The following is a 114,271-nucleotide window of genomic DNA, read 5'->3' on the forward strand; positions in this document are numbered from 1 at the left end:
CGTATGGCGGTCTTTATTCCCGCTACGCGGAGCGTCAGCTGCTGCCGATTACCGGCGTAAGCCCTCTCGCTCGCTTGCCGTACCGTCATTGTAAGCGCTTGAGCTGTCGAAAAGTAGGCCCCGCATTCTAGATAGGGTTACTATTTTTCAGGTGGGTCGACGTTCCCTGCTGGGCCGCTCCTGTTCCCTTCCCCTGTTCCCCGTTCCCCGTGCTCCGTTCCCCGTGCTCCGTTCCCGGTTCCCTGTTCCCGTGCTCCGTTCCCCTATTCCCCTGTTCCCCGTTCCCCGTTCCAGCTCTAACGAAACTCAGCGACGCTATTAGGCCCTATTTCGTCGATTTTCCAAGCTAACGAACCTGAGGCGTCTTATTCGCCTCATTCGTGTGGTAAATGCGCCGTTTGAGGGGGAATAGCGCTTGTGAGTTTCGTTAGCTGCTGCAAACCGGCTATTTCGATGGAATAGCGTCTCTGAGTTTCGTTGGAGCTCGCCGGCCGGCGGTTTGGTTCGCAACCTGGAACGCGGCATAAGGCCCAGCGAGAAAGAAAAAGCCGCCGGAAATTGTCGGCGGCTGGTGCGAGCGGCGCTCAATAATGGCCGCTGCTCAGGTATTTCTCGGTGAGCGAGGCGAGGACGCCGATGCCCACTTCGTTGTGGCCGCCCTCGGGAATGATGAGGTCGGCGTATTTTTTGGACGGCTCGATGAACGCCTCATGCATCGGCTTGACCGTCTGCATGTACTGGTCGTGGATGGAGTGGATCGAGCGGCCGCGCTCCTCGATGTCGCGCAGCACGCGGCGCAGGATGCGCACGTCCGGGTCGGTGTCGACGAACACCTTGATGTCGAGCAGCTCGCGCAGTCCTTCGTCCGAAAGGACATGCAGCCCCTCGATCATGACGATGCTGCTCGGCAGCAGCGTCACCGTCTCGTCCGTTTTGCGCGCGTGCATCGTGAAGTCGTAGACCGGCGCCTCGGCCGGCTCTCCCCGCTTCAGCTGCTGGAGATGCTCGACGAGCAGCTCGTTCTCGAACGCGAAGGGATGATCGTAGTTGATCTTTTCCTTTTCGGCGAACGACAGCTCCGGCCTGTCCCGATAGTAGTTGTCCTGCGAGATGAACGTCACATTGCCGGTCCCCATCCGCTCGATGACCGACCGGGCCACGGTCGTCTTGCCCGACCCCGTGCCGCCTGCGATACCTATGATAAGCATGTAGCTGCGCTACCTCCCCGAATTTGGTGCAATTCCCGTAGTGTAGCACATCGGGGACGGATTTTCATCTGTCGGAGACGGTGTTGGCGGCGGATTAGAATGGGAATTCGAAGGTTTGTCACGGGTAGCGGAGCGGTCAAAAACGATTGTAGCCGAATTGAACCCAGGAGTTCCGACGAAAGCAGAGAATTCCATCCAGATCATTCCACGAATATGTCGACCGATCTGGGGGTTGGAACGTTGAAATCGAGCTATTACGGAGAGTTGTGCACCAAGATGTACGAGAGCGACAAGTCCATGGCGGAAGGCGCAGAGCTGGACTTCTTCCTGGCGTTCGCAGGCAAGGAAGGACTGCGCGTGCTGGAGCCGATGTGCGGCAATGGCCGGATGCTGCTGCCCCTGCTGCAGCGGGGCATCGATATCGAGGGCTTCGATTTGTCCGAGGACATGCTTGCGGCTTGCCGGGAGAAGGCGCTGCGGATGGGCTTGCGGCCGAAGCTTAGCCGGCAGAGCTTGGAGGAATTTCGGAGCGGGAGCAAGTACGGCCTGATCCTCATTCCGTTCGGATCGTTCTCGCTGCTGCCGGAGGACCTCGTCGATGCCAGTCTGAGGCGGCTGAACGACGTGCTGGAAGTCGACGGGAAGCTGCTGCTCACCATTGTGCTCAAGCAAGGGGAACCGGAGGCCAGCTCGGATGAGTCCATCCTGAAGAACGAGTTCGAGGATGAGACGATCATGCAGCGCAAGCGGACCGAGTACGATCCCGAGCGGAGCGTATTGCACACCCGGCTTCTTTACGAGCTTCGCCGGGATGGAATTACCCTGCAGCGGGAGCAAATGGACTACTCTCTTCGTTTGTATGCCAAGGACGAGTTTCAGCAGCGGCTTTATGCCAACGGCTTCGGCCAGGTGACCGTCCACGAGGTGAAGGACGGGTATGGTCCGGGAGCGGATTGTCATGTGTTCGAGTGCCTCAAGAGCGGATAGCTGCAAGCTGGCTGGCGATGCAGCTGAAGCTTGCGCTATCGATTCTCTTCCTGGATGGGGAGCCACCAAAAAATAGCCGACGCCTACGGGCCTGCGGCTATTTGCTGTTTCCGTCCACGCTCTCCATACATAAAGGGATTCATTATGGACTTGTTTCAATTTACGCTCCCCGGACGGGGAGCGACTTGATCGTACATATTAACATTCATGTAGTATGAGCTGTTTCTCCATGCTCCCACAGGGGAGCGATGGTCAGCACCTTGAACCGCTTGGCATGATGGTTTTTGTTTCAATCCACGCCCCTACAGGGGGAGCGACAATCGTCGATGATCTGCCGGAGCGTCGCATTGATGTTTCAATCCACGCCCCTACAGGGGGAGCGACGGAGGCTAGCATCGCGCTCGACCTGGAGGCCGTGGTTTCAATCCACGCCCCCACAGGGGGAGCGACGTCATAGAGATGCTTGATCGGTGCGTGAAATGGCATGTTTCAATCCACGCCCCCACAGGGGGAGCGACTTCATGATGTTATCTTAGGCCAGATCAGTCCAGAGTTTCAATCCACGCCCCCACAGGGGGAGCGACCAACAGGAAAAATTAATCTGTTTCCCGCGAAATTGTTTCAATCCACGCCCCCACAGGGGGAGCGACAATGAGTTCCAGCAGCATCCCCCAAATGGACAACCGTTTCAATCCACGCCCCCACAGGGGGAGCGACCACTGACGGCGCCAAAATCGAGGTCCTGTTCGTTGTTTCAATCCACGCCCCCACAGGGGGAGCGACGCGAGCGATCATGCACCATGCGCGCGAGTACATCAAGTTTCAATCCACGCCCCCACAGGGGGAGCGACCACATTGTACTTGCATCTCATATGGCAGAGCAAAGTTTCAATCCACGCCCTCAGGGGGAGCGACGGATGTCTTTTTGGTAGAGCTGCGCAAACATGGCGGTTTCAATCCACGCCCCCACAGGGGGAGCGACACGACGCGTAAGACGCTTTCAGATGGCGGCGTGAGTTTCAATCCACGCTCCCACAGGGGGAGCGACGTCATGCTGGTGCTGTGGAAGATGCGACCCTCGGTGTTTCAATCCACGCCCCCACAGGGGGAGCGACCCGAGCGCGGCCATCATCAACCGTCTCAATCTGGTTTCAATCCACGCCCCCACAGGGGGAGCGACGTCCGAGGCCGTTCACTACCTAACGGACTTTCAGTTTCAATCCACGCCCCCACAGGGGGAGCGACAGGGGCGACGCTGGACAACTTCCAACCACGCCCCGGTTTCAATCCACGCCCCCACAGGGGGAGCGACATTTACGAAAAGCTGATGACCAACATCCCGCCAAGTTTCAATCCACGCCCCCACAGGGGGAGCGACGAATCGCTCAGTGCGATGGTCAAGGGGTACGAGGAGTTTCAATCCACGCCCCCACAGGGGGAGCGACGCAGGTCGCAGCCAGTTTTTCGGAGCTTTGGTTGGCGTTTCAATCCACGCCCCCACAGGGGGAGCGACATGTCATCGATGATGATTGCCTCCATGTCCTGGAGGTTTCAATCCACGCCCCCACAGGCGGAGCGACTGCAGCAGGCGTTACAACAGGCGATGGCGCAGCAGTTTCAATCCACGCCCCCACAGGGGGAGCGACATCAGGGGCCGCTCCGACACAAGCTTCACCAGGGCGTTTCAATCCACGCCCCCACAGGGGGAGCGACTCGCCAGTGATCGCCCGCGCGGGTCGAGATCACGCCGTTTCAATCCACGCCCCCACAGGGGGAGCGACCACAAAAAATAGCGTTTTCATACCTATTTTAATATAAACGCTTCTTTTAATCATACCTATGAAGCATAGAAAAACAATTGACACTCATTAATTCATAGATTTTTCGTCATCTTTCAACAAATTCTGAGGTGCGGATCCCCCGGGGATTTCATGGGAGCTTCCCATTCGCACCACCTTTCAACCCTATAAAATCAGCGGTCCATCCATGTTATACGAGGCTTTCGCACCGACATGCTCCACCTTGCTCTTATACTTGTCACCCAAGTTATAAAACCGCAAGCTGTCCGTCGCCGGATCAATCAGCTCCTCCAAGGCAAACCTCAGACGGCGGAACTGCGCGGCATCTACGATGCACTCAAACACGGAGTTCTGGACCCGCTGTCCGTAATCCTGGCACGTCTTTGCCACCTTGGACAGCCTCCTTCGTCCCTCTCCTGTCGTCGTACTCACGTCATACGTAATCAGAACAAGCAGCCGTCGCCCTCCTTCCTACTTCCAAAACAAAGGCGGATATTGCTCCAGATCGCCGCGAATAGTCCGTGCCAGCAGCATCGCTTGAGCGTGCGGCACCAGTCCCCACGAGATCGACTCATTCAAGTAGGGATGGATGATCTTCTCCTGCTTCCGCTCTTGCCAATGCTTGATTACAGTCCGGCGGGTGTCGTCATCCATGAGGACGGCTCCATTTTCTTTTCGGGTAAACCCAGCTGCGGTGACCATTTTTTTGTTGATGAGAGTCAAGACGAACCGATCGGCATAGACCGACCGCAGCTCCTCCATCAGATCAAGCGCCAGAGAAGCCCTTCCAGACCGATCTCGATGCATGAAGCCCGCATACGGATCAAGACCCGCCGCCTCTAGTGCCGCCCTCATCTCACTGGCAAGCAAGGAATAGGCAAAAGACAGCAGCGCGTTGACATTGTCGAGGGGCGGACGCTTGCTGCGACCTTGGAAGAAAAACGCCTCTTTTTGTTGCAGGATCAGTTCATTGAAAACGCCGCTATACTGAGCAGCACCCGAGCCTTCCAGCCCGCGCAGCACATCAAGATCCTCGACTTGACGCACAAGACGGATCAACTCTGTCATAGAAGCGCTCACCCGCTTCAGCGCCGCTCCGTCCACGCGCAGCGAATGTTCGCGAACCGCCCTTTCCAGCACCCACTTCGAGTTGTACAGCTTGCCGACAATCATGTTTCTCGCCATAAGCGCGCTTCGCTGCTCCTCATCCGAAATGCGATATTGCTCTTTACGGAGCACGACATTGCCTCTCGCTTCCCCCACGGGCTAGAAAACGTCCGTAAACACTCTCCTGCACGAGGAGCGGCCCAGAACCACCAATTGATTCAACGAGATGCAGACTTAAACTTCTTACTAGATTGTAAAGAGGGGCAGTGAGAACCGCTAAGTCACCTTCGTTAAACGCGTCCAGCATCTGATAAGCGACTTTACATAAGAAGACGGGCGGGTGAGCTGTTTTCTGACATTAGTCAAAGTTCTCACCCACCTTCGCTATTCTGAAAGTCACAACCTGAATGACTCTCTATAGTGATTCCTATCTATGGTCCCGAAGAATTCGATAAATATAAGTTTAGGATATTAAACATTTTTTTACATGCTCTTTCTGAACGGTTACGCCATCGCGAACTACAACTTTTCCAAAATACGTACGCCCGCCGGAGCCGGCAAAATAGTCAGTTCATAATGGTCAAATGCTCGCGCAAGACTCACATCTGGCTTTCTCTCCACTGAAACTAGCTGGAACAGTTTTTGCGCCGGTGCGTTTCCAAGACGACTTTCGTGCTCGAATACGATCAGCTTTTGAGCTGCCATTTTGCCTCTGGAAGCAGAACGGTCGTGGTCAAACATATTAACCAGCGCCGTCCATAACAACTCCAGGTCTTCCTCGCCGAAGTTCGTTTGATTGGCCAGCGGCGCAGATATAAATCCATCCATGCGGTACAGGCCGTACGGCACGATGCTTTTTCGGCCCATCGTCCGCTCCTTCTCGGCATCTTTTTCATTGGTGACAGCCATGCGGGTAATCGTCACATCCATCGGAGCAATCGGATCAATGCTTTTGGCAAAGCTGAACTGCACCGGTCCGCGCACTTGACCGCAGTTGATTCCCGTCGTCATTACCGCGCCAAACGTCCGAATATCGTAATATTTATCACACATCCAACGAGCGAGCGTTTGCTGATCCTCCCGTTTTTTTGCCGCCATCTTTTCAGGCTTGCTTTCTTTTAGCTCCATCTCCGGATGATGGAGAAACGCTTCTTTGTTTAAATTGTTCAGAACTACGGCTTCTTTGACATAGATTGCATAGGAGTCGGCATCCTCCTGCGCCAGCTCCACATAGTTGCGCACCTTCCGTTTAAGCGCAACATCAGTCACGAGCCCGCAGCCGGTTTCCGGATCAATGCGCGGGAGGTTGCCGGCATCCGGATCGCCGTTCGGATTTCCATTTTCCACATCAAACAACAGCACAAATTCATAACGTTTAGTAAGTGGTGTTTTTTTCATCTGTATCATATCCTTTCAAGCTTTTATTTTGTTTGTTACAGAGGTCCAACTCATGCCAGCATAAAAACTACTCCGCCGTCTCGAGGGCTTCATCCCCAGGCGCTCCGCCGTTTTCACCAAGTTTATCGGTGCCTTTTGCGATGCTATAGAGGCTCGTCTGTTTATGATAGTAACCAATTGCGAACATGCCTTGCTCCTCTAGCGTCAAGCGGGATGGAAAACGTTCCGGCAACAAATCCACTACTTCACGAATTTTTTTGTTGTTGCTAATCCCCCGCTGTTCGTCCTTGGAAATATGGTGCTGAGCCAAATTCATTAACCTTGGGAATACGGTGGCTGGGGAAGCAGAAGCAGCTCCCCAGAAACGATCGCGAATGGTTGAATTTATCCCCTTACCTAGTGCATCCGTCTGCGTTTTTTCCAGACAAGCAAAAAGTCTGCCCAAATTGTAAGCTATGTTGGTCGAGTGTACATTTTCCGCCACGGTCAAATCCTCCTCCTTCGTATTCAAGCCGTTGTTTCGATACGCGCGAAGCAAATAGGCTTTAATCATTGCCGCCCTGATGGTGCCGATTTTATATAATCCTTTTCGCGGCTCGTCCACATCCGCCCGGACCCGGTTCATTAATTGAGCAAAAATTGCTTTTGAATATGGCAGCCCTTGCATAATCGTACGGAATAGCTGACCCTCCATATTGGGCGGAATGTTTTTAAAGTCGTGACCTACTGCCAGCTCACGCAGCAGTCTCCTCATCGTCGGCGTTCGCTCCAATCCGACAATGGACAAATCCTTGTAATGTTGCCACACTTTCTCTCCGATCTCGCCAAGCGTCCCCCGATAAAAAAAGCGAACGGACAAACGGGCTGCATTGGGAGACACGCCCAATACGTAGTAGGTCGTCTCCGGATCTAAATCGGAGAATGTGTCGTGAAACTCCTGTCCGGAACGTACTCTGGAGACCGCGCTATCCACCCTTTTGCGGATGCTTTCGGGATCGGGCGGATGTCCGTCGCTGTCTTCTTCGTTATTGGCTTCCTCCTGAAACATCCGAGCTAAAAGCATCTGTGCGTGATCAAGTTTGGAATCGGCCCAAAACACAACCGTCATGTCGTTCATACGCACGTGATGTTTTGGATCAGAAAGCAACTTGTTTAGTACATAGCCATAGGCGTCCGCCGCTTTTTTTGAAGTAGGAGCATTATACGACTGCTCTTTTCCATATGAAAGAAACGATTCTTTATTAAACGATACGATGGCCGCGCCAGACGATTGAGCGCCGATTACATTTTTAATATTTGGATGCAGCCGGGCAAGTTCATTTACTGAAACCTGTTTTCCTGACACCAGACAAATTTGCAGCAGGCTATCATCTCCCGCATCGCTCTTATTTCGGCGCGAATACCGCTCCCAAGCGGCTTGTACTGTCGGGTCATCATGCAGGAAACGGCCGGTGGGCGCATACTTTAACACGCTTAGGCCGCCGCCGGTCAGCTCGGCGCGCGTTTCTTCAGGTATTCGCGCATGGATCTGCGCGGAAAGCTCCTCTTCCGTCCACTCGACAAACCGTAACAAAGCCGCAAGCTCCGGCGACCGCTCCGCATTGCCGGCGTCCGCATAGCTTAGTACCTCTCGCCACAGCGTCTGCATTGCTTCCCGGCAACCAGGCCTCATTTTTAGTGCAGCGCCGAACAAATACTCTCCTTTGTCGCACAGAAAATAGGGATGAATATTTACAGTTCGTTTGCCCTGCTCCGGCACATTGTAGCTGTGCTTGAGTGTTTTGCCCTTTGTGTTCGTATCGGAGGTAATATCTAAGACCTGCCCATCCGCATCCAGATGAATTTCAAACGATACCGCCGCTGCTGAATATCCGTCCTTCGGCAAGTCTTCCCCGTCCTGCTCCAGCAACTTGAAGTAATAAGCATACAGCGCCTGCAAAATCATCGGAACACCTCCTGCCGGCTTGGTACCTGGATAACGCCATCCACCATTTGCGCCCGGAAGAAATAAGGGGTGACAGTCTTTACCTCTCCTTTGTCGTTAAGCTGAAAGTCCTGGTCGTAAAGCATGTAGCCTAGATCGATCGTGCCCGGATGCGGACAGACCGCATCCGCCAACTCCTCCTCCAAAAGTTCAAAGCTCACTGGAAACTCCCGCGTGCCAAAATAAGGGCGATGGAAGCATTGTCCCTGCCGCGCCCGACGTAAAAAAATGTTGTAGTGCTTCTCCGGGCTGTCTTCAATTCCCTGGCGATCCGTCATCTCAAAATGGGCTTCAATGATATAAGCCACATTTTTGAGCACCATTGAAGCTCGCTGTTGCCGTTCCTCTGATGCATAAATCGCCGTTTTTTTAGCCGATGCTTTTGATTCCACCTCATTGCGCCGAATATTCTCGAACCGAATCGGCTCCAGCACATGAATCCGATCTACCACCCACCGAATGGCAGGTTTCCAATGGACTGCTTCCAAAATGCCTCTGGCCGCTGATGGGGTCATTACATCATAGCTGACCCTCTCTACTTTCATTTCAGGCCTTGTAAAGCAAGCGTAATCGCCCCAAACTTTGAGGTTAATTCCATAACCCATTCGAGCAGCTCCTTCTAAAAGATTGGTATGCCATTCTCAATGTAATTACCCGGCTGCACAAGACCCATTTTCGAATCATAACAGGATGAATCTATCAAGTAGTACACGCCTCCTTGGAACTTCAGCAAATCGGCATGTAGCATCGCCTGCAACTCATGTCGATACACCTGCACGGAATACGCTTGCAATTTACGTAAGACACTTGCCGGATTTTGGCTATGTTGAAGTTCCTCAAGCATTCTCTTTGCTCTCGTTGATTTTTTTTTGTTAAATTCAAAGGGGATAATTATACTTTCCATTTGACCGTCAATAAACTCGAATCGATTTGCAATTTCTTTATAAGGAATCTCAAAGTTTGTATTTTTTAATTTTAATAACTCCATAATTCCGCGATCATCTGTTTTTTTTCGCATCGTATGGTCACAGAGACCGTGGATGCGATTAAAATAGTTTTTAATGGCCGATAGCGACAGCCCATTGTTCTCATAGCGAAGCACATGCTGCGCTTCCACCGCCGTTTCTTTCATCCATCCTTTTGACGGCATGCCATGTCGTTCGGGATAAAAAACACGCAAATCACCCAACTCAGACTTACCCTCCCGATTACAGCGACCAGCCGCCTGCGCAATCGAGTCCAAGCCAGCCATAGCTCGCAGCACGAGCGGGAAATCAATGTCTACCCCTGCTTCAATTAATTGCGTTGAAACGACACGACAAGGCAGACCGCGGGAATCAGCGAGCCGCTCACGGATTTTTTTTATGACGGCTTGGCGATGGGCCGGATGCATACGTCCGCTCAGATGGTATAGACCGTCTACTTCGGACGCATGCATCTTGAATCGCTCAAACAGCAACTTGGCATGTTTTCGAGTGTTTACAATACATAATACTTGCTGCGCTCCCAGCATCCATTCGACCACCGTCTCATCCGATACCGCTTCATCGACCGAGCCGTAAGGAGTCATCTTGACTCGTTCAAAGGAAACCATCAAATCTTGCGGGGATGGCTCGTCCATAATTTCCAACGCCGGGAAGCCCAACTTGTCCCATGAAGGCTGTGTGGCCGTGCAAAGCACAACCGAGCAATTATAATGATCGACCAGCTCTTGCAGAGCATGCAGACAAGGCATCATATAACCCCTTGGCAAGCTTTGCGCCTCATCAATAACAATGACCGATCCGGCAATCTGGTGAAGCTTGCGGCATTGGCTGCGTTTATTTGAAAACAACGATTCAAAAAATTGAACTGACGTCGTTACAACAACCGGCGCGTCCCAGTTTTCCGCACTGAGCTTAAGCAACCTTGCCTTTTGGGGATCGGTATTCTCCTCGTATTCCTCCAAATTAAAGTTGCTATGATGCTCCAATATCGCGTCGTCTCCAATTGCTTTGCGGAACACATCGGCGCTTTGCTCGATAATGCTCGTAAATGGGATGACATAAATAATGCGCCGTAGTTGGTGCTCCACCGCATGTTCCAGAGCAAAAGCCATGGAGGAAAGCGTTTTGCCCCCACCTGTCGGAACCGACAAGGCAAACAATTGTCGATTCTCCTGTCTGGCTCGACGTCTACATGCTTGCTGAATTAGCCTCCGCTGAATATTAATGCCGGTAGGCTCCTTCTTCTCAAAAGGGAGCAGGTGCTGGTTTAAACGCTGCAACAATTCCACCATCGACGGCTGCTTTTGTTGTTCCACTAGAAGGCGATCCGCTTCGCTTGTAAAATTGCGCGTATCAACTGAATCCGCATCGACCAGACAGGAGTAGAGCATGCGGCCCAAAAAGCTATATTTCCAGGCAAGCAGCGCTTTCTTCTCAGTTAGCAGCTCCTTGTATAGCGAAGGGGGAAATGGAATTTTAGCCGCCGGAATGGTCATTTCTTCCCATGCCGACAGCCAAGGCGGAACCTCGTCGCTTCTCTTGGACATTCGCTTTTTGAACGAGCTTTCCTCATCCTGCGTGCCGAAATTTTGAAGCCCCCCATGATGACCAGCCACCGCCATGGCGACCAACTGCGCCATATACTTGGCAGCTCCGATTTTACCGATATGCTGGTGATAAGAAGGCTTGTCCATAATCCACTGCGCTCCGGCGGTGGAATGATCTACACGCACATTACGCCCTCGCACCCGTTGCTGAAATTGCTCCGAGAATTTCCCTATATCGTGAAGCAGTCCGGCCAGATAAGCCAATTCCCCAGCGCCAAAGGCATCCGCATTTTTTTTGCACAGCTGGCCAACCGCCTCAAGATGATCCTTTAATAATTGAAAACATCCGTCATCTCTGCTGTGCGCATAAAATATCACCTTGCACCCTCCCGTGTAGAAGATCACTTTTTAAGTGTCAAGGCCATTAAGCTTCTTATTCTAACGAGGCTAAAACTCCTCGACGGCGCGATCGTACTCCGGCAATTTTTTCTACTGGGGTCGACACCCGCTCCAGAAAAGGGCAGTATCCATCGGGACTCAAATAACCCTTCCGTCCACCATGATGCGAAACAATGCAATGGGCATTCCACTCCGCCACGTTTTGGGACAACGGATCCGAAGATAGGTTTGAATTTAACGGTATACCTTGCCCATGTCATGCAGCAATCTGGATAAGCCAGCAAGGTGCTTCATACCGGTTTTTCCGCCGTACTATTCAGCGTGTCGCATGACATTCATCAGATGCTCATGCACGCTCTCCCGACACCCGACTGACTTTCGGATATGCGCGATGTACTTCGATGAATCGACACTGATGAGAGCCTTCATTTCCCGCCCCTCCAACAAGGACTTTATGCCCGGTGCTTAAAGCCTAATTCTCATTGAATTTGATTCGCCAAATTCATACATAATCCTCCTTCTTTTTTATTTTTTTACCAATTCCAATTGTTTTCTACACTCAGTGTGAGTGTCTAAGAATTGGCTGGAGTACCTCTTAAAATTTGCTTATCATAGATAGATCAAGAGCAAGTGCGAATGCCAAGAATCGCTCGAAATCTGTCGATTCTAGTCAAAATTAAGATGTTTTTTTGTCAAAGGAACATTCATGCCTGTGATGATAGAGTTGTTGTTCTAAATCACATGGATATGAAAACGTTATTTTTTCGGTCGCTCCCCGCACGGGGGAGCGTGGATTGAAACGTGCAAGAAATGAACGGAAGCATTGAACAAGGAAAGTCGCTCCCCGCATGGGGAGCTGGATTGAAACTGCTCGCCGCGTCTCGGTGCATTGGCTGTGGCCAGATTGAAACGCAGCATCAGGGCTTTCTGCCCTTCTTCCTCCCCTACGAAAAGGGCTCTCTCCCCAACTCGCTGAATAACATTTTTTTTCATTAAAAAAAGCCAACCCCGCTCACCGGGGCTGGCTTCACTGAACCATTCAATCAAACAAGCTATCTGGCACGTAATAAACCTTTTGCGTGTCCTTTTTGTTCACCGGATCAGTAACGATGACGAAGTAGACGTTGCCGTTTTTCGTCTGCACGCCCTCGATCTCGTGGGTGCCGACGTTGGTGATCTTGGCCAGCGTCCGGTACGAGCCGGAGCTGGTCATGTACGCGATCTGCGGCGTCTCGCCCTCGGCTCCGCCGGACGTGTACAGCTGCGTGCTGCCGAGCATGTCCGCGCCCTGGAACGACCCGTTCGGGCGGACGATGCCGTCGCCTGTCTGTGTGAAGCTGCTCACGCAAGCGCTGACCGCCGCCGAGCTGTCGAGCTGCACCTGCTCGCTCGCGTCGAGCAGCTGGTTGAGCTTGACCGTGTCGTAGATCGCCCATGTGACGCCGCCCTCGGCCGTCTGCACGCGGAAGAACGTGTGCGTGCTGTTGCCGCCCCCGTCGACACGGTACGTGTCGCCGAGACGGGAGCCGGTCTTGTTGGCATAGTTCAAGTACGTGAAGCGATGCAGGTCCGTGTAGTCGACGGTCGTACCGGGCACGTATTGAAGCCGAGCGACCTGCAGCGACCAGTAGTACGAGGTGCTCGGATCGGATTTGGAGCTGACGTAGAAGTAATTTTCCCCGTTGTACGTATACATATCCAGCGTCTGGCCATGCCCGGAGTTGGTAATCTTCATCTCGTCCACATAGGTGGCGTTGCTGCCGCTCATGAGCAGCCGGGACAGATAGACGTCGCCGCCGGAGCGCTGCGTGACGTACAGGTACTTGTCCGCGATATACGCCTTCTGCACCGCGACGTTGTGAGTCAATCCCTTGAGGTTGTAGGCGAGCGTCGCCGAGGCGTTCACCGTCTTGGCCGGAGCGGCCGCGAAGGCCGGCATCGCCGACAGGGAGAACAGCGTCGCCGCGAGCGCGATCGAGCCGAGCCATTTCAGCGGCCGTCTTTTTCGGCGGCCGGCAGGTTCATTCCACATTTCCAATTCCTCCTTCAATAATTGAATGAGTCCGATTGCAAATGCCGATGCTCTCTGCCCACCTCCCTTCCGGGCCAGCCTCGCCTTTCTCCCGTCTACCCCGCCTGCTCCGCGAGCACCTGCTCGCGCCGCTCCGCGCGCTGCTCCGGCGTCAGCATCGGGCAGGTGTAGCATTTCACGCCGCCTTCGCGCTGGTCGTACAGGCAGCAGGACGACTGCATCATGAGCTTGTCGCCGCCGGTCGGGTACGGATTGTCGCAGTAGCGCGGATTGTGCTGATACGGGTTGCGCCGCGTCCCGAACGCCTCCGCCGGAATGTCCTCCGCCAGCACGCGGAAGGCGAACGACAGCCGCTCCTGCACCGGCTCCGGCAGCGCCAGCGTGGCGGCGTATTCCTTCATGTACTCCGCCATCGCGCCGTACTGCTGCCAGATCGCCGCCGGCTTCATCGCCGCCGCCTCGGCTGCCGCCTCGACCGCCGGCCGCAGGAACGCCCGCACATGCGCCGTCCATGCTTCCGCCAGCTGCCGCGCCGCCCCCTCCGTCGGGACCGTCTCCGCGAGCAGCTCCTTGATGCGGAAACCGAGATGCGCATGGTCGTCATGCGCCTCGATCTGGAACGTCAGCCGCTCCGGAGACAGGTCGATCACCGACCCGTACATCCCGTATAGATACACCTGCGTCAGCAACAGCTTGCCGAGCGTCGTCCCGACGAACGATGCCGGCAGCGCGCGGCTCGTCGCCTGCACGGTCGATCCGCCCAGGTCCAACGCCTTACCGAGCGTCTCCGCGTCGAAAAACCGGTCCGCGTCCATTTCGAACAGCGGCTCGTCCGCTCCCTCCGGGGAGATATGATAGAACATTTTGATGATGCCGAAATCAAAGCTTGCCGCCTCTTGCGCCACGCCGATCACCTCGTCCACATAATGCCTTCCTGCCTAAAGCTTACCACAACGGCCTGGCAGCGGGTATCGCCGGCGCGGATTCCACATATTCTCTCCATAACTCCATCCACGGAAAGGAGAACCTGAACATGACCCATGTCTACAGCGGCGCAGCAGGCGCCAAGCAGCTGACGTTCGTACTCGTGCACGGCTCTTGGGCGGACGCGGGGTACTGGAAAGAAACGGCCGCGGAGCTGAACCGGCTCGGCCACGAAGCGTTCGCCCCGGAGTATCCGGGCCACGGCGGCGACCCGCGCACGGACGTCACGCACGCCGAGATCACCGAGGCGGTCGCGGACGACATCGCCCGCCGGGACCTGCGCGGCATCGTGCTCGTCGGGCACAGCTTCGGCGGCTCCGTCATCCAGACGGTCGCTCAGCGAATTCCGGAGCGCATCGGCCGGATCGTGTTCATGGACGGTTTTGTCCTGCTCGACGGCCAGTCCGTCGCCGACCAGCTGCCCCCGCCCGTCGTGCAGCAGTTCCAGCAGCTGGCGCAGGCTTCCGGGGGGCAGACGATTCCGATGCCCTACGAGCTGTACCGGGAGACGTTCGCCAACCTGGCCGACGGTCCGCTCGCGCGCTACCTGCACCGGCAAGTCCTTCCCGAGCCGGCGGGACCGCTGTTCGAGAAGCTCGACTTGAAACGCTTCTACGGCCTGACGATTCCGCGCAGCTACCTGTATCTGACAAGCGACGGCGTCCTCCCTCAGGGCGAAGGCTACGGCTGGCATCCGCATATGTCCGGCCGCCTCGGCGTCTTCCGCCTCATCAAGGCCGAGGGCGACCACATGTCGACGGTGAAGACGCATCCCGGCCTGATCGCCCGCAAGCTTGTCGAGGCGGGCCGCGACTGAGCCGGTGTCCGCAGCTGCGAGCGGTTCCGCCAAGGGCGGCATGGCATTCGGCGTCCTCTGACGGAGAGGCAGTTCCATGAATGATAGCCCTTCCTTCAGCCACAAAAAAAAGCCTCCCCGGACCGGACCGGGAAGGCTCTTTCCACATTCCAAATGTTCAATGAGCGAATTAGCTCTCGCTTTGCAGCTGGCCCTTCGCCGGGCCTTCGCCCTCGGCCGGTGCCGGAGCGGTTTCGTTCGACGTGCGGAGTGGAATCTCCCGCAGGAAGAACACGAGCACGAGCGAGACGCAGAGCACGAGCGTGCCGACGAGGAACACGAGCGCCAGCGTATCGCCGAGCGCGCCGCGGAACTGCTCGATCAGCTGCAGGAACAGCGTCCGCGCCTGCTCCGGCAGAGAGGCGGCCGTCTCGTCGATGAGCGGCTTGTTCATGAGCAGGTTCGGGTTGGCGAACCCGGTCAGCTGCTGCGCGACCGTCGGATCGAGCTGGCTCAGGTCAGGCATGTCCGGCGAGGTCAGCGTATCCTTGAGGTTCTTGGTCAGCGTGTTGGACATGACCGTGCCCATGACGGCGATGCCGATCGTGCCGCCCAGGTTCCGGAACAGCTGCGAGGACGCCGTGGCGACCCCGAGCTCCGAGTGGGAGACCGCGTTCTGGGTCGCCAGCGAGAACACCGGCATGCCCATGCCGATGCCGATGCCGAAGATCGCCATGCTCAGCACGGCCATGCCGACGCTGTTCATGAGCACCATGATGCCCATGCCGAGAATCATGATCGGCACGCCGATCAAGGCGTAGCGCTTGTACTTGCCGCTCTTGGAGATGCGCTGTCCGATGAGCGCGCTGGTGATGACCATGAAGATCGACATCGGCATGGTGACGTAGCCGGAGTACGTCGCGGAGATGCCGAGCACGCCCTGCACGAAGAATGTCAGGTAGATGAGCGCGCCCATCATGCCGAAGTTCATCAGGAAGCCGATCAGGTTCGAGACGGTGACGATGCCGTTCTTGAACAGATGCAGCGGCAGGATCGGGCTCTTGGCGGAGCGCTCGACCAGCACGAAGATGATGCCGGACACAAGCGCGGCGGCGAACAAGCCGAGAATCTCCGGCGAGCCCCAAGCATGATTCGGACCGGCCAGGGAGAACCCGAGCAGCAGCGGCACGATCGTCGTCGTAAGGAATAGCGAGCCGAGAATGTCGATCTTCTCCCCTTTGACGCGCTCGATTTTCGGGAAGAGAATCCAGATCATCGCGAACGCGACGATGCCGAGCGGCAGGAAGATCCAGAACAGCCAGTGCCAGTCGAGATGGTCGACGAGGTAGCCGCCGAGCGTCGGGCCGAGCACGCTCGAGAAGCCGAAGACGGCGGTCATGAGGCCCATCCACTTGGAGCGCTCGCGCGGCGGGAACAAGTCGCCGACCGCCATGAACGCGGTCGACTGGATGATGCCCGCTCCGATGCCCTGGATGCCGCGGTAAATGATGAACTGATAAACGTCCGTCGACGTGCCCGTCAGGAACGCGCCGATGATGAACAGCAGGATGCCCGCCAGGATGAACGGCTTGCGCCCGAACATGTCGGACAGCTTGCCGACCAGGATGGTGGCGATCGTCGAGGTCAGCAGGTAGATGTTGATCGTCCAGGTGTAGTACTCCATGCCGTCGAGAATCGCGATGATGCGCGGCATCGCCGTGCTCGTGATCGTCTGGTTGATGGCCGCGAAGAACATGGCCGCCATGACGGCGATCATGATCGACAGCTTTCGTTTGTGCGTTAAATGTTCCATGATGGCTCTCGTTCTCCTCGTTTCTGTTCTTTGTCTGATGCCCTCTTGTTGCGTTCGGCTGGCCTCAAGCCTCTGCCGCTTCTTCTTGTTCCGCGGGCGCGTCCTCCCCCGCCAGCTTCTCCATGAGCCCGGTCAACAGAAGCCGCTCCTCGTCCGTCAGCCTGGCGAGCCGCCTTCCGATCATCTGCTCCCGCAGCTTCATGAATCCGTCCAGCGTCCGCAGGCCCTCCTCGGTGATCTCGACGAAAACGGCCCTCCGATCTACGGTGTCCGGTTTTCGCTTGACCCATCCGCCCGCCTCCAGCCGGTCCATCATGACGGTGACGGCGCTCGGCTTGACCTCCATCTTGTCGGCGATCAGCGCCAGCTTGCACGGCCCCTTGACCTTGACCATATAGAGCGCGAACAGCTGCGTCCGCGTCAGCCCGCATTCCTTGAGCAGCTCCGGCAGGGACAGCTCGATCGACTGGATAAAGGCCTGCACGGCCGCATGAAATCGACTGACCTCCGCTTCCACTCTCACGCCCCCTTTGTTAAAGCAATAATATATTTATACTCCTTTAACTATATCCATGTCAAATAGTTTAGAAATAAAAAAACCGCCTCGCGAAAGCGAGGCGGCCGCAGCCGTCGATTGAAAGGCTCACGCCAGGCGCAAGCCGCGAATTCCGGGCGGACGATGAGTCCGTTTTCTTCAATCGTAGTCCTTGTGCACCCATTCGTCCTCGGGCAGCTCGAAGCCTTCTTCGGAGTAGCGCTGCTCGCGGAACGGGTCGGCCTCGTTGTGGAAGCCGTTGCGCTCCCAGAAGCCGGGCCGGTCCTCGGCCATGAACTCGAAGCCGCGCAGCCACTTGGCGCTCTTCCAGAAGTACAGATGCGGCACGACCAGGCGCAGCGGACCGCCATGCTTGTCCGTCAGCGGCTCTCCGCCGAAGCGGAAGGCGAGCAGGATGTCGTCGCCCATCAGGTCGGCGAGCGGCACGTTCGTCTCGTAGTCGTAGTCGCCGTACACCATCACATGCTTCGCCTCCGGCATCGGCTCGATGCCGAGCTGCTGGAGAAAGTCGCGGAACAGGATTCCCTCCCATACCGTGTCCATCTTGGACCAGCGGGTGACGCAGTGGATGTCGCGCATGACGCTCACGCGCGGCAGCGCCTCGAGCTCGGCGAACGAGAAGCGCCGCTCCTCCCGGACCGCTCCGGTCACGCGCAAGTCCCAGGTCGACATGTCATAGACCGGAACCGCCCCTTCGTGAAGGATCGGGAACCGATCGGTCACCGTCTGGCCGGGCGGCACGCGGTCGCCGTACTTGGCGTCCGGCTTGATCTTCTGGAGCAGCGCCGCCGCATTGCGCCTCAGGCGCTCCGCCTTGTCGCTCTCGTAAGGCTGGTTCATCCGCTTTAGACGCCCATCCGGCGGCGCTGGTTGTTCGGCTTCTTGTTCAGCTGGCTGCGCAGCTCCTTCGCTCCGCCCTGGGCGCCGCCCTGGCCTTGCTTGCCGACGGCTTGGGACTGCTTCTTCTGCTGCAGCTTCAGCTTGGCCGCCTCGGCCAGCGACATCTTCTTCGGCTGCGCCTCTTCGGCTTCCGCCGCCGCTCCGTCCGCTTGGACTTCGGCCGCTTCGTTGCGTTCGGTCATGTGTATCCCTCCATGCTTGTCCGATTGATGATTCCTATCGCCTAGTTTAGCTTATTTTGCCCCGAAGCGCCATGCGCAAAACGGCTATAGCCGAACCGCCCCTGCGGCTTCCGTCATCCCCGGATCCGGATAGCGGTCCGCTTCCGCTTGCTGCCCGTCTCCCCGCTTCTCCGGCGGTCCTCGTCATTCCGAGGCAAGCAAAGCCAGCTCCGCCTGCAGCTCCTCGTGGATGCGGCCGTTCGTCGCGAGCACGTCGCGCACGCCCAGATGGTACGGCGTGCCGTCCTGATCGCCGATGCGGCCCCCCGCTTCCTGCACGAGCAGCGCGCCCGCGGCGATGTCCCAGCTGCTGAGGCCGACCTCCCAGAAGCCGCTCAGCCTGCCGGCCGCCACGTAGGCCAGATGCAGGGCGGCGGAGCCGCCCGAGCGGATGTTGCGGACTTGCGGCGCGATCCGCTGCAGCTGCGCCAGGTTGCGCGGCAGCGCCTGACGATGCTCCGCCGGGAAGCCGGTCGCCAGCAGGCTCGTCCGCAGCGTCTCCTCGCCCGACACGCTCATGCGCTTGCCGTGGACGTAAGCCCCTTTGCCTTTTTCCGCGATGAACAGCTCGTCCGCCGAAGGATCGTACACGACCCCGAGGATCACTTCCCCGCGCCGCGCCAGCGCGATCGACACCGTGAAGAACGGAAAGCCGTGCACGAAGTTGGTCGTCCCGTCGACCGGATCGACGATCCACAGGTACTCGGCCTCCTGCACGTCCTCCAGCGCCCGCGCCGAGGCGGCCGGTCCCGGCTCCACGCCTTCCTCGCCGAGGAACGAGTGCTCCGGGAAGTTCATCATGACGAGGCTGCGGATCAGCTTCTCCGCGCCCTTGTCCACCTCGGTGACGAGATCATGCGGAGACTGCTTCTCCTTGAGCATCTGGTAGGCGCCGAGCTTGGACTGGATCCATTCCCCCGCCTTGGACGCGCAGTTGATCGCCACCGCCGCGAAGCTCTTGCTGCCTACGATCGGTTCGTTCATGCCTCTCCCCCCGTTTCCTTCTCTCTAAATGTAAGCCTTTCCACTATGCGAATGCAAAATACGGATGCCATTTCGGTATCCGACCGGCATCCGTATTCGGACTCGAGCGACATGGGCCGGAGCGCCCCTTTACAACTGGGACGCCCCCTGCCAGATGAGCCGCGCAGCCAGCACGAGCAGCGTCGCCCGCAGCAGCCACAGGATCGCCTTGCCGCTCATGCGGCTGGCGATCCAGGCGCCGGCCTTGCCGCCGAGCCAGGCGCCCGGCGCGAGCGCCGCAACGAGCAGCCAGTCGATCTCGCCCATCGCGCCGTGCACGATGCTGCCGCTGATCGACGACAGGAAGATGACGAACATCGACGTCGCCGTCGCCACATGCGGCGGGAACGCGAACAGCAGCACCATGACCGGCACGAACAGCGAGCCGCCGCCGATGCCGAACAGGCCGGACACGAGGCCGACGAGCAGCCCGATGCCGAGCAGCAGCGGCAAGCTGTAGCCGTACACATGCTCGACGCCCGCGCCGTCGGTCATGCGCACCGTGACCGGCCAGCGGCGCGCCGACGGCTTGATGCGGTCGCGCAGGATGAGCAGCAGCGCCATCAGCAGCATGAAGATGCCGAAGCTGAGCTGGAACGCCGGGCCGTGGAACTGCGACGTCAGCGCCGAGCCGGCCATCGCGCCCGGGCCGCTCGTGATGAACAGCAGCCACGCGCTGCGGAAGTCCACCTTGCGCTGCTTGGCGTACGTGCGCGAGGAAGCGAGCGCCGTGACGATGAGCACCGCCAGCGACGTGCCGACGGCGGTCGCCTCCGGGATCGGCGCGCCGGTCAGCTGCGGGCCGAGCAGCAGCAGCACCGGCACGATGATGATGCCGCCGCCGAGGCCGACGATGCTGCCGAAGACCGACGCGACGACGCCCGTCAGCAAGATGAGGATCCATTCAAGCATTCGTTTGTTCTCCTTTGTCTCTGTTCGGACAAGCCCGGATGCGCGACGATGCCAGGGCAGGGCCGACAGCCGCAGGCGTCAGGCCGCAGCCGTCCGCACTAAAGCTCGATCGTCGAGCCGTCCACGACGCGGACGCCTTCTCCCGCCGCCTCCAGCTTGCGCATCTCGTCCATGAGCGAGACGAGCGCCTGGTCCTTGGCCTTGGCCTCAAGCATGCAGTCGATGTGCGTCACCGAGTCCTTGACGCTGCGCAGGAACGCGAGCAGCGGCCCCGGCTCCACGCCGTCGGCATGGCCGCGCGGGTCGCTGAGGCTCTTCGGGCTGGAGGCATGGATCTTGGGCGGCAGCCCTGTCGATCCGCCGTCCAGGCCGAGCCGCTCCTGCTCCCGGCGCCACGTGGCGGCGATGCGCGGCCACAGCTCGCCATGCAGCGACTCCGCCGTCTCGCCTCCGTCGTTGACCCAGTGGTGATGGATATCGAGCACGACCGGATTGCCTGTCGTCTCGGCGATGTCCAGCGTCTCGCGCACGTTGAACGTCTTGTCGTCGTTCTCGAGCGTCACCCGCCCTCGCAGCGCCGGATGCAGCTCAACGAACTGGCGGACGAAGCGCTCTCCGGACACGGCCTTGTCGCCGTACGCGCCGCCGACGTGGATGTTGCATTTGGACCGCTCGTCCAGCCCCATCGCCTCCAGCATGCGGACATGATGCTCCATGTCGCGGATCGAGCTGCGCAGCACCTCCGGCCGCGGCGTGCTGAACACGCAGAAGTGGTCGGGGTGGAAGCTGACGCGCATGCCGTGCTCCCGCACGTACGCGCCGATGTCGTAGAACGCCGGGGCCAGCGCCGGATACGGGTCCCAATCCTGCAGCGCTTCATGCGTAGCGAGCGGGATGAGCTTGGAAGAGAAGCGGTACATATGGATATCCGAGAAGCGGTTGTTCTTCAGGATGCGCAGCGTGCTGCGCAGGTTGTCTTCGGCGATGCGCTCCAGCCTGGCGAGAGCGGCCTCCCGGTCGCCCAGCTTGGCGAAGTTCGTGTAGGTCATCGTGCGCGACGGAGAGGCGTTCTCCAGCAGCAGGCTCATCGCGACAAAGCCGAAGCGGACGATCATCTCCGCTCACCGAAGAACATCTCATGCGCGAGCGCCGTCTGGACGCGGGACTCTTCCTCGGTCAGCTTGCGCACCAGCTCCATCTCGACCTGGGTGACCTCCTGGCCCTGGAAGTTGATCTCCGCGATGGAGGCGAGGATGCGCACGATCGCGATCGCCCGGTTGTCCGGCGTATAGGCGATCACCTTCTGGCCCGTCGGAAAGACGCGGAAGCCGCTCTTGACCATCTTGCCCTTGCCGTATTCCAGCAGCTCGTACAGCTCCTGCTCGGACTTGAACTTGCAGACGGAATTGAATTCGGTGGCGAAGCCCATTGCTTGTCCCTCCTCTGTATGTAAAAAAGCGCCTCCCCAGCGCAAGGCTCTGCCTGGGGAAAGCACGCTTCGGGCGGCCGATCAGCCGCCGTATTGGATCTTCTGCTTGTCGGCATGGCGCGCCAGCGCCAGCTCGATCAGCGTGTCGAGCAGCTCGCGGTACGACAGGCCGGTTTCCTTCCACATCAGCGGGTACATGCTGTACGGCGTGAAGCCGGGCATCGTGTTGACCTCGTTGATGAGCAGCTGGCCGTCGCTCTTGCGGAGGAAAAAGTCCACGCGCGAGAGCCCCGAGCCGTCGATCGCCAGGTAGGCGCGGATGGCCATCTCGCGCACCGCCTCGGCCGTCTCGTCCGGCAGGTCGGCCGGAATCTGCATGATGCTCGTGCCGTCGACGTACTTGGCGTTGTAGTCGTAGAAGTCCGCGCCGCTGATGACCTCGCCGGGCACGGAAGCCCGGGGCTCGTCGTTGCCGAGCACGCTCACCTCGATCTCGCGCGCGTCGACGAACTCCTCGACGACGACCTTGCGGTCGTAGCGCAGGGCCAGCTCCACGGCGGCGATCAGCTCCTCGCGGTTTTTAGCCTTGGAGATGCCGACGCTGCTGCCGAGGTTGGCCGGCTTGACGAAGCACGGATAGCCGAGCGCGACCTCGATCTCCATGACGAAGAACGTATGGTCCTTCTCCCACTGCGTGCGGTTGAAGCTGCGGTAGATGCACTGCGGCAGCCCTTCGTGGGCGAATACTTTTTTCATCGTGATTTTGTCCATGCCGACCGCCGAGGCGAGCACGCCCGCCCCGACATACGGGATGTTCGCCATCTCGAGCAGGCCCTGGATCGTGCCGTCCTCGCCGAAGGTGCCGTGCAGCAGCGGGAAGATGACGTCGACCGCCTTCTCCGGCGCGGCCGCGGCGGCGGCGGCCTGCAGCGCGGTCTCGCCCGCCGGCGCCGGCGCCAGGCCGCCGAATACCGGCGCGAGCGCCATGCTGCTGTCGCCGCCCTCCAGCTTCAGCTGCTCCACGCTGTCCGGAGCCGCGAGCAGCACGCTCGCCGAGCGCCACTCGCCCGTTTTGGTGATATAGAAGGGCTGGATCTCGTATTTGTCGAAATCGAATGCCCCCATGACCGCCAGCGCCGTCTGCAGCGAGACCTCGTGCTCTCCCGACTTGCCTCCGTAGACCAGTCCGACGCGAATCTTCTCTCCCATGATGGTTGACCTCCGGTACCCTCTCGAAATGAGGATGCCAACAACCGGGCCCGCCTATACGGACCGGCTGCGGGCATCCTGGCCGTGCTGCCTTACATGCTGTCGCTCAAATGATAGAACCGGTAGCGGGTCTGCTCCGTCCATGCGTATGAATCCTTGTAATCCCAGTAGCGGTGGCGGCTCGGCACCGTATTGGCGTTGACGAGCGGCATGCCGTCCCCGTCGAACGCCGTCACGATCGTCGTATGCTGGAAGCGGCCGTCGCCGTTCCAGTCGTAGGCGATCACGTCGCCGAGCTCCAGCTCCGCCGCGCTCTCCACCGGCGTCGCCCTCATGCCGGACGAGCGGGGGAAGCTCAAGTACAGCTGGAACGCATTGGACACGGCCCAGCTGTAGCTCCATTGCTCCTGGCCGCCCGTCCGTCCCTTGTACCACCAGCCGGATTCCCTTTTCCCAGTATAGTTCATCGGCGCTTCCCCTGCAAAGACGCTCTGCGACACGTAATTGGTGCAGTTGACCTCGAATTCCTCGTAGGCGGGGTTCGGCTCGTTCCACCACTGGTCCGCGTAGGCGGCGGCCAGCTCCCGCCGGTAGCGGACGGCGCGGGAGCGCGTGTTGATCCGCGGCACGACGCCATGGTTGAGGAACGGACGCGGCGCGCCGGGGGGCTGGATGCCGCTGCCCCCGCCGTTGCCGTAGGAGCGATGCTCGGCGAGCGCGCTGTCCGCCGCGGCATGGCCGTAGCGCGGACGCCGCTCCCCCACGAGCGGCTCGACCCGCGTCAGCCGCCAGCCTCCGTCCGGGCCGCCCGAATCCAGCCATAGCCGCTCGCGCTCGATGCGCTCCTCCGTATACTGCCGCCCTTTGTGCTGGACATGCCGCTTCAGATGCAGCCGGAGCACGACCGATACCTCCGCGCCGGATTCGTTGATCTTGACCAGCGCGGCCCGCGTCTCGCACTGGGAGGTGAGCAGGTCGCGCTCCTCGGCGCGTTCCCGCTGCCGCTGGAGCCGCTGCAGCAGGCGCAGCCGATGGTCCGCGTCCGTCATGATCCCGGCGAGCGCGCCGTCGCGCAGCTCCACCTCGGCTTGGTTGCACGCCTGCACGTAGCGCTGCACGGCGCCGCGCCAGCCTTCCGCCGGGCCGCCCCGGCGCTCCGCCTCGCCGGCATCGGCTTGCGGAGGCCTTTTTCCCACCTTGATCCGCGGCATCCTTCCCCATCCTCTCTCCGAAGCGCTATTCGTCCATCTTAATTCCCATCCTATGTCGGACGCGGCCCGGATTATGAACCGATTCCACGAAAGCGCTTTAGAGGGATGATCGGTCCGATTGGACGAGTTCCCGACAGGTTTCCATCGAATTTTCGCTAAATATAGCCTTTTACAAGACAGGCTGACCTGAAGTATGATAAAGTTCAGCACATTTCTATTCTGCTGAATTCCACGAAGGTGGAAGCGGGGGAACCAACCGCAGGCGTCTTTTCGCGCCTGCCGGGGTGAATCCGGCGCGCACCCGATGCGCGGCTGCCGAAGCCGCTGCGGTCTGCGCCCGGTAGGGCTACTCTCTTGGCCCGAATCCGTCAGCTAACCCCGTAAGCAACCAAAGGAGAGGTTCGACCATGTCTTTGCAGGAACGCTTTACGGGCGGTCCGGATCCGAGACGGCTGCGAGCCGTCCGCCGCTCCGCCGCATCCGTCGCCGAGCAGGAAACCGCCTGCTCCGCCGCATCCGTCGCCGAGCAGGAAACCGCCTGCTCCGTCGCGCTGCCGCTTCCCGTCGTGCTGGACACGTCCGATGCCGTCGAGGAGGCAGGTCTACACGACCTCCGCGCGGAGCTGATCGGCCAGGAGCCGCTCGCTCCCGACCGCCGCATCCGCCGCATCGACCTGTTCATCAGCCGCACCGCGGCGATGCTCGCCTCAGGCAGCGGCGACTATCTGGTCGCGCTTCATCTTTATGCAGGCTCGAGCCTGCACCGTGCCGTCGTCACGATGTCCTACTCCGAGGCTCCCTCCGATTGGCAGAGCTGGAGCAGCTGGTTCCAAGCGTTCGTCGGCGTTCCGAGCGACGAGGCCATGTCGGTGCTCTACTATGACGCCGAATGGATCAGCGATCATCGGGACCGTCTTTTGCGCAAGGCTCTGGAGCCGAGCTCCAGGGAAGCGATGCCCTTTCCCGCCACCGCCTTCTGGAGAAGGCACCACCTCATCGAATCATCCGACATCCATATCCAGCACTCGATGTAACCCGCCGCTCGGACCATCCGCTGATCCCTGATGCTCATGATGCTCATGCAGGAAGCCCCCGAAGGGCTTGTCCCTCGGGGGCTTCGCTGCGTCTATGGGGACGGGGCCGCTCCTGGGTCGAGCCCGCGCCGCTTCGGGAGCTCCAACAGGGAGGGAACCGCTCCTGTTCCGATCGCACGCCTGCCATCGACCCAGGCTCGCATGGCCCGGCAGGCGCGCTCCATCCTTTTCGGGCGGCGTCAGCCCTGCTCGCCGGCGGCTGTCCTGCGGCAATCGTCGCAGATGCATGCCTGGCCTTGAAGCGGCTTCGGCACCCGTTCCAGCAGCTCGGGCGGGAAGGCCGCCTCCATGCACCAGCAGCCGGACGGATCCCGCCCCGCTGCCGCCGCGCATCCGTTGTCCCCGTCGCACAGAGGACAGCGCCCGCTGTCGATGCTGGTCATGATCGCTTCACGCTCCTTTGTCTTGCCGCTCTTGTGTCTTGCCGCTCCCGTGTCTTGCCGCTCTTGCGCCGGCACCCTTGGCACCTATGGCAGCGGCTTCATGCCCTAACGACGCCTGAGAAGCTTAGAAGCCTATTTTCCCGCTTTTCTTTGAGCTTACGACGTATCAGACGCTTAGAGCCTCCTCCTGACGTTATTCTCAGCAAATAAATGCCTCTTGCCGTCTCTAAGCTCCTCACTCGTCGTTAGCTCAGGACTAGGCATGAATTCGGCCTCTTAACGAGCTGATTCGTCGTTAGCCTGATTCGTCGGTAGCCTGATTCGTCGTTAGCCTGTTCGTCGTTAGCCTGTTCGTCGTTAGCGTGTTCGTCGTTAGCCTGATTCGTCGTTAGCGTGTTCGTCGCTAGCGTGTTCGTCGTTAGCCTGTTCGTCGTTAGCCGAATGCGCTCGAGCTCGCCTTTCATCTATGCGCCTATCTTATCCATACAATGGAGGAGGTTGGTGGATTCGTCGACACTCGATTGCCCGCCTAGCTTCATCCAGCCCGGCTCGCCGCACTCCGCCATGAAAAAGGCAAAGACGGGACGAAGCGGAGTCCACCTCCGTCTCGTCCCGTCTTCGCCCTTGCAGCTATGCCGCTATGCCGCTATGCCCGCAGCCTTACGCGCGGCTCAGCTCCAGCTCCTCTTCCTCGTCGCGGTTGTAGCTCTCGCGGTCGAACTCGTCTTCCGACACGGCGACGAGCAGCGACGACACCGTCGTGCCGGTCGCATTGACCGCCGTACGGCCCATGTCGACGACAGCGTCGATCGCGAGCACGAGGCCGAGGCCTTCCAGCGGCAGGCCGAGCGCGGTGAGGACGACCGTCGTCGAGATCGACGCCGGTCCCGGCACGCCGGCGACGCCGATCGAGGAGATCGTGCTGACGAGCACGATCAGGATGTAGTCGGAGATGCCGAGCGGCACGCCGTACACCTCGGCGACGAAGACCGCCACGACCGCTGGCCAGACGCCGCCGCAGCCGTTCATGTTCATCGTCGCGCCGAGCGGAGCGACGAAGCTGGCGATGCGCGGCGACACGCGCAGCCGCTTGGTGATGACCTCCAGGTTGACCGGCAGCGTCGCATAGCTGCTGCGCGTCGTGAAGGCGACGGCGATCGTCGGGTAGATTTTGCGCAGGAACTTGAACGGATTGAGCTTCGCCCAGAACGTGACGAGCGAGCCGAACGTCAGGATGAAATGCAGCAGCAGCGCGACGTACGTCGCCAGGATCAGGCTGATGAGCGGCTTGAGCGTATCGAAGCCGTAACGGGCGGCCATCGAGCCGATCAGCGCATACACGCCGTACGGCGTCAGGCGGATGATGTATTTGGTCACCTGGTTCATGACCTGCTTGAACGATTCGACGACCTGGCGCACCGGCTCCGCCGCCTCCGGCTTGCGCGAGCCGAGCTGTACGATCGCGACCGCGAGGAAGATGGCGAAGATGAGCACCGGCACGACCTTGCCGTCGGCCATGTCGCCGATCGGGTTGGACGGCACGAGGTTCAGGATGACCTCGGAGAATGTCGGGATCGTCCGTGATTCGTAGCCTTCCGGGGTCTCCTGGGCGATGCCCGCCCCCGGATTGAACGCCAGCGCGACGAGCAGGCCGATCAGCGCCGCCACGCCGGTCGTGCCGATGAAGAGCAGGATCGTCTTCGTGCCGATCTTGCGCAGCTGGCCGAGGCTCGAGATCGACGAGATGCTGGAGATGACCAGCACCGCCACGAGCGGAATGACGAGCATCTTGATGAGGTTGACGTAGATGGAGCCGATCGTGCCGATGCTCGTGGCGTCGAGCTCCAGCGCATTCAGCGACACGCCGACGATCAGACCGATGCCGAGCGCGATCAGCACCCGATAGCCGAAGCCGACGCGGCGGCGCGCCAGCCAGACGAGCAGGCCGACGACCACAAGGGAAACGAGCAGGCTGACCCAGTTCGTCTGGAACGCGTGCACGAGATTGTTATCCGTAGACAATGAAGACATCCCCTTTATATCCTAGTGTTTTACTATGCTATAGTATACTAGCCAGGCTGACCTCTTATGTCAACGATTATTTAGTTCGTGAATAATGGAAGTCATGAACGATTCGGCTTTGCTGCCGGTTTATTCCAGGCTGAGCATAAGTCAATCGGCCTCACATATATTTTTCTAAAAACGTGAGGGGGACCTGAAATGTGCACCGCCGTCACGATGACCACCTCGGATCGCCATTCGTTCTTAGCCCGCAATTTCGATTTCAGCGAGCTCCCGGTCGACTACAAGGTGTATTTTCTTCCGCGCAGGTATAGATGGTTCAATCGGGCGGAGGACCGGTACATATCCAGCCGCTATGCCGTTTTAGGCATGGGAGCTTCGCCAGGCGAGCAGCAGATCGGATTGTTCGACGGCATGAACGAGCATGGACTGATGGGCGTGGTGCATTACTTCGATGGCTTCGCCCGGTACGAAGAGCAGCCGGACGTGAAGAAATTCAATATCGCTCCTTTTGACTACCTGCTTCATGTCCTGTCCCAGTTCAGGCTGACCGACCAGATTGTCGAGCACCTGGAGAAGACCCGCCTTGTCGCGATCGAATTCGATATTTTGAAGAGGATCCCGCCGCTGCACTGGATTTTCACCGACCGCAACAATCGGACCATCGTCATCGAGAGCACGAGCGAAGGCGTGAGCGTATATCGGAACAAGGTCGGCGCCTTCGCCAACAGCCCGGACTTCCGCTGGCATCTCGTGAACTTGAATCTGTACGTCAACCTCACCCCCGTCAACAAAGCCGAGAACGTCTATTGGGGTGACTACCAGATCAATCGTTCGCCGGAACTGTCCAGCGGCAATTACGGCATTCCGGGAGACTACTCCTCCCCCTCCCGTTTCGTGCGGGCCGCCTTTCTCCGCAATCATATCGAGCCGGCCGCGACGGAAACGGAAGGATTGCTGAACACCTTGAAAATCCTTGAGTATTGCGCGGTCCAGCGAGGAGGGGAAATCGAGGACGGAGACCCGACCTTCACCCTTTATACAAGCTCGATGTGCAGCCAATCCGGCATGTACTACTTCAACACCTACGAGGACAGCCAGGTCCACGCCGTCAATCTGTTCCACAACCTCGACCAAGACAAAGTCATCACCTATCCCGTGTCCCGTGAGCAGTCGATCAAGTATCGGAATTGAACAAACGCCAAGCCCCGCATGCGCTGCTGAAAAGCAGCGCATGCGGGGCTTGGCGTGTTAAGGAAACAAGAGCAGGAGACTCCGTGCCCAAGGGACTCATCGGCTCATCTGGCTTGTCCGGAGCGAGGCATGCGAGCCTCAAGCTCAGCCCGGCAGCATCGCGCCCATGCGCGTCGCGGACTGGACGACGAGCGCCGACTGCTCGCGGATGATGGAGGGCGTGAAGCGCGCGGCCGGTCCCGATACGGACAGCGCCGCCGCCAGCCGGCCGCTGCGGTCGAAGACCGGCGCCGACAGCGCCGCCGCTCCCGGCTCGCGCTCCTCCATGCTCGTCGCGTAGCCGAGCCTCCGGATCTCCTCCAGCTGCTCGCGGAACGACTGCGGATCAAAGCCTTGAGGCAGAGCCTCCGAAGCCATCATCTGGGCGGCCAGCCCCGGCTCCGCGAACGCGATGAGCACCTTGCTCGACGCCCCGACGTACAGCGGCAGCCGTACGCCGACGGGCGCCACGCGCCGGATCGCCTGATTGCTCTGCACCGCCTGGATGCGGATCCGCTCGCTGCCGTCCCGTACGTACAGGCTCACCGTCTCCCCGAGCGTGTCGCGCAGGCGCTCCATCTCCGGCAAGCAGATGACCGCCGGGTCGCCGGAGCGCGACCGATGCGCCGACAGCTCCCAGATGCGCATGCCCAGCCGGTAGCGCTCGGAGCTGCGGTCGCGCTCGAGGAAGCCCTTGTCCTCCAGCGTGGCGAGCATCCGATGCACGGTGCTCTTGTGCAGCCCGACCCGCTCGGCGATCTCGGTCATAGGCAGATCGCTCTCCGTCGTAAAGCAGAGCAGGATATCCAGCGCCCTCTCCACGGCCCTTACATTCGATTTTCCATCCTCGGCCTTGCCGGTGCGGGACGGTTCCATGCGCTCACCTGCTTTCTTGTCCGGGGCGGAGAAGCGGGTGCTTCTTCTCCGTTCTCATTGAGAATCATTATCATTATAGGGGAGATGAAGCGTTTCGTCTACCTTCAAACAGTTTCATTGAGTGAAACTAAGATTCTCCTAGTATAACTCGTTTCCTTTATCGCGTAAAGAAACGGCTTCATTTTACGGCAACATTACAAGAGCTTAACAATTGCTCGACATCAATTGACAGCCCGGACGATCGACGCATAAAGTAGTAGTACCAAGGACTTAGAACGCTTACAAAACAAGGGAGGGGAAGACGAAATGAGCAGCTCTGCCCTGCACACGCCGCTGAATCCGCCGCTGCAGCTGGAACCTCCCCTATCTTCCCCGCTTCCCCGCCGCGACACGCGCCGCAACGCGCTCGTCGCCGCCATATCGGCGGGAGCCGCCCTTCTGCTGCTGCTCGTCGCCGCCTTCCACGGCTACATCGCCTGGATGGTCGCCTATCCGTATGTCGCGCCGGTCCACTCCAACCCGATGGAGGCCAAAGGTCTCGCCTACGAGGACGTCGCCTTTCCGAGCCTCAGCGGCCGCACGACCGTGAGCGGCTGGTACATTCCCGCCTCCCCCGGCCGCTCGATCCAGAGCGAGTCCGAGCGGACGATCGTGCTTAGCCACGGCTACGGCGCGAACCGCGAGGAGACGTGGGTGCCGATGTATGACCTTGCCAGCCTTCTCCACCGGCTGAACTATAACGTCCTGATGTTCGATTACGGCTATGCCTCCCAGCAGTATCGCGCTCCGGCCACCGGCGGCTGGGAGGAGTCGCAGCAGCTGCTCGCCGCCGTCGACTACGTCCGCGAGAGCGGCTCCAAGGAAGTCGTCGTCTGGGGCTTCAGCATGGGCGCCGGCACGGCGCTGCAGGCCGCCCTGCAGACGGATGCGATCGATGCGATGATCCTCGACAGCACCTTCGTGGCGAGCCCCGACACGCTGTTCGACAACGTGCGCAACATCATCGACCTGCCCCGCCTGTCGCTGCCGCTCATCGAGAAGCTGCTGCCCCTCTGGACCGGCGTCGACTTCAACAAGATCCCGGCCGAGCAGGTGCTGAGCACGAACTATTCCATCCCGATCTATATGATCCACGGCACGATGGACGCCAAGGCCTCCTACCAGTCCGCGGAGACGATCGCTGCCCGGCAGACGAATCCGCTGTCGCGCGAATGGATCGTGAACGGCGGCCAGCATGAGCTGCTGTTCCGCCAGCATCCCAAGGAGTACATCCAGCGCGCCGCGCTGTTCCTCAGCCAAGTCAACCAGTCGCTGGAGCAGGAAGGCCGGCTGGACGCCTGAACGAAACGACGCGAGATGCGGCCACGAGACCGTTGCCGCGTACGACGCACGAATGACGCGAACCTAAAAATAGAGCCGCTCCCTGTGGGGCGGCTCCATTTCTGCGCATGGGCGATTACTTGAATCGCTCGGGATAAAGCTCCCGGTTCAACTGGTCCGTTTCATCTAAAAATCGGGAAAGCAGCGACTCTCCCGTCAACGACTTGGCCTGCTGCAGCTTCTCGAACCGAGCGATGAGCTCCCCTTTCTCTTTTAGAGAATGCAGGACCTTCTGGACGGCAGGATCGGTCGAGTCCTTTTTATCTTCATAGTGGGAGCTGTGGATCAGGTGAAGGTCCTTGTAGCCGGTGAATACCTCCTGGAATTCCTCCAGATCGCTTTTAGGATTCAAGGCGGAATCCAGGTCGGCCGCTTTTGTAGCCAGCTCTTTCAGCTTCTGCTCTTCCTCTGTCGTCGCGCCTGGCGCATTTGCGATCTTCTTCTGAGCCTCGTAGGCTTGGTTGGCCTCAGTCGCTCTTTCCGGCAGCGTCGAGCTGTTCGCTTCGGCTGGATTCTGCTTCATGCCGGCAAGCGTGATGCCGCCCGCCAGCACCGAACCGCAGGTCGCGAGCAAGAGCCACGATCTCTTCTTCATGAAGGCCCCCCTTTTCTTCCTATTATATCCTTTAATTCTATTAAAAGTTAACCTCTTTTTGCCCGCCGAGCTCTACCCGATTGCACCTTCCGGGGCAGCCGCCGCTTGGGGAACATCCCCTCCGAATTGCACATCCTCAAAGGCTTTTCTCATCAAAAACAGCGCCGACGACCCGATGGTCAGGTGCCGGGTTGTGGTCTGAACATCATTGGATTGCAATTACTCTTAAAATAAATATAAACAAGTGGAGCCGTCGGTCATGTCCCCGCGATAGCTTTAATAAGGGTCGTCGTCCGCGATTCCTTTTTTTCTAAAGCGCTCATATCGGGGGCAGCATGCCGAATACACCTAAGCGAGAGCCATGCGTCCGCCAGCAGCCGCGATCGACGCGCGGCCCCCCGGTCCGACCACCAAAAGGAGGGTTTCCCCATGACCCAAGCGCCATCCGATCTCGCGCAGCCGAGGCTGCTGAAGGAAATCAAGCAATGGAAGCAGGAAGAGGCGGACCGGCTGGAGCAGATCCTGCTGGCCGCCGAGCTGGAGCCGGCCTATGCCGGCGTGCTGCAGCAATGGCAGCCGCTGCTGGAGCGCACGGCTGCGGAAGCGGACCGGCTGCTGGAGGCGCGCTCGCAGACGCAAGGGGCCGGAGTCGCCGGAGAGCCGGCCGAGCTGCTGGAGGCCGCCGCCGCCCAAAGCGGCGTGCTCGTCCAGCAGCTGCTGCAGCTGCTCGCGGCCAGCCCCGCGCTCGGCCGCGAGCCGCAGGCGCGCTCGGCCGTACACGAGGCGCTGCGAAGCTCCACCGCCTGCCTCGCGCGCGCCGAGGCGCTCCGCCAAGGCGTCGAGGCGGCGGAGCCGGAGCCTTTCGAGCCGCGAAAGGGCGGTGCGGGCGAGCCGGCCGCTTCGACATCGGAGCCGCCCGCCCGCGCGGAAGCGCCTCCCCGCACCGGCCATGATGGCGGCGCGATGCCGCAGGTGCCGATCGGCGGCCATAAGCTGCCTCCTTTGCCCTATGCGTACAACGCGCTGGAGCCGTACATCGACGAGGCGACGATGCGCATCCATCACGACAAGCATCATCAGACGTACGTGGACGACCTCAACAAGGCCGAAAAGGAGCTGCAGGCGGCGCGCAAGAGCGGCGACTTCGCCCTCGTGAAGCATTGGGAGCGGGAGCTGGCGTTCAACGGCGCCGGGCATTACCTGCACACGCTGTTCTGGCCGGCCATGTCGCCGCAAGGCGGCGGCAAGCCCGTCGGCGCCCTGGCCGACGAGATCGACCGCAGCTTCGGCAGCTTCGATGCGTTCAAGAAGCAGTTCTCCGAAGCGGCGGCCAAGGTCGAGGGCGGCGGCTGGACGATCCTCGTCTACAGCCCGCGCAGCCGCAGGCTTGAGATCCTGCAGGCGGAGAAGCATCAGAACCTGTCGCAGTGGGACGCGATTCCGCTGCTGCCGATCGACGTGTGGGAGCATGCTTACTACCTCAAGCATCAGAACAAGCGGCCCGACTACATCAAGGACTGGTGGAACGTCGTCAACTGGCCTTATGTGAGCGAGCGGTTCGAAAAAGCGCGGACGCTGGCCTGGGAGCCTTACTGACGGGCTGCTCCGGATTCCTCGTTCCGGTGGCGAAAGCCGCTCTGCGCCTCTCGTCCCGGACATCCGGAAGCGGAGCCGGCGCGGGGTTCCCGCAAAAAGCAAAAGCCCGCCAGCCTGGACATCAGGCTGACGGGCTTTTGCCCATGCGTACAACCGCTACTGCTTGAGCAGCGAGAGGAACTCCGCGCGCAGCGCGCTGTTCGAGCGGAACTCGCCGCGGACGCCGGAGGTGATCGTCTTGCTGCCCGGCTTCTTGACGCCGCGGGAGCACATGCACAGATGCTCGCCCTCGACGACGACCATGACGCCCTGCGGCGACAGCGCCTCGTCGAGGATGTCGGCGATCTGCGACGTGATCCGCTCCTGCACCTGCAGCTTGCGGGTGACCGCCTCGACGAGGCGGGCCATCTTGCTCAGTCCGAGAATATGGCCGTTCGGCAGGTAGCCGATATGGACCTTGCCGAAGAACGGCGCCATATGATGCTCGCACTGGCTGTAGTATACGATATCCTTGACGATGACGAGCTCCTCGTGGTTCTCGTCGAACGTCACGCCGAGCACGTCGGCGGGATTGACCTCATATCCGGCGAAGATCTCCTCGTACATGCGGGTGACGCGGGCAGGCGTGTCCAGCAGCCCTTCGCGCTCGACGTCCTCGCCCACCAGCTTGAGGATCTCGCGGAGATGGTATTCGATCTGCTCGCGGTTGCGCGCGACCATTGAGTTGGAGTAATCTTTCAAACCTGCCATCGCGGCCTCCCTGGCTTCCTTTAGGAGCGGGCGGCTGCCGCGTTATCTGCGCTTGCCGCCACGCTGGTTCGGGATGAATTTTTGCTGTCCGCCTTGCTGGCCCTTCATCATCTGCTGAGCCTTCTGCATCTGCTTGTTGTTGAGGTTATAGCCCATCTGCTTGGCCATCTTTTGAAGCATCTCCGGATCGGACTGCATCTTCTCCATCTGCTTGCGGAGATAGAACACGCCGATGAAGAAGCCGCCCACCAAGCCGACGATCAGCGTGACGATCGGGATGACGATATTGTACCATTCCACGCGCGGTTCACCTGTCCTTTATCCAAGGTCAATAGAGCTCTTCCATCTTAGCATTAACGGGGGGGCGGCGCAATTTCAAAAGCGCCTCCAGCCGGCATCGGTCCGAGCTCCGCAGGCGCCTCGTCCGGGCGTTGCGCCGCCGGGCGTCCCGTCTCTCCGCTCGCCTCCGGGATGGCCTCCGCCTGCGACAAAGCCGCTCCGTCCGCCGCCCCCTCCCGCAGCGAGGCGAGCGAACGCTCCGCCCAGGAGCGGGCCTCCTCATCCGTCTCCCGCTCCGCCGCCTCCGCGAGCGCGGCCTCGGCCTCCGGGCCGCCGATCCGCCCGAGCGACCAGGCGGCCGTGCCGCGCAGCACCGGCCTCGGATCGTCTCGCAGCACGCGGATAAGCGCAGGCACCGCCGACTTCTCTTTGAAGTTGCCGAGGGCGATGACGGCGTTGCGCTGGATCGGCTTCTTGCCCCGCCACGACGAGGCGTTGCGGCCGTACCGCTCCTTGTACTCCCGATTGCTCATTTCGAGCAGCGGCTCCAGCAGCGGCTTCACCAGCTCGGGATCGGGCCGGAACTCCGGATGCCGCGTCACGTTGACGCCCCGGTTGACGGGGCAGACGATCTGGCAGGTGTCGCAGCCGTACAGCCGGTTGCCGATCTTGCGCATCAGCTCGTCCGACACCATCTCCTTGGTCTGTGTCAGATAGGAGACGCAGCGCTGCGCGTTGAGCTGTCCGGGGCCCACAAGCGCGCCCGTCGGGCAGGCGTCGATGCACTTCGTGCAGCTGCCGCAGCCGTCCTCGACCGGCTCGTCGGGCTCCAGCGGCAGGTTGGTGATCATTTCGGCCAAGAAGATGTAGGTGCCGTGCTTGCGGTTCAGGATGAAGCTGTTCTTGCCGCTCCAGCCGATGCCCGCCCGCTCGGCCACCGCGCGGTCGCTCAGCTCGCCGGTATCCACCATCGATTCCGCCCGCAGCTCCGGCACGCGCTCCCGCAGCCAGGCTTCCAGCCGCGCCAGCCGGTCGCGCAGCACGGTGTGGTAGTCCTCGCCCCAGGACGAACGGGACAGGATGCCGCGCCGCGCGCCGGGCTCCGACTTGGGCGGGTCCTGCAGCTTGGACGGGTAGGCGACTGCGATCGCGATGATCGACAGCGGCTCGTCGAAGAGGAGCGACGGATCGGAGCGGCGCTCGATGTCCTTCGGCTCGAAGCCGGACTCGTAGCCCAGCTCCCGGTGGCGGATGAGCCGTCCCTTGAGCGCGGTGAACGGCTCGGGCGAAGCCACGCCGATATCGTCGATGCCGAGGTCATAGGCGGCTTCCTTCATCTCGGCCTTGAGCCGTTCCCAGAAGCCGGCCTCCGGCTTGTTCCGCCTTTGCGCCATCGTCCTCTCCTCCTCTCCCCAGCTTGTCCCGATTAGGCCCGTCCCAGAATAAAGACAGGGCCGCGCAGCCGCGCGGCCCCCGCTCCTCTAGCCCTTGCCGCCAGCCCTCATCGCCTTGATGGCGCCTACGGCCAGCTCGTCGCAGCGGTTGTTCCATTCGTTGTCGCTATGTCCTTTGACCTTCACATAGGACACCTCATGAGTGCCCATCAGGTCCCACAGGCGCTGCCACAGCTCCTTGTTCTCGACCGGCTGGCCCTTGCTGTTCTTCCAGCCGTTGCGCAGCCAGCCGCGGATCCAGTTGTTCTGGAAGCAGTTGACGACATACGCCGAGTCGCTGTGCACCTTGACGCGGCACGGCACCTTGAGCAGCGCCAGCGCCTCGATGACCGCCTGAATCTCCATGCGGTTGTTGGTCGTATGCGGCTCCGCGCCGGAGATCTCCTTGCGCTTGTCGCCATAGAACAAGACGGCCGCCCAGCCTCCGGGACCCGGATTGCCGGAGCACGCCCCGTCGGTGTATACGGTCACTTCCTTCATGCTATCGCTCCTTCCCCGCCGCGATCGGCGGACGGCGGACTCGCTCCGGTCGCCCGGCGCCTACAGGCGTCCCGCATGGACGAACGGCCAGAGCAGCAGCTCGGCCCGGCCTGTGATGTCGCTCTCGTCGACCGCGCCGAACGTGCGGCTGTCGCGGCTCGCCCTCCACTGCCGGTTGTCGCCCAGGACGAAGTAATGCCCGGGCTCCACCTGCACCGGCTGGAAATTCTCCAGCGCCGGCACCGGATCCGCGTACAGCTCCGCCACCGGAAGCCCGTTGCGCAGCAGCTTGCCCTCGCGCAGCTCCACCAGGTCGCCAGGCAGCCCGACGACGCGCTTGACGAGGTACCCCGGACTCCCGTCCTCCGGACGCGGGTCCTGCAGGATGACGACGTCGTTCAGCCGGATCGGCAGCGCGTCGCCGGCGAGCCGGCTGACGAGGAGCCAATCGCCGGGATGGAGCGTCGGCCTCATCGAGTCCCCCTCGACGATCGACAGGTTGAGCACGAACCGGTTCAGGAACAGCACGACGGCCGCTACGACGACGGCCGTCCGCAGCAGCGCGGACCGCTCGCGCCGCCGCGCGGCGCGGCGACGCTCCGGCTCGAGCGGGCGCTCGGCCGCGGCAGGCTCCGTCATCATGCCGGCCCCTCCTCCTCGCGGCCCGGACGACGGGTCCAAGCCTCGTAATACTGCAGCACGATCTCATCCTCGAACGGCGGCTTCCCGCCGCGGATCCGCTGCGTCACCTCGCGCAGGCCCTGGCCGACCTTGGCATCGATGATCGGCGGATAGCGGTAATCCGCCTTGTGGCGCTCGTACTCGTCGCGGTCGACGACCGCCAGATCGCCGCCCGCGGTGCGGATGACATCGAGGTCGTAGTCGATGTACGTCAGCACGTCGCCCGACAAATAAGGCGGCGACGCCAGATTGCAGTAGTACCGGATGCCGAAGTCCTCCATCATCGCGACGACGTTGTACCATTTGCCAGGCAGGAAAAAGGATACGGCCGGCACGCGGCTGACCCATACCGAGCCGTCCGCCTCCGTGATCGGAGTCTGGTTGTTGATGAGCACGATCATGTTCTCCTCGGCCTGCTGCGGCAGCAGCAAGCGCTCGGGGACGAGCCAGTTCTTCTGCCATTGGCGATGGAGATGGCCGTCGTGCTTGAAGCTCTTGATATAACAGCGCCGATACGTGTCCACTTACGCACTCCCTGACTTAACCTTCATCATAATAAGAAAAGCATATCCAGGCGCCAAAATCAATGGACGCCGGACATGCTTCAAGGTAAGGGCGGCTCGGCCGGCGAGCCGCTGTCCGGAGAAGATCCGGCCAGGGCTCGTCCTAGCCCGCCACGATGCTGAGCTTCTGGAACGAATGATAGAAGTCGTTCGGCTCGAAGCCGAGCGAGCTGTAGAGCGTAAGTACGGGTTCGTTATGCTTGTCCGCCGTGACGAGAATCTTGGAGACGTTGCGCTGCTCGAAGCGGGCGCGCAGCCGGGAGATGAGGCCCTTGGCGATGCCGCGTCCGCGGAAGTCCGCATGGACCGCGACACGGTAGTAGTACCCTCGGTTGTTGTCGATCGTGCCGATGATGATGCCGGCGACTTGATCTCCATCCGATGCGACGAGCACGAGATCGCTGTCCCAGGACAGCTGCCTGGTGAGAGCTTCCTTCGTTTCCTCGTAGCACTCTTCGCACAGGACCGATTGCAGCAAGGAGGTCGCGCCGTGGTAGTCGGCGAGCTGGAAAGAACGAACATGCATGAATGCTTAGCTCCCTTACATTCAATGTCATTGGTAAAAGCTAAGTTTGATTATACGACAAAAGTAAAGGAAAGCTAGGTTTTTTGTCCAAAAAACCGCATTAATTTTAACATTGCGCTTACAATTCGTTGAAAGCGCTTTATTGGTAACGCTTACTCGATCGTTTGAACTTTATAACGTACGGGTAAGAATAATGGATCGTTTTCGTGGCATTCTAGTGTCGGCCGGCATGCCGGACCGATCCTCTTCCATGCGGAGAAGCCGCTCCGCCGCCCCTGGACTTTTGAAAGAAAAATGTTGATTTATTCAGGGGCTTGAGGGATAATAATCTGGAATCGCTACATATCTTTTAAGGAGGTTTTTTGATCATGGCCCATGAACTTCCAGCACTTCCGTATGCGAACGACGCTCTGGAACCGCATATCGACGCTCAGACGATGGAGATCCACCACGATCGCCACCACAACACGTACGTGACGAACCTCAACGCCGCTCTCGAGTCCGCTCCCGAGCTGGCCTCCAAGTCCCTCGAGGACCTGATCGCCGACCTGAACAGCGTGCCGGAATCCATCCGCACGGCCGTCCGCAACAACGGCGGCGGACATGCCAACCACAGCCTGTTCTGGACGACGATCGGCCCGAACGCCGGCGGCGCTCCTACGGGCAAGCTGGCTGAGGCGATCGAGAGCGAGCTGGGCGGCTTCGCCAAGTTCCAAGAAGATTTCGCCAAGGCGGCTACGACGCGCTTCGGCAGCGGCTGGGCTTTCCTCGCCGCCGACAAAGCCGGCAAGCTCAAAGTGTACAGCCTCCCGAACCAGGACAGCCCGATCATGGAAGGCGAAACGCCTCTGCTCGGCCTGGACGTGTGGGAGCACGCCTACTACCTCAAGTATCAGAACAAACGTCCCGACTACATCAAGGCGTTCTGGAACGTCGTGAACTGGGACGAAGTCGGCAAGCGCTACGAAGCAGCCGCGAAGTAAGCCTTCGCCCGATCTGCCGAGCCTGTCCGCAGCATATGCTGCGGACAGGCTTTTTTGCGTGTTCAGGCGCGGGGCAAGGCCAGGGGCCGGCGGCAGGCGGCGCGGCAGGCGGCGCGGCGGGCGGGCGCGAGGGGCGTGGCGAGGAGGCGGAGGCACGGCGGGCCGCGAGGGGCGTGGCTAGGAGGCGGAGGCGCGGCGGGGCCGCGAGGGGCGTGGCTAGGAGGCGGAGGCGCGGCGGGGCCAGGGGTCGGCGGATCGGCCAGTTGAACCAGCCCATCAGTGCCTCTCCGAGATTCCGGCTGGTTCTTTGCATCAGCTATGCATTCAAGGCCGGATTTCTCTCCCTTGTATCTAACGATACTCAGAAGCGTTATTTCGCCAAAAAAGCCGCTTCATAAATTCTAACGATACTCAGAGGCGTTAATCTGCTTGAAAAGCGGCGAAAAGCTCCCCTTTTGTTCAAATAAAGCTTCTGAGTTTCGTTACGAGCTCGCAACCTATGTTTTTCGACTACATAGCGTTCGTGAGTTTCGTTAAGCTTGCTCCGCTCGAAAATCTGGAAAAAATCCCTCGCCCGGTCAAGTGGATAGGCTCCAGCCGCATAGGCTAAGACATCCTGCGTTTTGTCGAAGCCATGCGCGAGACCGAAAGGAGCCTTTCGACCGGTATGTCACAACCTTACCTGTATTACGCCCCCGACAGCGCCTATCGCTATGTCCAGGCGGGGGGAGACTGCGGATGCGGCAGTCCTCGCGCATTCCAGCCTGCGCCGCCGCCCATTCCCCCGGCACCGCCGACGCTCTTTCCGCCGTTAGGCGGGGGCCTGTTCCCTCCGCTAGGGCATGGCGGCGGCTTCCCCGGGCCCGGTCCGGGGTCGTTTCCGCCGGGACCGGGGCCTTGGCCGCCCGGGCCGGGGCCGTTCCCGCCGGGGCCGGGGCCTTGGCCACCCGGGCCGGGGCCTTGGCCGCCGGGGCCGGGGCCTTGGCCACCCGGGCCGGGGCCGTTCCCGCCGGGACCAGGGCCTTGGCCGCCCGGGCCGGGGCCGTTCCCGCCGGGGCCGGGGCCTTGGCCACCCGGGCCGGGGCCTTGGCCGCCGGGTCCGGGGCCTTGGCCGCCCGGGCCGGGGCCGTTCCCGCCGGGACCGGGGCCTTGGCCGCCCGGGCCGGGGCCGTTCCCGCCGGGGCCGGGACCTTGGCCGCCCGGGCCGGGGCCGTTCCCGCCGGGACCGGGGCCTTGGCCGCCCGGGCCGGGGCCATTCCCGCCGGGGCCGGGACCTTGGCCGCCCGGGCCGGGGCCGTTCCCGCCGGGACCGGGGCCTTGGCCGCCCGGGCCGGGGCCATTCCCGCCGGGGCCGGGACCTTGGCCGCCCGGGCCGGGGCCGTTCCCGCCGGGGCCGGGGCCTTGGCCGCCTGGTCCGGGGCCGTTTCCGCCGGGTCCGGGGCCGTTCCCGTTCGGAGCTGCCGGTCCGGCGGTGCCTGCATCGGCGGCCAGTCCGACGCCGGAGACGGCGACGATCTCCGCCATGGCGCCGATCGGCTCGGTTCCGCCCGGACCCACGGTAACGCCGAACGCTCCCGCCCCGGTGACGGTACGGATCGACGGCGGAGAGTCGTTCCCTTACGTGACGGAAGACTACCAGATTCCGTTCTATGAAGGCATGAACATCGCCCAGGCGCTCGACTACACGGGCGTCGTCCAGGCGACGACGAGCGGCGTGAAGGCCGTCGGCGGCGTCCGCAACGACACGACCGACGACGTACGGATCGGCGGCGGCGTCCAGTACGTGCTCCGGCTGAACGGGCGGCAGATTCCCCACTCCCTGCTGAGCTTCCCCGTCCACCGCCGCGACGTGATCGGCATCGAGCTGATCGTCATCGGCCCGAGCTAGGCGGCCGGACCGCGCTTCGGCATCATCACCGCGCCAGCACGCCAAGGCTCTTCCGGATTGCCGCCCTTTGCGGATGATCCGGAAGAGCCTATTTGGCCGTTCATTCCTGCGACGACGCCTCGGCTCCGCCGCGATACATCTTCCCTGTGCCGGAATTCTCCGCTCTCCGAGCGCCGGTCTTCGCGTCGGCCACCGATCTCCGAACGCCGGTCTACGCACCGGTCTCCATTTCGGCCACCGCTCTCCAATCGCCGGTCTACGCATCGGCCACCGCTCTCCGATTGCCGGTCTCCGCGTCGGCCATCGCGGCGGCCTCCGCTCTACAGATCGATCAGCCCTCCGATCGGCCGGCCCGGTGCCCTCGCGAACCTGGAGCCCCACAGCCGAAGCCCGCCCGAGCTCCGGCCGCCAGCGAGAGGTCCGCGAGCGCCTCCGCCTCGTCGACGCCGAGCACCGGAATCCCGTCCGGCAAGCCAAGGCTGCCGCTGCGGGCATGCAGCTCCGCCCGCAGCGCGATGCCGGCCACCGCGGCCAGCTGCGGAAGCAGCTCCAGATCGGCGAGCGAGCGGGCGACCAGCAGCTTGGGCAGCGGCTCCCGCTTGAATCCTTCGACGAGCAGGACGTCGACCGGCGGAGCGAGCCGGATCAGCTCCGGCAGCGAAAGGCCCCGCTCCTCCACAAGGATAGCTCGCGAAGCCGAGCTGACCGCCGACCAGACGGCTCCCGACTCCCGGTGCCGCCGCGTGTCGCAGCCCGGACGCTCGTCCTCGAGCTCATGGCCGTCGTGCTTGATCGTCGCGACCGACAGTCCCCGGCCGGCCAGCTCCTCCGTCAGCCGGCACAGCAGCGTCGTCTTGCCGGCGTTCTTGCTGCCTACAAGCTGCATGATCGCGGTCATTCGCCGCCTCCTTCCGCCAGCCGGATGCCGGCCTCGTAGTCCGCCGGGGTATTCATGTTGAAGCCGATCGGCATCGGCGCCGCCCGGCCGGTGATTTCAATCGCGATGGGGACGAGCTCCTCCAGCAGCGCCGACAGGCGCCGCTCCCCGCTGTGCAGCAGCCGATCCGCCGCCGCCAGCGACGCGTCCCGCCGGTATACCGCATGGAGCGGCTGCAGCCGGCCGTCGATCCGAGGCGCCGCGCAGCCGGCGGAGCCGCAGCGCTCCAGCGCCGCCGCGAGCCGCCCGGCGGCCGCTGACGAGACGAACGGCATGTCGCAGGCGACCAGCCAGACCAGCGGCGCCTCGGCGGCAAGCAGCGCGCCGTGCACGCCGGCCAGCGGCCCCTCGCCCGCATGCGGCTCCAGCACCGGCGCCGCGAGCTCCGGCGCGGCGGCGCGCACCCGCTCCGCCTGCCCGGGAGAGGCGACGACCGCACGCACGGAGCCGCAGGCCGGGGCCATCCGCTCCGCGATGCGCGAGAGCAGCGTGCGCCCTTCCAGGAGCAGGGCGTACTTGTCCCTGCCCATGCGGCTGGAGCGGCCGCCGGCGAGGATGAATCCATCCATCGCGGCCGGCCCGCCGAGCTCCATTTCCGCAGTCGCCGCCCCCGTCCGACCCGCCTGCTCCTGCCTCATGCTCCGCCTCCCCGCAGCGGCCGCACGCGCACCGCCGTCGTCTTGAAGCCCGGCATGCGGCAGACCGGATCGAGCTCCGGCCTCGTCGCCCGATTGACGTTCTGCCTTCCTCCCCAGTGCATCGGCGCGAAAACCGTATCCTCGCGGATGCCGGCGTTCAGGCGGCCGCGCGCCGCGAACTCTCCTTGGCGGGAGACGACGGACACCCATTCGCCTTCCTCGATCCCGAGCGCGGCCGCCGTTCGCGGATGAAGCTCCAGGAAGCTCTCCAGCTCCCGGGAAGCAAGCGCCGGACTGCGTCTCGTCTGCGCTCCGGTCAAATAGTGGGCGAGCACGCGGCCGTTCGTCAGCAGCAGCGGGTAGCCGCCGTCCGTCTCGTCGACCGCGCCGGTGCCGGCCGCCGTCCGGACAGCGAACTGCGCCCGTCCGCCGGGACGGGCGAAGCCGTCCGCGAACAGCAGTCCCTGCCCGTCCTCCTCTTCCGACGGACAGGGCCAGTAGACGCCGCCCTCGCTCCGCAGCCGGCGGTAGGAGATGCCCGAGTAGTCGGCGGCTCCGCCGCGGCTCGCGCGGCGCAGCTCCTCGAAGATCGCCTCCGCCGAGCCGCAGCGGAACCGATCCTTGCGCCCCAGCCGCTCCGCGAGCGCGTTCAGCACCGCCCAGTCCGCCCGCGCCTCGCCGGGCGGCGGCATGGACGCTTCCCTCAGCAGCACGCGGCCTTCCAGGTTGGTGAGCGTGCCTTCGTTCTCCAGGTAGGAGGCCACCGGCAGCACGACATGCGCCATCCGCGCCGTTTCCGTCAGGAACAGATCCGCCACGACGAGCTGCTCCAGCCGGCCCAGCGCCTCCTCGACGAATCCCGCATGAGGATTGGACACGACGGGATTGGAGCCCATGACCAGCAGCGAGCGGATGCGGCCTTCGTGGACGAGCCTCATCATGTCGAAGGCGGATACGCCCTTGCCTGGAATCGACTCCGGCGGAACGTTCCATACGGCGGCGGCATGCGCCCGGTCGGCCGGATCCTCGATCGAGCGGTAGCCCGGCAGCTGGTCGGCCTTCTGGCCGTGCTCGCGGCCGCCCTGGCCGTTGCCCTGCCCCGTGATCGCTCCGTAGCCGCAGCCCGGACGCCCGATCTGGCCCGTCGCCAGCACGAGGTTGAGCAGCTGCCGCACCGCCTCGTGGCCGTCCGTCTGCTGCTCCACCCCGCGCGCCGTGCAGAGGATCGCCGTCTCCGCGCCCGCGTAAGCCCGCGCCGCGCGCCGCACGTCCGCAAGCGGCAATCCGCAGCGGTCTGCGGCCTCGTCGGGATCGAGCGCCTCCGCCTGCCGCCTCGCCTCCTCGAAGCCCTCCGTCCGCGACTCGATGAAGCCGCGGTCCTCCAGCCCCTCGTCCAGCACGAGCCGCAGCAGCAGGACGGCCAGCAGCGCATCGGTACCCGGACGCAGCTGCAGATGCAGGTCGGCGGCCTCGGCCGTCTTCGTGCGGCGAGGGTCGACCACGATCAAGTACGCTCCGTTCTCCTTGGCCTCATTGAAGTACGGCATCAGCGTCGGCTGGCACTCCGCCACGTTCGTGCCGGCCAGCAGGATGCACTTGGCCAGGGGAATATCGGACAGGCGGAACGTCAGCCCCCGGTCGAGACCGAACGCGCGCACGCCGGCCGAAGCCGCCGCCGACATGCAGAAGCGTCCGTTGTAGTCGATGTGCCGCGTGCCGACGCCGATGCGGGCGAACTTGCCGAGCCAGTAGGCCGACTCGTTGGTCAGGGACCCCCCGCCGTAAAAGCCGATGGCATCCGGATCTCCGGCCGCGATCCGGCTCCGCCACAGCCCCGCGACGGCGTCCAGCGCCTCGTCCCAGCCGCAAGGCACGAGCCGCCCCTCCCGGCGGATCAGCGGCTGCAGGAGCCGCTCGGAGCTGAACGCGTGCTGATGCGCGTTCAGCCCTTTGACGCAGGACCGCCCTTGGGAGGCGGCGTTGGGAACCCCTTGGGCGCGGTAGCGAACCGTCTCGCCGCCGGGGATCGGCTCCGGCGTCAGCCGCAGCTTGCACTGCACGCTGCAATACGGACACTGGGCATCGAGCTCCCGGACCGCAAGCGGAATCGTCGTCATGGACATGCCTCCTTCTCCCTTCTCCGGTCGAGCCGCGCCGGCTCGGGCTTCTCGCCGTCGGCTCCGTTCCTCTCCGCCGCCGCGACACGCAGCGCCCCGGCGAGCTCCCGCCGCGAGGAAGCGTCGGCCAGCAGCTCGCGCAGCGCGGCCTCGCCGGTCCGCTCCAGCCATTGCCAGAGCGGCTCGCCCCACCTGGCCTCCGCCCGGTACCGCTGCAGGCAGGCGTCCGCCGCCTCGGCCGCCTCCTCCAGCGTCTCGGCGACGGCCAGCAGCCGCCCGCCGCGCACGACGCCCTCGGCGCTGCCGCCGGCAGTGAGCTCCCAGCCCGCCGGCGACAGCGCGAGCCCGATGTCGGCGACGAGCGCGCCGGCCGGCGCATCCGGTCCGGGCGACACCGCCGCCCGCAGCGGCGACGGCCAGGCCACCCGCCGCCAGCGCCGCTGCATGCGGTCGGCCGCCTCCACCGCCTCGCGCTCGCCCGGCGCAGGCGTCTCCTCGCCGATCCCCCGGCGCTCCGAGCGTCCGGCACGGACGACGGCGTCCGGCCCCAGTCCTTGCGCCGAAGCCAGGGAGGAAGCCGCCCCGCCGTGCCGCGCCGCATAAAAAGCAAGCGCCGTCCGGCACTCGCCGCAGCCGCCCTCCCCGCGCCAGCCGAGCAGCCGGCGCAGCTCGCGCGGGGAAAGCCCGGCGCCGCCGCTCTCCGCCGCGAGCCTCGCCGCGGCGGCCGGCAGCTCGGCCGCCGACAAGTCGGTGCAGCCGCAGAGCGGCAGCGGCAGCGACGGCGGCGGCTCGGAGCCAGCAGCCCCACCGGCAGCCCCACCGGCAGCCGCGCCGGCGGCGGGGGAGGCGGCTCCGCCCAGCCCCGCCTGGGGTCCGCCTGCGGCGCCCAAGCGGACAAGCGCCTCGACGACCGGCCGGCAGCCCCCGCAGGAGCCGGAGGCTCCCGTGCAGGCCCGCACCTCTTCCGCCGTGCCGCAGCCTCCCGCCACCGCCTCCAGGATGGCGGATTTGGCGACGGCGTTGCACTCGCAGACGGTCGCCGCGTCCGGCAGGGCGGCCGCCATCGCTTCCCGCAGCGACAATCCGCCTCCCTCCGCCTCCTTGCCGGAGGCCCTTGATGCGGCCAGCTCCTCCGGCGCCGCGCCGCGCCGCACCAGCTCCAGCAGCGCAGGACCCTCCGAAGCGTCGCCGTACAGCACCGCCGCGGTCACCTTCCCGTCGCGCGCCAGCACGCGGCGGTACGTGCCGCGCAAGCCGTCGTAGGCCTGCTGCACCGTCTCCTCCTCGCCATGTCCGGCGGCATCGCCGACCGAGAACACCTCGATGCCGGCCACTTTCAGCTGGGAGTAGGGAATGGAGCCTTGATAAGACTCTCCGCCGGCTCCCGCCAGCTCGCGCGCCAGCACCTTCGCCTGATCGTACAGCGGCGCGACGAGGCCGTAGGCGATGCCGCGATGCTCCGCGCACTCGCCGACCGCGTAGATGGACGGGTCGCTCGTGCGCATCCGGTCGTCGACCTCGACCGCCCGCCGCACGGCCAGGCCTGCGGCCCGGGCCAGCTCGACGTTCGGGCGGATGCCGACGGCGAGCACGATCAGATCGGCCTGCAGGCGGCTGCCGTCGCGAAATCGCAGCCCGCTCGCCCGGCCGATACCGGTCACCTCCGACGTGTCCCGCGCCAGGTGGAACCGCATCCCTTGCCGCTCCAGCTCCGCCTGCAGCAGCCGGGCCGCCTGCCGGTCGAGCTGGCGGTTCATCAAATATGCGGCGTTGTGCACGACATGCGCCTCCATGCCGAGATGCAGCAAGCCCCTCGCCGCTTCGAGACCGAGCAGTCCTCCGCCGATGACGGCGGCTCTGCGGCCCGAGCGCGACGCCTCCAGCATCGCCTCGCCGTCCGCCAGGCTGCGGAAGGCGATCACGCCTTTCTTGTCCGCGCCGGGGATCGGCGGGATGAAGGCGGAGGAGCCCGTCGCCAGCACGAGCCGATCATAGCGGTCGGTCCGGCCGGCGGACGTGCGCAGCCCGCGGGCGCCGGGATCCAAGCCGACGACCGCCTCGCCCGTGCGCAGCTCGATTCCCTGCTCCTCGTACCAGCTGCGCGCCTTCAGCTCGATCTCCTCCCGCCGCACGCCTCCCTGCAGCACCTTGGACAGCAGGATGCGGTTGTAGGCCGGCACCGGCTCGCTGCCGTACACGGTGATCTCATATCGCCCCGGGGCGGCCTTCGCCAGCTCTTCCAGCAGCTTCAAGCCCGCCATGCCGTTTCCTGCGACGACCAGCCTCTCCTTGCGTTCCGCCATGGCCCTTCCCCCTCCTTCTCGTCCTTCCCTCTCCAATCGAGACCTGTCCGCGCGCCTCCCGGACGCGCTAGTCCGCGTCGAGCGCGAGCCAGCGCACCTGCTCTCCTTCCGCCGCGCCCTTCCCGCCGGCCGGCACGCAGGCGAGCGCTTCGGCGCGGGCGAAGGCGGCGACGTTGCCCGAGCGGTCTCCGGCAAGCGGCAGCAGCAGCGCCAAGCCGTCCTCCGCCTCGCCGACCGCCGCCCGGATGTACCGGGGATAGGGGCATGGCTTGGACAAGGAGGCCGCGAGCCGGCCGGTGCGCCAGCGAGGCATCCAGTCCGCGCGTCCGGCAAGCCGCAGCAGCAGCGGGCGGACGAGCAGCTCCATGCCGGCGAAGCAGGCGGACGGGTTGCCCGACAGCGCGGCCAGCAGCGTCCCGTCCGGCAACCGGTAGGCCGAGGTCGGCGTGCCGGGCCGCATCTTCATCTTGTCGACCCGGATCCGGCCTCCCGCCAAGCGAGCCGCCTCATGCGCATAATCGCAGTCGCCGACCGACACGCCGCCGGACGTCACGACGAGATCGGCCCGCAGCGCCGCCTCCCGGATCGCCTCGGCCAGGCGGCGCGGATCGTCCGGCACGGGATGCAGCGCCGTCGGAATTCCGCCCAGCTCCCGCACCCGGGCGGCCAGCATCGCGCTGTTGGAATCATAGATGCCCGCTCCCCCCAGCGGCTGCCCCGGCCGGCGGAGCTCGTCGCCGACCGGCACGATCGCCACGGCCGGCCGGCAACGGACCTGCGCCTCATCCCGGCCATCGGCCGCCAGCAGCGCGATCTGCCGCGCCCGCAGACGGGCTCCCGCCTCCAGCAGCACGGCTCCCGCCGGCGCGTCCTCGCCGATCTCCGCGATATGCGTCGGCGAGCCGGGCGGGCGGTCCAGCTCCACGCCGCCGCCGGGCAGCCGCCGCGTCCGCTCTTGCATGACGACGCGGTCGTAGCCCTCCGGCACCCGCGCTCCGGTGAAAATGCGCAGCGCCGTTCCCGGCTGCGGCTCTTGCAGCCCGCAGGTCCGGCCGGGCCGCCGCTCGCCGGCAACGAAGAGACGCGCCGCGCCGCCCTTGTCCGGCGGCGCCAGGTCGGCCTCCCGCACCGCATAGCCGTCCATCGCGGCCCGACGGAACGGCGGCAGCGGCTGCCGGGCGAGCAGCGCCTCCCCCAGCACGCGCCCGCCCGCATCCGCCAGCGGAACGCCCTCCATGCCGACCGGAGCGATTTCGTCGGCCAGCAGGCGCACCGCCTCCTCGACCTCCGCCAGCTTCAACGGCAGCTCCGGCCGATCGGCCGCCTCCGACGGCTTCGCTCCCGGCCCGTGCAGGAGCTCCGGCGAAGCGTCCGCCGCCGGACCTGTCGGCACGCCCGCCGCCCCGCCTGCCCCGAGCGCCTCCTGCCATGCGCCCGGTTCCGCCACGCTTTGCCCGCCCCTTCCTCTGCCGCCCGCGCCCGTCTCCATTTCGTCCGCCCCCTCTGTCCGTCCCGATCGACGCCGCCTCCCGCCTCAAGAAGAAAAAAAGCCCGCTTCCATCCGCGCAGGCTCCATGCGCGAAGAAGAAGAGGGCTTCGTTGCTCTCGGTCCAGCGGCACGCCTTTGTGCCGGAAGGTTTGGTTCCAGCTTAGCCGACCCGGAAAATGATGTCAATATAGCTGACGCAATTAGCAGTAAAATAAAATTACGTCAGCTATATTGACATACAAGTCGCCGCATCCCTATACTCGAACTTGTCAAACACGACCGTACAGCGCCGTACGGGCCGATGCGCCGGCAATGATGCCGCAGTCCTCCCCTCTCAGGGACGGATTGCGGCTTTTTGCGGCTTCGGCTCCGGATCGCGGCTGCCGGTCGACAAAGGAGAGGACCTACGATGGAGAGAAAAAGCTTCTGGCAAAGCGGAGACAAAAAGACGCTGCTGAGCGCATTCCTGTACTTCGACGTCAGCTTCATGATCTGGGTGCTGATCGGGCCGCTGGCCGTCGTCATCGCGGCGGACTTCCCGATGACGCCCGTGCAGAAGGCCAACCTGGTCGCGCTGCCGGTGCTCGGCGGGTCGGTCCTGAGGCTTGTTTTCGGCTTCCTGGCCGATTATATCGGTCCTAAGCGGACCGGACAGATCGGCATGCTCGTCTCGATCCTCCCGCTCGTGCTCGGATGGCAGGTCGTGGACAGCCTCGGGCAGCTGTACGTCGTCGCCCTGCTGCTCGGCGTCGCCGGCGCCTCGTTCGCCGCCGCCCTGCCGCTCGCCGGACAGTGGTACCCCAAGGAGCATCAGGGGCTGGCGATGGGCATCGCCGGCGCCGGCAACAGCGGCACCGTCTTCGCCACGCTGTTCGCCAACCGCCTCGCGGCGCATTACGGCAGCTGGGAAATCGTGTTTGGCCTCGCCATCCTCCCGATCGCCGTCGTGCTCGTCCTGTTCACGCTGCTCGCGCGCAACAGCCCGAACCGCCCCGCTCCGCGTCGTCCATCGGAATACGCGGGCATCATGAAGCAGCGCGACGCCTGGGTGTTCTGCGCGCTCTACGCCGTCACGTTCGGCGGCTTCGTCGGGCTCTCCAACTACTTGACGATCTTCTTCAACGCCCAATACGGCCTCGCTCCGGTGCGGGCCGCCGACTTCGCGACGCTGTGCGTCATCGGGGGCAGCCTGTTCCGTCCCATCGGCGGCTACCTGTCCGACCGCTTCGGCGGCGCCCGCATGCTGACGATTCTGTACGGCGGCGCGGCGCTGCTGCTCGCCTCCGTCTCGTCGCTGCCGCCGCTGCCCGTCACGCTGACGCTTCTGTTCGTCGGCATGATGTGCCTCGGCGCCGGCAACGGCTCGGTGTTCCAGCTCGTGCCCCAGCGCTTCGGTCGGGAGCTGGGCCTCATGACCGGCATCGTCGGCGCGGCCGGCGGCCTCGGCGGCTACGCGCTGCCGCTCGTGCTCGGCCGGCTGTACCAGTCCACCGGCAGCTACACGCCCGGCTTCCTCATCCTGAGCCTCGTCGCGGCAGCGGCGATGGCGCTCATCGCCGTCATGCAGCTGCGCTGGCGGCATGGCTGGATGGGCAGCGGCGGCGGCAAGGCCTCTCCGACCGCGGCGCCGGCGGCCTCCGCATCCCCGGCCGCCTCGTCCGAGCTGTGACGGAGAGCGAAAGGCCTTCCCGCCGCAGCCCTAGTCCGTCCGCACGGCGAAAAGCCCCGGGTCCGCTGGAGAGCGGCTCCGGGGCTTTTGCCTTCCAGGCAGAAGCCTTACACCATCACTTGGCAAATCTGGTTCGTGAACTCGACCGGGTCCTCGATCGGCAGCCCCTCGATGAGCAGCGCCTGGCTGTACAGCAGCGAGGTGAACAGCTCGAGCTTGGCCGGATCGGCGGCATGGGCTTCCTTGAGCGCGCGGAACACGTCGTGGCCGGTGTTGATCTCAAGCACCTTCTGCGCCTTGACGCCGGAGCTGTCCGGCATCGCGGCCAGCACCTTCTCCATCTCGATCGTCAGGTCGCCCTCGGTCGCGAAGCAGACCGGATGCTTGCGCAGGCGCTTGGAAGCGCGGACCGCGCTCACCTTGCCGCCCAGCAGCCCCGCCATCGCCTCGAACAGCGGCTTGTTCTCCTCGTCGGCCGCCTCGTCCTCCGGCTTGCTCTCCTCCTCGATGCCGAGATCGCCGCTCGATACGGAGCGGAATTCCTTGTCCTTGTAGCTCATGAGCATGCGGATCGCGAACTCGTCGATATCGTCGGTGAAGTAGAGGATTTCGTAGCCCTTGTCGAGCACGAGCTCGGTCTGCGGCAGCTTCTCGATGCGCTCGGCGGAGGAGCCGCTCGCGTAGTAGATGTACTTCTGGTCCTCCGGCATGCGGGAGACGTACTCCGCCAGCGTGACGAGCGCCTTGTCCTTGGACGAGGTGAACAGCAGCAGGTCCTGCAGCGTCTCCTTGTGCGCGCCATAGTCGCTGTACACGCCGAACTTGAGCTGGCGGCCGAACGCGCCGAAGAACTTCTCGTACTTCTCGCGCTCGTTCTTGAGCATGGCCTGCAGCGCGCCCTTGATCTTCGACTCGATGTTCTTGGCGATCTGCTTGAGCTGGCGGTCATGCTGCAGCATCTCGCGGGAGATGTTGAGCGACAGGCTCTCGGAGTCGACCATGCCCTTGACGAAGCTGAAGTAGTCCGGCAGCAGGTCAGCGCATTTGTTCATGATGAGCACGCCGCGGGAGTACAGCTCGAGCCCTTTTTCGAACTCCTTGGTGTAGTAGTCGAACGGAATCGTCTCCGGGACGTACAGGATCGCCTGGTAGACGACCGCGCCGTCGGCGCTTACGTGGACATGCGCGAGCGGCTTGTCGAAGCCGTAGCGCTTCTCCTGGTAGAAGCTCTCATAGTCCTCCGCCTTCAGCTCGGACTTGTTCTTGCGCCAGATCGGCACCATGCTGTTGACCGTCTGCTGCTCCGAGACTTCCTCGAACTCGCCCTCCGCGCCTTCCTTCGGACGGCTGGAGGACAGCTCCATTTTGATCGGATAGCGGATGAAGTCGGAATACTTCTTGACAAGGGCCTTCAGGCGGTACTCGTTGAGGTAATCGTCATAGCTGTCGTCCTCGGTGTCCGGCTTGATGTGCAGCGTGATCTCCGTGCCGATGCCGTCACGGTCGGCCGGCTCGAGCGTATAGCCGTCCGCGCCTTCGGACTCCCAGCGCCAGGCCTGCTCCTCGCCGAGCGCGCGGGAGACGACCGTCACCTTGTCCGCCACCATGAACGATGCATAGAAGCCGACGCCGAACTGGCCGATGATGTCGCGGCCGTCCTTGGATTCGTTCTCCTGCTTGAACGCGAGCGAGCCGCTCTTGGCGATCGTGCCGAGGTTCGTCTCCAGCTCCTCGCGCGTCATGCCGATGCCGGTGTCCGAGATCGTCAGCGTGCGCGCCTCTTTGTCCGGCTTGACCTCGATGCAGTAGCGGTCCGGATCGAACGTGAGGGTATCGTCGGTAAGCGCTTTATAGTAGATTTTGTCGATGGCGTCGCTGCTGTTGCTGATGAGTTCGCGCAGAAAGATTTCTTTCTGGGTGTAGATCGAGTTGATCATCATGTCCAGAAGGCGTTTCGACTCCGCCAGGAACGGTTTCTTTTCCACTTCGACTCTCTCCTCTTCGTGCATGAAGCTTAGCACTCTCTTCGTTCGAGTGCCAGCATCGTTTATATATCACGGGCCGTTTCGGCTTGTCAAGGCAGAGAGCAGGAGGGCGGGAGTCGAAAAGCCGCTGCGCCGGCCCGCTACTCCGCCGCTTCCGCGCCCGGCGCGGCGAGCATCTCCAGCCAGGCTCGGTAGGCCGCCAGCGCCGATCCGTCGTCGAGCAGCGCTTTGGCGATGTACACGCCCTCCTCCAGCGAATCGGCGCGCCCCGCCAGCTGCAGGCGCAGCGCGGCATTGAGCTGCACCGCCCCGGCATGGGCGACCGTGCCCTCTCCTGCGAGCACCGCTTCGGCCGCCGCCAGCTGCCGCTCCGCCGTCCAGTCGCGCTCCTCGTCCTCCAGCTCGAGGCCCAGCGCTTCCGGATCGAGCACCTGCAGGCGGGCTTCCCCGTTCTCCACGACATACATGCGCGTCGGACGGCCCGCATGCACGTCCTCGGAGCCCTCGGCGCCCTGGATGACGAGCGAGCGCCCGTAGCCGAGCCCCGTCAGCAGGCGCGCGATCCGCTCCAGCACCGTGTTGTGGTAGACGCCGAACACGAGATGCGGCGAGCCCCCGTAATCGAGCAGCTTCTCCGCCGTGTTGAGCACCGTCCGCAGGCCGAGCTGCTCGCGGATCGGACGCAGCCGCGCGAGCGGCGGGCACCAGCTCTCCGACGGGACGTAGAGCACGCCCGTGCGGCGGGCGGCCGCCTGCAGCGCGGCGCGCGGCAGCCGGTCCGGCCGCAGGCCCGCCGCTTCCAGCAGGGAGTGCAAGGTGATGCCCCACTTGGGAGGAAGCGGGGCCGCGCCGTGCAGCGTCGCCGGCAGTCCGCCCGCCGCCAGCACGAATGCCGTCGGGAATGTCGCCATGAACGAGCGCTTGCGCCCGTCGTACGGCCCGGCCAGGTCGACGCCGCCCTGCTGCCCGTCCCGCTCCGCATAGGAGCGGCACACCCGGACGAACGCCTCGATCTCCTCCACGCTCTCCATCTTGATCCGCTCTGCGATCAGGAACGCGCCGACCTGAGCGGGCGTCGCGCTTCCGCCGAGGATCGCCTCCGCCGCCCTCGCCGCATCCTCGTAGCCGAGATCCTTGGCCCCCCGCTTGCCTCGCCCCACTTCCTTGAGCAGCTCGATCATGGGCGCCTCGCCCCCTTCTTCGTGTTGTCCTGCAGCAGCTGGTACACCTTGACGATCGAGGTGGCGACGTCGACCATGCGCCGCCGCTCCTCCATCGCCTGCGAGCGCAGCAGCTCGTACGCCTCGGCCTCGCTCAGGCCGCGCGTCTCCGCCAGGATGCCTTTGGCCATGTCGATCCACTTGCGCTCCTCCAGCCGACCCATGAGCCGCTTGCGCTCCTCTTCCCATTGCCTCCGCTCCATGCAGGCCTTGCCGGCCAGCTGCAGCGCCCAGTGCACCTCGCCCGCGCTCATGCCGGGGGTGAGCAGGCCGTCGAGCCGCACGTCGTCCTCGCAAGCCGCCGCCGAGCGGCCCATCGCCTCGGCGCTGCACCACCAGAGCAGCGGCACCGGCCGCCCTCCGGCCAGCGCGCCGCGCCAGCCGCCCACCTCCGGCAGCGGCATGTGCAGCACGGCCGCATCCGCCTCCGGCAGCACCGTCTCCGCCTGCTGCGCCGTCGCCGCGCGCAGCACGGCATAGCCGCATGCGCGCAGCAGCGCCTCCGGCTTCGGCCCGGCCTCCGCCGCTCCCGCCGACGGCTCCGCTCCGCGTTCCCTCGGGGCGATCAGGACGATCGCGCGCATGGACATCCGCTCCTTTCCGCTTTCGCAATCTGAATCCTCGATGCGTCTATGTAAATTTTTATAACACAACGCTTTTCGGATTGTCGATAGAATCGAATGAATTTCGTTCAAAAGAAAAACAATCGAAATTTGTGTAAGCTATATTGACACCAAATCAAGCATGACGTATAGTTGCCCTAATCCACCTCATCGCAGTTCCGGATACAACGGCGTATCCATCCTACGGCAACGAAGCCTGCAGGAATCCCGGCCGACGGCGCTTTTCCCCGTCCATCCCGGCTTTCCCGCAGGCTTTTTCTGTCTTCATCCGATTCTCGGAGGCGCAGGCCGCCGCCGATCCGAAGGGAGTTTTCACGATGACCATCCCCAAGAAGCTTGTCCTCGTCGGCAACGGCATGGCCGGCATCCGCTGCATCGAGCATCTTCTCAAGCTGGCGCCGGACGCCTACTCGATCACGATCTTCGGCGCGGAGCCGCATCCGAACTACAACCGCATCCAGCTCAGCGCCGTGCTTGCCGACGGCGGAGCGGGACTGCAGGATATCGTGCTCAACGATTGGAGCTGGTACGAGGACAACGGCATCACGCTGCACGCCGGTCATGCTGTCACCTCCATCGATACCGCCATGCGCACGGTCACGTCGGATCAAGGCGTCAGCGCCTCCTATGACGTGCTGCTGCTCGCGACCGGGTCGCGGGCCTATCTCCTGCCGGTGCCCGGCGCCGACAAGGAAGGCGTCATCGGGTTCCGAGACATCCGCGACTGCCGGGCGATGCTGGAGGCGTCCCGGACTTACCGCCGGGCGGCCGTCATCGGCGGCGGCCTGCTCGGGCTGGAAGCCGCCCGCGGCCTGCTCAACCTCGGCATGGACGTCACGGTCGTGCACAACTCGACCCTGCTCATGAACCGCCAGCTTGACCCGGCGGCGAGCCTGATGCTGCAGCAGGAGCTGGAGCGGCAAGGCATGACGTTCCGGCTGAACGCCCAGACGGCAGAGATCACCGGACGGAGGCGCGCCTCCGGGCTGAAGTTCCGGGACGGCGGCCGGCTGGACGCCGACCTCGTCGTCATGGCCGTCGGCATCGTGCCGAACGCGGAGCTGGCCGCCGCAGCGGGCATCGCGACGCGGCGCGGCGTCATCGTGGGCGACGAGCTGGCGACGAGCGCGCCCGGCGTCTATGCCCTCGGCGAGTGCGCCGAGCATGACGGCATCGCCTACGGCCTCGTCGCCCCGCTCTACGAGCAGGGCGCCGTGCTCGCCAAGCATCTGGCCGGCGTGCCGACGGAGGGCTACAAGGGCTCGGTCACGTCGACCAAGCTGAAGGTTTCAGGCGTGGACGTCTTTTCGGCGGGAGACTACATGGGCGGAGAAGGCGCCCGGTCCCTGCGCTGGCAGGACGAGGTGGCCGGCGTCTACAAGAAGCTCGTCGTGCGCGGCGACCGGCTGGAAGGCGCGGTGCTGTTCGGCGACACGTCCGACGGAGCGATGCTGTTCAACCTCATCAAGAGCGGCGAGCCGATCGCCGGACGCGAGAAGGAGCTGCTGCTCGGCTATGCTCCGGGCTCCGGCGGCACCGCCGCCTCGCCGCTGGAGCGGCTCGCCGCGATGCCGGGCGACGAGATCGTCTGCGGCTGCAACGGCGTCAGCAAGGAGGCGGTCGTCCAGGCGATCGTCTCCGGCGGCTGCACGAGCCTCGCCGCCATCAAGGCCTGCACGAAGGCGTCCGCCTCCTGCGGCGGCTGCAAGCCGCTCGTCGAGGGGCTGCTGGAGCTGACGGCCGGCGACGCCGTCGTCCAGGTCAAGGAAGGCATCTGCGGCTGCACCTCGCTCGGCCGCGAGGAGATCGTCGAGGCGATCGCCTCGATGGGCCTCTCCGGCGTGAGGGAAACGATGCACGTGCTCGGCTGGAGCCGGCCCGAGGGCTGCTCCAAGTGCCGGCCTGCGCTCAACTACTACCTCGGCATGCTGCAGCCCGGCTCGCATCGCGACGAGAAGGAATCCCGCTTCGCGAACGAGCGCTACCACGCCAACATCCAGAAGGACGGCACGTTTTCCGTCGTGCCCCGGATCTACGGCGGCGTGACGAGTCCCGCCGAGCTGAAGCATATCGCGGACGTGGCGGAGCGCTTCCAGGTGCCGCTCGTCAAGTTCACCGGCGGCCAGCGGCTCGACCTGCTCGGCGTGCGCAAGGAGGATCTGCCCCGCATGTGGGAGGAGCTCGGCATGGCGTCGGGCAGCGCGTACGGGAAGGCGCTCCGCACCGTCAAGACCTGCGTCGGCGACACGTTCTGCCGCTTCGGCACGCAGGATGCGATGGGCATGGGCATCCGCCTGGAAAAAGCCTACGAGCGCATCAGCACGCCCGCCAAGTTCAAGATGGCCGTGTCCGGCTGCCCGCGCAACTGCGCCGAGGCGACGATCAAGGACTTCGGCGTCGTCGCGATCGACGGCGGCTGGGAGCTGCATGCGGGCGGCAACGGCGGCGTCAAGGTGCGGGCCACCGACCTGATCGGCGTCGTGCGCACGGAGGAGGAAGTGATGGAGTGGTCGGGCGCGTTCCTTCAATACTATCGGGAAACGGCGGCCTGGGGCGAGCGGACCGCCCACTGGGTCGAGCGCGTCGGAATCGGCTCCATCCGGGAGGCGCTGGCCTCTGCGGAGGAGCGGATCGCCTTGAACGAGCGCCTGCAGGAGGCTCTCGCCACGCTCGAGGACCCTTGGCAGGAGATCGTCGGCGATCCGGAGCTGCGCAAAAACTTCGAGCCGCTCGCGGCCGCAGGGAGGGAGCAGGCATGAGCAGGCACCGGGTAGGCCAGGCCGGACAGATCGACGCGCTCGGCTCGCGCATCGCCGTCGTCGGCGGCGAGGAGATCGCGCTGTTCAAGCTGACGGACGGCGAGGTGCTCGCCGTCGAGAACCGCTGCCCGCACAAGGGCGGCAAGCTGTCGGAGGGCATGGTATGCGGCTCGGCCGTGCACTGCCCGCTGCATGACTGGAGGATCGACCTGCGCACCGGACAGGCGCAGGCGCCCGACGAGGGGTCCGTGCGCACCTACGCGGCGGATGTCGATGCGGACGGCAGCGTCTGGGTCGAGATGGAGGAGCGTCCGGACGACGGCGTATGGATCAGCACGGGAGAGCATGCGGACGCTCCCGCCGCACGGGAGGCCGCGCGCGGCGCGGCGGACCGTTCCGCCGCCTCCGCAGGACGGGAGGGCCAGTCATGAAGCCGGGCCTGGTCTCGATCGTCGGAGCCGGCCCCGGCGATCCCGAGCTGATCGCCGTCAAGGCGCTGCGCCGCCTGCAGCAGGCGGACGTCATCCTGTACGATCGGCTCGTCAGCCCGCAGCTGCTGGAGGAGGCTTCCCCCTCCTCGCGGCGCATCTACTGCGGCAAGGCGCCCGGCCGCCACGCCATGAGCCAGGAGCAGATCAACGCCCTGCTCGTGCGCTTCGCCTCGCAAGGGCTGGCCGTCGTCCGGCTCAAGGGCGGCGATCCGCTCGTCTTCGGACGCGGCGGCGAGGAGGCGCTCGAGCTGGCGCGGCACGGCATCCCGTGGGAGCTCGTGCCCGGCCTCACCTCCGCCTCCGGCGCCGCCGCGGCCGAGGGCATCCCGCTCACCCACCGCGGCATTAGCGCCTCCTTCGCCTGCGTCTCCGGCACGCGGGCGAGCGCGGAATCTCCGGAGCCGCGCTGGGATCTGCTCGCGCATGGCGTCGACACGCTCGTCGTCTACATGGGCATCTCCCGGCTGGAAGCGATCGCAGCCGAGCTGCTCCGCCACGGCAAGCCGGCCGGCACCCCGGCCGCGATCGTGGAGCGCGCCACGACGCCCGGCAGCCGGACGCTCGTCGGCACGCTCGCCGGGCTGCCTTCCTTGGCCGCCTCGGCAGGAGCCGCTAGTCCCGCGCTGATCGTCATCGGCGAGGTCGTGCTCCTCCGCGAGCGGCTGCAGGCGCTCTCCGCCCAGCTCGAATCCACCGCGGGCTAGCTTTTCCGCCGCGCCGCCATGCGAAAAGCAGCCCGGAGCCAGCATCGAAGCTGGTCCCGGGCTGCTTTTTCCTGTTCACAAGCTTGCTCCTCAAGCTTCGCTCCTCGGCCTTTTTCCTCAGCCTTTCTTTTTCGGAGCCGCCTGGCCTGCCGCATCAAGCTCCCTGCCCTTGCCGTCGATCAGCTTGAGCTGGTCGTTCTCGTAGCCGACCTTGTACGTCACCTCGAAGTTGCGCTTGGAACTCGCGCCGTCCTGTCCATGCTCCTCGGCCTCGATGACCGCCTTGACGGTCGCGCTGCGCTCGCCGTTCTTGGTCACGTTCAGGCTCTTGATGACGACGTTTTTCGTCGGCAGGTAGCCTTTGCGGAAGTCCTCGTACGGGTCCTGCGCCTTCCAGCTGTAGCCGAGCAGCGAATAGGCATACAGGTAATCGCCGTTGCTCAAGCTTTCGTAGAATCGGGACACGAGGTAGCCCGCATAGTCCGTAATCGTCTTCCGGCCCGCAGCCGTCTCGGCCTCGTCGTCCTTGACGCCGGGCAGCTCCTCCATGGGACGGTTCGACCAGCCCTCGGCGAGGCCGAGCACGTCCGCGATCGGGATGCTGAAGCCGATCTCTCCGTCCTGCATTTCCGCCGAGTTCATGCCGAGCACCGCTCCGGTGCGCTGGTCGACGAGCGGACCGCCGCTGTTGCCCGGCGCGATCGACGCCGAGATTTGATACAGATTGCGGTACACGTACGGCTTCATCGCGAAGCTGCGGCCGAGGCCGCTGACGATGCCGGTCGTGACCGTGCTTTGCAGGCCGAGCGGGCTGCCGACGGCCAGCACCGGATCGCCGACCTCGACCCGCCCGGCCCGCTCCAGCTTGAGCGGCTGGGAGCCGGCCAGCTCCGGCACGCGCACGACCGCGACGTCGAGCTCGGCCCCGATCCCGATGACTTCCCCGGTCAGCTCCCTGGCATCGGAGGCGATGACCCGCACCGTGCGCGAGCCTGTCACGACATGAGCGTTCGTCAGCAGGTCGCCGCGGTCGTTGTACAGGAAGCCCGAGCCGAGGCCGCTGTCGCTCTGGATCGTGAACACTTTTTTTTGCGTGTTGAAAATGACTTCCTTCAAAGCGCCGGCGCTGCCCGCTCCTCCGCTCGGGAGGACGGCCAGCAGCGGCTCCGCTCCGGCCTGCCGGGGCAAGTCGAGGCGGATCGCCACCGAGGCCGCTCCGCCCGCCAGCAGCAGCAGGACGGCAAGGGCCGCCGGCCAGCTCGTCTTCCATTTCATACGGTTCCCTCTTTTCGGCCGCTACTCAATGTACCATGTCGCCTTCGTAATGACGGCGGACAGATTGCCCGGGAGCATCGTTCCGACGCCCCGGAAGGACGCCTTGCCTCCCGGCTCGATCGACACGCCCGGCTCCGTGCCGGCCGTAATCGTTCCGACGCCGCGGCCTTCGGCATCGAGCAGCTTGTATTCGAGCTGCACGGAATGGATGCCCCGCGTCGCCTTGCTCTCGACTTCGCCGGATACGACGGCCCTGCCCTGCTCGTCGCGGCTGACCTTGACGTTCCTCACCGCCACGGCGGCGGTACGGTTGCGCAACTGCTCGTCGTATGCGATCTGGCGGGCCGCATCCAGACGCTGCCGCTCCTGCTGCTCGTAATTTTCCCGCTCGCGTCCGATTCGCTCCTCCAGCTCCTTGAGCGGCTCGACCGCACCGGCATGCTCCCGCGCCTCCGCGACGGCCGCGAGCGCAGCGGAGTAGTCGCGCCCGCGCAGCAGCGATTCGGCCTTGGCCGAGCCGGTCTCGACGATGAGGTCGAGGATGCGCTGCCGCAGCTGCGAGGCGCCGGCATCCTGCAGCCCGCGCAGGCGCTGCAGCCGATCCGCGAGCTCCGCTACGCTGCCGAGCCCGTCCAGCTCCTCCGATACCTGCTTGACGGCGAGCCGGGCCGCCTCGTCGCCGATGCGGCCGCGGACAGGATCGAATACGCGCTCCTGGCGGTTCGCGACCGCCGCCTGCACTTGCCTGAGCTCGCCTTCGGCCTGCTCCAGCCGGCCGCTCTCCAATAGCCTGGCCGCTTCCTTGACCTGATCGTCAAGCCGCCGGGCCTGCCGGGCGATGTCGAGATCGCGAAGCAGCCCCGCTCCGGAAGGCCGTGTCTCCGCGGCCTGCTCCAGCAGCTGCTCCGCTTGCGGATAGCGCCCGGCAAGCGCTTCGCGATAAGCCTGCCGCTGCCACTCCTCGGCCCGCTCGTTGAGCTGCAGCTCGCGGAAGAGCACGCCTGCGACGGCCGCGCAGCCGATCAGCAGCGCGAGCGCGGGCGGCAGCCACTGCCTGCGCGTGCGGCGCAGCGCCAGCCGCCAGCCGGCAGCCGGCCGCTCGGGCTGCGCATAGGCGGGCTGCGCCTCTCCGTCGGAGCCATCCTCTCCTTGATCCAGCCGCTCGTCCTCGCGCATGCGCTCCATCAGCTCGCGCGCGTCCGGGGCGGCTCCGGACGGGGCGGTCCCGATTTCTTGAATCTGCTCCAGCCATTCTACCCGCTCGCGGCGCCGCACGAGCAGAGCCGCCGTATGCAGCGGCTTGCCGCAGCGGCTGCAGAAGCTGGCCTCGTCGTCCAGCGTCTTGAAGCCGCAATAAGGGCATGCGGTGCGGAATCCCCCGCCCGATTCCCGATCTGTCGATTCCGGTCCACTGCTCATCGTTTCATGCCTCCGCCATCGCTTGCATTCGCCCCCTCCTCGGAGGTTCAGGGCGTCTTCCGTTCTTACGCCGCTCTCGGGCGTTTGTTTCGATCCCGCCCGCTTAGGACGATCATCCTGGATAAAAAGCCTTCGGCCAACCAAAAGAAGCCATCCGCAAAGGTCTGGATGGCTTGGCGCAGGCCCCGTCCCGGACTCAGGTCGCGGCAGGCTCCGGATGCAGCTTGCTCCGCATGTAGTCGCGCACGGCGTCGGCCAGGTCGTCCCGCTCGAGCGCCATGTCGATCGTCGCCTGCACGAAGCCGAGCTTGTCGCCGACATCGTGGCGGCGGCCTTGGAACTTGTAGGCGTGCATCGGCAGCACGGAGTTCAGCTTCTGCAGGCTGTCCGTCAGCTGGATCTCGCCGCCCTTGCCGGGCTCGGCCCGCTCCAGCAGGCGGAACACGGCCGGGTCAAGCACATAGCGGCCGACGACCGCCCAGTTGGACGGCGCTTCTCCGGGTGCCGGCTTTTCGACCAGATTGCGGATGCGGGGGAACAGGCCGTCGCCTTCCAGATCGACGATGCCGTATTTATGCGTCTGCTCCCACGGCACCTCCATCACGGAGATGACCGAGGAGCCGGTGTCGCGGTAGTAGTTCATCATTTCTCCGAGGCAAGGCTGCTTGGAGCGCAGGATGTCGTCGCCGAGCAGCACCGCGAACGGCTCGCTGCCGATGAAGCTGCGCGCGCACAGCACCGCATGGCCAAGGCCGAGCGGCTCGCGCTGGCGCACGTAGACGATGTCGGCCAGCTTGGAGATGCCGCGCACGAGCTCCAGCATCTCCTCGTTGCCGCGCTCCTCCAGCTCGGCCTCCAGCTCCACGGACTTGTCGAAGTGATCCTCGATCGCCCGCTTGTTGCGTCCGCTCACGATCATGATGCTCTCGATGCCGGAGGCGACCGCCTCCTCGACAATGTATTGGATCGCCGGCTTGTCGATCAGCGGCATCATTTCCTTCGGCTGCGCCTTGGTCGCCGGAAGGAAGCGCGTGCCCAGCCCGCCGGCTGGAATAATGGCTTTGCGGATATGCGTCAAGGTTGTACCACTCCTTAAAAGATGTAAGATCGGACATGAGGCTAGCTCCGGCGGCCAGCTCCGGATCGATGAGCGGCTGGCCGGCATGGACCTGGTTCGCCGCTTGTGCCATAAGTTTACCAATTGTTGAAGGATCGCGCCAGCAGAGGTTAAAATGGCTGCGATGCTTGATGGTGGAAGATCCATGAAAAGAGAGGAGCGAGGCCTGTGCTTGTTACCGAAACGCTGCGCACGCTGAGGCGCGACGAGATGATCGACATTACCCGGCAAGTCCAGTCCCATGTCCAGGCCGCCGGCATCCGGAGCGGAGAAGTCCTGGTTTACTGTCCCCATACGACAGCTGGATTAACCATCCAGGAGAATGCCGACCCGGACGTGAAGCATGACATCCTGCTGCGCCTGGACGAGGTCTACCCGTGGGAGCACCCGCGCTATCGCCACGCCGAAGGCAATACGGCCGCCCACTTGAAGGCGCTCACGACGGGCACGAGCCAGCTCGTGCCGATCGAGGACGGACGCCTTTCGCTCGGGCGCTGGCAAGGCATCTACTTCTGCGAGTTCGACGGCCCCAGATCGCGCGAGTACCGCATCCGCATCACCGGCGACCGCTGAAACTTGCAGACTGCCGCCGGCGGCGAGATCGCGGATTGTCGCGGGCGGCAGGCCGGGCAGCCGGGACTTTCGCGCGACGGCGGGCGTCGAGATCGCGGATTGTCGCGGGCGGCAGGCAGACCATACGACTCGGCCTCGAGCCTGATCGCTGGCTGATTTCTGTTGCCAACGGATGGCCGCTTGCCTCGCTAACGACGCCTCAAAAGCTTAGACGTCCCTTATGGCGCCTCTCCCGAAAGCCAACGACTCCTCAGACGCTTAGACAGGACCTTGTCCCGTTTTTCGACACCGCGACGGCTTTTTGCTGCCGCTAAGCTTCTCACGAGTCGCAAGAATCTTATTTTGCACAAAAACAACCCTCTAACGATTTGAAGAGTCGTTGAGCATCGTCAGCTGCCCCGCATGGCGCATGAAGGCAGTCCGGACTCCTTCATCGATACCTTCCCTGCCCCTCATGGCGCACCAAGGCAGTCCCGACCCCTTCATCACTACCATCCCTGCCCCTCATGGCGCACCAAGGCAGTCCCGACTCCTTCATTACTACCTTCCCTGCCCCGCATGGCACACCAAGGCAGTCCCGACCCCTTCATCGATACCTTCCCAGCCCCGCATGGCGCATGAAGGCAGTCCGGATTCCTTCATCGATCCCCTTCCGCGTATGCTGTCGGCTTCCTCTTGCTGAGAACGCAAAAAGACCCGAGCGGGTCTTTTTGCGTTGATTCTCAGACGGAAGATAGCGGGCTCGGCGAGCTTTTTCGCAGACGCGCACGCGTGCGCAGCGCCCGATCCGCTGCCTGACGCTCCTCCCGTGCTTCTTCACGCGCGCGCAGCGCCCGTTCGGCTCGCCTGACGCTCGTCCTGCGCTTCTTCACGCGCGCGCAGCGTCCGTTCGGCTGCCCTGACGCTCCCTTCAGCGCACGCGCGACTCGGTCAGGCGGAACTGGCCGACCATCCCCTCCAGCTGGCCGGAGATCGCCTCGGCCTCGCCGGCGGTCGCCTGCACCTGCGCCATCCCCCGCTGCAGCTCCAGCATCTGCCGCTCCGCGTCGGCGCTGATCCGCCGATTGTGCTGGCTCACCTCCGCGATGCTCTCCATCAGCCGCGCGATCTCGCCGGCGACTTCGCCCTTGCGGCCGTCCCCCGAGGCGGCCGCCATGAGCATGGCGCCCGCCGCCTCGGCCAGCTGCCGGCCGGTCTCGACGGCGCGGCTGCCTTCGGCCATGGAGGCCGTCGCGCGCTCCGCCTCGCCGTGGATGCCTGCGATGATGGCGCGCACATGCTCGGTCGACTGCCTTGTCAGCTCCGACAGCTTGCGAATCTCGCCGGCGACGACCGCAAAGCCGCGGCCGCTCTCGCCCGCGCAGGCCGCCTCGATCGAGGCGTTCAGCGCCTCGACGCCTCCCGGCCCTGCCTCCTGCTCCAGCTGCTCCCGCAGCCGCTTCATATGGCCCCAGTACTCCTCCGCCCAATCCTGCAGCAGCGCCGCCCGAGTCGCCGCGATCCCCTCGAAGATTTCCTTCACGTCCTCCGTCCGCCCGCGGGTCAGGCGGCAGGATATCCACAGCGGCAGCCCTGTCCGCAAGCCGAGCCGTCCACCATGGCCTTCTCCCCCTCTTGTCCCTTCTATGTTCTCTCTCTGGTCCTACCGTTCGGATTGATTACCCTATCGGTCCCCTGACGCCTCCTTGAAAGGGAAGAGATACGCTTCTTCGAAAAGAATAATCGGTTCAAGGCGGATGAAGACCTTGACAATCCCGCTTATTTATAATAATTTTAATTTAATAAATAATATAAAAAACAACCCGAAAAGGAGCTGTCCTCTCATGACCATGACGAAAACGAACCCTGCCGAAACCGCCTCCGTCCACGCCGCGCTCAACCTGCAGCTGGCCAACTGGAGCGTCCTCTACGCCAAGCTCCAGCAGTACCACTGGCTGGTGAAAGGACCGCATTTCTTCACGTTGCATGCCAAATTCCAGGAGCTGTACGAGGATGCGGCGGCCCGTGTCGACGAGCTGGCCGAGCGCGTGCTGGCGACGGGCGGCCGCCCGCTCGCTACGATGCGCGAGTTCCTGGATGCGGCGACGCTGGAGGAAGGCTCCGGCGACGAATCCGCGATCGAGATGGTCCTCAACGTCGCCTCCGACTACCGGACGCTCGCGCAGGAGCTCGGCCATGCGATCGCAGACGCCGAGCATGCGGGCGACGGCGTGACCGCCGATCTGCTGCTCGGCATCCGCGAGAGCATCGAGAAGCACGCCTGGATGCTGGAGGCGTTCGCGTCCGCCTGATCGCCCCCTCCATACCTAGCGATCGCCAAAAAGGGCTGCCTTCGAACCGCCGGTCGAAACCGGCTTGCTCGAAGGCAGCCCTATTGCCGCGCGCCTAGACTTCCTCGCCTCCTGGCAGCCCGCGGACCGCCGCCACGACGAAGGCCGCCAAGTGCTCGGCGATCTCCTCGACCGACAGCCGCTCCACCTCCGGCACCCCGTTCATGTCGATCATGCTCGGATTCGCGAGCAGCGCGCCCATGACGAACAGCTGCGTCGCCTCGAGCGAGCGGAATCGAAAACGCCCCTCGGCCCGCCCGCGCTCAAGGCACTCCCGCAGGCGGACCTGGATGAGCGACTTGTGGGATTGGATGATCTCCCGGCGCGGGGAGCGGAGCGCCATCTCCTGCTGGATGATGGCGATGAGCTCGGGCTCGCGGCGGCGGAACAGCGTCATCTCCCGGACGAGAAGCCTCAGATCGGCCTCGGGATCGGGCCCCGGCTCCAGCGACTTGATGTCCCGATCGGGAAAGTATTCGTTGAAGATCGCGGCGAATACGCCGTCCTTGCCGCCGAAATGATAGGAGACAAGCGCCACGTTGGCGCAGGCCTCCTCGCAAATCTGGCGAATCGTCGTCTTCTCGAAGCCATGCTTCGCGAACAGCTTCTTGGCGGCCCGCAGCATGCGGACGCGCGCGTCTTCCTTCATCATGAAGCGCCTCCCGCCCGGACGGCCCGCCTCAGCGGACCGACGGCTCCGGCTGCGCCTGCGGCTGCTGGGCGGGACGCGCGGCAGGGAGCATTCCTTTCTTGAGCGCGACGGCCGCCAGGCTGACGACCAGCGCCGCAGCGCCGGTCAGCGCCAGCGCCAGCACGTCCGGACCGGCCGATGGGCCGCCGAACAGCAGGCTCATCATGCCTTCGACCGCGCGCGTCGCCGGCAGCCACTCGCCGATGCCATGGTAGAACGGCGGCAGCAGCTCCCTCGGCAGCATCGCGCCGGAGCTCACCAGCTGCATCGACAGCAGGATGATGTTGAGGAACATGCCGGCCATGCCGAGCACCTGCAGCACCATCTGGGCGACGAGCATGAAGCTGAGCAGGACGAGCAGCATGAACAGCCACACGCTCAGGAAGCCGCTCTCCATCTGGCCGCCCAGCGCGGTCAGCAAGCCGGCCGAGACGAGCGAGACGGCGAACGCGATGACGACCGTCAGCGATGTCTGCGCCCCGAAGCGCTGCCACTTCGTCGTCGAGTGGGCGATGGCGAGGCCGGACTGGAAGAAGTTCAGCGCCATAATCATCGCGCCCACCCAGGACGCCAGCACGAGCATCATCGGCACCATCTGGTTGTTCATGCCGTCTACGACGTGCATGGACTCCAGCTCCGCCTCGACCCGCTGCGCGAGGCTGCCTGCGGCGGCGGCCGCCGCCTCCTGCGGCATGCCTTGGGCGGCCAGCGCGCCCTGGATGCCCTGCGCGGCGGCGCGGGCATTGGCCTCGGCCGTAATCTGCGACGCGACCGAGCTCATGACGTTTTTAATCATGACCGGATTGGACTCGTTGAGCAGGTAATGCAGCGAAGCCTTGCCCTGCGGATCCGACACGCTCGCCGTGAAGTCCGCCGGGATGTGCACGACCATCTGCACCTCGCGCTCGTCGAGCTCCTGCCGCGCCGCCGCCAGGCTGTCCGCCTGCTCCATCCGGAACGGAAGCTGCTGCACGAGCTGCTGCGCCAGCTGGTCGCCCGCCTGGCGGTCCTCGCTTACGACGGCGATCGCCAGCTGGTCGATGCGGTCGCTCACGCCGCTGTAGCCGGTCATCCAGATGATCGAGAACACCACCTGCATGAGCAGCGCGGTGGCGATGCCCGCTTTGGTCGTCGGCCTTTGCAGGAAGGCCTTGAATGCCTGATTCATTTCTTCTATCCCCTATCCTTCGAATTAAACGGTTGTTTAAATCAACGGTTCCACTCTACGGGGATTTACTTCTGTTGTCAAATTCTTTTTTATGAAGCGTTTTCTTGCGCGCCACTCGTCCAGGAGGACGCAAATAAGCCGAAAAGCCGTCTACGGACGCCCGCAAACGGCTTTTCAAAAGGCTCCGCCTCTCGGGCGGCGCTACATGACGAACTTGGCCGGGCGCTTCGTATAGCGGTTGGCGTAGCTCGAGGCGCAGTAGGCCTCCGGCTTGACGCGCGGCACATAGCTCCCGATCGTCTCCACCCGGGCGATCATCTCCTGCACGTACAGCGCCGTCGGATTGAGACACGGCTCGGTGCCGGCATCGATGTCGATGAACGTGCGCAGCTCCGCGCCTTGGTAGACATGAGGCAGCAGCAACTCCTCCATGCGGGACACGACGCGGTGCTCCTCCAGATGGGCGGCCATCTCCTGCGACAGCGACGTCTCCAGCGCCAGCTTCTCGCGGATGGAATCCAGCTCGCGGCCGAGCACGTACGGCCGATAGCAGGCCCACGCTCCTCTGCCGAGCCGGTGCAGCACGAGCCCGGTGATGAATTTCGTATGGTTCGGGTGCACCTGGCAATCCGTCCCGATCGCGAAGTGATAGCTCGCCCGCGGATCCTCCGCGACAAAGCGCAGCAGGCGGTCGGCTACGTCTCCCACCGAAAGATGCTGCTCCTTGACGTTGTGGAACCGCAGCCGGTTGGCCCGGTCATGCGCCTCCGGCTTTCGTTTGAACTTCGTCACCAACTCACCGTCCTCGCTGCTCCTTGGGGCTTGATCCTCTTCGATCAGCTTATGCGCGGACGGGGACGGCTATGAACGAGGGAGCGGAGAGGGCCGACGGGCGGACGACGCGAAAAGGGCGAGAAAACGCCCGCGGCGCCATCAGCGACCGACGCGAAACGCCGGGGAGCCGCCGACCGCGCGCCAGCGAACACGAGAAGGGCGAGGCGGCGCGATGTGGCGGACGGGCGAACGGACGGCGCGAAAGGGCGAGGAAGCGACGACGGCCCGCCGACGACCGGCCGGCACGAATAGGAGGCCGCGAGCAGCCTCCCCGGTACAGACGGTCCGGACGGCTTCCTAGCGCCGCAGCCTGACCTGCAGCGAGCCCGCCGGATCGCCGTTCCAGAGCGCGGTCAGCGTCTCTCCGTCCAGCAGCGCCGCCACGCCGGCCGGCGTGCCGGTATAGATGACATCGCCCCGGCGCAGCCCGTAGCGGGAGCCGATATGCTCGGCCAGCACGTCCGGGTCGAAGATCATGTCCGCGGCGTTGCCGAGCTGGGCGACCTCCGCTCCTCGCAGCAGGGAGAAGTCCGCACTTCTCAGTCCCTCCAGGCCCGGATAGGGGAGCCACGGGCCGAGCGGCGACGAGCCGAGGAAGCCTTTGGCCGCCAGCCACGGATGGCCTTTGTCCTTGAGCCGGCTCTGCACATCGCGCAGCGTCAGGTCGAGACCGAGCGCCATCGCGTCGAACAGCTCGTCCGCCGTCACGCCCGGCTCCCAGTCCCGCCCTGCGCGCAGGACGATCTCCAGCTCGAAGTGCACCTCGCCCTCCATCCCCGGCAGCTCGACCTCGCGGCCGTCCATCGGGACGAGCGCATGGGTCGGCTTGGTGAACACCATCGGCGACTTCGGCACCTCGTTGCCGAGCTCGAGCGCATGCAGGCGATAGTTGCGCCCGATGCAGTAGATGTTGCGGATCGATTCCTGGCTGTAGTCTTGCAGGGATGGCGTCGTCATGGTCGGGTCAGCTCCTCGGCTTCGTTTTTTGGGCTTCGATCTGCTCGGACAGCTCGTTCAGGTACGTCCAGCGCTCCATCAGTTCCTCGAGGCGGGCCTCCAGCTCCGCCTGCTCGGCCATCAGCTGCTGCAGGCGCACGGAGTCGCTGCCGCTCTCGCCCATGCCTTCGTGCACGCGGGCGAGCTTGGCCTCGGCCTCCTCGATCCAGCCGTCGATCGCTTCGAAGTCCTTCTGCTCCTGGTAGGACATGCGCAGCTTCGGCTCGCGGCGGGCCGCTCCGGCTGCGGCGTCCGCCGCCTCGCCGGACGGCTGCGCGGATCCGCCGGACGGACGATCCCCTCCGGCAGCGCCGGAAGCGGCGGAAGCGCCTTTCCCGGCCGCTCCGGCTCCCGCTCCGCCTTGCCTCCCCGCGCCGGCTTGCTCCGGCTCGGAGAGGCTTCTTTTGCCGCGGCTCTCCTCGTACTCCGAGTAGTTGCCCGTATGCTCGACGATCGTGCCGCCGCCCTCGAAGGCGAAGATGCGCTCGACGGTGCGGTCGAGGAAGTAACGGTCATGGGAGACGACGAGCACGACGCCGGGGAAGTCCTCGAGGTAGTCCTCCAGCACGCCGAGCGTAGCGATGTCCAGGTCGTTGGTCGGCTCGTCGAGCAGCAGCACGTTCGGCGCTCCGCTCAGGATGCGCAGCAGCTGCAGGCGGCGCTTCTCGCCGCCCGACAGCTTGGCGATCGGCGACCACTGCATCGCCGGCGGGAACAGGAACCGCTCCAGCAGCTGGCCCGCCGAGATCGTCGTGCCGTCGGCCGTGCGCACCTGCTCGGCCTGCTCGCGGATGTACTCGATGACGCGCATCGACTCGTCCATCTCCTCATGCTCCTGGGAAAAGTACCCGATCCTCACCGTCGGCCCGAGCGACACCTCGCCGGCATCCGGCTCCAGGCGGCCGCCGATCAGCTTGAGCAGCGTCGACTTGCCGCTACCGTTGCGCCCGATGATGCCGACGCGGTCCTCCGGCACGGCGATATAGCTGAAGTCCTCGATCAGCGTGCGGTCGCCGTAGCGCTTCGCCACGCCGTCCAGCTCGACGATCTTGCGGCCGAGCCGCGACGAGGCGACGGACAGGTCGAGCTTGACGGACGCCTTGTCCGGCCCGGATGCCTTCAGCGCCTCGAAGCGCTCGATGCGCGCCTTCTGCTTGGTGGAGCGGGCCTTCGCGCCGCGCCGGATCCAGGCGAGCTCATTGCGCAGCAGGTTCTGCCGCTTGGCCTCGCTCGAGGCCTCGCGCTCCTCGCGCTCGAGCTTGAGCTCGAGGAAGCGGCTGTAGTTCGCCGTGTAGAAATACGCGCGCCCCCGGTCGAGCTCGACGACCCGGTTGCTCACCCGGTCGAGGAAGTAGCGGTCATGCGTCACCATGAGCAGCGCGCCGCGCCGCTTCTGGAGCATGCCTTCCAGCCAGGCGACCGACTCGTTGTCGATATGGTTGGTCGGCTCGTCGAGGATGAGCACGTCCGACGGCGACAGCAGCGCCGCCGCCATCGCCGCGCGCTTGCGCTGGCCTCCGGACAGCGTGCCGAGCCGGGCCTCGGGATCGCGCAGCCCGAGCTTGGACAGCGCCGTGCGGGCGTCGCTCTCGAGCTGCCAGGCGTCGTGCTCGTCCATCGCCGCATTGGCCCGCAGCAGCCGCTGCTGCAGCTCCTCGTGCTGCGGATCGAGCTCCAGCGCTTCCAGCGCGGCCGCGTATTCGCGCACCGCGCGCAGCTGCGGCGTATCGCCGCCGAGCACATGCTCCAGCACCGTCTCCTCCGGATCGAACTCCGGATTCTGCAGCAGCATGCGCACGCTCACGCGCGGCGGGATGACGACCTTGCCGGAGTCGGCCGGCTCGATGCCGGCGATCGCCTTGAGGAACGTCGACTTGCCCGTGCCGTTCACGCCGATGATGCCGATCTTGTCGCCTTCGGAGATACCGAAGCTGACGTCTTCGAACAGCTTCTTCTCTCCGTATGTCTTGGTCAGGTGCTCGATGGATAACAAATGCATGGCAGGCCTCTTTCCTCATTCCTTGTGGTCGCGGATCCGGTCCGAGAGGGGCCGGATGTTCGTCCTCCCATCATACCACAGGCGGCGCGGGGCGTTCATGATGCGTTCATGCGCGTCCTCTCCATCCGATGCCAACGACTGCTGAGACGCTTAAAACCGTTTTTTATCCGTCACCCGAAACGTAACGACGAGTCAGACGCTTAGATCCGCTTTTTGCAGGTTCCAGTCCATTTTTCAGCTCTTTTGCATGGCTAAGCTCCTGACGCGTCGTTCGATTTTGGAGCTGCCCCATTTGGGGCTCCTAACGATCTGATTCATCGTCAGCGGCCCTTCACGCCTCGACGGACCGGACTGGCGCGCGAATACGGCCCGCTTTTTTGTCGGCCGCCGCGAAGCGTGGTACACTATGGAGCATTCCGGCGGGCGCGTCCCGCCCAGGCTTCGGAGGGATCGATGTTTTCCTTTATCGTCACGAGCAAGCGGCTGCTTACCGCCTTTTTCCACGCCTTCAAGGACAAGGAGTTCCAAGGGCTGTTCTTCATCCTCGCCGTGACGCTGCTGTCCGGCACGATATTCTACCGGGGCGTCGAGGGGTGGCGTACGATCGACGCGCTCTACTTCTGCGTGACGACGCTCACGACGGTCGGCTCGAGCCTCGAGCCCGCGACCGACTTCGGCAAGGCGTTCACGATCGTCTATGTGTTCGCCGGCATCGGCATCATGCTCGGCTTCATCCGCATCCTGGCGAGCCATGTGCGCTTCGGGCGCAGCCGCCGCAAGGCCAAGGGCGACGACGCCCCTGCGGCGGACGGTCCCGATGCTTGACGGCGCGAGCCGTTCGCATGGCAAAAAGCTCGCCCCGTGAACCGTTCACGGGGCGAGCTTTTTGGTGTGCTTCAAAAAATGCCGCAACGAGAGCAGCGATGAAAATCAGCTCCTGCCGTGAAAAACAAACGAGCGGGAAGCCTCCGTCGCCGGCTCGAAGGTCCAATCTCCGTAAGCTTGGATGGCCGAGAATCCGGCTTGTCGGAGCGATGCAAGGATTTCCTCATAGGTGCGGAAGATCAGCTTCATCTGCTCCTGGTGAAGAACCTCGCCGGTGCGCGCGTTCATTACCGTTTCATAGAACGTATAGACGTTGTCCGCGAATCCCTCGCCGTCCGTCCAAATTTCCAGAGGATCGCCGTTTCTCGGATCTGTCGCTCGGTCCGGGGAACGATCCGCTTCCCACTTCTCCCACGCTTTCGCTTTCGGATTCCGGGCATCGAAGATGAAGTGTCCGCCCGGCTTCAAGGACCGATAGGCGTCCGACACGACGCGCTGCCAGCTTGAATCGGTCAGGAACACTTGCGCGACGTTCGCCGTCATGATGACCGCATCGAAGCGGCCGGGCTGCAGCAAGGCGCTGTCGCCTAGCATCCATGTAATGGAGCCGTCTTTTTTCCGAGCCTGCTCGATCGCTTTTTCGTGCGGGTCGATCCCCGTGACGCGATAGCCAGCCTCTGCAAAATGCGTCGTGAGCCGGCCCGTGCCGCAGCCTAAGTCCGCGAGCTCTCTGACCTCCGCCTTTTCCAGCAAGGCCAGGAAGAAGTCGTCGTCCTCGCCCCAGCGATTGAGCTGGTCATACACCAAGGGAATCATAAGCGCCTCGCCTCCTTACCGCTTCGGGAAATGTTCAAAAAGAACGGACGCCGATCCTCATCGACGTCCGTTCTTTATCTTTCTACCGTCCGATCAGCGCTTGCCGGTCATCTTCTCCGGACGCACCCACTCGTCGAACTGCTCGGAGGTGAGCAGGCCGCTCTTGACCGCGCTCTCTTTGAGCGTCGTGCCGTCCTTGTGCGCCTGCTTGGCGATCTTGGCGGCGTTCTCGTAGCCGATATGCGGGTTGAGCGCCGTCACCAGCATGAGCGACTGGTCGAGGTTGCGCTGCAGCGTCTCGCGGTTCGGCTCGATGCCCACGGCGCAATGCTCGTTGAACGACAGCATCGAGTCGGACAGCAGCACGACGGATTGCAGGAAGTTGTAGGCGATGACCGGCTTGAACACGTTCAGCTCGAAGTTGCCCTGGCTGGCCGCGAAGCCGATCGCCGCGTCGTTGCCCATGACCTGGCAGGCGACCATCGTGATCGCTTCCGCCTGGGTCGGGTTGACCTTGCCCGGCATGATGGAGCTGCCCGGCTCGTTCTCGGGAATCGTGATCTCGCCGATGCCGCTGCGCGGGCCGCTCGCCAGCCAGCGCACGTCGTTGGCGATCTTCATCAGATCGGCCGCGAGGCCTTTGATCGCGCCATGCACCCAGACGATCTGGTCATGCGACGTGAGCGAGTGGAACTTGTTGGAGGCGGTGACGAAGTTGTGGCCCGTGATCTCGGCCACCTCGGCCGCGACCTGCACCGCATAGTCCGGGTGGGCGTTGATGCCCGTGCCGACCGCCGTGCCGCCGAGCGCCAGCTCGCGGATCGCGTCGGTGCTGCTCGTCAGCATCCAGCTGGACTTCTCCAGCATCGCTTCCCAGCCGCTGATCTCCTGGCCGAGCGTGATCGGCGTCGCGTCCTGCAGATGCGTGCGGCCGATCTTGACGATGTCGTCGAACTGCACGCTCTTGTCGTGCAGCGTCGCCTTCAGCGTCTCGAGCGCAGGGAGCAGGCGCGTCTGCACGGCGATGACCGCCGCGATGTGCATCGCCGCCGGGAACGTGTCGTTGGAGCTCTGGGAACGGTTGACGTCGTCGTTCGGATGGATGCGCGCGGACGAGCCTGCTTCCTCGAGCAGCTGGTTCGCGCGGCGGGCGATGACCTCGTTGCAGTTCATGTTCGTCTGCGTGCCGCTGCCGGTCTGCCAGACGACGAGCGGGAACTCTTCGTCATGCTTGCCGGCGAGAATCTCGTCGGACGCGCGGCAGATCGCCTCGGCCTTTTCCGGCTCCAGCACGCCGAGCTTGGCGTTCGCCTGCGCGGACGCCTTCTTGACGATCGTCATCGCCTTGACGATCTCGAGCGGCATCTTCTCCCAGCCGATCTTGAAGTTCTGGCGGCTGCGCTGCGTCTGCGCGCCCCACAGCTTGTCCGCCGGAACCTTGATCTCGCCCATCGTATCCTTTTCAATCCGATATTCCGTCATTCGTTTCTCCGCCTCCTTGGACTCGTTGAACCGCTTTCTTATTTCTATGCCGTATCCATTTTAACGGAAAAGACGGCCCTCCGCCACCGGCGGGAGCCGTCCTTGCCCGAATGAGCCCTCACTCCGCCTTGGCGTCGCGATAGGCCTGCACGTACGCCTGCGCTTGCCGCTCGATCGACGAGAAGTCGCCCGTCCGGACCGCTTCCTTGGTCAGGTCGCCGCCGATGCCGACCGCCACCGCTCCGGCCTTGACCCACTCGCGCAGGTTGCCCAGCGACACCCCGCCGGTCGGCATGACGTTCGCCTGCGGCAGCGGCCCCTTGATCGCCGAGATGACGCTCGGCTCGTAGACGCTGCCCGGGAACAGCTTGACGATGTCGACGCCGAGCTCGAGCGCGCTCTGGATCTCGTGGATCGTCATCGTGCCCGGCATGATCGGCACCGCGTAGCGGTTGCAGAGCTTGATCGTGTCCGGATTGAACGCCGGGGCGACGACGAACTCCGCTCCGGCGAGAATCGCCGCGCGCGCCGTCTCCGGATCGAGCACCGTGCCGACGCCGATGATCGCGTACTTGTCCGAGTCGGGATCGGCCTGGCTGGAATACTCCGACGCCAGCTGCTCGATCGCGCGCAGCGCGCCCGGCACCGTCATCGTGATCTCGATCGCCTTGATGCCGCCCTTGACCGCATGGCGCGCCATGCGGACGACCTCCTCGGCGGAGTCGGCCCGCAGCACCGCCACGACGCCCGCTTCCGCGACCGCTCCGGTCACTCTCAACTTGTTCAGCATTCGACCATTCCCTCCCTATGATAACCGGGATCATTGTCTCATCCGTCCCGTCCGATCGTCAACCCGCTTATCCACAATCGGCCGTGCCGCCCTTTCTCCACAAGCTCTCTCAAGAGGTTATCCACATGGGGAAAAGCAACCCGAAAAAAAGCCGCTCCCGCCCGCATGGAAGCGCGCGCACGGAGAGGCTTTCTTTTATCCCGAATCGATTGTGGATACTGTGGATAGAAAATGTGGGTATGTGGACAACTCAGGGGATAACCGCATGGCCCGCCGCGCTTTGCAAGCAGGTGAGGATCATCGGCCCCTGCTCCGTCACCGCGATCGTATGCTCGTATTGGGCCGACCAGGAGCGGTCGCGCGTGCGCGCCGTCCAACCGTCGCGGTCGATCCACACCTTGCCGTCGCCGGCCACGAGGATCGGCTCGACGGTGAGCACCATGCCGGGCTCGAGCCGCGCGCCGCTGCCTGCGATGCCTGTGTGGCCGACCTCCGGCCCCTCGTGGATGGAACGGCCGATGCCGTGGCCGGCGAACGCCGACACGACCGAGCAGCCGTGCGCTCGCGCTTCCTGGACGATCGCCGCGCCGATATCGCCGATCCTCCGTCCGGCCCGGCACTCGGCGACGCCGCGCAGCATCGCCCGCCGGGCCGCCTCCATCAGGCGCGCGGCCGCCGGCTGAGGCTTGCCGATCGAATACGTCCAGGCCGAATCGGCTTTCCAGCCGTCGACGTCGGCCACCATGTCGATCGTGACGAGGTCTCCCTCCTGCAGCGGGATCGAGTCCGGAAAGCCGTGGCAGACGACCTCGTTGACCGACGCGCATGTCGCGAACGGATAGCCGCAATAGCCCTTCTGCGCCGGCTTGGCTCCGCGCTCGGCCATCAGCCTTTCGACGAAGCGGTCGATCTCCAGCGTCGTCACGCCCGGAGCGATCCTTCGGCGCAGCTCGTCATGGCACTCGGCCACGACCTGTCCGGCTCTGCGGATGCAGCCGATTTCCTCTTCCGATTTCCATTCCGCCATCCGGCGCCACCCCCGCTTCCTCCAGCTTGCTGTATCTTATTCGGGAGAAGCGCAAAAAAAGACCCGCGCCTTCCGCAAGCGGGAGGGGCGGGCCGGTATAGGACATTCATCGTCGATCAGCTGACGGAAGACTTCATTCTGCCCATTTCATGCTCCACCAGAGAGGTCAATTCATCCTCATAGCCGCCGGTGATGCGATATTTGCGGATGTAGTCCTTGACGAACTTGCGCGGATCCTTGGGCTGAAAAATTCTCGTGAGTTCCTTGAGGCTTTCCTTGACTTCATTCTGGCTGTGCTTGGCCATGAAATCTCCTCCTCTTACAGTGGATGGTCAGTCCGAAACATCCCAATCGAGAAAACAGCGGCCTCCGGCCGCTCCCCTACGCTGCAGGCACTCCACGGCAGATGAGTGAATGTTTTTATTTTTCACACTATTATAGCACTTGATGCATGGATAGGAAATAAAATTCCAATCAATCCTCCGAATGTCCCGGCGGATCGTTCGGATCGGACCGGCGTTCCGGCGCCGATCGCGGAGGATTCTCCCCGGCTTGACCGCCGGAATGATCCTGCTGCTGGCGAGTATAGAGACGCAGATAGGCGATCACGACGACGATGGCGACCAGCACTCCGAATCCGAGGGTAACCGCCGTCACCCATCCCTTGACCACCATCCGCGCCGCCTCCCTTCGCTTCTCCAGCAACTCCCATCCAGAGAAGTATAGCGTATCGGAAGAGGCGCTTACAACCGTCCGGCTTCCTTCCATTCCCCCTGTCCAGGCCCGCATGCGGGCGGCTCGATCTCCGTCCTCCTTCGGTTTATCGGCGGAAACGGACATGCTTTTCAGGCCATTACCCGAACTGGCGGTCCCTGAAACAAGCTTGTTCGCCGCTCCTCCCGGCGGCTATCCCCAGTGTATGAGCGCCGACGCCAAAAAAAACCGGAGAGTCTTTCTCTCCGGCTTGTCTCTTGGCATCGTTCGAGCCTGCTCCTGGGCGTCATCTTGCGGCTGCCGCCGGCAGCCGGGCAGGCAAGGCTGAGACGGCTGCCCCTCAGCCCGCCTGCCCCTGCTCGCCCGCGCCTGCGTCGGCCTGCAGCAGCGGCAGGCCGACGTGGCCGACCGTGCCTTTGCCCATCTCGCTCTCGTAGTAGAGCTTGCCGTGATGGTTCTCGACGATCTTGTATGTCATGACGAGGCCGAGGCCCGTGCCCTTCGCCTTGGTCGAGAAGAACGGCTCGCCGAGCTTGGCCAGCTTCTCCTGCGGGATGCCGCCTCCCTCGTCGATGACGCGCGTCCAGATCATGCCTCCCTCGCCGGCCTCCGTCTCCACGCGGATCACGCCGCCGGCCCCCATCGCCTCGATGCCGTTCTTGATGAGGTTGATGAACACCTGCTTGAGCTGATTGGCGACGCCGAGCACGTACAGCTCCTCCTCCGGCAGCTCCAGCACGAGCTGCACGTTGCTCATGATCGCCTGCGCCTCGATGAGCATGATGACGTCGCGCAGCACCGCGCCGAGCGAGACGGCGTGGAAGTCGACCGCCTGCGGCTTGGACAGCACGAGCAGCTCGCTGACGATCTGCTCGATCCGCTCGAGCTCCATCGCCATGATCGAGATGTAGTTGCGGCGGTTGTCCTCCTGCATCAGCTTGGTGAAGCCCTTGAGCGACGTGAGCGGATTGCGGATCTCGTGCGCGATGCCCGCGGCGAGCTGGCCGACGGCGCCGAGCATCTCCGACTTGCGCAGCATCTCCTCCGTCTCCTTGCGGTCGGTGATGTTCTCGGACAACTTCATGTAATGGATGACCTCGCCGCGCTTGACGATCGGGAGGAACTTGGCCTGCTCCCAATAGAGCTCCCCGTCCGTGCGGCGGCCGGCGAGCTCTCCCTCCCAGACCTCGCCCTCCTGCAGGCGCGACCAGATGTCGGAAAACGCGACTCCGCTCGCCTGCCAGTCGTCGAGCTCCTCCAGATGCCGGCTCTGCACGCCCTCCGGCGTATCGCCGGCCAGCTCCAGGTACGGGGTGTTGGCGTAGACGACCTTGCCGCCGAGATCGGAGATGACCATCAGGCTCGGGCTCTGCTCGATGGCGTAGGAGAGCCGGAGCAGCTCCTCGTTCATCTCCTTGAGCTCGGTGATGTCGACGAGCGTGATGATGACGCCTTTGGTCAGATGCTCCAGCGTCCGGTACGGCATCATGCGCATCTTGTACCATTTGCCGCCGCGGCTCTTGATCTCCTTCTCCAGGGAGCGCAGCGACTGCAGCACGCGGGAGGCGTCCTCGATGAAGCCGTCATAGTAGAACTGATGGGAGATGTGGTGAAACGGCCGCCCGATGTCGACGTCGAGCAGGTTGATCTCCTTGGTCACCGCGGGGGTGAAGCGCCGGATGCAGAACTGCGTGTCGAGGAAGATCGTGCCGATCTTCGTGCTGACGAGGAACAGGTCCATGTCGTTGTTGAGCTCGGTCAGCTCCTGGATCTTGAACTGGTATTCCGAGTTGATCGTGACGAGCTCCTCGTTGACCGCCTGCAGCTCCTCGTTGGTGCTCTGCAGCTCCTCGTTCGAGGCGATGAGCTCCTCGTTGGTGCTCTGCAGCTCTTCGTTGGACGCCTCCAGCTCCTCGATCGCCGTCTGGAGCTTGTCCTCCGTCATCCGCAGCTGCTGCTCGAGCCATACCATCTGACGCCGCACGCTCTCGTCCAGATCGATTCGCTTGCCGCCCTCCTCGACCGGATCGTCCGATTTCTGGAAAATGACGAGGCTGTACGAGCTGAACGCCGAGGCGGAGCGCGTGAAGGGGCGGACGACGACGTGCACGAGCTCCTGCCCATGCGGCGTCCGGATGACGAGATCGCGGAACCGCACTTCCTCTATGCGGTCCGTCCGGATCTGCTGCAGCGCCGTCACGATCGAGATGGCGAGCGCGGGATCGAGGATCTTGTGCAGGTTCCAGGACGGCTTGCCCTCCGTCGGCGAGAGGAACGGCTGGATATTTCCCGTCACGTGCTGCACCTCCAGATGCTCGTCGATCAGCAGCGAGGGCAGCATGTGCTCGTTGACGTACGTGCTGTAGAAATGGTTCTGGCGCCGGTTCTCCTGGATGTCCGAGCCCATCGACGCCCGGCGGCGATCCCGGCCGTCCGCTCCGGCGTTCACGCTGCGGCCGCCTTCGAGCAGCATTTGCGGCGCCGCCGACAGCTTCCGCGATTTCTGCTTTTGCTTGAAGATGTTCCACTTGCTGCTCGTCGTCTCGAACAGATGGTCCAGCCGGCCGATCGTCTCGCTCGGGCCGAGGAACAAATATCCGCCCGACGCCAGCGCGAAGTTGAACAGGGACAGCACCTTCTGCTGCATTTCCGGCTGCAGGTAGATGAGCATGTTGCGACAGGTGATGAGGTCGAGGTTGCTGAACGGCGGATCCTTGGTCAGATTATGCGGAGCGAAGACGATCATGCGGCGCAGCTCGCGCGTCACCTGGTACGTATCGCCGTGGCGGACGAAAAATCGCTCCAGCCGCTCCTGGCCGACCGTCGACTCGATCGTCAGAGGATAAACGCCGTGATTGGCGTAATCGATCGACTGCTTGTCGACGTCCGTGGCGAAGATGCGGACGTGGACGCGGTCCGCCAGCCCCTCGGCGGCGAGCGCTTCCGCAACGAGCATGCCGATCGAGTAGGCTTCTTCGCCGGTCGAGCAGCCTGCGGTCCAGATGCGCAGCTCGGGCGAGGCGGCCCCCGCCTTTTGCCGCAGCAGCTTGGGCAGTACCGCATCCCGAATGACATGGAACGCCTCCGTGTCGCGGAAGAAATGCGTCACGTGGATGAGCAGGTCCTGGCGAAGCTCGTAAATCTCGTCCGGCTCGTCGCGGATGCGCTCGGCGTAGTCCTCGAGCGACGAGCAGCCGATTTCCGCCATCCGCTTCTCCATCCGGCGGAGCAGGCTGTTCCGCTTGTAGAAGCTGAAGTCGATGTTCGTCCGCTCTCTCACCTTTTCGAGAATGAGCGCGACAGCGGCCTCGGACTTGTCCCCTTCGCCGCTCTTGGATGAGAACACGTGCGTGACGCTCGGCACGAGCGAATGGGGCAGGCGGAGCTTGGCCGCGATCTTCTCCGGAGCGAGCACGTAGTCCACGTAGCCCGTCTCGATCGCGCTGCTCGGCATGCCGTCGAACTTGGCCGTCTCGCCGTTCTGGGCGAACACGACGCCCCCCGCGCGCTTGATCGTCGAGATGCCGCGCGTGCCGTCCGTGCCCGTGCCCGAGAGCACGACCGCGATCGCTTGCGAGGCGGAGTCCGATGCCAGCGAGTAGAAGAAATGGTCGATCGGATAGTGGATCTCGTCGGGATGGGGCTCCGCCAGCCACAAATGGCCCCGGCGCAGCTTCATCGTCTTGCGCGGCGGAATCAGATAGATCGTATTGGGCTCGACCTCCATGCCGTCCCGCACGACATGGATGGTCATCGGCGTATACAGAGACAGGATTTCATTCATCAGGCTCTTATGGTCGGGCGACAGATGCTGGATGACGACAAAAGCGAGTCCGCTCTCGGGGCTGACGTGCTGAAAGAAGCTTTTGAGGCCTTCCAGTCCTCCTGCCGAAGCTCCGATGCCTACGACACGGACCGAATCGCCGACCTTCGCCATCGTTGCCTCCTGAGCCGGCTCGGGGTTGATACGCGACACTCGCTGTCCCTCCTCGTTCCCGTTCTGCAGCTGGACGTCCTTTTTCCACATGGACTGGGAAACACTCACAGAAGGGATACTATTCTCCTTTTCCCTTCCATTTCCTCTAAATAAATTCAGAACCTATCTTTCGCTATAACCCGGGGTTTTTCGCCTTTATTTGCGATGGAACCCTCCGCCTGGATTGGTGTACACTAGGAAAACATCCATGACGGGAGTTGGATTCCACTTGAGCCAATTAGTCATCGAGGACTTTTCCGAGCTGCTGCTGTCCGGCAACCATGCCGCCGCCCAGGAGCTCGTCCGCAGCTGGATGGATCGCGGCGCCAACCAGCTCAGCCTGTTCCAGCAGCTGTTCGCTCCGGCGCTGGCGCATATCGGCGGCTTGGGGGCGAGCGGACGGATCAGCGCAGCGGACGAGCAGCTGGCCTGCGGCGTCTTCCAGTGGTTGCTCTGCAAGGTCGAGCAGCCCAATCCGGAGCCGCCGCGCAGCGCCAGGAAAGCTCCGCTTCCGAGGGCGATGCTGCTCGGAGTCGAGGGCGAGGAGCATGACCACGGCCTGCGCATGGCCGCCTCCCTGTTCCGCGAGCGCGGCTGGGATACCCGGCAGTATGGCGCCAGCCTGACGCTGGAGCAGGCGCTCGCGAGCGCTATTCGCTGGAGCCCGGACCTCGTCTGCCTGACGGCCTCCAAGTCCGACCAGCTGCCCGCCCTGCGCACGTACGCCGAATCGTTCTGCCAGCTGCCGGCCGGCCCGGCCGTCCTCGTAAGCGGCCGCCTGGCCCGCCTGCTGGACCTTCAGCCGCTCCTGCCCCGCACGATCGTCGCGCGGGACTACCTGGAGCTTTACGCCTTCCTCGCCGAGACGCCCGCCTCCTTGGAAGCGTACGGGGCCCGCTATGCGAAGGACAGGCTGACGACCGGGTGACGCGGCCGTCCGTTCCGGACGGGGCTGCGAGCCGCTCGGACGGATCGCGCTGCGCGAGGAGGAGCTCTCAGGGCTCTGACCGGGCTTCGGCTCCGGCACTGCGGCCGGCCGAGCGTAGGCCTTCCGTAAGATGAAACGTCGAACAGCCTCGCGCGGATTTCCCGCGCGAGGCTGTTTTTGCTGGGGGCCGATAGAGGGGTTCCGCCGAGCCGAGTCAGGCCAAGCGAATCTCCTGGATGCAGTCGGGCGCCTCGTAGCGCTCGTCGTCGACGGCATTGCTAACCGGATACATGCGCAGCTGGAACGGCTCCAGCGGCTGCAGATGCCGCCGCAGGAACGAGAATTCGCGGATCTCCGGATGCAGCCATTCGTCCATGCCCTCCTCGTCGAGCACGACGGGCAGCCGCTCCTGCCACTGCGAGAGGCTGCCGGAAGCCGGCACGGTGACGATCGTCGCCGCCCGCTCGAGCCGTCCGTCCGGCGAGCGCCATTCCTCGTACAGGCCGGCCATGCCGAACAGCGGACGGCCCTGTACCTGGATATGCATGGCGCGCGGCTGCCGCTGGCGGCCCTCCTCGCGGCGCGCCGCCTTGTCCTCCGCCTCCAGGCGCTCCCAGCCGAACATGCCGCTGCACGGGATGATGCAGCGCCCCCCGGCCAGCATGCGCTTGAAGAACGGCTTGGCCTCCAGCGAGGAGGCGTCGGCGTTGACCGAATCGCGCGCCCAGAACGGGAACAGCCCCCACCGGCCCTCGTCGAGGATGCGCACGCCGTGGCGGTCGTTGCGCACGAGCGGGATCGGCCGGGTGGGCGCGATGTTGTAGCGTGTCGTCTCCAGCGGCTCATGCCTCTGGATGCGGAACTGCTGCTTCAGCTCGCCGATGTCGCTGGCGAGGGAAAAACGGATGCACATGGGGTCTACCTCCCGGATGGTGGCTTGCTGCCCTTAGCATCCGCAGGAGGTGGAATAATATTCATGAAGATCGGGGCTCCGGCGCGAACCGCTTGCGGAAGCGCAGCGGCGGCATGCCGGCATGCGCGGCGAACAGCCGCGTGAAATGCGGCAGCTGCCGGAAGCCGCACGCCTCGGCCACCTGCGCGATCGGCCAGTCGGTCGACAGCAGCAGCAGCTTGGCCTGGTCGAGACGGTAGAACTGCGCGTACTGCTGCGGCGTGCAGCCGTATACCTCGACCATGCAGCGTGCGATGTATACCGCGTGGAGCCCGATCGCCTCCGCCAGCTCGGCGTTGCTCACCGGCTCGAGCCAGCGCTGCTTCATATAGGCGGCCGCCTGCTCGGCCACCGCCCGCGCGGACGCTTCCGGCAGCGCCGGCCGGCCGGCCGCCTCCAGCGCGCGCAGCAGCTCGCCGAAGCGCAGCTGGCGCAGCCAGAAGCCGTCCGGCCCCGGGTCGGCCGCAGCCTCGGCCAGCCGGACGAACGCTTCCTCCGCCTCCCGGGCGTCGATCAGCCGGGGCAGCCGGATCGCATGCGTATAGTGGTCGCCGAGCAGCGAGGGCTCGCCACCGGCGGCCGTCTCCTCCCATTCGCCGGCACTCTGGAAGTGGACGAGCTCGGCCTCCGTCTCTTCGGCGCATGCGCCGCCGCTCCAGCGGGCGCCTCCGGGCGGCAGCAGCAGCGCCTGTCCGGCCTCGGCCGTCCACAGCCGCTCCGCCTCCCGGATCCTCAGCCTGCCTTTGCGCACGTACAGCAGCTCGAACCAACCCAGATCGACCCGGCCGGGGTGCTCCTCTCCCGCGCCGTACGTCCGGCGCCGCGCGTCCACCAGGAACGGCAGCGGCGGACAGCGGAACGTCATGACGGGCATATCCTGCATCGAACCATCTCTCCTGCCTATGAGGCGTAGCGCCCCGATTAAAGGGAAAGGCCGGGCGCCCGCTCGGGGACGCCCGGCTTCCCGGACCGAACCTTATTCTATCAAATTCGCGGCGCTCCGGACAGGCCGGAGCCGGACCCGGCCGATTTCTTGTAGGCGGAAGGCGGCATGCCGGTCGCTTTCTTGAACTTGGCATGGAAGTAGTCCACGTTGCCGTAGCCGACCTTCTCCGCCGCCTGGCGCACCTTCATGCCGCCCTCGAGCATGGCGATCGCGCGCTCGATGCGCAGCTGGTCGAGGTAGGCGTTGAACGAGAGGCCGGTGTGGCTCTTGAACAGCTTGCCGAGATAGCCGCTGTTGTAGCCGTACAGTCCGGCCAGCATCTCCAGCCGCAGCGGCTCGCTGTAATGCCGCTCCATGTACGCGAGCATGCGCCGCAGCACGGAGCCGCTGTCTCCGGCGTCCAGCTCCGCGGAGAGCTCGGCGAGCTGGCGCTCCAGCTCGGCCAGCAGGCCGCCGAGACGGTCCTGACGGTAGACGCCGGCCGCGAGCCCGGCATGCGCCGCCGGAGCGAAGCCGTCGATCGACGAGGCGAGCTCCGACAGCGTCAGCCCGCACAGCTCCGCCATCGCTCCGGCTGCGGCCGGGCGCGAGCTGTCGGCCGCGGCGAAGCTCCACGCCGCCTCCTCCAGCGTCTCGCGCACCCGCTCCGCGTTGCCGGTCTCGACCGCCTGAGCGAGCCGCTTGGCCAGCTGCGCCGTCGCCTCCGGCCCGGGCAGAGGTCCGCGCGCTCCGCCCGGCTCCAGCCGCGCCTCCAGCGGCTCCGGCAGCCGCTCATGGACGAGGTCCGGCTCCAGCACGAAGCGATGCCGCAGCAGCGCCTCCGCCTCGCGGCAGGAGCGGGCCAGCTCGCCCGCTCCCGCGTCCGCGCCGAGCGCGGCGGTGCAGCCTTCCTCCGCCAGCGCCTCCTCCAGCAGCCGCCTCGCGGCCCGCAGCCCGGCCTCGCCTCCGGGCACGAGCAGCACGGCCGCTCCGGCGCGCCGCGCGACCGGCCCGAGCCCGGCTGCCCCCGCATGGGCGGACAGCCGCTCGCGCAGCTGCTCCAGCCTCGCCGCCCCGCCGTCCGGCGGCTCGACGAGCAGCGCCCGCCACGGCCCGGAGCCGCCGGCGAGCGCCGAGCCGGCCGCAGCCTCGGCGAGCGCGCCGTCCTCGCCGTCCAGCAGCGCGAGCAGCGCCGCTTCCCGACCCGCCTCCTCCGCCTGGCCGCGCGCCTCCCGCCGCTCTTCGCGGAGCGCCAGCGAGATGCGCTCGGCGTACGCCTCCAGCTCCTCCTCGTCGACCGGCTTCAGCAGGTAGCCCTCGATGCCGAGCCGGATCGCCTGCTGCGCGTAGGCGAAGTCGGCATGGCCGCTCAGCACGAGCACGCGGCAGGCGCTGTCCAAGCGGCGGATCTCCTCGACCAGCTCCAGCCCGCTGCGCCTCGGCATGCGGATGTCGACGACGACCAGATCCGGCCTCAGCTCGCGGAACTGCCGCAGGCCGTCCTCACCGTCGACCCCGAGCCCCGCCACGCGGAAGCCGTGCCGCTCCCAGTCGACAAGCGTCTGCAGCCCTTCCCGAATCGCCGGCTCGTCGTCGACGATCAGCAGCTTGAACATGATTACCCCTCCTTGTCGCGAATGCGGAAAAAGACCCGCGTGCCATGCCCCTCCCGGCTCTCGACCGTCAAGCCGCTCTCCCGGCCGAAGCCGAGCGCAAGCCGCTGATGCACGTTGCGCAGGCCGATGCGATGGCCCTTGTCCTCCGCCTCGTCATCCAGCGCCTCCCGGACCTGCGCGAGCCGCTCCGGCGGCATGCCGACCCCGTTGTCCGCCACCTCGACCTCCAGCGCTCCGTCCTCCGCCAGCCTGGCGCGGACCGTGACCCGCCCGCCGGAGCCGATGCCCTCCAGGCCGTGCACGACGGCATTCTCGACGAGCGGCTGCACGATCAGCGGCGGCACGAGCGTGGCGCCGGCCGCGCCGGCCGCTTCCAGCTCGTAGGCGAGCCGGTCGCTGCCGTAGCGGAACTTCTGGATCTCCAGGTAATACCGGACGATCTCCAGCTCCTCGGCCAGCGGGATGTGCCGGGAGCCGATCTCGATGTTGTTGCGGATGAGTCGGCCGAGCATGCGCACGACCGAGGCGATCTCCTTCTCGCCCTTCATATGGATGCGCATCCGGATCGATTCCAGCGCGTTGAACAGGAAATGCGGATTGATCTGGCTCGCCATCATCTTGAGCTTGATGTCCCGCTGCCGCACCTCCATGGCGATCCGCTGGCGGTGCGAGTCCTCGACCTCCGCCATCAGCTCGCGGATGTTGGCCACCATCGAGTTGAACTGGCGGGAGAGCAGCCCGATCTCGTCGTTGCCCTGGATGTCGGAGTGCACGCTGAAGTCGCCCTTGCTGATGCGCGACATGTTGCGGTAGAGGACGAGCGTGCGCCGGGTCAGCATCGTAGACACGATCCAGATGAGCACGAAGCCCACCGCCATGCTCGCGCCGAGCACGCCGAGACCGAGCAGCGCGACGCGATTGGCCTCGCCGACGATGCTCTGGACCTGGAACAGGCTCACGATCCGCAGCCCCTCCACGCTGGAGCGGGGCATCAGGTCCTCGATGACGACGCGGTACGCCTCGCCGTCGATCTGCTGCTCATAGGTGCCCGCTCCCAGCTCCGCGATCCCGGGCATGTCGAGCTCCCTCAGGTTGCGGCCGACCCAGGCGCTGTTGCGCGCCGCCGCGATCGTCCCGTCGGCATCCGCAATCATCGTGTCGTACGGCTCCTGCTTCAGCATCGCGTTGAAGAGGGCGGGGTTGACCTCGATGACCAGGATGCCGCTGGAGCGGTACTCCGCGAACGGAATTCGGCGCACCAGGCTGAGCTGCTTGCCGTCCAGCACGGACTCTCCGGCGACGTAGCGCCAGTGGATGCCGTCCCTGCCCATCGCGGCTTGATGCCAGGGCTGGCGGCCGATCTCCGGCGTCTCGAGCACGAACTCCCCGTTGTTCAGCAGCGTCGGGTTGCCGTGGTACAGCCGGATGCCGGACACTTCGCGGTACAGGCTGGACGCGTCGGTGAAGCTCGTGAAGTCCCACAGCGCCTTGGTCGCCTCATACACTGTCTCGTAGCGGCCGGAGGCGACCTCCTTGAGCGACTCGCTGATCATGTAGTCGTCGGACAGGTCGATCGGCACGCGGAGCACGTCCGAGATTTGCGTCACGATCTTGTCTACGTTGTTCGTCGTCTGCCGGGTCGCCTGCTCGAGCACGTTGCTCCGATAGGCCGCCGTCAGGAACAGCCCCGCGATGAGCACGGGGATGAGCACGACGATGAGGAACGCGATGAACAGCTGGTTTTTGAGCCGGAGATTGTGAAAGCTCCGGCTCATCCGGGATGCGAGCGCGCGCATGCGGTTCCCTCTCTCTGCCCGCTTGCCTCGCGAGCCTTATGGGGCAAGCGCTTTCGGCAAGCTTTTTCCTCTATCGTAAGGCAGCGGTTCCCTCGGCACAACCGCCAAAGGCTCCCTGCCCCCTCGGGGGACAGGAAGCCCTGCTTCGTGCCGCGGCGCTGCCGCGCGGCGGGAGCCTTGACTCGTTACTTCGCCGACCACTGCTCCACGCGGTCCTTGACCGCCTGGGTGTAGATCTCCTCCGCCTTCTTGAGGTTGACCTTCTCCAGCTGGGCGAGCATGTCGTCGAACACCTTGTCGAAGTCGGCCGGCTTCGCCAGGATCGCTTCCGGAACCTTCTTCCAGATGATGTCCTCCGCCTTCTTGAAGATGACGTTGTAGTCCGGATCGGTCGGAGCCGGGATGTTCCAGGCCGCGCCGTACGGGCGCTCCTTGAACTCGCTCGGTTTCGGGAACAGGTCGATCCAGGTCGAGGCGCCGTACGCCTGGAGCGTCTCCTTCTCCGCCGCCGTGTAGCCCTCGATGATCTGCTCCGGGAAGTTCGTCGTGTAGTAGTTGCCGCTCGGGTCCTTCACGCCGTCGCCGTAGTGAGGCCCCATGGCGAAGTAGAGTCCGATGCCCGTCTTCTTCGTGAAGTTGCTGTTGTCCTCGGTCTTCTGCTTCTGGATGTCGGCCGGAATGACGCGCTTGCCGTCCTGCACCTGGTAATGCTGGCCCTCGATGCCCCAGTTGCGGAGCACCTGGCCCTCATCGGAGGCGAGCCAGTCGAGGAACTTGATCGCGCGCACCGGGTCCTTGCAGCTCTCGGTGATGGCGATGCCGTAGCCGGCCATGAAGCCCGTCGGCGCGAAGCTGGCGTCCTTGAACTCGGAGGACATCGTCACGGGAAGATGGGCGTACGTGTAGGCCCCGTCTTCCTTCGTCTTGATGGCGTTCTCCGCGTCCGAGTAGCCCCACTCCTGGTCGATCAGGCCGAGCACGCGGCCGCTGGCGATTTTCGCCTTGTACTGGTCGCTCTTCTGCACGAACGCTTCCTTGTCGAGCAGCCCTTCGTTGAACATCTTGTTGAGCCAGCGGATGTATTCGCGCTCTTCCGGACGCTTGATATGGAAGGAAGCCTCGTACGTCTCGGGGTTGATGTAGTATTCGCCGTCGTCCGGCAGGCCCGTCGCCAGGAAGGCCGGGTTCGTCACCGTAATCATGATGCGCCAGTTGTCGGCGTCGAGCGTGAGCGGGATCGTCGGCTGACCGTCCGTCGTCGGATGCTTGGCATAGTACGTCTTGATCGCGTTCTCATAGTCCTCGAGCGTCTTGATCTGCGGGTAGCCGAGCTCCTTGAGCACGCGCTGCTGCAGCTCGAAGCCGCCGCCGGCGTCGAAGTACGTCTGGTCGATGGAATCGTTGGTCGGCAGCACGTAGATCGCTTCGTCTTCCTTGCTGTACTTGAGGCGCTGCATGTACTTGCCGTACACCTTCTTGAGGTTCGGCGCATGCTCCTCGATGAGGTCGGTCAGGTCGAGCACCGCGCCGGCGTCGACGAGCTTGTTGATGTCGCCCTTGGCGAACACCAGGTCCGGGTACTGGCCGCTCGCCGCCATTAGGGCGATCTTGTCCGTGCCGCCGCCGGATACCGCGTATTCGGCCTTGATCGTGACGCCGGTCTTTTCCGTGATCGCCTTGCCGACCTCGTCCTGCATGTTGTTCCAGTTCGGGCTGGCGTCCGCGCCGAAGAACGAGAACGTGATCGGATCGGCCGTAGCCTCTCCGCCCGCATCCGTTCCCGCGTTCGTGCCGGCGTTCGTAGCCGGAGCATTGCCGTTGCCGTTGCCGTTGCCGCTGCAGCCGGCCGATACAGCCAGCATTCCCGCCAGCACCAGCATCGACGCGGTCCGCGTCTTTCTTCTGTGCAGTACCTTCATGTGTGTTTGGCCTCCCATTCGTTTATGACCCTGACCTTGCCGCTCGATGCCATGCCGATGATCCGGCTTTTGCAAAAATGAAGCGCATACAACTTGCTTGTATTAGAAGGGCCGCAGGAAGCGGCCCGGCTAACCGGTGATGGGGGCGTACAAGCGGAACCCTTGCCTGCCGCCCATGGAACGGGCCGGGCGGCTGCCGTTCCGCAGGGTCAAGCCGTCTCGGAACAGGCGCTTCTGGCTCTTGTCCCCGCTAGGCCTTGACCGCGCCGAGCGTCATGCCGCCGACGAAGTACCGCTGAAGGAACGGATACACGACGAGGATCGGCACGGTGACGACGATCGTGATCGCCATCTTGATCGACTCCGGCGACACCTGATTCATCAGCTTGGACATGTCCTCGTTGCTGCCCCGCATGTTGGCTCCGCCCTGCTGCGTGCTCTGAAGCACCTTCATCAGCTCGTACTGCAGCGTCGTCCACGTCTCGTTCGAGCCGTTGTACAGGTAGGTGTCGAACCAGGCGTTCCACTGGCCGACCGCCAGGAACAGCGCGATCGTGGCGAGCGCCGGCTTGCAGAGCGGCAGGATGATGCGCCAGTAGATCGTGAAGTCGTTCGCGCCGTCGAGCTTGGCCGACTCCTGCAAGGCGTACGGCAGCCCGTCGATGAACGAGCGGATGATGAACACGTTGAACGCGCCGACCATGCCCGGCAGCACATAGATCCAGAACGTGCCGATCAGGTTCAGGTCCCGCATGAGCAGGTACACCGGGATGAGGCCGCCGGAGAAGTACATCGTCAGCGCCAGGAACACCGAGACGAAGCGGCGCGCCTGGAAGTCCACGCGGCTGAGCGTGAACGCCAGCATCGAGGCGCTGACGAGTCCGAGCAGCGTGCCTACGACCGTCCGCAGCACCGATACCTGCAAGCCCTGGAGCAGGCCCTCGTAGGCGAAGATGACACGGTAGTTCTCGAACGTGAACTGCCTCGGGAAGATGCTGATGCCTCCCCGCACCGTGTCCTGGGAGTTGTTGAGCGAGATCGCCAGCACGTTCAGGAACGGATAGAGCGTGACGACGAGGAGCACCAGCATGATGATGATATTGATGACGTCGAACGTTTTCTCGCCGCGGGTGGCGTTGAAGCTGCCCGCCGTTGCCCTTGCCATGGAACCCCCTCCTTACATGATGCTTTCCTTGGTGACCTTCTTCAGCACGCCGTTGGCGGCGAACAGGAGCAGGATGCTGACCACCGAGTTGAAGATGCCGATGGCCGTGCCGAAGCTGAACCGGCTCAGGTTGAGGCCGTAGTTCAGGGCGTATAGGTCGAGCACCTCGGAGTAGTCCATGACCAGGTTGTTGCCGAGCAGGAACTGCTTCTCGAAGCCGATGCTGATGAGATGGCCGATGCTCATGATGAGCAGCACCGAGATCGTCGTGCGGATGCCCGGCAGCGTGATGTGCCACATCTGCTTGAGCCGGTTCGCGCCGTCGACTCGCGAGGCCTCGTACAGCTCCGGGTCGATGCCGGAGATAGCGGCCAGGTAGATGATCGCGTTCCAGCCGAGCTCCTTCCACAGGTCGGAGGCGGTGACGATGCCCCAGAACCACTCCCCCTTGGCGAGGAACTGGATCGGCTCGTCGATCAGGTTCAGGCCGAGCAGCAGGTCGTTCACCGCGCCGCCTTCGGTGGACAGCATCTTGGTGACGATGCCGGCGACGACGACCCAGGAGACGAAGTGAGGCAGATACGATATCGTCTGCACCGTCCGCTTGAAGTATTTTCCTCTCAGCTCGCTGAGCAGCACCGCGAACAGGATCGGCACCGTGAACCCGACGATCAGCCCCATGAAGCTCATCGCCAGCGTGTTGCGCAGCACCAGGTAGAAGCGCTCGTCCGTGAACAGGTCGACGAAGTGCTTGAAGCCGACCCAGTCCTGCTCCATGAACGTCCGGCCCGGCTTGAAGTTCTGGAACGCCATCGTCCAGCCCCACAGCGGCAGGTAGCTGAACACGAACACCCATAGCACGAACGGAATGGACATGAAGTAGAGCACCTTCTGCGACTTCATCTTGCTCCAGAAGCGGGAGAGTCCGCTCTGCCCGGCCACGGCCGCAGCCGCCTGCTTGCCGGGCGTCTTGTCTGTGTATGCTTCCAAGGCTGCTCTCGACCTCCTTGCCTGGGGACGCGCCTTGACGGCGCGCCTTCCGAGGCTGTCTCGGCTGGCGGATGCCCGCAGACGCATGCCGGGCGCGGCTCGCCTGCAGGCAACGGGCGCCGGCGCGTCGCCTGGCGGCGCGTTTTACGGGCGCATCTGCACGCTTTCGCCGCGGCGAGCCGACTGCGGATTCGACAGCGCTCCGTCGGAGCGCCGCTCGGCCGGTTGCCGTTTGTCCGCCAACCTCATGCCTTCATGGTAACGCATACAGAATGCGCTTCCTACGGGATGAATCAGGGCGAAAATCAGATAGAAATCGGAGATTTGTGAAAGCGATTTCGTCAAGGCGGATAGACGCTCGGCTGGGACCGCAGGTCGGCAGCAAGGAGCGCAGGTCGGCGGCTCGGACCCCGGGTCGGCGGCTGGGACCGCAGGTCGGCGGATCGGACCCCGGGTCGGCGGCTCGGACCGCAGGTCGGCGGCTCGGACCGCAGGTCGGCGGCTGGACCGCAGGTCGGCGGCTGGACCGCAGGTCGGCGGATCGGACCCCGGGTCGGCAGCAAGGAGCGCGAGTCGGCGGCTGGGCTGTATGAACGTCTTTATGAGCAGGATGGATAGGGTCATTCCCTGGTTCCTCTTAAGCCCCCTAATTGGAATGGAGAGTACCCTAGGGAATCAGGTACACTTAATCCAAGAGGTGATGAGGACGATGAGACAACGGAATCAGGTCTTTGAAGAAGTCCGCAACAAGGTGGCTCAGGAGGCGCTGGCTGGGATCCGGACCGGCGTGCTTGCACGGAAGTATGATGTTTCTCCAAAGACCATCCGCAATTGGGTGCGGGAGTACCAGGAAAAGATGGGCGACGATGCCCTCCCGACGATCGACCAGCGGATCGACGACGCCAAGCGGCTGGCGGAGCTAGAAGCCAAATACGATCAGGCGCTGAAGGCATTAGGCGAGAAAGAGCTGGAAAACAAAATTCTGCAGGAACTTGTAAAAAAGACCCGCCCTGCCTCGATGAACGGCTTGCCGTCGCCGAATCATTCATCGAGCAGGGACACGCGGTAGCTCCTGTTCTTCGCACCTCCGGTGTCTCCAGCTCGACGTACTATAGCCGTCGGAGCCGGATCGATTCGGACCGGCCAGCTCCAGTCTCTGTCGGGCGTCCCTGCTCCTCCTTCACCCTCACCCGATCCGGAAAGCCAATCTGCAACGAGCAGGTCAAAGAATGGCTGCTCGAGCTTGTTTCCGGCGAAGAGCACGGCTACGGCTATTCCATGCTGACGGACTGCCTGCGCAGCCAATACAACCTTGTCATCAACAAGAAAAAGGCGTACCGGTTCTGCCAAGAGCTCGGCGTGCTTCATTCCCAACGAAAAAAGCAAGTGCAGCATCCCCGGCGGTTGGCGCGAAACCATACCATTACCGGATCCAACCAGCTGTGGCAGCTGGATATTAAATATGGCTACGTGGCTGGCTACGGCCAATTTTTCTTCCTTGCGGATATGATTGATGTGTTTGACCGTACGATTGTGGGCTACCATCTGGGCTCCAGCTGCAGCGCCAAGTCGGTGTGCAGCATGGTGAAGCGTGCGCTAGAACAGCGAATTGCCCCAGGCGCAGCCATGCCGATTATTCGTACGGACAATGGACCTCAATTCGTGAGCCGCGCCTTTGGAGAGCTTGCGCAGCAGGCAGGATTTGTCCACGAACGCATCCCGCCCAAGACGCCGAACATGAATGCGTACATAGAGTCCTTTCATGCCACGCTGGAGCATTGGGTGCTGCGCAAGGAACAGTTCGAGACATTCGATGAAGCCTTCCATGCGGTGGAGGAGTTTATGGATTTTTACAACAACCGCAAGATGCATGGGAGCCTGGCACGACGCTCCCCCGCAGACTTCATGGCGTGGGTCTCCGAGCAAAAACCGGATCTTACCCGATTCCAGCGTGCTGTCTGACCGAGCATGAAGGCCAAAAAAGAAGGTATACAGAGAGACACCCTGATGAAGGGGTCTAGTCTCCACAATTAGGGGGCTGAACCGGTTCCGCCGATCCAAGGCAGATATGTGCCTTGATTTTAGAGGTTCAAGCTCCCTTTTGCTGAACCAAGGCAGATATGTGCCCTGGATTGAGAGGCTCAAGCTCGGTTCCATTCATCCAAGGCAGTTTTATGCCTTGAAGGTTGAATTTCAAGCTCGGTTCCGCTAATCCAAGGCAGTTTTGTGCCTTGAATTCAGATGGCCTAACAAGGCCCCCTCCTCGTTTCCTCGTTTACCGCTTCTCCCGCTAATCGAGGCACTGTCGACTCCCTCGCTCATCCGTTCCACGCTCTACCTTCCGACCAGAGCACTTTCGACTCCCTCGCTCCACGCTCTACCTTCCGACCAGGGCACTTTCGACTCCCTCGCTCATCCGTTCCACGCTCTACCTTCCGACCAGGGCACTCTCGACTCCCTCGCTCCACGTTCTTCCCGCCAACCAGGCTTGCATCCGTCCCACGCCCGTCCCCCTATTCAAAGCACTTTCGTTCCTCATCGGCTCATGCTGCTCCGTCGGCTGCACGCAGCTTGGCCGAGTCGCCGCCGCGCGTTCCCTTGCTAGACTCAGGCCAAAAACAAAAGCCGCCCAGGCATCCCTTGGACGGCTAAGCCTAGCTGAAGGCGAATCCATCGCAGCATCCTGCCAGGGACAGCGACAGGCATGCCCGCTCATCGCGCGGGCATGCCGCTGCGTCACACGCCTTCGCTGCCGCCGGCGCCGCTGCGTCTTCGCTTCCGCCTTGTCGCCGCCTCGCTTGCTCCCGAATCTACGCCTGCAGCTCGACCGTCACCGTCGCCTCGCCGCCCCAGCCGCTCAGCCAGACGGCTCCGTCCTCGAGCCGCGCTCCCGCGCCGGTGACGGACGCCGCCGCCGGCAGGCCGCCGTGCAGCGTCAGGCGCAGCGGCTTGCCTGCGCCGGATACGTGCAGCGTCAGCGTGCCGCCGGAGCGCGACACGCTCGCCGTCAGCTGCGGCGCGCCCTTCAGGTCGCGCACGGCCGCCTCGGCCGAGGCGCCGTCCTCCAGCGCGTACAGCGCCAGCTCGACGCCGTCGGCGTGATCGTAGTCCGGACGGCCGTCCTCCGCGCCGAGCGCGAGCAGCGTGTTCGGCCGCACGAGCAGCGGCAGGCTGAGGAAGCCGTGGCGCTCCTTGCGCCAGCGGCCGCCGGGCACCGTCTCGCCCGTCAGCAACGACGTCCACTCGCCCTCCGGCACGTAGTACGCGACGTCGCCGCTCTCGGTGAAGATCGGCGCGACGAGCAGCGAGCGGCCGAGCATATACTGGCGGTCGAGCGTCTCCGCGGCCGGATCGTCCGGGAACTCCAGCAGCATGGCGCGCATGCCCGGCACGCCCTGCTCGTGCGCCTCGGCCGCCGTATCGTACAGGTACGGCATAAGCTTCATTTTCAGCCGGGTGAACGTCCGCGTCACCTCTACCGACTCCTCGTCATATGCCCAAGGCACCCGGTACGACGTGCTGCCGTGCAGGCGGCTGTGCGTGGACAGCAGGCCGAACTGCAGCCAGCGCTTGAACACATGCGCCGGCGCCGTGTTCTCGAAGCCGCCGATATCGTGGCTCCAGAAGCCGAAGCCGCTCAGTCCGAGCGACAGGCCGCCGCGCAGGCTTTCGGCCATCGACTCGTAGTCGGCGTAGCAGTCCCCGCCCCAGTGCACCGGGAACTGCTGGCCGCCGGCCGTCGCGGAGCGCGCGAACACCGCCGCCTCGCCCTGGCCGAGCTTGCGCTCGATCGCCTCGAACACGACCTTGTTGTACAGGAAGGTGTAGTAGTTGTGCATGCCCTGCGGGTCCGAGCCGTCATGGTACGCGGCATCCGTCGGGATGCGCTCGCCGAAGTCCGTCTTGAAGCTGTCGACGCCCATGTCCATCAGCTCGTCCAGATAACCCGCGTACCACGCGCAGGCGTCCGGGTTGGTGAAGTCGACGAGCGCCATGCCCGGCTGCCACAGGTTCGTCTGCCACAGGCCGCCGCCCGGCTTGCGCAGCAGGTAGCCGCGCTCCTTGCCCTCGCGGAACAGCCGCGAGCGCTGCCCGATGTACGGGTTGATCCAGACGCAGACGCGCAGGCCTTTGTCCTTGAGCCGCTTCAACATGCCGGCCGGATCGGGGAAGACGCGCTCGTCCCACTTGAAGTCCGTCCAGTGGAATTCCTTCATCCAGAAGCAGTCGAAATGGAACACCGACAGCGGCAGGTCGCGCTCCGCCATCCCGTCCACGAATGAAGTCACCGTCGCCTCGTCGTACTCTGTCGTGAACGACGTCGACAGCCACAGGCCGAACGACCACGCCGGCGGCAGCGCCGGCTTGCCGGTCAGATCGGTGTAGCGGCCGAGCACCTCCTTTGGCGTCGGGCCGTCGACGACATAATAGTCCAGCGTCTCGCCGGGGAGGCTGAACTGCACCTTCTTGACCTTTTCCGAGGCGACCTCCAGCGACACCGCGCCGGGCTCGTCGACGAACACGCCGTAGCCGCGGCTCGTCAGGTAGAACGGGATGTTCTTGTACGCCTGCTCGGAGCTCGTGCCGCCGTCCTTGTTCCAGATGTCCACGATCTGGCCGTTCTTCACGAACGAGGTGAAGCGCTCGCCGAGGCCGTACACGCTCTCCCCGACCGTCAGATCCAGCTCCTCGCGGGTGTACGGCTCGCCGTCCGGCCCCGTCACATGGGCGATCGACTTGAACGCGCTGCCCGTCAGCCTCTCCTCTCCCCGATAAAAGGCCATCGACCACTGCGGCCCTTTGCTCATGCGCAGGGAAAGGCTTCCGCTCGTCAGCTCGGCGTAGTCGTCCGTCTCGCGGATCGCGGCGAAGCTGTCCGGGCTTGCCGCCCGGCTCAGCTCGAAGCGCGGGCCTCGCTCCCGCCCGCCCTCGAAGTGGGAGATGCTCACGCCGATGATGCCCTCGCGCGGCGCATGGGCGCGCACGGTCAGCAGCTGCGTGTTGATCATCGCGCCGCGGCCGGGGAGCGGCGTCGTGGAGAGGTAGGCGGTCAGGCCGCCGTCCTCGGAGACGATCTCATGCGCCTGCACGGCGCCGTCGATGGCGAAGCCTTCGCGGACGAGCCAGTTTCCGTCGGTGAATTTCATGGGGAGGAACCATCCTTCCGTATCGGGAGTGTAAGCGTTATACTGACAGTATACCGATGGACGGACGGTTCATCTTGCAGATTTACGCGAACTTTCTAACACAATTCTGATCGACGAGGAGCGGAAGCGCGGCTATGGACAACGAGAAGGCCTCGCTGGAAGGCGGCGGGCAGCCGATGGTTGATCCGGACGGAGCAGAAGAAGCGGATTCAAGGAGAGACACGGGCTTGGCAGGAGATGAAACTTCACGGGAGAGGCGGATTCGATGAGAGACGGGGGCTTGGCGCGAGACGGGGCTTCGACGGGAGAGGCGGATTCGATGAGAGACGGGGCTTCGACGGGAGAGGCGGATTCGATGAGAGACGGGGCTTCGACGGGAGAGGCGGATTCGGCGCAAGGCGAGCCGTTTGGCTCTGCAGCAGGAAGCGCCGAGCGCAAGGAGCGCTTCGAGCGCCTGCGGGAGGCCCGCCACCACAACGAGGCGCGCCGGCTGTTCGGCAGCTACGAGTATCGGTACGGTCCAGGCGAGCATGTGATCGAGGCGCACTGGCATGAGGAGATGGAGTGGCTGTACGTCGCCGAGGGGGAGACGCTGCTGCAGATCGGCACGGAAAGCCTGCTGCTGCAGGCGGGCGAGGCGGCGTTCGTGCCCAGCGGGGAGCTGCATGCCGCCCATGCGAGCGGGCGCGCCGGCTGCCGCTTCTTCGCGCTCGTCTTCCATGGCGCGCTGCTGTCGGGCGCGGCATTCGACGCCGTGGAGGAGCGGGTCGTGCTGCCGCTGCTGGAGCGGCGCGCGCTGTTCCCACGGCATGCGCGGCCGGAGGAGCCGGCGGGCGCGCTGCTGCTCGGCGAGCTCGCGCTGCTGCGGCAGGCGTGCCGCGAGCGGCCGCCCGGCTGGGAGGCGGCGGTGAAAGGCCGGCTGCTGCTCATGCTAGCCGGGACGCACGCGCTCGGCGCGGCGGAGGACCGGCGCGCCGGCGCGGACGGCGGTCCGGCGAGCGCGGAGGCGGCGGACGCGTCCAAGGTCGAGCGGCTCAAGCGGGTCATCTCGCATCTGCAGGAGCATTACGGACGCCCGATCCGCATCGCCGAGCTGGCCGGACTAGCCGCCATGAGCGAAGGGCATTTCAGCCGCTTCTTCCGTGAAATGACCGGCCAGACGCCGATCGCCTACCTCAACGCGCTGCGGGTGCGCCGCGCCGCCGAGCGTCTTCGCCGGACAGAGCTGCGCATCGCCGACATCGCGCTGGAATGCGGCTTCGACAACATCAGCTACTTCGTGCGCCAGTTCCAGCGGCAGCTCAAAGAAACGCCGTCGGCATTCCGACGGCGCAACGGGCAGAAGTAGCTTATCCTGTATTTCTTTTCCTGTGTTCGCTTTTCACCCTAGCAAATATTGGTATAGTTGATTCAAGAAATGCGCATAGGCATTAAGGGCTATTCGTGGAAGTGTTTCAGGCGTTATCCCTCATGTTCATGTTCGGGATGTTCCTGTTGGCGCTGCTCACGTACCTGAAAAAGAAGTAGACCGCCCACACCCCTGAAAAGGTAAGCGGTCTATTTTGTTACTGCTGACACTTACGGGGGCAAGCCGCCGCTCTTCATGCGGAAGCCATTTCCCGGAGGTCCTGGTGCGACAACACCGGGGCCTCTATCTATTTTTAAGCCTACCACACCCTTTTTATACCAGCAAGGCCGCGATCTAAGCCGATTTCTAGGCCGATTTCAGGCTTGCCCGACCCTACGAAGAAGCTCGAGTCATTCGCCTCCGCACTTCTGCTTGAGCGAATTTCTTCATCTCCATCCCGCCGCAACTGTCCCAGAGTTGTCACATCTAGCGGCCGAGAAAGCGAAACCGCAGCTCGCCTCAGGCGTTACACGGACAAGGGCCGTCTGTCGGCGGCCATGCCAGGGCCGATCCGCCTCTGGGCTTGCAGCCGGCCGCTGTCTTATCGTCTTCATTATCCAAGGAGGTTCCCATGCTTAAAACGGCTGTCGGCCGCTTCCGGTTCATCGCGTTGCTGGAAGGCTGGTCTTTTCTGATCCTGCTGTTCATCGCCATGCCGATCAAATACTTGGGCGGCTGGGGCTTGCCCGTCACGATCGTCGGCGCCGCCCACGGCGGACTGTTCGTGCTGTATATGATCGCGCTGCTGCTCGCCACGATCTCCGCCCGCTGGAAGCTCGGCCGCGTCGTCTTGGCGGTGCTGCTGTCGTTCGTGCCGTTCGGCACGTTCTGGCTCGATGCCCGCATCAAGCGCGATCCGGCTTAAAGACCGGGTGAATTCTACAAAACATCGGAACGCCCAAATGGGACGAGGAGGGGGCAACCTCTTCTCGTCCCATTTAAGTTCTCCGCCGCTTCCCCATCCAAGGCCCTTTTGTGCCTTGGATTTACTCTTTCTGCCCGGTTCCAAGCATCCAAGGCCCTTTTGTGCCTTGGATTTACTCTTTCTGCCCGGTTCCAAGCGTCCAAGGCCCTTTTGTGCCTTGGATTTGCTCTTCCTGCCCCATTCCGAGCATCCAAGGCCCTTTTGTGCCTTGGATTTGCTCTTCCTGCCCGGTTCCGAGCATCCAAGGCCCTTTTGTGCCTTGGATTTTAATTTTCAGGAACATGGAGCTACCGGTCCCGCTGTTCCGAAACGATGCGGAAGCGCGCCAAGCCGATCTCCCCGCGCAGCAGAAGCGTGAGCGGAGTTGCGGCAGCATCGCCAGTCGGCGCGGTTGCATCGGGAGAGGCTTCTGCTTGAGCGATTTCCGCGACTGCATGCTCCGTCTTTTCACCGGGCAAATCGAGCCAGCCGCCGTTCTGCTTGGCCGTAGCGACGAAGCCCGCCGGCAGCGCCAGCGGCGCCGCGACGGTCGTCCACGCCTGCGGACCGCCGGTGCGCGGCACGTCGCAGGTTGCGAGCAGCTCGCCGTCCGGGCCGCCGAGGCGCAGCTCGATGCTGCCGCCTCCCGCGCCGGACACGCGCGCTTCGAAACGGCTCGGCCCCGCCGGCAGCGAGCCGCGCTCGTACCGCGCCCAGCTCCGCGCGCCGCCAGCGCCCGCTCCTGTCGCCTCGCCTAAGCCTGCACCCCCGCTATCACCCGCAGCGTCGGCGCCGTTCCCGGCCTCCGCAAGCACGGCCGACGCTGCCGGCCGAACGCTGTCGCCGCCGTCGCGGCAGGCGTCGATGGCGAGCCCGCGCGCCTCGTCATAGGACGAGGCCGCCGTCCAATTGCCGAGCTGCCGGACGGACAGCGGCTCGCCGTCGAGCCGCAGCTCGGCCTCGGCGCGGATGTCCGCCGAGCTCGCGCCGGCGAGCAGGCGGCAGACGCCGCTTTCGAACGCCCAGCGGTCTGCCGCCGAATCCCAGACGGCCAGCTGCGATGCCTCGACGCGGAACTCCGCCGTCACCGTCTCCCCTGCGGCCAGCCGCAGCCGCTGGAAGCCGACCAGCTGCCGCTTCGGCCGCTCGACGGCCGAGCCTTCGATGCGGGCATACAGCTGCACGACCTCGTCGGCTTCCGATCCGCTCTCATTCGTGATGTCCAGCCGCACCGTCGCCGCCTCGCCCGCCGCCAGCGCCTCCCGATCTACAATCAGCTCCCCATAGCGGAACGTCGCGTACGACAGGCCGTGTCCGAACGGATACAGCACCGGGATGTCTCCATAATGGTAGGTCCGGCCGCTGCGGATGATGTCGTAGTCCAGGATCGACGGCATCCCCTGCTCCGTCGCCGGCCACGTCATCGGCAGCCGTCCCGCCGGACTGAAGTCGCCGAAGATCGCGGCGGCCGCCGCGCGGCCGAGCTCCTGCGACGCATGGCATACCTGCAGGATCGCCGGCACTTCCTGCTCGATGCCCTCCAGCGCGAACGGATAGCTGCTCACGAGCAGCACGGCCGTGCGCGGATTGGCACGCAGCACGGCGCGGACCAGCTCCTGCTGGGCTTTCGCCAGCGCGAGTCCGGGGCGGTCCGCATCCTCCTTGCCATTGATGAAAGGCTGATTGCCGACAACGACGACCGCCGCATCCGACGCAGCGGCCAGCCGCGCGGCCGTCTCGATGCCGTCCTCGACAAGCTCGACGAGGAACCGCTCCGCGTGCGCCGGCTTGCGGCGCTGCCGCAGCCGCTCGGCGCGCTCCGCCTCGGCGGCGGCGTCCGGGTTGGCCGCATCGCCAGCGTTGACCTCCGCCGCCGGCGCAAGCTCCGCCGGCATGAGCCGCCCGTCCGCCAGCAGGCCGACCGGCGTGCCGTCCCAGGTGCGCAGCTCGATGACCCGCCGAAGACCGGCCTCGTTCTCCTCGACGCGATGGATGTCCGCAGCCGTCCCGGACAAGCTGGCTCCCGCCGCTGCAAGCTCCGCGCCTTCCCGCTCTCGGCCGCCTCCCGTCCCTGCAAGCTCCGCGCCCTCCCGCTCACCGTCGCCTCCCGCCGCTGCAAGCTCCGCGTCTTCCCGCTCACCGTCGCCTCCCGCCCCTGCAAACTTCGCGCCTTCCCGCTCTCGGCCGCCTCCCGCCCCTGCAAGCTCTGCACCATCCGGCTCTCCAGCAACTCTCGGCGCCTGCCCCCCGCCTGCCGAGCCCGCCCGGACATCCTCCAGCCGGAACACCTCCTTGACGAACCAGCCGCGCGCCTCGTCCGCGCTTGCGGTCAGCCCGTCCTCGGCGTCGGTGACGAGCTTGCCGCTCGATCCGGCGCGCAGCGTCCAGCTGCCGTAGCCCCAATCGGTCGCCTCGAATACTTCGGCCTCCTCCGGCGCTGCCGCGTCCGCCGTCAGCACCGGGCCGCGCCCCACATAGCGGCCGGTCGACAGGCTGCGCAAACGCAGCTTGCTGCCGCCGGACGCATACGACGCTTCGCCCGCTCCGGCCAGCCGCTCCCGGATGCCGGCCAGCGGCGTGCTCCGGTACGGCGGCGTGCCGCTGTACCAGTCCGTGAACGCCTCGTCGGCCAGCGGCCCGATGACGGCGATCCGTCCCTGCGGCGCGAGCGGCAGCAGCGGCGGCTCGCCTGCGGCAGACGCGCAGCTTGCGGCCGAGGCGCCCGCTCCCGCCTGGCCAAGCGCCGCTTCAGCCGCGCGGCCAATCGCCCCTTCCGCGCCTTCCGCACCGGCCGCGCGTCCTTCCGCTCCGGCGGCTCGGCCGGCCGCTTCAGCAGCCGCGCCTCCCTTGCCGGCCGGCTCGTTGCGCAGCAGCACGACCGACTTTTCCGCCGCGAGGCGCGACAAGGCCGCGTGCTCGGGCGCGCCGACCATCGCCACCGGCACGTTCTCGTACGGATTCAGCCCCGGCGGATCGAACTCGCCCAGACGCATCCGCACGGAGAACGTCCGCGCCAGCGCGCGGTCGAGGTCGGCCTCCTCCAGCAAGCCCTGCTCCAGCGCGTCGCGGATGGCGCGCTTGACCGTCTCCGCGTCGTCCGTGATGCTGTCGATGCCCGCCCGGATGGAGAGCGCGACCGCCTCCGCGTACGAGTCGACGTGCTTATGCTCATGCACGGTGCCGAGCACGTCGCCCGCATCGCTCACGACGAAGCCGTCCATGCCCCACTCGCCCCGAACGATGCCCTCGATGTCGTCCAGCAGGTTCGCCGGCACGCCGTTGACGCTGTTGTAGGCGGTCATCATCGACTTCGCGCCGCCTTCCTTGAACGCCAGCTCGAACACCTTGAGGTAATACTCGCGCTTGCTGCGCGCGTCGATGCTGGCGGAGCCGAAGCCGCGATGGAGCTCGTTGTTGTTGGCGTAGAAATGCTTCAGCGTCGCCACCGCGCGCAAGTACGCCGGGTCGTCTCCCTGCATGCCGCGCGCGAGCGCCGCCGTCAGCTTGCCCGCCAGCAGCGGGTCCTCGCCGTACGCCTCCTCCGTCCGGCCCCAGCGGGCGTCGCGCTCCATGTCGACCGTCGGCGCCCAGATCGTCAGCCCGTTGCGCTCCGGATCGCGCTGGTAGAATACCCTCGCCTCGGTGCCGATCGCCTCGCCGACCTGCCGCAGCAGCGCATCGTCCCAAGTGGACGCGAGCCCGATCGGCTGCGGGAACACCGTCGCCTCCCCGAGCCAGGCGATGCCGTGCGCGCCCTCCGTGCCATGCTTGTACTTGGCTAGGCCGAGCCGCGGCACCTCCTCCTGATACTGCGGCATCTGCCCGATCTTCTCCTCCAGCGTCAGCCGCGAGACGAGGTCCGCGACCCTTTCTCCCAGCGGCAGCTCATGGTTGTAAAAATCAAGCGTCCCCGCCGCTTCGGCGTTCGGGCTCGTTGTGGCGTTCGTGTCCGTGCTCGTGTTCGCGCTCATGCTCGGCACTCCTTCGTTGCGTCCGGATTTTCCTTGTCCTGCAGAAGCAAGGCAAAAGAAGACTGGCTTTATCATAAAGCGTTTTCATTTCATCCGGCACCCGCACATTCGCAGCCGTTTTCAGATAGAAATCAGAGATCCCATTCCTGCCCCGCAACCTTTTTCGAGCAAGCACGTCCAAACGTTGAACCATATAAATTCCGTTATCTTCCATGAATCCCATTGTTCTAGAAAAGGAGTCTTGACCATGAAGAACCGTTTGCTGCCCGCTCGGGCGGCATCATTGCTGCTGGCAGCCCTGATGGCCGCCACGCCGGCCGCAGCCGCGAGCGCATCCGCCTCCTTGCCCGAGGGGGCCGGCCCGGCCGGAGTCGAGCTCTTGGAATCCACGTCCGGCCCGACCTCCCTCCCGGATGCCACAGCGAGCCTTGCGGCTTCCTCCTCAACGGAAGCTTCCGTTCCGCATGGCTGGAGCTTCCATCGCCTTTTTTACGATGAAAAGAGCGGACGCTCCTATTTCACCGCCTTCCGGAGCGATTCGGACACCCGTTATGAGAGCGTCCATATCTATCAAGACAAGGACGAATCCTGGCATGCGCTCGAGAAAGGCATTCAGATCATCTGGAGCGGCTACGACGGCATCGGGGCCATGCTCATCCTGCCCGGCACGTATGGCGGGGCTACGCCGTTGATAGCCTCCTACCTTCCCGACGAGGACCGGGCCATCGTCCGGGCGGCGTTCAGCCAGGGGGACCGGGGCATCGCCGAAATCCGGAGCTACGCGACTTCGTATCGAACGGAAGAGGGCTACTCTTATAGGCCATGGTTTCTGTCTTTCTACCGCACGCCGGGAGGCCTGGTGAGGGAAGTCGGGTCGTCGACATGGAGAAGCCGTTTCCATCTCCTGCCGGATGGCGGCCAGCTGGTCCAGGCGTACAGCGAACAAGCCAAGCAGTACGAAGTGTTCCGTCTGGATCCGGACACAGGCAATCGCAAGCATCTCGTCTACGCGAGACTGGACGCCTACGACGCCAAGGCCGGCAAGGCCGTCGTCCGCTACAACAAGCCGGACCGCCCGGCCGCGATTCTTGATCTGGCATCGGACTCGCTGCGCCCTCCCGCATCGGGAGAGATTCAACGAATCCGGTCCGATGCAGCGCCAGCCGCTCCCTACCTCAGCCCCTCCGACCTCGGCAAAGCGATGCCCCCGGCCGACCTGCAGCCGCAGGAGCTGCCGGTGACCGCGACGAAGCTCGACGTGCAGCCCGTCGCCCGCGCCGTTCTCGCTCCCGGCATCGGCGTCGACCTGCCGTTCGCCTTCATCCGCGGCGGCCGCACGCTGCTGCCTGCCCGCGAGCTGATCGACGCCGCCGGCCTCCAGGTCGAAGCGCACCAAATCCCCGGCACGACCGGCATCGGCAATTGGTTCGAGCTGACCGGCCCTGCCGGCACGGTCCGCGCCGACAGCGAATCGAGCCTGCTGCTCGCCGACCGCCTGTACGTCAGCTCCGCGCTGCTGCAGCGGATCGGCCTCGCCGTCGAGCGGATCGACTGGCTGCCGCCGAGCGCGGACTGAACAGACGCGCACGCGGCCGCAATCCGCTATACCCGTTCTCTACCTTGCTCCGCCGATCTCCCGGAAGCTATACTGGACCTATCTCAAATCAAGGAGGCCGATGTTCTATGGTGACTGTCATCGCTGCGCGCTTGTCGTCGATTGTCCCTATGCCGGTCTCTACGGAGCTTGCCGCATGACGCAGGCCAGGCCGCCTTCCGCCCGATCCGGGCCGAGGCTGCCTGCTTGACGCCATGCCCCGCATGAGCCGCAGGAGACCGACGTCTCCTGCGGCTTTTTGCTTGGCTTCCGGCCGTGCAGCCGCGCCCCGTCCGCGATCTCCGCAGGCAGGCGGCGCCGCTCGCCCGCTCCGTCGCCTCCCCCAATCGGTCCGCAGACCGGCCTTCCGGCCGCTGCGGGCTTTTTTCATTCCCATTCGATAAGGAGAGATTCCCTTGACCCCATCGCATGACAAAAAAGCCTCCCTTCCCCACGAGCCGGGCGGACCGCTCGGACCGAAGGAAACGTTCGAACCGAACCGCACCGACGAAACCGAGTCCGCCCCCGGCCTCTCGGTCCGGAACGAAAAAGCCCTCCAGACGCTCGGCTGGAACGCCTCCTGGCAAGAGCCGCTCGCCGCAGCGGCCGATCGGCTGCAGGCCGGCGGCTTGTCCACCGCCGGCCTGCAGCCGGCTCGCATCGTCGCGCAGTTCTCCCATCTGTACCGGCTCGCGGCGGCGGACGGCGAGCATCTCGCCGAAGTGACCGGGCGCTACGCGCACGGCGCGGCGTCGCGCACCGCCTACCCGGCCGTCGGCGACTGGGTGCTCGCCTCCGTGCCGAAGCCCGGCGACAGCTCCCGCGCCAGCATCCACGCGCTGCTGGAGCGCCGCTCGGCGCTCATCCGCAAGGAAGCGGGCCAGGTCCAGGAGGGCCAGGTCGTCGCCGCCAACGTCGACATCCTGTTCCTGACGATGGCGCTGAACCATGACTTCAACCTGCGGCGAATCGAGCGCTATCTCGTGGCGGCATGGGACAGCGGCGCGACGCCGGTCGTGCTGCTGACGAAGGCCGATCTCGCCGACGATCCCGAAGCGCTGACGCGCGAGGTCGAGCTCGCCGCCCCCGGCGTCCCCGTGCACGCGGTCAGCGCGCAGCTCGGCCAAGGGCTCGAGCAGCTGCGGCCTTACCTGCAGCCGGGGCGCACGATCGCGGTCGCCGGCTCCTCCGGCGTCGGCAAGTCGACGCTGCTCAACGAGCTGGCGGGCCAAGGCGCGCAGCGCGTGCAGGGCGTGCGCGAGGGCGACGACCGCGGCCGCCATACGACGACGCATCGCGAGCTGTTCCGCCTGCCGGGCGGCGCGCTGCTCATGGATACGCCAGGCATGCGCGAGCTGCAGCTGTGGGACGAGGGCGGCTCGTCGTCCGCTCACGCCGGCGCCTTTGCCGACATCGAGGAGCTCGCCTCGCAGTGCCGCTTCGGCGACTGCACGCATGGCCGGCGCGAGCAGGGCTGCGCGATCAAAAGCGCCCTCGCCAGCGGAGAGCTGGACGCCGGGCGCTACGAGAACTACCTCAAGACGGGCCGCGAGCTGGCGCGCATCGCCCGCAAGGAGCAGGCCGCGGCGCGCAAGAGCCTGCCTCCCGCCCAGAACAAGCAGCGCCGCAAGCAGGAGCGCCGCTCCGGCAAGGAAGCGGCGCAGCAGTGGGACTGACCTTTTTCACGTAATGACGTTGTTGGAATACCCGGCGACGATGTACAGGGAGTTGCTCGTATTCGTCCAGATGCCGATGTAGCCTCCGGGCGGCACGGAGACGATGTCGATGTAGTCCCCGATGAGCGGCACGGGCGTCGGGCTCGTGCCGTTCGGATTGAACGACACGTCCGTGATGCGGGTGTTGGTGAACGACTGTCCGCCGTTGATCGACCGGGCGACGTAGACGTCCAGGTCGAAGCCGTTCACTTGATTGCTGTAGTAGATGATGTTGACGCAGCCGGTCAACGGGTCGACGTCGATGGCCGGGAAGAAATTCTGCGAGCCCGCGGGCGCGCCGGTAATGCTGACGGGAGCCGACCAGGTCGTGCCCGTATCCGTGGAGATGCTCATGAAGATGTTCGAGTAGCCCTGGCGGAAGTCCTGCCAAACGGCGTAGATGTTTCCCGTGTAGGGTCCGATGGAGCGGTCGGCGGACAGGTTGGCGAACGTCAGGACGCGGAAGGCGTATCCCGTCACCGGAAGCACCGTCGGCACCGGCACGATCGTGCTCACCGTGACCGGAGCCCGGAAGGTCGTCGCCCCGTCGGAGGAAACGCGAATGACGAAGCGGTAGGTCGGATTGACGGTGATCCACCCGGCGCATACGTTTCCGACCAGGTCGACCGCCGCGTCCGGACGCTCCACCTGGTCGGCGTCGCTGGACAGCAGCACGGGCTGGTCCCAGGTCGCCCCTCCGTCCCGCGAGCGGTTCAGGAACGCGACGGAGTTGCCGTTGTTGGCCACGTTGAACTGGTGGTTGTAGGTGACGTAGACGTTGCCGAGATAAGGGCTCGACTGGGCGGTGTCGACGATCGTGTTCGTCTCGTCGTTGTTGATGTAGGTGCCGTAGCCCGGGGCGATCAGCACGGGAGGGGCGAACGTCGCGCCGTTGTCGATCGACTTGTAGAGATAGGTGGTGCCGTCGCTCGCTCCGGGAAAGACGTGGGCCGAGACGTAGAACGTGCTTGGAAACGCATAGCCTACGACCGCGGCCTCCGCGCCGGTGAAGCCGGCCGGAAGCGGCAGCAGCGCATTGCTCCAGGTGGCGCCTCCGTTCAGCGAGCGGTAAAGCCCGATCTGCGGAACTCCGGAGGTCGTATCCGTCGCCGTCGCGACCATGATCGAAGGATTCAGCAGATTGACGGCGACGGAAGGCTCGAACTTCGGATTGGTGCCGGGAGGCGTCACGTTGAAGTTGAAATTGGCCAGGGTCCATTCTCCTTTCGAATCCATCGAATCGGTATGTTCTACCATACGCCAGTCGAAGACGGCCTGCCTGTGCAGGTGCGGGTTTGCTCGCTTGCCCGGTTCGAATGGCGTTCCTTTTTCATAGAGTAGGAGAAACGGACAAGAGGAGGAATGGACATGGCCTACACGACAGGGCTCGTCACCAATACGCGCGCGACGGGCACCGCGGCGACGACGATCGTCGTCAACACCCGCAACGCGGCAGCCGGAGCGGCGACCGTGACGCTGAAGATTTTCGCCGTCTCTCCGACGACGCTGACGCTGACTCCGATCTACGTGTCGTCGTTCGCGGTGGCGGGTTATGCGGCGGACATCCGGACGTTCACGATCGCGGGCAACATCGCCTACGAGGTGCAGCTCGACAACAGCGCCGTGCTGGCGAATCCGGTCTACTCGACCTACGGATTGGACGAGTTCGGCAATCTGGTCACCGAGCAGGGCTTTCCGCAAGCGAAAATGACGATGATTCCCGCGCTCGTCCCGACCTGATCGGGCAGCAAGAAAAGGACCTCAATCAGCCGCCACGGGGCGACGATTGAGGTCCTTTTGGATTGGGCGGCACGGTCGCGGCCGGAAGCCGTCCGTCGAAAGCCGCGGCTCAGCCGCCGATGACGCGGCCGATCCGCGTCAGGATGTCGGCGGTCGAGGCCGGATCGTTGGCGTCGTACTCGTCGATGTTCAGGCGCAGCACCGGACAAGCGGTGAAGCCGTCGATCCATGCGGCATACCGCTCGTGCATATGCTCCCAATAAGAGACGTCGGTCTGGATCTCCATCTCCCGGCCGCGCTCGGCGATGCGGGCAAGGATGGACGGCAGGCTGCCCTCGATGTAGAGCAGGACGTCCGGATGCGGGAAGTACGGCGTCATGACCATCGCCTCGTACAAGCTCGTATACGTCTCGTAGTCGACCGGCGACATCGTGCCCTGGTCGGCGTGCATCTTGGCGAAGATGCCCGTGTCCTCGTAGATCGAGCGGTCCTGCACGAAGCCGCCGCCGAGCTCGAACATCTTCTTCTGCTCCTTGAACCGTTCGGCCAGGAAATAGATCTGCAGGTGGAAGCTCCAGCGCTCGAAGTCGTGGTAGAACTTCTCCAGGTACGGGTTGAAGTCGACCTTCTCCAGCGACGTGCGGAAGCCGAGCCGCTGCGCCAGCGCCGCGGTCAGCGTCGACTTGCCGACGCCGACCGTGCCCGCGACGGTGATGACGGCATTTTGCGGGATGCCGTAGGGGTTGGCGCTCATCGGATGCACTCCTTTACGCGCGCGACGATCTTGTCGAACTCGCTGCGGTCGGCGACGAAGTCGACGGCGTCGCCGTCGACCGGCAGGATGATCGTATCCGGCTCGCGCTCGGCCAGCTGGCTCATCGCCGTCTCGTAATCCTCGATCAGCTGCTGCAGGTAGGCCGTGGACATCTCCTCCTCGAACGAGCGGCCGCGCTTCGCGATGCGCTCCAGCAGCACGTCGAGGCTGGCGCGGATGTAGACGATGACGTTCGGCTTGGGCAGGTCGTCGGTGAGCACGTGGTAGATGTGGCGGTACTTGTCGCGCTTGACGCCCTTCAGCGTGCGCTCGCTGAAGATGAGGTTCTTGTAGATATGGTAGTCCGAGACGATCGCCTGGCCGCCGGCCAGCCTCGGGATGACGGCGTCCTCGAGCTGCTTGTAGCGGTTGCACAGGAAGAACATCTCCAGCTGGAAGCTCCAGTCGTCCATGTCCTGATAGAATTTGTCCAGAAACGGATTCTCCTCGACGATCTCCTTGACCAGCGGGTATCCCCACGCTTCGGCCAGCATCGTGGCGAGCGTCGTCTTGCCGGCCCCGATCGGCCCCTCGACGGCGATATATGGCGCGTGACTCATCGTAGCTGCTTCCCCCTTGAATGCGGGACCGGCAACCGGTCCTCTGCGTCCGGGCCCTCCGCATGTGGCGGCCCGAAGACGCACTGCTTGATTATAGCCGCTCCGGGGGATTAGGAGAACGGCCTTTTTCACATCCGGTTAAAAAAAGTTGCCGCTCCGCGGCGGCGGAAAGAGCGGGATGGAGCCGAGGCTCCCCGCACGACTGTTTCGTGCGGAGAGAGGCTTCGCCGGCGAAGGCGCTGGTGCGCACGGTTTTTCCGCGTGCGGTTTCCCCGTTGGAGGGGTCCGGACTTCCTTCAGCCGACTTGCTCGGCGTGGGGTCGTGCGATGAAGGGGTCCGGACTTCCTTCATGCGACGTACTCGGCGTGGGGTCGTGCGATGAAGGGGTCCGGGCTTCCTTCATGCGACGTACTCGGCGTGGGGTCGTGCGATGAAGGGGTCCGGACTTCCTTCATGCGACGTACTCGGCGTCGGGTCGTGCGACCAAGGGGTCCGGACTTCCTTCATGCGACGTACTCGGCGTGCGGGCATGCGTTGAAGGGGGCCGGACTTCCTTCAGCCGGCTTGCTCGGCGAGCGGTCGTGCGATGAAGGGGTCCGGACTTCCTTCATGCGACGTACTCTGCATGCGGTCGTGCCATGAAGGGGTCCGGACTTCCTTCATGCGACGTACTCTGCGTGGGGTCGTGCGATGAAGGGGTCCGGACTTCCTTCATGCGACGTACTCGGCGTCGGGTCGTGCGTTGAAGGGGTTCAAACTTCCTTCATGCGACGTACTCGGCGTGGGGTCGTGCGTTAAAGGGGTTCAAACTTCCTTCATGCGACGTACTCGGCGTGGGGTCGTGCGTTGAAGGGGTCCGGACTTCCTTCATGCGACGTACTCGGCGTGCGGGCATGCGTTGAAGGGGTCCAAACTTCCTTCATGCGACGTACTCGGCGTCTGGTCGTGCGACGAAGGGGCAAGAGGTTGCCGGTCGGGCCGGTCGGGCCGGTCGGGCGGAACAAGGCGAATCGGCCGAGGCACCGCCCGGCTTCGCCGCAAACAGAAGCAGGCCGGAGGAGCGTCCGTCGCTCCTTCCGGCCTGCTTTAAATTCTTCTTCCAGAGGGCTAGTCAATCCGTCAGACCGCCCCCACCTGCAGCTCCGCCATGCGGCGGCCCAGCTCGCGCAGCCGCTCCTTTTCGTCCTCGGACGGATTGAACTCGACCTTGAAGCCAGGCGCCATAATATTCGCTCCGCGCTCGGCCAGCTTGGCCTCGAACTGGTCGACCGCTCCACAGTAGATGTCGTACGACGTGTCGCCCGAGCCGAACGCCATCGCCGTCTTGCCCGCCAGATCCACCGCATCGAGCCCTTCGTACAGATCCAGGCTCTCGTCCGGCAGGTCGCCCTCGCCCCAAGTATATGCCCCGATGAAAATGCCGTCGTACTGCTCCAGCTCCGCTGCCTCCGCGTCCATGATGTCCCTCACGGTCAGCTGCGCGCCAGCCGCCCGAGCGCCCTCCGCGATCGCGTCGGCCATCTCCTCCGTATTGCCGGTCATGCTGCAGCAGACCAGAATGATCTTCTCCATCTCCCCGCTCCTCCCTCTCGCTCGGGCGCTCAGCCCGGCAGCATGCCGTCGAGCTGACGGATGCCTTCATATAAGGTCGCTAGATAAAGCCGTTCCCCGCTCGCATCCACATCGGTGACCGGGCCGTTCGTCTCCACCGGGCGGAGCGCGATCCGGCCTGCCAGCCAAGCGGCGCGATAAAGGCCGCGGTCGGAGCAGAGCAGCGGCTGTCCGCCGCGGACCGCGATCGAGAACAGGAACAGGCCTGGGTACCGATAGCGCTCGAAGCCCTCGCGAGGCGTACCCACGACGAGCTCGCCCAGCTCGCTCACGCCGATCAGCCGGCCGTGGCATACGGCGACGCTCGTGACGCCCGCGCCAAGCTCGAACTCCATCCAGGCCGAGCTGAACCGGTCGTACAGCGCCAGCCCTTTTTCGCAGCCGAGGATGAGGTACTGGGGCACGTTGACGATATCGTAGACCTTGCGGTCCGAGAACGCCGCCGACCCCCAATCCGCTCCATGGGAGCACCAGAGGCCGTGCGTCGTGCACGCATACAGGCATCCGCCTTCGGCGCGGTACTGGAACACCGGGAGCTCCAGCTCCTCCGTCTCCCACTCCTCCCCGTCAAAGACATACAGGCCCCGGCTCGTGCACGCATGCAGCTTCTCCCCGCCCAGCACAAGCCGGTTGACCGTCGATCCTTCCATCTCCGGCGTGCTGATCCGTTCCCAGCCGCGCTCCTGGCGCTTGCGGTAGATGCCGCTGCCCATCGTGGCGGCGTACAGCGTCCCCGCCCCCGCCAGCACCGACGAGCAGGACAACGGCTCCATCGTCTCCTGCGTCCCCGCCGCGTGGTCCCTCGACATGGCTGATCCCACCCTCTCGCTTCCGTATCAATCTATGCGCCGTGCGGCACGTCCATAAAGGCGTGTTTCCGACCTGCGGTCGGCCTCGCCCGTTTTTATGATAATGATTCTCAATCTCATCATATAGGATACGGATTCCAGCTCCGGTTGTCAACGGTATTAAAAAAAGAAGGGCCTTACGGCCCCCCTCGGATGCACGAATCTTCATGCGGCCCCGCAGCATGCTTGCGACTTTGCGCATCCTGGAGCTTCATTAGGAGCGACTTTGCGCGACTTTACGCGGCCTGGAGCAGCTTGCCGCTCCGGCTTGCGCCGCGTCAAGCTGGCCGCGCCCTCATCCCCTGCCGCCTCGAACGCCGGTTGCCCTCCTGCGCCGTGGACGATCCGGACTTCACCCGCCACACTCCGGCATTACCGGCATCCCCCCGGCTGCCTACAGCCGCAGCTGGAGCGCGACGGCCGCGCCGCCGTCCCGGAACTCCACCGAGCGGATGCCAACCATGGACGGCAGCTGCGAGCCGACCGGGATGACGATCGGCTCCAGCGTCCCGGACGGCAGGCTGATGCCGCGCAGCTTGGCGGATATCGGCGTCGCGATGAGGTCGGGATCGCGCCACTCCAGCCGGTATTCCGCCTGCACGCCCGCATCCAGCAGGTCGCGGTAGCGCCCGGCGATGTCGGCCGTCAGCCGCTGGCCTTGCAGCGTCAGCCGCGCTCCCTCGACGCGGAATTCCGGCGTCACCTGCGGCTGCTCGGCGAGCCGCGCCCGCGCCAGATTGTTGATGTCCTCGCCGCTTAGGAACAGCTCGGCCTTGCCGGCCTGGACCATCTCCAGCCCTTTGGCCGCGAGGTCGATCGGCTCATGCGCCAGCGTCAGCTCCTGCTGCGGCCGGATGTACCAGACGGCCGCGGCCGCGCCGGCTGCGGCCAGCACAAGCAGCGCGACGAGCAGGCCGATGAATCCTTTTGCCACTTTGCCCATAGGCATATCTCCTCCTGTCGTCTCTGCCTTCCCTGCGCCTCTTCCTCTAAAGCCCGCCGCCATTGACAAAGGCAGGCCCCAGCGGTATAACAAGACAATCATCTCATCTACCGGAAAGGAAGAGAAGCGCGAATGAACCCCAGCACTCCGCAGCCCCCACCACGTTCCGCCTCGGCCGGCAAAAACGATCCGCCCGCGGTCCGGATCGCCCTGGAGGACATCATGCATGCGCAGATGACGCTCAACGAGGTCATTACCCGCACGCCGCTCCAGCCGAACCGCGTGCTGTCCGCCCGCTACGGCTGCAACGTGCTGCTCAAGCGGGAGGATCTGCAGGTCGTCCGCTCCTTCAAGATCCGCGGCGCCTACCACCGCATCCGCACGCTCCCGCCCGAGGAGCTCGCCAAGGGCGTCGTCTGCGCCAGCGCGGGCAACCATGCCCAGGGCGTCGCCTACTCCTGTCAGACGCTCGGCATCCGCGGAAAGATTTTCATGCCGAGCACGACGCCGCGCCAGAAAGTGACGCAGGTGGAGTTTTTCGGCGGCGACCAGGTGGACATCGTGCTGACCGGCGACACGTATGACGACGCCTACGCCGAGGCGGCCCGCGAGTGCGAGCGCTCCGGCGCGGCGTTCATCCATCCGTTCGACGATCCCGCGATCATCGCGGGCAACGGCACCGTCGGCAAGGAAATCATGGACGCGACCGACACGATTCCGGACTACGTATTCGTCACCGTCGGCGGCGGCGGCCTCGCGGCGGGCGTCGCCTCGTACATCAAGGCGGTGTCGCCGCGCACCCGCATCATCGGCGTCGAGCCCAAGGGCGCGCCGTCGCTGGAGCTGTCGCTGCGCGCCGGGCAAGTGACGCCGCTCGACTCGATCGACAAGTTCGTCGACGGCGCGGCCGTCAAGCGGATCGGCGACCTGACGTTCGCGATCTGCCGCGACCTGCTCGACGACGTCGCGCTCGTGCCCGAGGGCAAGGCGTGCACGACGCTGCTCAGCCTCTACAACGAGAACGCCATCGTCGCCGAGCCGGCCGGCGCGCTGCCGGTCGCCGCGCTCGACCTGTACCGCGACGAGCTCGCGGGCAAGACCGTCGTCTGCATCATCAGCGGCGGCAACAACGACGTCGACCGCATGCAGGAGATGAAGGAGCGCTCGCTCATCTACGAGGGGCTCAAGCATTACTTCACCGTGAACTTCCCGCAGCGCGCCGGGGCGCTGCGCGAGTTCCTCGACGAGGTGCTGGGACCCGACGACGACATCTCGCGCTTCGAGTATACGAAGACGCACAACAAGGAGAACGGCCCCGCGCTCGTCGGCATCGAGCTCAAGCGCCGCGAGGACTACGGTCCGCTCATCGAGCGGATGAAGGGCAAGGGCTACCAGTTCGTCGAGCTGAACAAGGACCCGGTGCTGTTCGATCTATTGATTTGAATGATTGGAGATGGGAAAAGACGGCTTCCGCGCCAGGCGGAGCCGTCTTTTTTGAATAGGGATGGTTCAGGAATTGCCGCTCTGCGACGCGCGTCCCGAGTAGCTCATCTCCACCTCAGCGGTCGAGGAGCGAAAGCTGACGGTATACGTGCCGGAAGGCATGCCTTCGGGATAGCCGCTGCCGCTGCTCCAGGCGAAGGGCTGTCCCGGCTCGACGCGTTCCGTAAAGGAAACCTCGCCGGACGAAGAACGGGAGACGGAGACCGTCGTCGCTCCTTTTCCCTCATTGAGGAAATCCAAGGCGACGAAGCCGTGATTCTCCAGTACCTCGAAAGAAACAGAGGTGATCTTGCTGCCGCTGCTCCTTCCGGACCATGCCGCATCCTCGTCGGGAAGCCGGGTGCCTGCGGAAACGCTTGGCTTAGCCGGCAAGCCGACCGCAGCCGGGGAATCTTCCAGCTTGACCGATACGCGGCCGGACATCTCATATCCTTTGCTGGAGGAGAGGGCGATCGTATGGTTTCCGGCTGACCACGGACTCGTCCCGAGCACGGGTTTTTGCTCGCCCGGCTTCAAGGTGAACCGCATTTTTTCCTTTCCGGTTGAGGAGCCCTCTGTAATGCGGACCGCAATCGAATCGGATGCCTCGTTCTCCACCTGCACCGTTACCCAGCCCAGGTGCTCCGGAATGGCGAAGCTCCTTTTAAAGGTCTTCCCGGAAATGAACTCGTCCAAGATCGGAGTTTGTGCATAGGCAGAATTCCTGTCGCCGTTATTGTCGGCGGATAAAAACCACGATGCGCTCACCGCAGCAACAAGGAGCAGGCTGCCCGCCAGCAGCAGCTTTGCCGGACGTTTCATGCTTTTCTCCTCCTCTGCCTTTTCGCAAGATTCGCGCCATGGCCTGCTTGTGCCAAACGATAGAAATCTCTTTACAGACTACCATTTTATATTTATTTAATCAATTTATGTAAAATAAGAGAGAGGTAAGCAAGCCAGTCCTAACCTCAAAAAGACACGAGCAAAAAGC

Annotated in this window: 96 protein-coding genes, 3 pseudogenes, 2 CRISPR repeat arrays and 1 riboswitch; of the genes and pseudogenes, 25 read left to right on the plus strand and 74 right to left on the minus strand. The window is 64.2% G+C overall.

Annotation, left to right across the window (positions count from 1 at the left end; all coding sequences use genetic code 11):
* Window positions 1-584 precede the first annotated feature (584 nt).
* Window positions 585-1,208, minus strand: coding sequence for a uridine kinase (gene udk, locus HGI30_RS20220; RefSeq protein WP_168909160.1), 624 nt, complete (start codon window positions 1,206-1,208; stop codon window positions 585-587).
* 240 nt (window positions 1,209-1,448) lie between these two features.
* On the opposite strand from udk, the gene HGI30_RS20225 reads away from it, so the two are divergent.
* Entirely contained in the window at window positions 1,449-2,195 is a 747-nt protein-coding gene (locus HGI30_RS20225) for a class I SAM-dependent methyltransferase (protein ID WP_328805182.1), read from the plus strand.
* Window positions 2,196-2,481: 286 nt separating this feature from the next.
* A CRISPR array of direct repeats spans window positions 2,482-3,047; the repeat unit is 32 nt; unit sequence GTTTCAATCCACGCCCCCACAGGGGGAGCGAC.
* Between the two features lie 98 nt (window positions 3,048-3,145).
* Window positions 3,146-3,976: direct repeats of the CRISPR family, unit length 32 nt; unit sequence GTTTCAATCCACGCCCCCACAGGGGGAGCGAC.
* Between the two features lie 183 nt (window positions 3,977-4,159).
* Here the strand turns inward: HGI30_RS20225 and cas2 are convergent.
* From cas2 to HGI30_RS20265, 8 genes and pseudogenes are all read right to left on the minus strand, one after another.
* A complete protein-coding gene (cas2, locus tag HGI30_RS20230) occupies window positions 4,160-4,450 on the minus strand; it encodes a CRISPR-associated endonuclease Cas2 (protein ID WP_168910010.1) in 291 nt (96 codons plus the stop codon).
* Between the two features lie 15 nt (window positions 4,451-4,465).
* Window positions 4,466-5,257: pseudogene (gene cas1 / locus HGI30_RS20235) on the minus strand (CRISPR-associated endonuclease Cas1); the annotation flags it as partial.
* 363 nt (window positions 5,258-5,620) lie between these two features.
* Window positions 5,621-6,499 (minus strand): type I-C CRISPR-associated protein Cas7/Csd2, encoded by an 879-nt coding sequence (gene cas7c, locus HGI30_RS20240; RefSeq protein WP_168909162.1) that lies wholly within the window; start codon window positions 6,497-6,499, stop codon window positions 5,621-5,623.
* Window positions 6,500-6,566: 67 nt separating this feature from the next.
* The gene (gene cas8c / locus HGI30_RS20245) at window positions 6,567-8,444 is read right to left on the minus strand and encodes a type I-C CRISPR-associated protein Cas8c/Csd1 (protein WP_168909163.1); all 1,878 of its coding nucleotides are present in this window, start codon (window positions 8,442-8,444) and stop codon (window positions 6,567-6,569) included.
* Complete coding sequence (gene cas5c, locus HGI30_RS20250) at window positions 8,441-9,088, minus strand: type I-C CRISPR-associated protein Cas5c (protein ID WP_168909164.1); 648 nt, start codon at window positions 9,086-9,088, stop codon at window positions 8,441-8,443. The genes cas8c and cas5c overlap by 4 nt, the downstream gene beginning before the upstream one ends.
* 14 nt (window positions 9,089-9,102) lie before the next feature.
* Window positions 9,103-11,394, minus strand: a complete 2,292-nt coding sequence (cas3, locus tag HGI30_RS20255) for a CRISPR-associated helicase Cas3' (protein WP_168909165.1) — start codon at window positions 11,392-11,394, stop codon at window positions 9,103-9,105.
* Between the two features lie 1,060 nt (window positions 11,395-12,454).
* Window positions 12,455-13,447 carry a helveticin J family class III bacteriocin gene (locus tag HGI30_RS20260; protein ID WP_168909166.1) on the minus strand — a complete coding sequence of 331 codons (993 nt, stop codon included), beginning with the start codon at window positions 13,445-13,447 and terminating at the stop codon, window positions 12,455-12,457.
* A 95-nt stretch (window positions 13,448-13,542) separates the two neighbouring features.
* A complete protein-coding gene (locus HGI30_RS20265; protein ID WP_168909167.1) occupies window positions 13,543-14,370 on the minus strand; it encodes a (2Fe-2S)-binding protein in 828 nt (275 codons plus the stop codon).
* Window positions 14,371-14,480: 110 nt separating this feature from the next.
* Here HGI30_RS20265 and HGI30_RS20270 point away from each other — a divergent pair, with 110 nt between their 5' ends.
* A complete protein-coding gene (locus tag HGI30_RS20270) occupies window positions 14,481-15,248 on the plus strand; it encodes an alpha/beta hydrolase (protein ID WP_168909168.1) in 768 nt (255 codons plus the stop codon).
* 169 nt (window positions 15,249-15,417) lie between these two features.
* On the opposite strand, the gene HGI30_RS20275 is transcribed toward HGI30_RS20270, so the two are convergent.
* The 10 genes from HGI30_RS20275 to HGI30_RS20320 form a co-directional block, all read right to left on the minus strand.
* Complete coding sequence (locus HGI30_RS20275) at window positions 15,418-17,040, minus strand: DHA2 family efflux MFS transporter permease subunit (protein ID WP_168909169.1); 1,623 nt, start codon at window positions 17,038-17,040, stop codon at window positions 15,418-15,420.
* Between the two features lie 64 nt (window positions 17,041-17,104).
* Window positions 17,105-17,557 carry a MarR family winged helix-turn-helix transcriptional regulator gene (locus HGI30_RS20280; protein ID WP_168909170.1) on the minus strand — a complete coding sequence of 151 codons (453 nt, stop codon included), beginning with the start codon at window positions 17,555-17,557 and terminating at the stop codon, window positions 17,105-17,107.
* Between the two features lie 177 nt (window positions 17,558-17,734).
* Complete coding sequence (locus tag HGI30_RS20285) at window positions 17,735-18,436, minus strand: sulfite oxidase-like oxidoreductase (protein ID WP_168909171.1); 702 nt, start codon at window positions 18,434-18,436, stop codon at window positions 17,735-17,737.
* Between the two features lie 5 nt (window positions 18,437-18,441).
* On the minus strand, window positions 18,442-18,678 hold the full coding sequence (locus HGI30_RS20290) for a hypothetical protein (RefSeq protein ID WP_101807714.1): 237 nt from the start codon (window positions 18,676-18,678) through the stop codon (window positions 18,442-18,444).
* 183 nt (window positions 18,679-18,861) lie between these two features.
* Window positions 18,862-19,701: an inositol monophosphatase family protein gene (locus HGI30_RS20295; protein ID WP_168909172.1), complete on the minus strand. Its 840-nt coding sequence runs from the start codon at window positions 19,699-19,701 to the stop codon at window positions 18,862-18,864.
* Between the two features lie 129 nt (window positions 19,702-19,830).
* Window positions 19,831-20,652 carry a sulfite exporter TauE/SafE family protein gene (locus HGI30_RS20300; protein WP_168909173.1) on the minus strand — a complete coding sequence of 274 codons (822 nt, stop codon included), beginning with the start codon at window positions 20,650-20,652 and terminating at the stop codon, window positions 19,831-19,833.
* 98 nt (window positions 20,653-20,750) lie between these two features.
* Window positions 20,751-21,767 (minus strand): UV DNA damage repair endonuclease UvsE, encoded by a 1,017-nt coding sequence (uvsE, locus tag HGI30_RS20305; RefSeq protein ID WP_168909174.1) that lies wholly within the window; start codon window positions 21,765-21,767, stop codon window positions 20,751-20,753.
* Window positions 21,764-22,081, minus strand: a complete 318-nt coding sequence (locus HGI30_RS20310; RefSeq protein WP_168909175.1) for a hypothetical protein — start codon at window positions 22,079-22,081, stop codon at window positions 21,764-21,766. The genes uvsE and HGI30_RS20310 overlap by 4 nt, the downstream gene beginning before the upstream one ends.
* Before the next feature lie 81 nt (window positions 22,082-22,162).
* Complete coding sequence (locus tag HGI30_RS20315) at window positions 22,163-23,290, minus strand: D-alanine--D-alanine ligase (RefSeq protein WP_168909176.1); 1,128 nt, start codon at window positions 23,288-23,290, stop codon at window positions 22,163-22,165.
* Window positions 23,291-23,382: 92 nt separating this feature from the next.
* Entirely contained in the window at window positions 23,383-24,501 is a 1,119-nt protein-coding gene (locus tag HGI30_RS20320; RefSeq protein WP_168909177.1) for an amidase domain-containing protein, read from the minus strand.
* A 210-nt stretch (window positions 24,502-24,711) separates the two neighbouring features.
* A riboswitch (cyclic di-AMP (ydaO/yuaA leader) is annotated at window positions 24,712-24,903 on the plus strand.
* 5 nt (window positions 24,904-24,908) lie between these two features.
* On the opposite strand from HGI30_RS20320, the gene HGI30_RS20325 reads away from it, so the two are divergent.
* Entirely contained in the window at window positions 24,909-25,535 is a 627-nt protein-coding gene (locus tag HGI30_RS20325) for a hypothetical protein (RefSeq protein WP_168909178.1), read from the plus strand.
* A gap of 239 nt (window positions 25,536-25,774) precedes the next feature.
* On the opposite strand, the gene HGI30_RS20330 is transcribed toward HGI30_RS20325, so the two are convergent.
* Window positions 25,775-25,978, minus strand: a complete 204-nt coding sequence (locus tag HGI30_RS20330) for a cysteine-rich CWC family protein (protein ID WP_168909179.1) — start codon at window positions 25,976-25,978, stop codon at window positions 25,775-25,777.
* Window positions 25,979-26,638: 660 nt separating this feature from the next.
* Window positions 26,639-28,000 (minus strand): dicarboxylate/amino acid:cation symporter, encoded by a 1,362-nt coding sequence (locus tag HGI30_RS20335; RefSeq protein ID WP_407944997.1) that lies wholly within the window; start codon window positions 27,998-28,000, stop codon window positions 26,639-26,641.
* A gap of 198 nt (window positions 28,001-28,198) precedes the next feature.
* Between HGI30_RS20335 and HGI30_RS20340 the strand changes: the two genes are divergently transcribed.
* Entirely contained in the window at window positions 28,199-29,194 is a 996-nt protein-coding gene (locus HGI30_RS20340; RefSeq protein ID WP_168909181.1) for a choloylglycine hydrolase family protein, read from the plus strand.
* Window positions 29,195-29,338: 144 nt separating this feature from the next.
* Here HGI30_RS20340 and HGI30_RS20345 read toward each other — a convergent pair whose 3' ends face one another.
* The gene (locus tag HGI30_RS20345) at window positions 29,339-30,109 is read right to left on the minus strand and encodes an IclR family transcriptional regulator (RefSeq protein WP_168909182.1); all 771 of its coding nucleotides are present in this window, start codon (window positions 30,107-30,109) and stop codon (window positions 29,339-29,341) included.
* Window positions 30,110-30,415: 306 nt separating this feature from the next.
* On the opposite strand from HGI30_RS20345, the gene HGI30_RS20350 reads away from it, so the two are divergent.
* Window positions 30,416-31,450, plus strand: coding sequence for an alpha/beta hydrolase (locus HGI30_RS20350; protein ID WP_168909183.1), 1,035 nt, complete (start codon window positions 30,416-30,418; stop codon window positions 31,448-31,450).
* Between the two features lie 115 nt (window positions 31,451-31,565).
* On the opposite strand, the gene HGI30_RS20355 is transcribed toward HGI30_RS20350, so the two are convergent.
* On the minus strand, window positions 31,566-32,084 hold the full coding sequence (locus tag HGI30_RS20355) for a hypothetical protein (RefSeq protein WP_168909184.1): 519 nt from the start codon (window positions 32,082-32,084) through the stop codon (window positions 31,566-31,568).
* Between the two features lie 429 nt (window positions 32,085-32,513).
* On the opposite strand from HGI30_RS20355, the gene HGI30_RS20360 reads away from it, so the two are divergent.
* Window positions 32,514-33,680 (plus strand): superoxide dismutase, encoded by a 1,167-nt coding sequence (locus tag HGI30_RS20360; protein WP_168909185.1) that lies wholly within the window; start codon window positions 32,514-32,516, stop codon window positions 33,678-33,680.
* Between the two features lie 156 nt (window positions 33,681-33,836).
* Here the strand turns inward: HGI30_RS20360 and folE are convergent, their stop codons facing one another.
* From folE to HGI30_RS20395, 7 genes are all read right to left on the minus strand, one after another.
* Entirely contained in the window at window positions 33,837-34,430 is a 594-nt protein-coding gene (gene folE / locus HGI30_RS20365; protein WP_168909186.1) for a GTP cyclohydrolase I FolE, read from the minus strand.
* Between the two features lie 42 nt (window positions 34,431-34,472).
* Entirely contained in the window at window positions 34,473-34,730 is a 258-nt protein-coding gene (locus tag HGI30_RS20370; protein WP_028598616.1) for a YneF family protein, read from the minus strand.
* A gap of 53 nt (window positions 34,731-34,783) precedes the next feature.
* On the minus strand, window positions 34,784-36,103 hold the full coding sequence (queG, locus tag HGI30_RS20375) for a tRNA epoxyqueuosine(34) reductase QueG (protein WP_168909187.1): 1,320 nt from the start codon (window positions 36,101-36,103) through the stop codon (window positions 34,784-34,786).
* 87 nt (window positions 36,104-36,190) lie between these two features.
* Window positions 36,191-36,643 carry a ribonuclease HI gene (gene rnhA, locus HGI30_RS20380; protein ID WP_168909188.1) on the minus strand — a complete coding sequence of 151 codons (453 nt, stop codon included), beginning with the start codon at window positions 36,641-36,643 and terminating at the stop codon, window positions 36,191-36,193.
* A gap of 60 nt (window positions 36,644-36,703) precedes the next feature.
* Window positions 36,704-37,285, minus strand: a complete 582-nt coding sequence (gene lepB / locus HGI30_RS20385; protein WP_168909189.1) for a signal peptidase I — start codon at window positions 37,283-37,285, stop codon at window positions 36,704-36,706.
* On the minus strand, window positions 37,282-37,848 hold the full coding sequence (locus HGI30_RS20390; RefSeq protein WP_168909190.1) for a DUF402 domain-containing protein: 567 nt from the start codon (window positions 37,846-37,848) through the stop codon (window positions 37,282-37,284). Before HGI30_RS20390 ends, lepB begins: the two co-directional genes overlap by 4 nt.
* 142 nt (window positions 37,849-37,990) lie before the next feature.
* Window positions 37,991-38,413 carry a GNAT family N-acetyltransferase gene (locus HGI30_RS20395; protein ID WP_168909191.1) on the minus strand — a complete coding sequence of 141 codons (423 nt, stop codon included), beginning with the start codon at window positions 38,411-38,413 and terminating at the stop codon, window positions 37,991-37,993.
* Between the two features lie 368 nt (window positions 38,414-38,781).
* On the opposite strand from HGI30_RS20395, the gene HGI30_RS20400 reads away from it, so the two are divergent.
* Window positions 38,782-39,396, plus strand: a complete 615-nt coding sequence (locus HGI30_RS20400) for a superoxide dismutase (protein WP_168909192.1) — start codon at window positions 38,782-38,784, stop codon at window positions 39,394-39,396.
* 1,471 nt (window positions 39,397-40,867) lie between these two features.
* Window positions 40,868-41,284 carry a hypothetical protein gene (locus HGI30_RS20405; RefSeq protein ID WP_168909193.1) on the plus strand — a complete coding sequence of 139 codons (417 nt, stop codon included), beginning with the start codon at window positions 40,868-40,870 and terminating at the stop codon, window positions 41,282-41,284.
* 331 nt (window positions 41,285-41,615) lie between these two features.
* Here the strand turns inward: HGI30_RS20405 and mobB are convergent, their stop codons facing one another.
* From mobB to HGI30_RS20430, 5 genes are all read right to left on the minus strand, one after another.
* A complete protein-coding gene (gene mobB / locus HGI30_RS20410) occupies window positions 41,616-42,182 on the minus strand; it encodes a molybdopterin-guanine dinucleotide biosynthesis protein B (protein ID WP_206109959.1) in 567 nt (188 codons plus the stop codon).
* A complete protein-coding gene (gene mobA, locus HGI30_RS20415) occupies window positions 42,179-42,859 on the minus strand; it encodes a molybdenum cofactor guanylyltransferase (RefSeq protein WP_168909194.1) in 681 nt (226 codons plus the stop codon). The genes mobB and mobA overlap by 4 nt, the downstream gene beginning before the upstream one ends.
* Window positions 42,856-44,976 (minus strand): molybdopterin oxidoreductase family protein, encoded by a 2,121-nt coding sequence (locus HGI30_RS20420; protein ID WP_235680219.1) that lies wholly within the window; start codon window positions 44,974-44,976, stop codon window positions 42,856-42,858. Before HGI30_RS20420 ends, mobA begins: the two co-directional genes overlap by 4 nt.
* The gene (locus tag HGI30_RS20425; protein WP_168909196.1) at window positions 44,973-47,279 is read right to left on the minus strand and encodes an FAD-dependent oxidoreductase; all 2,307 of its coding nucleotides are present in this window, start codon (window positions 47,277-47,279) and stop codon (window positions 44,973-44,975) included. The genes HGI30_RS20420 and HGI30_RS20425 overlap by 4 nt, the downstream gene beginning before the upstream one ends.
* Window positions 47,280-47,346: 67 nt before the next feature.
* Window positions 47,347-48,768: a molybdopterin molybdotransferase MoeA gene (locus HGI30_RS20430; RefSeq protein ID WP_168909197.1), complete on the minus strand. Its 1,422-nt coding sequence runs from the start codon at window positions 48,766-48,768 to the stop codon at window positions 47,347-47,349.
* A gap of 409 nt (window positions 48,769-49,177) precedes the next feature.
* Between HGI30_RS20430 and HGI30_RS20435 the strand changes: the two genes are divergently transcribed.
* Window positions 49,178-50,437, plus strand: coding sequence for a nitrate/nitrite transporter (locus HGI30_RS20435; protein WP_168909198.1), 1,260 nt, complete (start codon window positions 49,178-49,180; stop codon window positions 50,435-50,437).
* A gap of 107 nt (window positions 50,438-50,544) precedes the next feature.
* On the opposite strand, the gene htpG is transcribed toward HGI30_RS20435, so the two are convergent.
* The 3 genes from htpG to HGI30_RS20450 form a co-directional block, all read right to left on the minus strand.
* Window positions 50,545-52,422: a molecular chaperone HtpG gene (gene htpG, locus HGI30_RS20440; protein ID WP_168909199.1), complete on the minus strand. Its 1,878-nt coding sequence runs from the start codon at window positions 52,420-52,422 to the stop codon at window positions 50,545-50,547.
* Between the two features lie 140 nt (window positions 52,423-52,562).
* Window positions 52,563-53,603 (minus strand): anthranilate phosphoribosyltransferase, encoded by a 1,041-nt coding sequence (locus tag HGI30_RS20445; RefSeq protein WP_168909200.1) that lies wholly within the window; start codon window positions 53,601-53,603, stop codon window positions 52,563-52,565.
* A complete protein-coding gene (locus HGI30_RS20450) occupies window positions 53,600-54,226 on the minus strand; it encodes an ANTAR domain-containing response regulator (protein ID WP_168909201.1) in 627 nt (208 codons plus the stop codon). The genes HGI30_RS20445 and HGI30_RS20450 overlap by 4 nt, the downstream gene beginning before the upstream one ends.
* Before the next feature lie 356 nt (window positions 54,227-54,582).
* On the opposite strand from HGI30_RS20450, the gene nirB reads away from it, so the two are divergent.
* Genes nirB through cobA form a run of 3 tightly spaced genes read left to right on the plus strand, consistent with a single transcriptional unit; the run spans window position 54,583 to window position 58,219 of the window.
* Window positions 54,583-57,024 (plus strand): nitrite reductase large subunit NirB, encoded by a 2,442-nt coding sequence (nirB, locus tag HGI30_RS20455; protein WP_168909202.1) that lies wholly within the window; start codon window positions 54,583-54,585, stop codon window positions 57,022-57,024.
* Entirely contained in the window at window positions 57,021-57,455 is a 435-nt protein-coding gene (nirD, locus tag HGI30_RS20460) for a nitrite reductase small subunit NirD (RefSeq protein ID WP_168909203.1), read from the plus strand. Before nirB ends, nirD begins: the two co-directional genes overlap by 4 nt.
* Window positions 57,452-58,219, plus strand: a complete 768-nt coding sequence (cobA, locus tag HGI30_RS20465) for a uroporphyrinogen-III C-methyltransferase (RefSeq protein ID WP_168909204.1) — start codon at window positions 57,452-57,454, stop codon at window positions 58,217-58,219. Before nirD ends, cobA begins: the two co-directional genes overlap by 4 nt.
* Window positions 58,220-58,336: 117 nt before the next feature.
* Here the strand turns inward: cobA and HGI30_RS20470 are convergent, their stop codons facing one another.
* The 3 genes from HGI30_RS20470 to galU form a co-directional block, all read right to left on the minus strand.
* Window positions 58,337-59,494 carry a S1C family serine protease gene (locus HGI30_RS20470; RefSeq protein WP_168909205.1) on the minus strand — a complete coding sequence of 386 codons (1,158 nt, stop codon included), beginning with the start codon at window positions 59,492-59,494 and terminating at the stop codon, window positions 58,337-58,339.
* 21 nt (window positions 59,495-59,515) lie between these two features.
* The gene (locus HGI30_RS20475; protein WP_168909206.1) at window positions 59,516-60,913 is read right to left on the minus strand and encodes a zinc ribbon domain-containing protein; all 1,398 of its coding nucleotides are present in this window, start codon (window positions 60,911-60,913) and stop codon (window positions 59,516-59,518) included.
* Window positions 60,914-61,109: 196 nt separating this feature from the next.
* A complete protein-coding gene (gene galU / locus HGI30_RS20480; RefSeq protein WP_206109961.1) occupies window positions 61,110-61,991 on the minus strand; it encodes a UTP--glucose-1-phosphate uridylyltransferase GalU in 882 nt (293 codons plus the stop codon).
* A gap of 207 nt (window positions 61,992-62,198) precedes the next feature.
* Here galU and HGI30_RS20485 point away from each other — a divergent pair, with 207 nt between their 5' ends.
* Window positions 62,199-62,603, plus strand: a complete 405-nt coding sequence (locus tag HGI30_RS20485; protein WP_168909208.1) for a secondary thiamine-phosphate synthase enzyme YjbQ — start codon at window positions 62,199-62,201, stop codon at window positions 62,601-62,603.
* Window positions 62,604-63,513: 910 nt separating this feature from the next.
* Here HGI30_RS20485 and HGI30_RS20490 read toward each other — a convergent pair.
* Complete coding sequence (locus HGI30_RS20490) at window positions 63,514-64,185, minus strand: methyl-accepting chemotaxis protein (protein WP_168909209.1); 672 nt, start codon at window positions 64,183-64,185, stop codon at window positions 63,514-63,516.
* A gap of 241 nt (window positions 64,186-64,426) precedes the next feature.
* On the opposite strand from HGI30_RS20490, the gene HGI30_RS20495 reads away from it, so the two are divergent.
* The gene (locus tag HGI30_RS20495) at window positions 64,427-64,894 is read left to right on the plus strand and encodes a Dps family protein (protein WP_235680220.1); all 468 of its coding nucleotides are present in this window, start codon (window positions 64,427-64,429) and stop codon (window positions 64,892-64,894) included.
* A gap of 94 nt (window positions 64,895-64,988) precedes the next feature.
* On the opposite strand, the gene HGI30_RS20500 is transcribed toward HGI30_RS20495, so the two are convergent.
* From HGI30_RS20500 to HGI30_RS23710, 7 genes and pseudogenes are all read right to left on the minus strand, one after another.
* Window positions 64,989-65,585: a TetR/AcrR family transcriptional regulator gene (locus HGI30_RS20500; protein WP_168909210.1), complete on the minus strand. Its 597-nt coding sequence runs from the start codon at window positions 65,583-65,585 to the stop codon at window positions 64,989-64,991.
* Between the two features lie 28 nt (window positions 65,586-65,613).
* On the minus strand, window positions 65,614-66,792 hold the full coding sequence (locus tag HGI30_RS20505) for a YhgE/Pip domain-containing protein (protein ID WP_168909211.1): 1,179 nt from the start codon (window positions 66,790-66,792) through the stop codon (window positions 65,614-65,616).
* A gap of 201 nt (window positions 66,793-66,993) precedes the next feature.
* Entirely contained in the window at window positions 66,994-67,584 is a 591-nt protein-coding gene (locus HGI30_RS20510) for a ribonuclease H-like YkuK family protein (RefSeq protein WP_168909212.1), read from the minus strand.
* A 339-nt stretch (window positions 67,585-67,923) separates the two neighbouring features.
* Window positions 67,924-68,583 (minus strand): fumarylacetoacetate hydrolase family protein, encoded by a 660-nt coding sequence (locus tag HGI30_RS20515; RefSeq protein ID WP_168909213.1) that lies wholly within the window; start codon window positions 68,581-68,583, stop codon window positions 67,924-67,926.
* Window positions 68,584-68,590: 7 nt separating this feature from the next.
* Window positions 68,591-68,833, minus strand: a complete 243-nt coding sequence (locus HGI30_RS23700; protein ID WP_407945048.1) for an ABC transporter C-terminal domain-containing protein — start codon at window positions 68,831-68,833, stop codon at window positions 68,591-68,593.
* A 393-nt stretch (window positions 68,834-69,226) separates the two neighbouring features.
* A pseudogene (locus tag HGI30_RS23705) lies at window positions 69,227-69,589 on the minus strand (ATP-binding cassette domain-containing protein); the annotation flags it as partial.
* Window positions 69,590-69,739: 150 nt separating this feature from the next.
* Window positions 69,740-70,621, minus strand: a pseudogene (locus HGI30_RS23710) (ABC-F family ATP-binding cassette domain-containing protein); the annotation flags it as partial.
* A gap of 453 nt (window positions 70,622-71,074) precedes the next feature.
* On the opposite strand from HGI30_RS23710, the gene HGI30_RS20525 reads away from it, so the two are divergent.
* Window positions 71,075-71,446 carry a potassium channel family protein gene (locus HGI30_RS20525; RefSeq protein WP_168909215.1) on the plus strand — a complete coding sequence of 124 codons (372 nt, stop codon included), beginning with the start codon at window positions 71,075-71,077 and terminating at the stop codon, window positions 71,444-71,446.
* A 105-nt stretch (window positions 71,447-71,551) separates the two neighbouring features.
* Here HGI30_RS20525 and HGI30_RS20530 read toward each other — a convergent pair whose 3' ends face one another.
* The 7 genes from HGI30_RS20530 to HGI30_RS20560 form a co-directional block, all read right to left on the minus strand.
* Window positions 71,552-72,262, minus strand: coding sequence for a class I SAM-dependent DNA methyltransferase (locus HGI30_RS20530; RefSeq protein ID WP_168909216.1), 711 nt, complete (start codon window positions 72,260-72,262; stop codon window positions 71,552-71,554).
* Between the two features lie 93 nt (window positions 72,263-72,355).
* The gene (gene fumC, locus HGI30_RS20535; protein ID WP_168909217.1) at window positions 72,356-73,744 is read right to left on the minus strand and encodes a class II fumarate hydratase; all 1,389 of its coding nucleotides are present in this window, start codon (window positions 73,742-73,744) and stop codon (window positions 72,356-72,358) included.
* Window positions 73,745-73,862: 118 nt separating this feature from the next.
* Window positions 73,863-74,534 (minus strand): bifunctional 2-keto-4-hydroxyglutarate aldolase/2-keto-3-deoxy-6-phosphogluconate aldolase, encoded by a 672-nt coding sequence (locus tag HGI30_RS20540; RefSeq protein WP_168909218.1) that lies wholly within the window; start codon window positions 74,532-74,534, stop codon window positions 73,863-73,865.
* Window positions 74,535-74,784: 250 nt separating this feature from the next.
* Window positions 74,785-75,561 carry a type I methionyl aminopeptidase gene (map, locus tag HGI30_RS20545; protein ID WP_168909219.1) on the minus strand — a complete coding sequence of 259 codons (777 nt, stop codon included), beginning with the start codon at window positions 75,559-75,561 and terminating at the stop codon, window positions 74,785-74,787.
* Between the two features lie 116 nt (window positions 75,562-75,677).
* The gene (locus HGI30_RS20550; RefSeq protein WP_028598583.1) at window positions 75,678-75,866 is read right to left on the minus strand and encodes a hypothetical protein; all 189 of its coding nucleotides are present in this window, start codon (window positions 75,864-75,866) and stop codon (window positions 75,678-75,680) included.
* Window positions 75,867-76,035: 169 nt separating this feature from the next.
* Window positions 76,036-76,236 (minus strand): hypothetical protein, encoded by a 201-nt coding sequence (locus HGI30_RS20555; RefSeq protein WP_168909220.1) that lies wholly within the window; start codon window positions 76,234-76,236, stop codon window positions 76,036-76,038.
* Window positions 76,237-76,615: 379 nt separating this feature from the next.
* Entirely contained in the window at window positions 76,616-80,251 is a 3,636-nt protein-coding gene (locus tag HGI30_RS20560) for a chemotaxis protein CheB (RefSeq protein WP_235680221.1), read from the minus strand.
* Window positions 80,252-80,480: 229 nt separating this feature from the next.
* On the opposite strand from HGI30_RS20560, the gene HGI30_RS20565 reads away from it, so the two are divergent.
* Entirely contained in the window at window positions 80,481-81,179 is a 699-nt protein-coding gene (locus tag HGI30_RS20565; RefSeq protein ID WP_168909221.1) for a cobalamin B12-binding domain-containing protein, read from the plus strand.
* Between the two features lie 214 nt (window positions 81,180-81,393).
* Here the strand turns inward: HGI30_RS20565 and HGI30_RS20570 are convergent, their stop codons facing one another.
* The 8 genes from HGI30_RS20570 to HGI30_RS23490 form a co-directional block, all read right to left on the minus strand.
* Window positions 81,394-82,092, minus strand: a complete 699-nt coding sequence (locus HGI30_RS20570; protein ID WP_168909222.1) for an SOS response-associated peptidase — start codon at window positions 82,090-82,092, stop codon at window positions 81,394-81,396.
* A gap of 61 nt (window positions 82,093-82,153) precedes the next feature.
* Window positions 82,154-83,014 (minus strand): AraC family transcriptional regulator, encoded by an 861-nt coding sequence (locus tag HGI30_RS20575; protein WP_168909223.1) that lies wholly within the window; start codon window positions 83,012-83,014, stop codon window positions 82,154-82,156.
* 101 nt (window positions 83,015-83,115) lie between these two features.
* Window positions 83,116-84,672, minus strand: coding sequence for a response regulator (locus HGI30_RS20580; RefSeq protein ID WP_168909224.1), 1,557 nt, complete (start codon window positions 84,670-84,672; stop codon window positions 83,116-83,118).
* Window positions 84,673-84,674: 2 nt separating this feature from the next.
* Entirely contained in the window at window positions 84,675-86,468 is a 1,794-nt protein-coding gene (locus HGI30_RS20585) for a sensor histidine kinase (protein ID WP_168909225.1), read from the minus strand.
* A gap of 185 nt (window positions 86,469-86,653) precedes the next feature.
* A complete protein-coding gene (locus HGI30_RS20590) occupies window positions 86,654-88,378 on the minus strand; it encodes an ABC transporter substrate-binding protein (RefSeq protein ID WP_168910014.1) in 1,725 nt (574 codons plus the stop codon).
* Between the two features lie 259 nt (window positions 88,379-88,637).
* Window positions 88,638-89,552 carry a carbohydrate ABC transporter permease gene (locus HGI30_RS20595; RefSeq protein ID WP_168909226.1) on the minus strand — a complete coding sequence of 305 codons (915 nt, stop codon included), beginning with the start codon at window positions 89,550-89,552 and terminating at the stop codon, window positions 88,638-88,640.
* 12 nt (window positions 89,553-89,564) lie between these two features.
* Window positions 89,565-90,455, minus strand: a complete 891-nt coding sequence (locus HGI30_RS20600; RefSeq protein ID WP_168910015.1) for an ABC transporter permease — start codon at window positions 90,453-90,455, stop codon at window positions 89,565-89,567.
* A 231-nt stretch (window positions 90,456-90,686) separates the two neighbouring features.
* A complete protein-coding gene (locus HGI30_RS23490) occupies window positions 90,687-90,809 on the minus strand; it encodes a hypothetical protein (RefSeq protein WP_268957816.1) in 123 nt (40 codons plus the stop codon).
* A 442-nt stretch (window positions 90,810-91,251) separates the two neighbouring features.
* On the opposite strand from HGI30_RS23490, the gene HGI30_RS20605 reads away from it, so the two are divergent.
* Window positions 91,252-91,611: a transposase gene (locus HGI30_RS20605; protein WP_168906656.1), complete on the plus strand. Its 360-nt coding sequence runs from the start codon at window positions 91,252-91,254 to the stop codon at window positions 91,609-91,611.
* Window positions 91,590-92,504 (plus strand): IS3 family transposase, encoded by a 915-nt coding sequence (locus tag HGI30_RS20610; RefSeq protein WP_235680407.1) that lies wholly within the window; start codon window positions 91,590-91,592, stop codon window positions 92,502-92,504. Before HGI30_RS20605 ends, HGI30_RS20610 begins: the two co-directional genes overlap by 22 nt.
* Before the next feature lie 848 nt (window positions 92,505-93,352).
* On the opposite strand, the gene yicI is transcribed toward HGI30_RS20610, so the two are convergent.
* The gene (gene yicI, locus HGI30_RS20615) at window positions 93,353-95,689 is read right to left on the minus strand and encodes an alpha-xylosidase (RefSeq protein WP_168909227.1); all 2,337 of its coding nucleotides are present in this window, start codon (window positions 95,687-95,689) and stop codon (window positions 93,353-93,355) included.
* A 265-nt stretch (window positions 95,690-95,954) separates the two neighbouring features.
* Between yicI and HGI30_RS20620 the strand changes: the two genes are divergently transcribed.
* The 3 genes from HGI30_RS20620 to HGI30_RS20625 all read left to right on the plus strand — a co-directional run bounded on the left by HGI30_RS20620 (window position 95,955) and on the right by HGI30_RS20625 (window position 97,962).
* Window positions 95,955-97,037: an AraC family transcriptional regulator gene (locus HGI30_RS20620; protein WP_235680222.1), complete on the plus strand. Its 1,083-nt coding sequence runs from the start codon at window positions 95,955-95,957 to the stop codon at window positions 97,035-97,037.
* 101 nt (window positions 97,038-97,138) lie between these two features.
* Entirely contained in the window at window positions 97,139-97,216 is a 78-nt protein-coding gene (locus HGI30_RS23390; protein WP_228551919.1) for a putative holin-like toxin, read from the plus strand.
* A gap of 452 nt (window positions 97,217-97,668) precedes the next feature.
* Window positions 97,669-97,962 (plus strand): DUF3817 domain-containing protein, encoded by a 294-nt coding sequence (locus tag HGI30_RS20625; RefSeq protein ID WP_168909228.1) that lies wholly within the window; start codon window positions 97,669-97,671, stop codon window positions 97,960-97,962.
* Window positions 97,963-98,134: 172 nt separating this feature from the next.
* Here HGI30_RS20625 and HGI30_RS20630 read toward each other — a convergent pair whose 3' ends face one another.
* Complete coding sequence (locus tag HGI30_RS20630) at window positions 98,135-98,305, minus strand: hypothetical protein (protein WP_168909229.1); 171 nt, start codon at window positions 98,303-98,305, stop codon at window positions 98,135-98,137.
* A gap of 4 nt (window positions 98,306-98,309) precedes the next feature.
* Window positions 98,310-101,972 (minus strand): glycoside hydrolase family 3 C-terminal domain-containing protein, encoded by a 3,663-nt coding sequence (locus tag HGI30_RS23070; protein ID WP_206109963.1) that lies wholly within the window; start codon window positions 101,970-101,972, stop codon window positions 98,310-98,312.
* Window positions 101,973-102,219: 247 nt separating this feature from the next.
* On the opposite strand from HGI30_RS23070, the gene HGI30_RS20650 reads away from it, so the two are divergent.
* Window positions 102,220-103,548 carry a hypothetical protein gene (locus HGI30_RS20650; protein ID WP_168909230.1) on the plus strand — a complete coding sequence of 443 codons (1,329 nt, stop codon included), beginning with the start codon at window positions 102,220-102,222 and terminating at the stop codon, window positions 103,546-103,548.
* Window positions 103,549-104,180: 632 nt separating this feature from the next.
* Window positions 104,181-105,242: a ribosome small subunit-dependent GTPase A gene (gene rsgA, locus HGI30_RS20655; RefSeq protein WP_168910018.1), complete on the plus strand. Its 1,062-nt coding sequence runs from the start codon at window positions 104,181-104,183 to the stop codon at window positions 105,240-105,242.
* A 6-nt stretch (window positions 105,243-105,248) separates the two neighbouring features.
* On the opposite strand, the gene HGI30_RS20660 is transcribed toward rsgA, so the two are convergent.
* Window positions 105,249-106,517, minus strand: coding sequence for a sialidase family protein (locus HGI30_RS20660; protein WP_206109965.1), 1,269 nt, complete (start codon window positions 106,515-106,517; stop codon window positions 105,249-105,251).
* Between the two features lie 132 nt (window positions 106,518-106,649).
* On the opposite strand from HGI30_RS20660, the gene HGI30_RS20665 reads away from it, so the two are divergent.
* Window positions 106,650-107,021, plus strand: a complete 372-nt coding sequence (locus HGI30_RS20665) for a hypothetical protein (protein WP_168909231.1) — start codon at window positions 106,650-106,652, stop codon at window positions 107,019-107,021.
* Window positions 107,022-107,130: 109 nt separating this feature from the next.
* Here HGI30_RS20665 and HGI30_RS20670 read toward each other — a convergent pair whose 3' ends face one another.
* The 5 genes from HGI30_RS20670 to HGI30_RS20690 form a co-directional block, all read right to left on the minus strand.
* A complete protein-coding gene (locus tag HGI30_RS20670; protein WP_168909232.1) occupies window positions 107,131-107,775 on the minus strand; it encodes a deoxynucleoside kinase in 645 nt (214 codons plus the stop codon).
* Window positions 107,772-108,395, minus strand: coding sequence for a deoxynucleoside kinase (locus HGI30_RS20675; protein ID WP_168909233.1), 624 nt, complete (start codon window positions 108,393-108,395; stop codon window positions 107,772-107,774). Before HGI30_RS20675 ends, HGI30_RS20670 begins: the two co-directional genes overlap by 4 nt.
* Before the next feature lie 1,120 nt (window positions 108,396-109,515).
* Window positions 109,516-109,968, minus strand: a complete 453-nt coding sequence (locus tag HGI30_RS20680) for a flavodoxin (protein ID WP_168909234.1) — start codon at window positions 109,966-109,968, stop codon at window positions 109,516-109,518.
* Window positions 109,969-109,997: 29 nt separating this feature from the next.
* Window positions 109,998-110,816, minus strand: coding sequence for a hypothetical protein (locus HGI30_RS20685; protein WP_168909235.1), 819 nt, complete (start codon window positions 110,814-110,816; stop codon window positions 109,998-110,000).
* Between the two features lie 433 nt (window positions 110,817-111,249).
* The gene (locus HGI30_RS20690) at window positions 111,250-111,798 is read right to left on the minus strand and encodes a hypothetical protein (protein WP_168909236.1); all 549 of its coding nucleotides are present in this window, start codon (window positions 111,796-111,798) and stop codon (window positions 111,250-111,252) included.
* A 132-nt stretch (window positions 111,799-111,930) separates the two neighbouring features.
* Here HGI30_RS20690 and ilvA point away from each other — a divergent pair, with 132 nt between their 5' ends.
* A complete protein-coding gene (gene ilvA / locus HGI30_RS20695) occupies window positions 111,931-113,241 on the plus strand; it encodes a threonine ammonia-lyase IlvA (RefSeq protein WP_168909237.1) in 1,311 nt (436 codons plus the stop codon).
* Between the two features lie 66 nt (window positions 113,242-113,307).
* Here ilvA and HGI30_RS20700 read toward each other — a convergent pair whose 3' ends face one another.
* Window positions 113,308-114,102 (minus strand): hypothetical protein, encoded by a 795-nt coding sequence (locus HGI30_RS20700; protein WP_168909238.1) that lies wholly within the window; start codon window positions 114,100-114,102, stop codon window positions 113,308-113,310.
* Between the last annotated feature and the right edge of the window lie 169 nt (window positions 114,103-114,271).

The sequence above is a fragment of the Paenibacillus albicereus genome (assembly GCF_012676905.1).
GTDB classification, from domain to species: domain Bacteria; phylum Bacillota; class Bacilli; order Paenibacillales; family Paenibacillaceae; genus Paenibacillus_O; species Paenibacillus_O albicereus.

What these genes read in the sequence shown, in the direction of transcription:
- HGI30_RS23490 (WP_268957816.1), bottom strand. Translation starts at nt 90,809, where the DNA reads ATGCGTTACCATGAAGGCATGAGGTTGGCGGACAAACGGCAACCGGCC.
- HGI30_RS20625 (WP_168909228.1), top strand. Translation starts at nt 97,669, where the DNA reads ATGCTTAAAACGGCTGTCGGCCGCTTCCGGTTCATCGCGTTGCTGGAA.
- ilvA (WP_168909237.1), top strand. Translation starts at nt 111,931, where the DNA reads ATGAACCCCAGCACTCCGCAGCCCCCACCACGTTCCGCCTCGGCCGGC.
- HGI30_RS20685 (WP_168909235.1), bottom strand. Translation starts at nt 110,816, where the DNA reads ATGTCGAGGGACCACGCGGCGGGGACGCAGGAGACGATGGAGCCGTTG.
- HGI30_RS20300 (WP_168909173.1), bottom strand. Translation starts at nt 20,652, where the DNA reads ATGCTTGAATGGATCCTCATCTTGCTGACGGGCGTCGTCGCGTCGGTC.
- HGI30_RS20600 (WP_168910015.1), bottom strand. Translation starts at nt 90,455, where the DNA reads ATGAAGTCGCAGAAGGTGCTCTACTTCATGTCCATTCCGTTCGTGCTA.
- HGI30_RS20680 (WP_168909234.1), bottom strand. Translation starts at nt 109,968, where the DNA reads ATGGAGAAGATCATTCTGGTCTGCTGCAGCATGACCGGCAATACGGAG.
- HGI30_RS20315 (WP_168909176.1), bottom strand. Translation starts at nt 23,290, where the DNA reads ATGGGAGAGAAGATTCGCGTCGGACTGGTCTACGGAGGCAAGTCGGGA.
- HGI30_RS20425 (WP_168909196.1), bottom strand. Translation starts at nt 47,279, where the DNA reads ATGGCGGAACGCAAGGAGAGGCTGGTCGTCGCAGGAAACGGCATGGCG.
- uvsE (WP_168909174.1), bottom strand. Translation starts at nt 21,767, where the DNA reads ATGATCGTCCGCTTCGGCTTTGTCGCGATGAGCCTGCTGCTGGAGAAC.
- HGI30_RS20595 (WP_168909226.1), bottom strand. Translation starts at nt 89,552, where the DNA reads ATGGCAAGGGCAACGGCGGGCAGCTTCAACGCCACCCGCGGCGAGAAA.
- HGI30_RS20585 (WP_168909225.1), bottom strand. Translation starts at nt 86,468, where the DNA reads ATGCGCGCGCTCGCATCCCGGATGAGCCGGAGCTTTCACAATCTCCGG.
- folE (WP_168909186.1), bottom strand. Translation starts at nt 34,430, where the DNA reads ATGGCAGGTTTGAAAGATTACTCCAACTCAATGGTCGCGCGCAACCGC.
- HGI30_RS20435 (WP_168909198.1), top strand. Translation starts at nt 49,178, where the DNA reads ATGGAGAGAAAAAGCTTCTGGCAAAGCGGAGACAAAAAGACGCTGCTG.
- HGI30_RS20330 (WP_168909179.1), bottom strand. Translation starts at nt 25,978, where the DNA reads ATGACCAGCATCGACAGCGGGCGCTGTCCTCTGTGCGACGGGGACAAC.
- HGI30_RS20555 (WP_168909220.1), bottom strand. Translation starts at nt 76,236, where the DNA reads ATGGTGGTCAAGGGATGGGTGACGGCGGTTACCCTCGGATTCGGAGTG.
- HGI30_RS20495 (WP_235680220.1), top strand. Translation starts at nt 64,427, where the DNA reads ATGACCATGACGAAAACGAACCCTGCCGAAACCGCCTCCGTCCACGCC.
- HGI30_RS20525 (WP_168909215.1), top strand. Translation starts at nt 71,075, where the DNA reads ATGTTTTCCTTTATCGTCACGAGCAAGCGGCTGCTTACCGCCTTTTTC.
- HGI30_RS20275 (WP_168909169.1), bottom strand. Translation starts at nt 17,040, where the DNA reads ATGGAACATTTAACGCACAAACGAAAGCTGTCGATCATGATCGCCGTC.
- HGI30_RS20290 (WP_101807714.1), bottom strand. Translation starts at nt 18,678, where the DNA reads ATGACCGAACGCAACGAAGCGGCCGAAGTCCAAGCGGACGGAGCGGCG.
- HGI30_RS20690 (WP_168909236.1), bottom strand. Translation starts at nt 111,798, where the DNA reads ATGGGCAAAGTGGCAAAAGGATTCATCGGCCTGCTCGTCGCGCTGCTT.
- HGI30_RS20605 (WP_168906656.1), top strand. Translation starts at nt 91,252, where the DNA reads ATGAGACAACGGAATCAGGTCTTTGAAGAAGTCCGCAACAAGGTGGCT.
- HGI30_RS20530 (WP_168909216.1), bottom strand. Translation starts at nt 72,262, where the DNA reads ATGATTCCCTTGGTGTATGACCAGCTCAATCGCTGGGGCGAGGACGAC.
- HGI30_RS20310 (WP_168909175.1), bottom strand. Translation starts at nt 22,081, where the DNA reads ATGGGCTTCGCCACCGAATTCAATTCCGTCTGCAAGTTCAAGTCCGAG.
- HGI30_RS20350 (WP_168909183.1), top strand. Translation starts at nt 30,416, where the DNA reads ATGAGCAGCTCTGCCCTGCACACGCCGCTGAATCCGCCGCTGCAGCTG.
- udk (WP_168909160.1), bottom strand. Translation starts at nt 1,208, where the DNA reads ATGCTTATCATAGGTATCGCAGGCGGCACGGGGTCGGGCAAGACGACC.
- queG (WP_168909187.1), bottom strand. Translation starts at nt 36,103, where the DNA reads ATGGCGCAAAGGCGGAACAAGCCGGAGGCCGGCTTCTGGGAACGGCTC.
- HGI30_RS20665 (WP_168909231.1), top strand. Translation starts at nt 106,650, where the DNA reads ATGGCCTACACGACAGGGCTCGTCACCAATACGCGCGCGACGGGCACC.
- nirD (WP_168909203.1), top strand. Translation starts at nt 57,021, where the DNA reads ATGAGCAGGCACCGGGTAGGCCAGGCCGGACAGATCGACGCGCTCGGC.
- HGI30_RS20575 (WP_168909223.1), bottom strand. Translation starts at nt 83,014, where the DNA reads ATGCAGGATATGCCCGTCATGACGTTCCGCTGTCCGCCGCTGCCGTTC.
- HGI30_RS20470 (WP_168909205.1), bottom strand. Translation starts at nt 59,494, where the DNA reads ATGAAATGGAAGACGAGCTGGCCGGCGGCCCTTGCCGTCCTGCTGCTG.
- HGI30_RS20420 (WP_235680219.1), bottom strand. Translation starts at nt 44,976, where the DNA reads ATGACGACGATTCCGCTTGCGGTCCGGGAGCTCGATGCCCAGTGTCCG.
- lepB (WP_168909189.1), bottom strand. Translation starts at nt 37,285, where the DNA reads ATGATGACGGAGCCTGCCGCGGCCGAGCGCCCGCTCGAGCCGGAGCGT.
- HGI30_RS20650 (WP_168909230.1), top strand. Translation starts at nt 102,220, where the DNA reads ATGAAGAACCGTTTGCTGCCCGCTCGGGCGGCATCATTGCTGCTGGCA.
- HGI30_RS20675 (WP_168909233.1), bottom strand. Translation starts at nt 108,395, where the DNA reads ATGAGTCACGCGCCATATATCGCCGTCGAGGGGCCGATCGGGGCCGGC.
- HGI30_RS20630 (WP_168909229.1), bottom strand. Translation starts at nt 98,305, where the DNA reads ATGTTCCTGAAAATTAAAATCCAAGGCACAAAAGGGCCTTGGATGCTC.
- HGI30_RS20540 (WP_168909218.1), bottom strand. Translation starts at nt 74,534, where the DNA reads ATGCTGAACAAGTTGAGAGTGACCGGAGCGGTCGCGGAAGCGGGCGTC.
- HGI30_RS20340 (WP_168909181.1), top strand. Translation starts at nt 28,199, where the DNA reads ATGTGCACCGCCGTCACGATGACCACCTCGGATCGCCATTCGTTCTTA.
- nirB (WP_168909202.1), top strand. Translation starts at nt 54,583, where the DNA reads ATGACCATCCCCAAGAAGCTTGTCCTCGTCGGCAACGGCATGGCCGGC.
- HGI30_RS20430 (WP_168909197.1), bottom strand. Translation starts at nt 48,768, where the DNA reads ATGGAGACGGGCGCGGGCGGCAGAGGAAGGGGCGGGCAAAGCGTGGCG.
- HGI30_RS20505 (WP_168909211.1), bottom strand. Translation starts at nt 66,792, where the DNA reads ATGAATCAGGCATTCAAGGCCTTCCTGCAAAGGCCGACGACCAAAGCG.
- HGI30_RS20345 (WP_168909182.1), bottom strand. Translation starts at nt 30,109, where the DNA reads ATGGAACCGTCCCGCACCGGCAAGGCCGAGGATGGAAAATCGAATGTA.
- HGI30_RS20660 (WP_206109965.1), bottom strand. Translation starts at nt 106,517, where the DNA reads ATGGATTCGAAAGGAGAATGGACCCTGGCCAATTTCAACTTCAACGTG.
- HGI30_RS20320 (WP_168909177.1), bottom strand. Translation starts at nt 24,501, where the DNA reads ATGCCGCGGATCAAGGTGGGAAAAAGGCCTCCGCAAGCCGATGCCGGC.
- yicI (WP_168909227.1), bottom strand. Translation starts at nt 95,689, where the DNA reads ATGAAATTCACCGACGGAAACTGGCTCGTCCGCGAAGGCTTCGCCATC.
- HGI30_RS20570 (WP_168909222.1), bottom strand. Translation starts at nt 82,092, where the DNA reads ATGTGCATCCGTTTTTCCCTCGCCAGCGACATCGGCGAGCTGAAGCAG.
- HGI30_RS20620 (WP_235680222.1), top strand. Translation starts at nt 95,955, where the DNA reads ATGAGAGACGGGGGCTTGGCGCGAGACGGGGCTTCGACGGGAGAGGCG.
- cas8c (WP_168909163.1), bottom strand. Translation starts at nt 8,444, where the DNA reads ATGATTTTGCAGGCGCTGTATGCTTATTACTTCAAGTTGCTGGAGCAG.
- mobB (WP_206109959.1), bottom strand. Translation starts at nt 42,182, where the DNA reads ATGACCGCGATCATGCAGCTTGTAGGCAGCAAGAACGCCGGCAAGACG.
- HGI30_RS20260 (WP_168909166.1), bottom strand. Translation starts at nt 13,447, where the DNA reads ATGTGGAATGAACCTGCCGGCCGCCGAAAAAGACGGCCGCTGAAATGG.
- HGI30_RS20475 (WP_168909206.1), bottom strand. Translation starts at nt 60,913, where the DNA reads ATGAGCAGTGGACCGGAATCGACAGATCGGGAATCGGGCGGGGGATTC.
- HGI30_RS20395 (WP_168909191.1), bottom strand. Translation starts at nt 38,413, where the DNA reads ATGCATGTTCGTTCTTTCCAGCTCGCCGACTACCACGGCGCGACCTCC.
- HGI30_RS20700 (WP_168909238.1), bottom strand. Translation starts at nt 114,102, where the DNA reads ATGAAACGTCCGGCAAAGCTGCTGCTGGCGGGCAGCCTGCTCCTTGTT.
- HGI30_RS20285 (WP_168909171.1), bottom strand. Translation starts at nt 18,436, where the DNA reads ATGAACCAGCCTTACGAGAGCGACAAGGCGGAGCGCCTGAGGCGCAAT.
- fumC (WP_168909217.1), bottom strand. Translation starts at nt 73,744, where the DNA reads ATGACGGAATATCGGATTGAAAAGGATACGATGGGCGAGATCAAGGTT.
- cas7c (WP_168909162.1), bottom strand. Translation starts at nt 6,499, where the DNA reads ATGAAAAAAACACCACTTACTAAACGTTATGAATTTGTGCTGTTGTTT.
- HGI30_RS20670 (WP_168909232.1), bottom strand. Translation starts at nt 107,775, where the DNA reads ATGAGCGCCAACCCCTACGGCATCCCGCAAAATGCCGTCATCACCGTC.
- HGI30_RS20500 (WP_168909210.1), bottom strand. Translation starts at nt 65,585, where the DNA reads ATGATGAAGGAAGACGCGCGCGTCCGCATGCTGCGGGCCGCCAAGAAG.
- HGI30_RS20450 (WP_168909201.1), bottom strand. Translation starts at nt 54,226, where the DNA reads ATGCGCGCGATCGTCCTGATCGCCCCGAGGGAACGCGGAGCGGAGCCG.
- HGI30_RS23070 (WP_206109963.1), bottom strand. Translation starts at nt 101,972, where the DNA reads ATGAGCGCGAACACGAGCACGGACACGAACGCCACAACGAGCCCGAAC.
- HGI30_RS23700 (WP_407945048.1), bottom strand. Translation starts at nt 68,833, where the DNA reads ATGTCCTACCAGGAGCAGAAGGACTTCGAAGCGATCGACGGCTGGATC.
- cas5c (WP_168909164.1), bottom strand. Translation starts at nt 9,088, where the DNA reads ATGGGTTATGGAATTAACCTCAAAGTTTGGGGCGATTACGCTTGCTTT.
- map (WP_168909219.1), bottom strand. Translation starts at nt 75,561, where the DNA reads ATGGCGGAATGGAAATCGGAAGAGGAAATCGGCTGCATCCGCAGAGCC.
- cobA (WP_168909204.1), top strand. Translation starts at nt 57,452, where the DNA reads ATGAAGCCGGGCCTGGTCTCGATCGTCGGAGCCGGCCCCGGCGATCCC.
- mobA (WP_168909194.1), bottom strand. Translation starts at nt 42,859, where the DNA reads ATGAGGCAGGAGCAGGCGGGTCGGACGGGGGCGGCGACTGCGGAAATG.
- HGI30_RS20580 (WP_168909224.1), bottom strand. Translation starts at nt 84,672, where the DNA reads ATGTTCAAGCTGCTGATCGTCGACGACGAGCCGGCGATTCGGGAAGGG.
- HGI30_RS20355 (WP_168909184.1), bottom strand. Translation starts at nt 32,084, where the DNA reads ATGAAGAAGAGATCGTGGCTCTTGCTCGCGACCTGCGGTTCGGTGCTG.
- HGI30_RS20550 (WP_028598583.1), bottom strand. Translation starts at nt 75,866, where the DNA reads ATGGCCAAGCACAGCCAGAATGAAGTCAAGGAAAGCCTCAAGGAACTC.
- HGI30_RS20400 (WP_168909192.1), top strand. Translation starts at nt 38,782, where the DNA reads ATGGCCCATGAACTTCCAGCACTTCCGTATGCGAACGACGCTCTGGAA.
- HGI30_RS20325 (WP_168909178.1), top strand. Translation starts at nt 24,909, where the DNA reads ATGTCTTTGCAGGAACGCTTTACGGGCGGTCCGGATCCGAGACGGCTG.
- HGI30_RS20360 (WP_168909185.1), top strand. Translation starts at nt 32,514, where the DNA reads ATGACCCAAGCGCCATCCGATCTCGCGCAGCCGAGGCTGCTGAAGGAA.
- HGI30_RS20295 (WP_168909172.1), bottom strand. Translation starts at nt 19,701, where the DNA reads ATGAACGAACCGATCGTAGGCAGCAAGAGCTTCGCGGCGGTGGCGATC.
- HGI30_RS20270 (WP_168909168.1), top strand. Translation starts at nt 14,481, where the DNA reads ATGACCCATGTCTACAGCGGCGCAGCAGGCGCCAAGCAGCTGACGTTC.
- HGI30_RS20445 (WP_168909200.1), bottom strand. Translation starts at nt 53,603, where the DNA reads ATGATCGAGCTGCTCAAGGAAGTGGGGCGAGGCAAGCGGGGGGCCAAG.
- rnhA (WP_168909188.1), bottom strand. Translation starts at nt 36,643, where the DNA reads ATGAAGGAAGTGACCGTATACACCGACGGGGCGTGCTCCGGCAATCCG.
- HGI30_RS20515 (WP_168909213.1), bottom strand. Translation starts at nt 68,583, where the DNA reads ATGACGACGCCATCCCTGCAAGACTACAGCCAGGAATCGATCCGCAAC.